100 protein-coding genes, 1 tRNA gene and 1 pseudogene (1 of these 102 running past the window's edge) are annotated in these 108,276 nt (G+C 60.7%); 62 read left to right on the top strand and 40 right to left on the bottom strand.

Annotated elements, in window-relative coordinates; translation table 11 throughout:
- Positions 1-571, bottom strand: partial view of a maleylpyruvate isomerase family mycothiol-dependent enzyme gene (locus ACX80E_RS02405; protein WP_459300186.1) — the 5' portion only. It extends 80 nt beyond the left edge of the window; only the first 571 of its 651 coding nucleotides appear in the window; it begins with the start codon at positions 569-571; the stop codon falls past the left edge of the window.
- A gap of 52 nt (positions 572-623) precedes the next feature.
- Here ACX80E_RS02405 and ACX80E_RS02410 point away from each other — a divergent pair, with 52 nt between their 5' ends.
- Entirely contained in the window at positions 624-1,295 is a 672-nt protein-coding gene (locus tag ACX80E_RS02410; RefSeq protein WP_459300188.1) for a winged helix-turn-helix transcriptional regulator, read from the top strand.
- Positions 1,296-1,847: 552 nt separating this feature from the next.
- Here the strand turns inward: ACX80E_RS02410 and ACX80E_RS02415 are convergent.
- Positions 1,848-2,417 carry a TetR/AcrR family transcriptional regulator gene (locus ACX80E_RS02415; RefSeq protein WP_459300190.1) on the bottom strand — a complete coding sequence of 190 codons (570 nt, stop codon included), beginning with the start codon at positions 2,415-2,417 and terminating at the stop codon, positions 1,848-1,850.
- A 76-nt stretch (positions 2,418-2,493) separates the two neighbouring features.
- Between ACX80E_RS02415 and ACX80E_RS02420 the strand changes: the two genes are divergently transcribed.
- Positions 2,494-3,078: a dihydrofolate reductase family protein gene (locus tag ACX80E_RS02420; RefSeq protein WP_459300192.1), complete on the top strand. Its 585-nt coding sequence runs from the start codon at positions 2,494-2,496 to the stop codon at positions 3,076-3,078.
- A gap of 307 nt (positions 3,079-3,385) precedes the next feature.
- Here ACX80E_RS02420 and ACX80E_RS02425 read toward each other — a convergent pair whose 3' ends face one another.
- From ACX80E_RS02425 to ACX80E_RS02445, 5 genes are all read right to left on the bottom strand, one after another.
- Positions 3,386-3,616 carry a hypothetical protein gene (locus ACX80E_RS02425; protein ID WP_459300194.1) on the bottom strand — a complete coding sequence of 77 codons (231 nt, stop codon included), beginning with the start codon at positions 3,614-3,616 and terminating at the stop codon, positions 3,386-3,388.
- A gap of 811 nt (positions 3,617-4,427) precedes the next feature.
- Entirely contained in the window at positions 4,428-5,207 is a 780-nt protein-coding gene (istB, locus tag ACX80E_RS02430) for an IS21-like element helper ATPase IstB (protein WP_459300196.1), read from the bottom strand.
- Positions 5,204-6,730, bottom strand: coding sequence for an IS21 family transposase (gene istA / locus ACX80E_RS02435; RefSeq protein ID WP_459300198.1), 1,527 nt, complete (start codon positions 6,728-6,730; stop codon positions 5,204-5,206). The genes istB and istA overlap by 4 nt, the downstream gene beginning before the upstream one ends.
- Positions 6,731-7,396: 666 nt before the next feature.
- A complete protein-coding gene (locus ACX80E_RS02440) occupies positions 7,397-7,696 on the bottom strand; it encodes a transcriptional regulator (RefSeq protein WP_459300200.1) in 300 nt (99 codons plus the stop codon).
- Entirely contained in the window at positions 7,680-8,144 is a 465-nt protein-coding gene (locus ACX80E_RS02445; RefSeq protein ID WP_459300202.1) for a hypothetical protein, read from the bottom strand. The genes ACX80E_RS02440 and ACX80E_RS02445 overlap by 17 nt, the downstream gene beginning before the upstream one ends.
- A gap of 113 nt (positions 8,145-8,257) precedes the next feature.
- Here ACX80E_RS02445 and ACX80E_RS02450 point away from each other — a divergent pair, with 113 nt between their 5' ends.
- Positions 8,258-9,088 (top strand): alpha/beta fold hydrolase, encoded by an 831-nt coding sequence (locus ACX80E_RS02450; RefSeq protein ID WP_459300204.1) that lies wholly within the window; start codon positions 8,258-8,260, stop codon positions 9,086-9,088.
- Between the two features lie 557 nt (positions 9,089-9,645).
- Here ACX80E_RS02450 and ACX80E_RS02455 read toward each other — a convergent pair.
- Positions 9,646-10,179, bottom strand: a complete 534-nt coding sequence (locus ACX80E_RS02455; RefSeq protein WP_459300206.1) for a DUF1990 family protein — start codon at positions 10,177-10,179, stop codon at positions 9,646-9,648.
- 137 nt (positions 10,180-10,316) lie between these two features.
- Between ACX80E_RS02455 and ACX80E_RS02460 the strand changes: the two genes are divergently transcribed.
- The 5 genes and pseudogenes from ACX80E_RS02460 to ACX80E_RS02480 all read left to right on the top strand — a co-directional run bounded on the left by ACX80E_RS02460 (position 10,317) and on the right by ACX80E_RS02480 (position 14,518).
- Positions 10,317-10,562 carry a helix-turn-helix transcriptional regulator gene (locus tag ACX80E_RS02460; protein WP_459300366.1) on the top strand — a complete coding sequence of 82 codons (246 nt, stop codon included), beginning with the start codon at positions 10,317-10,319 and terminating at the stop codon, positions 10,560-10,562.
- A 454-nt stretch (positions 10,563-11,016) separates the two neighbouring features.
- Positions 11,017-11,602 (top strand): annotated as a pseudogene (locus ACX80E_RS02465) (DNA alkylation repair protein); the annotation flags it as partial.
- A gap of 452 nt (positions 11,603-12,054) precedes the next feature.
- On the top strand, positions 12,055-13,596 hold the full coding sequence (locus ACX80E_RS02470) for an amino acid permease (RefSeq protein WP_459300208.1): 1,542 nt from the start codon (positions 12,055-12,057) through the stop codon (positions 13,594-13,596).
- 161 nt (positions 13,597-13,757) lie between these two features.
- Entirely contained in the window at positions 13,758-14,330 is a 573-nt protein-coding gene (locus tag ACX80E_RS02475) for a hypothetical protein (RefSeq protein WP_459300210.1), read from the top strand.
- 5 nt (positions 14,331-14,335) lie between these two features.
- Entirely contained in the window at positions 14,336-14,518 is a 183-nt protein-coding gene (locus ACX80E_RS02480) for a hypothetical protein (RefSeq protein ID WP_459300368.1), read from the top strand.
- A gap of 1,140 nt (positions 14,519-15,658) precedes the next feature.
- Here ACX80E_RS02480 and ACX80E_RS02485 read toward each other — a convergent pair.
- Complete coding sequence (locus ACX80E_RS02485) at positions 15,659-16,336, bottom strand: FMN-dependent NADH-azoreductase (RefSeq protein ID WP_459300212.1); 678 nt, start codon at positions 16,334-16,336, stop codon at positions 15,659-15,661.
- Positions 16,337-17,274: 938 nt separating this feature from the next.
- Between ACX80E_RS02485 and ACX80E_RS02490 the strand changes: the two genes are divergently transcribed.
- The gene (locus ACX80E_RS02490) at positions 17,275-17,688 is read left to right on the top strand and encodes a winged helix-turn-helix transcriptional regulator (protein ID WP_459300370.1); all 414 of its coding nucleotides are present in this window, start codon (positions 17,275-17,277) and stop codon (positions 17,686-17,688) included.
- A 626-nt stretch (positions 17,689-18,314) separates the two neighbouring features.
- On the opposite strand, the gene ACX80E_RS02495 is transcribed toward ACX80E_RS02490, so the two are convergent.
- The 3 genes from ACX80E_RS02495 to ACX80E_RS02505 are packed head-to-tail and all read right to left on the bottom strand — an operon-like array spanning position 18,315 to position 21,087.
- Complete coding sequence (locus ACX80E_RS02495) at positions 18,315-19,277, bottom strand: COX15/CtaA family protein (protein ID WP_459300214.1); 963 nt, start codon at positions 19,275-19,277, stop codon at positions 18,315-18,317.
- Positions 19,268-20,044, bottom strand: coding sequence for an ABC transporter permease (locus ACX80E_RS02500; RefSeq protein WP_459300216.1), 777 nt, complete (start codon positions 20,042-20,044; stop codon positions 19,268-19,270). Before ACX80E_RS02500 ends, ACX80E_RS02495 begins: the two co-directional genes overlap by 10 nt.
- Complete coding sequence (locus ACX80E_RS02505) at positions 20,041-21,087, bottom strand: ABC transporter ATP-binding protein (protein ID WP_459300218.1); 1,047 nt, start codon at positions 21,085-21,087, stop codon at positions 20,041-20,043. The genes ACX80E_RS02500 and ACX80E_RS02505 overlap by 4 nt, the downstream gene beginning before the upstream one ends.
- 151 nt (positions 21,088-21,238) lie before the next feature.
- Between ACX80E_RS02505 and ACX80E_RS02510 the strand changes: the two genes are divergently transcribed.
- Genes ACX80E_RS02510 through ACX80E_RS02535 form a run of 6 tightly spaced genes read left to right on the top strand, consistent with a single transcriptional unit; the run spans position 21,239 to position 26,355 of the window.
- Positions 21,239-22,012 carry a helix-turn-helix transcriptional regulator gene (locus tag ACX80E_RS02510; protein WP_459300220.1) on the top strand — a complete coding sequence of 258 codons (774 nt, stop codon included), beginning with the start codon at positions 21,239-21,241 and terminating at the stop codon, positions 22,010-22,012.
- Entirely contained in the window at positions 22,012-23,487 is a 1,476-nt protein-coding gene (gene sufB, locus ACX80E_RS02515; protein WP_459300222.1) for a Fe-S cluster assembly protein SufB, read from the top strand. Before ACX80E_RS02510 ends, sufB begins: the two co-directional genes overlap by 1 nt.
- A complete protein-coding gene (gene sufD / locus ACX80E_RS02520) occupies positions 23,488-24,804 on the top strand; it encodes a Fe-S cluster assembly protein SufD (RefSeq protein ID WP_459300224.1) in 1,317 nt (438 codons plus the stop codon).
- The gene (locus ACX80E_RS02525; protein ID WP_459300226.1) at positions 24,801-25,157 is read left to right on the top strand and encodes a non-heme iron oxygenase ferredoxin subunit; all 357 of its coding nucleotides are present in this window, start codon (positions 24,801-24,803) and stop codon (positions 25,155-25,157) included. Before sufD ends, ACX80E_RS02525 begins: the two co-directional genes overlap by 4 nt.
- Positions 25,158-25,200: 43 nt before the next feature.
- Positions 25,201-25,968 carry a Fe-S cluster assembly ATPase SufC gene (sufC, locus tag ACX80E_RS02530; protein WP_459300228.1) on the top strand — a complete coding sequence of 256 codons (768 nt, stop codon included), beginning with the start codon at positions 25,201-25,203 and terminating at the stop codon, positions 25,966-25,968.
- A gap of 36 nt (positions 25,969-26,004) precedes the next feature.
- On the top strand, positions 26,005-26,355 hold the full coding sequence (locus ACX80E_RS02535) for a metal-sulfur cluster assembly factor (protein WP_459300230.1): 351 nt from the start codon (positions 26,005-26,007) through the stop codon (positions 26,353-26,355).
- 119 nt (positions 26,356-26,474) lie between these two features.
- Here ACX80E_RS02535 and ypfJ read toward each other — a convergent pair whose 3' ends face one another.
- Positions 26,475-27,380 (bottom strand): KPN_02809 family neutral zinc metallopeptidase, encoded by a 906-nt coding sequence (ypfJ, locus tag ACX80E_RS02540; protein ID WP_459300232.1) that lies wholly within the window; start codon positions 27,378-27,380, stop codon positions 26,475-26,477.
- Between the two features lie 74 nt (positions 27,381-27,454).
- Here ypfJ and ACX80E_RS02545 point away from each other — a divergent pair, with 74 nt between their 5' ends.
- Together ACX80E_RS02545 and ACX80E_RS02550 are read left to right on the top strand one after the other, a co-directional pair.
- Positions 27,455-28,975, top strand: a complete 1,521-nt coding sequence (locus ACX80E_RS02545) for an AMP-binding protein (protein ID WP_459300233.1) — start codon at positions 27,455-27,457, stop codon at positions 28,973-28,975.
- Positions 28,956-30,149 (top strand): thiolase family protein, encoded by a 1,194-nt coding sequence (locus ACX80E_RS02550; RefSeq protein ID WP_459300235.1) that lies wholly within the window; start codon positions 28,956-28,958, stop codon positions 30,147-30,149. The genes ACX80E_RS02545 and ACX80E_RS02550 overlap by 20 nt, the downstream gene beginning before the upstream one ends.
- A gap of 69 nt (positions 30,150-30,218) precedes the next feature.
- On the opposite strand, the gene ACX80E_RS02555 is transcribed toward ACX80E_RS02550, so the two are convergent.
- From ACX80E_RS02555 to ACX80E_RS02565, 3 genes are read right to left on the bottom strand one after another with little or no spacing between them, the layout of a single operon-like run.
- Complete coding sequence (locus ACX80E_RS02555) at positions 30,219-30,872, bottom strand: energy-coupling factor transporter transmembrane component T family protein (protein WP_459300237.1); 654 nt, start codon at positions 30,870-30,872, stop codon at positions 30,219-30,221.
- A complete protein-coding gene (locus ACX80E_RS02560; protein ID WP_459300372.1) occupies positions 30,872-31,561 on the bottom strand; it encodes an energy-coupling factor ABC transporter ATP-binding protein in 690 nt (229 codons plus the stop codon). Before ACX80E_RS02560 ends, ACX80E_RS02555 begins: the two co-directional genes overlap by 1 nt.
- A gap of 26 nt (positions 31,562-31,587) precedes the next feature.
- Positions 31,588-32,238 carry a biotin transporter BioY gene (locus ACX80E_RS02565; RefSeq protein ID WP_459300239.1) on the bottom strand — a complete coding sequence of 217 codons (651 nt, stop codon included), beginning with the start codon at positions 32,236-32,238 and terminating at the stop codon, positions 31,588-31,590.
- Positions 32,239-32,388: 150 nt separating this feature from the next.
- On the opposite strand from ACX80E_RS02565, the gene ACX80E_RS02570 reads away from it, so the two are divergent.
- Positions 32,389-33,987 carry an ABC-F family ATP-binding cassette domain-containing protein gene (locus ACX80E_RS02570; RefSeq protein ID WP_459300241.1) on the top strand — a complete coding sequence of 533 codons (1,599 nt, stop codon included), beginning with the start codon at positions 32,389-32,391 and terminating at the stop codon, positions 33,985-33,987.
- Between the two features lie 35 nt (positions 33,988-34,022).
- Here ACX80E_RS02570 and ACX80E_RS02575 read toward each other — a convergent pair whose 3' ends face one another.
- The 4 genes from ACX80E_RS02575 to ACX80E_RS02590 are packed head-to-tail and all read right to left on the bottom strand — an operon-like array spanning position 34,023 to position 36,200.
- Entirely contained in the window at positions 34,023-34,514 is a 492-nt protein-coding gene (locus ACX80E_RS02575; protein WP_459300243.1) for a YbaK/EbsC family protein, read from the bottom strand.
- Positions 34,515-34,566: 52 nt separating this feature from the next.
- Positions 34,567-35,460 carry an SURF1 family cytochrome oxidase biogenesis protein gene (locus tag ACX80E_RS02580; RefSeq protein ID WP_459300245.1) on the bottom strand — a complete coding sequence of 298 codons (894 nt, stop codon included), beginning with the start codon at positions 35,458-35,460 and terminating at the stop codon, positions 34,567-34,569.
- A gap of 3 nt (positions 35,461-35,463) precedes the next feature.
- Positions 35,464-35,703, bottom strand: coding sequence for an acetone carboxylase (locus tag ACX80E_RS02585; RefSeq protein ID WP_459300247.1), 240 nt, complete (start codon positions 35,701-35,703; stop codon positions 35,464-35,466).
- The gene (locus tag ACX80E_RS02590; protein WP_459300249.1) at positions 35,700-36,200 is read right to left on the bottom strand and encodes a DUF3099 domain-containing protein; all 501 of its coding nucleotides are present in this window, start codon (positions 36,198-36,200) and stop codon (positions 35,700-35,702) included. The genes ACX80E_RS02585 and ACX80E_RS02590 overlap by 4 nt, the downstream gene beginning before the upstream one ends.
- A 171-nt stretch (positions 36,201-36,371) precedes the next feature.
- Here ACX80E_RS02590 and ACX80E_RS02595 point away from each other — a divergent pair, with 171 nt between their 5' ends.
- Together ACX80E_RS02595 and ACX80E_RS02600 are read left to right on the top strand one after the other, a co-directional pair.
- Positions 36,372-37,106: a beta-ketoacyl-ACP reductase gene (locus tag ACX80E_RS02595; RefSeq protein ID WP_459300251.1), complete on the top strand. Its 735-nt coding sequence runs from the start codon at positions 36,372-36,374 to the stop codon at positions 37,104-37,106.
- 140 nt (positions 37,107-37,246) lie between these two features.
- Positions 37,247-37,987 carry an SDR family oxidoreductase gene (locus ACX80E_RS02600; RefSeq protein WP_459300253.1) on the top strand — a complete coding sequence of 247 codons (741 nt, stop codon included), beginning with the start codon at positions 37,247-37,249 and terminating at the stop codon, positions 37,985-37,987.
- 114 nt (positions 37,988-38,101) lie between these two features.
- On the opposite strand, the gene serB is transcribed toward ACX80E_RS02600, so the two are convergent.
- Positions 38,102-39,010: a phosphoserine phosphatase SerB gene (gene serB / locus ACX80E_RS02605; protein ID WP_459300255.1), complete on the bottom strand. Its 909-nt coding sequence runs from the start codon at positions 39,008-39,010 to the stop codon at positions 38,102-38,104.
- Between the two features lie 94 nt (positions 39,011-39,104).
- Between serB and ACX80E_RS02610 the strand changes: the two genes are divergently transcribed.
- From ACX80E_RS02610 to ACX80E_RS02635, 6 genes are all read left to right on the top strand, one after another.
- Positions 39,105-39,890 carry an ABC transporter ATP-binding protein gene (locus tag ACX80E_RS02610; protein ID WP_459300257.1) on the top strand — a complete coding sequence of 262 codons (786 nt, stop codon included), beginning with the start codon at positions 39,105-39,107 and terminating at the stop codon, positions 39,888-39,890.
- A gap of 39 nt (positions 39,891-39,929) precedes the next feature.
- Positions 39,930-40,709, top strand: a complete 780-nt coding sequence (locus tag ACX80E_RS02615) for a sulfite exporter TauE/SafE family protein (protein ID WP_459300259.1) — start codon at positions 39,930-39,932, stop codon at positions 40,707-40,709.
- Positions 40,706-41,521 carry a TrmH family RNA methyltransferase gene (locus tag ACX80E_RS02620; RefSeq protein WP_459300261.1) on the top strand — a complete coding sequence of 272 codons (816 nt, stop codon included), beginning with the start codon at positions 40,706-40,708 and terminating at the stop codon, positions 41,519-41,521. Before ACX80E_RS02615 ends, ACX80E_RS02620 begins: the two co-directional genes overlap by 4 nt.
- Before the next feature lie 12 nt (positions 41,522-41,533).
- Positions 41,534-41,995 carry a peroxiredoxin gene (locus tag ACX80E_RS02625; RefSeq protein WP_459300263.1) on the top strand — a complete coding sequence of 154 codons (462 nt, stop codon included), beginning with the start codon at positions 41,534-41,536 and terminating at the stop codon, positions 41,993-41,995.
- A 95-nt stretch (positions 41,996-42,090) separates the two neighbouring features.
- Positions 42,091-42,345 carry a type B 50S ribosomal protein L31 gene (locus ACX80E_RS02630; RefSeq protein WP_459300265.1) on the top strand — a complete coding sequence of 85 codons (255 nt, stop codon included), beginning with the start codon at positions 42,091-42,093 and terminating at the stop codon, positions 42,343-42,345.
- A 151-nt stretch (positions 42,346-42,496) separates the two neighbouring features.
- On the top strand, positions 42,497-43,558 hold the full coding sequence (locus ACX80E_RS02635; protein WP_459300267.1) for a lipoate--protein ligase family protein: 1,062 nt from the start codon (positions 42,497-42,499) through the stop codon (positions 43,556-43,558).
- A 12-nt stretch (positions 43,559-43,570) separates the two neighbouring features.
- Here ACX80E_RS02635 and pepN read toward each other — a convergent pair whose 3' ends face one another.
- The 4 genes from pepN to glgC all read right to left on the bottom strand — a co-directional run bounded on the left by pepN (position 43,571) and on the right by glgC (position 50,231).
- Positions 43,571-46,198 (bottom strand): aminopeptidase N, encoded by a 2,628-nt coding sequence (pepN, locus tag ACX80E_RS02640; protein WP_459300269.1) that lies wholly within the window; start codon positions 46,196-46,198, stop codon positions 43,571-43,573.
- 54 nt (positions 46,199-46,252) lie between these two features.
- A complete protein-coding gene (locus ACX80E_RS02645) occupies positions 46,253-47,299 on the bottom strand; it encodes a YeiH family protein (RefSeq protein WP_459300374.1) in 1,047 nt (348 codons plus the stop codon).
- A gap of 65 nt (positions 47,300-47,364) precedes the next feature.
- Entirely contained in the window at positions 47,365-48,804 is a 1,440-nt protein-coding gene (locus ACX80E_RS02650) for an SDR family NAD(P)-dependent oxidoreductase (protein ID WP_459300271.1), read from the bottom strand.
- Entirely contained in the window at positions 48,801-50,231 is a 1,431-nt protein-coding gene (gene glgC, locus ACX80E_RS02655; protein ID WP_459300273.1) for a glucose-1-phosphate adenylyltransferase, read from the bottom strand. The genes ACX80E_RS02650 and glgC overlap by 4 nt, the downstream gene beginning before the upstream one ends.
- Before the next feature lie 104 nt (positions 50,232-50,335).
- Here glgC and glgA point away from each other — a divergent pair, with 104 nt between their 5' ends.
- Entirely contained in the window at positions 50,336-51,538 is a 1,203-nt protein-coding gene (glgA, locus tag ACX80E_RS02660; protein WP_459300275.1) for a glycogen synthase, read from the top strand.
- Position 51,539: 1 nt separating this feature from the next.
- Here glgA and ACX80E_RS02665 read toward each other — a convergent pair whose 3' ends face one another.
- Positions 51,540-53,609 carry an HNH endonuclease signature motif containing protein gene (locus tag ACX80E_RS02665; RefSeq protein ID WP_459300277.1) on the bottom strand — a complete coding sequence of 690 codons (2,070 nt, stop codon included), beginning with the start codon at positions 53,607-53,609 and terminating at the stop codon, positions 51,540-51,542.
- Between the two features lie 423 nt (positions 53,610-54,032).
- Here ACX80E_RS02665 and ACX80E_RS02670 point away from each other — a divergent pair, with 423 nt between their 5' ends.
- Complete coding sequence (locus tag ACX80E_RS02670) at positions 54,033-54,665, top strand: DUF6318 family protein (RefSeq protein ID WP_459300376.1); 633 nt, start codon at positions 54,033-54,035, stop codon at positions 54,663-54,665.
- Positions 54,666-54,946: 281 nt separating this feature from the next.
- On the top strand, positions 54,947-55,573 hold the full coding sequence (locus tag ACX80E_RS02675; protein WP_459300279.1) for a PKD domain-containing protein: 627 nt from the start codon (positions 54,947-54,949) through the stop codon (positions 55,571-55,573).
- A 73-nt stretch (positions 55,574-55,646) separates the two neighbouring features.
- Here the strand turns inward: ACX80E_RS02675 and ACX80E_RS02680 are convergent, their stop codons facing one another.
- Positions 55,647-57,722 (bottom strand): acyl-CoA dehydrogenase family protein, encoded by a 2,076-nt coding sequence (locus ACX80E_RS02680; protein WP_459300281.1) that lies wholly within the window; start codon positions 57,720-57,722, stop codon positions 55,647-55,649.
- Positions 57,719-58,474, bottom strand: coding sequence for a TetR/AcrR family transcriptional regulator (locus ACX80E_RS02685; protein WP_459300283.1), 756 nt, complete (start codon positions 58,472-58,474; stop codon positions 57,719-57,721). Before ACX80E_RS02685 ends, ACX80E_RS02680 begins: the two co-directional genes overlap by 4 nt.
- A 65-nt stretch (positions 58,475-58,539) precedes the next feature.
- On the opposite strand from ACX80E_RS02685, the gene ACX80E_RS02690 reads away from it, so the two are divergent.
- From ACX80E_RS02690 to ACX80E_RS02700, 3 genes are read left to right on the top strand one after another with little or no spacing between them, the layout of a single operon-like run.
- Positions 58,540-59,916, top strand: coding sequence for an acetyl-CoA C-acetyltransferase (locus ACX80E_RS02690; protein ID WP_459300285.1), 1,377 nt, complete (start codon positions 58,540-58,542; stop codon positions 59,914-59,916).
- Positions 59,917-59,920: 4 nt separating this feature from the next.
- On the top strand, positions 59,921-61,297 hold the full coding sequence (locus ACX80E_RS02695) for a 3-oxoacyl-ACP reductase (protein WP_459300287.1): 1,377 nt from the start codon (positions 59,921-59,923) through the stop codon (positions 61,295-61,297).
- Entirely contained in the window at positions 61,294-62,205 is a 912-nt protein-coding gene (locus ACX80E_RS02700; protein WP_459300289.1) for a MaoC/PaaZ C-terminal domain-containing protein, read from the top strand. The genes ACX80E_RS02695 and ACX80E_RS02700 overlap by 4 nt, the downstream gene beginning before the upstream one ends.
- Positions 62,206-62,279: 74 nt before the next feature.
- Here ACX80E_RS02700 and ACX80E_RS02705 read toward each other — a convergent pair whose 3' ends face one another.
- A complete protein-coding gene (locus ACX80E_RS02705) occupies positions 62,280-63,959 on the bottom strand; it encodes an alpha/beta-hydrolase family protein (RefSeq protein WP_459300291.1) in 1,680 nt (559 codons plus the stop codon).
- Positions 63,960-64,083: 124 nt separating this feature from the next.
- On the opposite strand from ACX80E_RS02705, the gene ACX80E_RS02710 reads away from it, so the two are divergent.
- The gene (locus tag ACX80E_RS02710; RefSeq protein ID WP_459300293.1) at positions 64,084-64,920 is read left to right on the top strand and encodes a PhzF family phenazine biosynthesis protein; all 837 of its coding nucleotides are present in this window, start codon (positions 64,084-64,086) and stop codon (positions 64,918-64,920) included.
- A gap of 78 nt (positions 64,921-64,998) precedes the next feature.
- Here the strand turns inward: ACX80E_RS02710 and ACX80E_RS02715 are convergent.
- A tRNA-Leu gene (locus ACX80E_RS02715) sits at positions 64,999-65,081 on the bottom strand.
- Positions 65,082-65,270: 189 nt separating this feature from the next.
- Here ACX80E_RS02715 and ACX80E_RS02720 point away from each other — a divergent pair.
- Together ACX80E_RS02720 and ACX80E_RS02725 are read left to right on the top strand one after the other, a co-directional pair.
- Positions 65,271-66,575, top strand: coding sequence for a M20/M25/M40 family metallo-hydrolase (locus ACX80E_RS02720; RefSeq protein WP_459300294.1), 1,305 nt, complete (start codon positions 65,271-65,273; stop codon positions 66,573-66,575).
- A gap of 9 nt (positions 66,576-66,584) precedes the next feature.
- On the top strand, positions 66,585-67,745 hold the full coding sequence (locus tag ACX80E_RS02725) for an acyl-CoA dehydrogenase family protein (protein ID WP_459300296.1): 1,161 nt from the start codon (positions 66,585-66,587) through the stop codon (positions 67,743-67,745).
- Positions 67,746-67,817: 72 nt separating this feature from the next.
- Here the strand turns inward: ACX80E_RS02725 and ACX80E_RS02730 are convergent, their stop codons facing one another.
- A complete protein-coding gene (locus ACX80E_RS02730; RefSeq protein WP_459300298.1) occupies positions 67,818-68,057 on the bottom strand; it encodes a DUF5703 family protein in 240 nt (79 codons plus the stop codon).
- 133 nt (positions 68,058-68,190) lie between these two features.
- Between ACX80E_RS02730 and ACX80E_RS02735 the strand changes: the two genes are divergently transcribed.
- Positions 68,191-68,466, top strand: coding sequence for a hypothetical protein (locus ACX80E_RS02735; RefSeq protein WP_459300300.1), 276 nt, complete (start codon positions 68,191-68,193; stop codon positions 68,464-68,466).
- Between the two features lie 108 nt (positions 68,467-68,574).
- Here ACX80E_RS02735 and ACX80E_RS02740 read toward each other — a convergent pair whose 3' ends face one another.
- Entirely contained in the window at positions 68,575-69,507 is a 933-nt protein-coding gene (locus ACX80E_RS02740; RefSeq protein ID WP_459300302.1) for an aldo/keto reductase, read from the bottom strand.
- Positions 69,508-69,599: 92 nt separating this feature from the next.
- On the opposite strand from ACX80E_RS02740, the gene ACX80E_RS02745 reads away from it, so the two are divergent.
- Together ACX80E_RS02745 and mshC are read left to right on the top strand one after the other, a co-directional pair.
- Complete coding sequence (locus ACX80E_RS02745) at positions 69,600-70,436, top strand: undecaprenyl-diphosphate phosphatase (protein ID WP_459300304.1); 837 nt, start codon at positions 69,600-69,602, stop codon at positions 70,434-70,436.
- 176 nt (positions 70,437-70,612) lie between these two features.
- Positions 70,613-71,899: a cysteine--1-D-myo-inosityl 2-amino-2-deoxy-alpha-D-glucopyranoside ligase gene (gene mshC / locus ACX80E_RS02750; protein WP_459300305.1), complete on the top strand. Its 1,287-nt coding sequence runs from the start codon at positions 70,613-70,615 to the stop codon at positions 71,897-71,899.
- A gap of 264 nt (positions 71,900-72,163) precedes the next feature.
- Here mshC and ACX80E_RS02755 read toward each other — a convergent pair whose 3' ends face one another.
- Complete coding sequence (locus ACX80E_RS02755; RefSeq protein WP_459300307.1) at positions 72,164-73,054, bottom strand: PAC2 family protein; 891 nt, start codon at positions 73,052-73,054, stop codon at positions 72,164-72,166.
- A 96-nt stretch (positions 73,055-73,150) separates the two neighbouring features.
- Here ACX80E_RS02755 and ACX80E_RS02760 point away from each other — a divergent pair, with 96 nt between their 5' ends.
- From ACX80E_RS02760 to ACX80E_RS02845, 18 genes are all read left to right on the top strand, one after another.
- Positions 73,151-73,888 carry an HAD family hydrolase gene (locus tag ACX80E_RS02760; protein WP_459300309.1) on the top strand — a complete coding sequence of 246 codons (738 nt, stop codon included), beginning with the start codon at positions 73,151-73,153 and terminating at the stop codon, positions 73,886-73,888.
- Positions 73,885-75,045: a site-2 protease family protein gene (locus ACX80E_RS02765; protein ID WP_459300311.1), complete on the top strand. Its 1,161-nt coding sequence runs from the start codon at positions 73,885-73,887 to the stop codon at positions 75,043-75,045. Before ACX80E_RS02760 ends, ACX80E_RS02765 begins: the two co-directional genes overlap by 4 nt.
- An 84-nt stretch (positions 75,046-75,129) precedes the next feature.
- Positions 75,130-76,185, top strand: coding sequence for a tRNA (adenine-N1)-methyltransferase (locus tag ACX80E_RS02770; protein ID WP_459300313.1), 1,056 nt, complete (start codon positions 75,130-75,132; stop codon positions 76,183-76,185).
- A gap of 136 nt (positions 76,186-76,321) precedes the next feature.
- Positions 76,322-78,031, top strand: coding sequence for a proteasome ATPase (gene arc, locus ACX80E_RS02775; RefSeq protein ID WP_459300378.1), 1,710 nt, complete (start codon positions 76,322-76,324; stop codon positions 78,029-78,031).
- Between the two features lie 14 nt (positions 78,032-78,045).
- Positions 78,046-79,623, top strand: a complete 1,578-nt coding sequence (gene dop / locus ACX80E_RS02780) for a depupylase/deamidase Dop (RefSeq protein ID WP_459300380.1) — start codon at positions 78,046-78,048, stop codon at positions 79,621-79,623.
- 136 nt (positions 79,624-79,759) lie between these two features.
- A complete protein-coding gene (locus tag ACX80E_RS02785) occupies positions 79,760-79,966 on the top strand; it encodes a ubiquitin-like protein Pup (RefSeq protein WP_459300315.1) in 207 nt (68 codons plus the stop codon).
- 6 nt (positions 79,967-79,972) lie between these two features.
- On the top strand, positions 79,973-80,794 hold the full coding sequence (prcB, locus tag ACX80E_RS02790) for a proteasome subunit beta (protein WP_459300317.1): 822 nt from the start codon (positions 79,973-79,975) through the stop codon (positions 80,792-80,794).
- A 1-nt stretch (position 80,795) separates the two neighbouring features.
- Complete coding sequence (gene prcA, locus ACX80E_RS02795; RefSeq protein WP_459300319.1) at positions 80,796-81,536, top strand: proteasome subunit alpha; 741 nt, start codon at positions 80,796-80,798, stop codon at positions 81,534-81,536.
- Between the two features lie 4 nt (positions 81,537-81,540).
- Positions 81,541-82,914: a Pup--protein ligase gene (gene pafA, locus ACX80E_RS02800; RefSeq protein WP_459300321.1), complete on the top strand. Its 1,374-nt coding sequence runs from the start codon at positions 81,541-81,543 to the stop codon at positions 82,912-82,914.
- Positions 82,915-83,079: 165 nt separating this feature from the next.
- Positions 83,080-84,063, top strand: coding sequence for an FKBP-type peptidyl-prolyl cis-trans isomerase (locus tag ACX80E_RS02805; protein WP_459300323.1), 984 nt, complete (start codon positions 83,080-83,082; stop codon positions 84,061-84,063).
- Positions 84,064-84,084: 21 nt separating this feature from the next.
- Positions 84,085-84,480: an FKBP-type peptidyl-prolyl cis-trans isomerase gene (locus ACX80E_RS02810; RefSeq protein ID WP_459300325.1), complete on the top strand. Its 396-nt coding sequence runs from the start codon at positions 84,085-84,087 to the stop codon at positions 84,478-84,480.
- A gap of 142 nt (positions 84,481-84,622) precedes the next feature.
- Entirely contained in the window at positions 84,623-86,677 is a 2,055-nt protein-coding gene (locus ACX80E_RS02815; protein ID WP_459300327.1) for a helix-turn-helix transcriptional regulator, read from the top strand.
- A 9-nt stretch (positions 86,678-86,686) separates the two neighbouring features.
- Positions 86,687-87,058, top strand: coding sequence for a hypothetical protein (locus ACX80E_RS02820; RefSeq protein WP_459300329.1), 372 nt, complete (start codon positions 86,687-86,689; stop codon positions 87,056-87,058).
- Between the two features lie 21 nt (positions 87,059-87,079).
- On the top strand, positions 87,080-87,388 hold the full coding sequence (gene tatA, locus ACX80E_RS02825; RefSeq protein ID WP_459300331.1) for a Sec-independent protein translocase subunit TatA: 309 nt from the start codon (positions 87,080-87,082) through the stop codon (positions 87,386-87,388).
- A gap of 17 nt (positions 87,389-87,405) precedes the next feature.
- Positions 87,406-88,248 (top strand): twin-arginine translocase subunit TatC, encoded by an 843-nt coding sequence (gene tatC / locus ACX80E_RS02830; RefSeq protein WP_459300333.1) that lies wholly within the window; start codon positions 87,406-87,408, stop codon positions 88,246-88,248.
- A gap of 19 nt (positions 88,249-88,267) precedes the next feature.
- On the top strand, positions 88,268-91,129 hold the full coding sequence (locus ACX80E_RS02835) for a DEAD/DEAH box helicase (protein ID WP_459300334.1): 2,862 nt from the start codon (positions 88,268-88,270) through the stop codon (positions 91,127-91,129).
- Positions 91,130-91,202: 73 nt separating this feature from the next.
- Positions 91,203-92,846, top strand: a complete 1,644-nt coding sequence (locus tag ACX80E_RS02840) for an amidohydrolase (RefSeq protein WP_459300336.1) — start codon at positions 91,203-91,205, stop codon at positions 92,844-92,846.
- A gap of 419 nt (positions 92,847-93,265) precedes the next feature.
- Positions 93,266-93,997: a polyprenol monophosphomannose synthase gene (locus ACX80E_RS02845; RefSeq protein ID WP_459300338.1), complete on the top strand. Its 732-nt coding sequence runs from the start codon at positions 93,266-93,268 to the stop codon at positions 93,995-93,997.
- Positions 93,998-94,115: 118 nt separating this feature from the next.
- Here ACX80E_RS02845 and ACX80E_RS02850 read toward each other — a convergent pair whose 3' ends face one another.
- From ACX80E_RS02850 to yczR, 4 genes are all read right to left on the bottom strand, one after another.
- Positions 94,116-94,457 carry an RNA polymerase-binding protein RbpA gene (locus ACX80E_RS02850; RefSeq protein WP_103467338.1) on the bottom strand — a complete coding sequence of 114 codons (342 nt, stop codon included), beginning with the start codon at positions 94,455-94,457 and terminating at the stop codon, positions 94,116-94,118.
- A 174-nt stretch (positions 94,458-94,631) separates the two neighbouring features.
- Positions 94,632-95,564: an SPFH domain-containing protein gene (locus ACX80E_RS02855; protein ID WP_459300340.1), complete on the bottom strand. Its 933-nt coding sequence runs from the start codon at positions 95,562-95,564 to the stop codon at positions 94,632-94,634.
- 86 nt (positions 95,565-95,650) lie between these two features.
- Positions 95,651-96,136 carry an NfeD family protein gene (locus ACX80E_RS02860; protein WP_459300342.1) on the bottom strand — a complete coding sequence of 162 codons (486 nt, stop codon included), beginning with the start codon at positions 96,134-96,136 and terminating at the stop codon, positions 95,651-95,653.
- A 63-nt stretch (positions 96,137-96,199) separates the two neighbouring features.
- Complete coding sequence (gene yczR, locus ACX80E_RS02865; RefSeq protein ID WP_459300344.1) at positions 96,200-97,609, bottom strand: MocR-like transcription factor YczR; 1,410 nt, start codon at positions 97,607-97,609, stop codon at positions 96,200-96,202.
- Positions 97,610-97,668: 59 nt separating this feature from the next.
- Here yczR and yczE point away from each other — a divergent pair, with 59 nt between their 5' ends.
- A complete protein-coding gene (gene yczE, locus ACX80E_RS02870) occupies positions 97,669-98,343 on the top strand; it encodes a membrane protein YczE (RefSeq protein ID WP_459300346.1) in 675 nt (224 codons plus the stop codon).
- Here yczE and ACX80E_RS02875 read toward each other — a convergent pair.
- Entirely contained in the window at positions 98,340-99,260 is a 921-nt protein-coding gene (locus tag ACX80E_RS02875) for a putative RNA methyltransferase (RefSeq protein ID WP_459300348.1), read from the bottom strand. The genes yczE and ACX80E_RS02875 overlap by 4 nt on opposite strands.
- Before the next feature lie 60 nt (positions 99,261-99,320).
- Positions 99,321-99,974 (bottom strand): peptide deformylase, encoded by a 654-nt coding sequence (locus ACX80E_RS02880; protein WP_459300350.1) that lies wholly within the window; start codon positions 99,972-99,974, stop codon positions 99,321-99,323.
- A 223-nt stretch (positions 99,975-100,197) separates the two neighbouring features.
- Between ACX80E_RS02880 and ACX80E_RS02885 the strand changes: the two genes are divergently transcribed.
- From ACX80E_RS02885 to ACX80E_RS02900, 4 genes are all read left to right on the top strand, one after another.
- A complete protein-coding gene (locus tag ACX80E_RS02885) occupies positions 100,198-100,734 on the top strand; it encodes a GNAT family N-acetyltransferase (RefSeq protein ID WP_459300352.1) in 537 nt (178 codons plus the stop codon).
- Positions 100,735-100,820: 86 nt separating this feature from the next.
- Positions 100,821-103,211, top strand: coding sequence for an ATP-binding cassette domain-containing protein (locus tag ACX80E_RS02890; RefSeq protein ID WP_459300354.1), 2,391 nt, complete (start codon positions 100,821-100,823; stop codon positions 103,209-103,211).
- Between the two features lie 564 nt (positions 103,212-103,775).
- Complete coding sequence (locus ACX80E_RS02895) at positions 103,776-104,270, top strand: GNAT family N-acetyltransferase (RefSeq protein ID WP_459300356.1); 495 nt, start codon at positions 103,776-103,778, stop codon at positions 104,268-104,270.
- Between the two features lie 1,201 nt (positions 104,271-105,471).
- Entirely contained in the window at positions 105,472-105,960 is a 489-nt protein-coding gene (locus ACX80E_RS02900) for an NUDIX domain-containing protein (protein ID WP_459300358.1), read from the top strand.
- A 174-nt stretch (positions 105,961-106,134) separates the two neighbouring features.
- Here the strand turns inward: ACX80E_RS02900 and ACX80E_RS02905 are convergent, their stop codons facing one another.
- Positions 106,135-106,413 carry a DUF4190 domain-containing protein gene (locus ACX80E_RS02905; RefSeq protein ID WP_459300360.1) on the bottom strand — a complete coding sequence of 93 codons (279 nt, stop codon included), beginning with the start codon at positions 106,411-106,413 and terminating at the stop codon, positions 106,135-106,137.
- 512 nt (positions 106,414-106,925) lie between these two features.
- Between ACX80E_RS02905 and ACX80E_RS02910 the strand changes: the two genes are divergently transcribed.
- Positions 106,926-107,477 (top strand): pyridoxamine 5'-phosphate oxidase family protein, encoded by a 552-nt coding sequence (locus tag ACX80E_RS02910; RefSeq protein WP_459300362.1) that lies wholly within the window; start codon positions 106,926-106,928, stop codon positions 107,475-107,477.
- Positions 107,478-108,276 lie beyond the last annotated feature (799 nt).

Consider the following 108,276-nt stretch of genomic DNA (forward strand, 5'->3'; position numbering starts at 1 on the left):
ACACGGCGAGCAGAAGGGCAATCGCGGGGCCATGAACCTTGGGTCCGTCGCCGTGTTCGAACGGTGTGTCGGAGGCGATCAGATGCCACCCCTGAACCATCTCCTTGCCGCCGCCCATCGATACGCTGGTCTTCACCTGGTAGGCGAGAGCACGGGCGACATGCGTGGGCGAGTAGTTCCGATCGATCTTGAGGGGGCGGCGAACATCCTCACCATGCACGAAGGCCTCCACCAGCCGAGTAGCCAATGCCGCCGGGGGTGTGGCGATATGGCTGCGTACTGCCTCGAACGCTTTCAGCGTGTCGTGGGGATGTGTTGCCTTCTCCCGCGTGACCCCGACAGCGTTGTCACGATCGAAGTCGAAACCGGCGGCCACCATGCGACGCACAAAGCCCAGGCGGGTGGTCTTGGCCGAATCGACGAGGTGGGCCAGAACGTCGTGGACATCCCACCCAGGACACAAAGACGGGGTGCACCACTCGTCCGTTTCGAGTACCGCGAGGTCGTCGATCAGTGCCTGTCGCTCATGGTGGACCACAGACCAGATTTCGGAGCTGGATAGTTTCCTCATTTCGCTATTGTTACAGTAGTGCGCACTTCTTAGCAAGTAGTAACATGGGGTTATGGTTGCGAGAAGATCCTATGGTTCCTATAACGACGGGTGCGCGTCGGCGCACGCACTTGACTTGATTGGGGAACGGTGGGCGATCATCGTGGTACGGGAGTTGCTACTGGGGCCCAAACGCTTTCTCGACCTCCAACGTGACATCCCGGGGATCGGTCCAGCCGTGCTCACGCAACGGTTGCTGGACCTCGAAGAAACTGGCGTTGTCGTGCGCACCTCACTGCCGGCACCGGCCAGAGTGATGGTCTATGACCTCACCGAGTGGGGTCGCGGTCTGGAAGCCGTCAACACCGCACTGTCATTGTGGGCTGTCCAATCTCCCCGTCTGCCGTTCGAGGCTGATATGGGACCCGACACCCTCGTGCTGGCAATGCGGGCGCACGCACGCCGATTGCCTGAAGGTACGCCAGAGAGCAGCGTTGCGCTGAAGCTGAGCGACTCGCGCGTATCCGGGAGGGAGCCCGTGGAGTACCTGGCCACGATGACAACCACAGGATCTACGGTTACGAAGGCTACCGGCGTCGGCGCCGTCGACGCGGTGGTGAACAGCACCACCAGGGCATGGAAAGCGGTCATCATCGGTGGAGCATCCCTTGAAAGCGAGGACGACATCGCGGTCACCGGCAACCAAGACGCGGTCCAAATGTTGGTGGATGCCACGAAGTTGTAAGACGGCGACTTCACATGACGGGGCGACAGATCTTCAATCCGAAAACGGCCCCCAGCAGGAAGCGCCTCACGCTCGATGCCAGGAATGACCCAGTAGACGTTCCCTGCGGAACAGCGTCGAGAGGACACTCAAGGTAGCTCAGCCTCCGGGAGAGACCCTACTTTAAAAGATTCCACGGCAACAACAGCCCCAGATGAGTCCGGCCGCAAAAGGTGGTGTTACACATGAGACGGAGGACTTAGCGGACGTGTCTCACGCCCACATATCGGGCGTAGCCGATTAGTTTCGTCACGGTCAGCTCCAATGCGTCTCATAACTAATGATGAATACCTCAATTGAACCAAAGAGTTTCGAGACATGGTTACGAGAAAAACTGCTTGGAGAGAATCTGGTGTGACTCCGCGGGAGCTGAAGCAGACGCCGAGAGAGTTGGCTGAAGCCGATGAGACGTCTCATATGCCTAGAGTTTCGAGGCGCTGAGATTATACGACATCTCGCCCCATTTTTTTGCGAAATGAAAGTCGCTTCACCCTCCCGCCTGCCGCGAAAGATCTACGCACCGGGGGCAAAGTATCGGGCCGCTTCTTTAGCGGTGGCAACGGGGTCTCTCTGGGGATCCAGGGGAATCGTGAGGTGGTCGAGGAGGATGCCGTTCACTAGGTGGTGCAGGAGAACGACGACGCGCGGGTTCGAGTCAAGCCCCCTGGCTTGGTGGAATTCGAGGTCGTCCCTCAGGCCCTGACGTAGGAACGGCGCGAGGGCGTCGTGCACTTCGTGGTCGCGGGAAGCTTCGAGGCGAAGTTCGATGAGGGCTCGTGCTACGTCTGGATTTTTGGTGAGACGTTCGACGACGTAACCAGCGTATTCCGCTAACGCTTCCTGCTCCGACGCTTGCTCGAGTTGCGAGAGGCGATCATCGTCAGGCTCGAGTCGGTCAAAGATGCGCTTGGCCATGGCGAGCAGGAGCGTCGCGCGGGTTGGAAAGTAGTTCGCGCAGGTTCCGAATGGGACTTCAGCTAGCGCGTCTACGGCCCGGTGGGTCAGGGCCCGCCCACCGTCGCGTCCGAGGATGACGAGAGCTGCGTCAGTGACGGCTGCTCTGCGTCGCGGATTCGAAGCCATGCTGACATAGTACGCCAATCACCACAGGTGTTGTACATTGAGACAACTACAACAGTTGTATTGATTGGAGTACATCATGCGCGAACTCGTCTACTTCGTAGCCACCTCTATCGACGGCTTTATCGCCGACCCGGCGGGCGACTTCTCTCGCTTCCCCGTCCATCCGGAAACGCTGGCAAGCCTATTCGCCCAGTACCCAGAAACTTGCCCGGGGCATCTGCGTGAAGCGCTCGGTGTGACCGGCATGCCTCGCCGATTCGACACAGTCCTGTTGGGTCGCCGCTCCCACGCCCCCGCCCTGGAGGCTGGCTTGACCGACGGAGCCTACCCACATCTGCGGCAGATCGTCGTGACCCATCAAGATCTACCCAAGTCACCCCATGTCGAGATTATGGGTGGCGATATCGCCGCGCGTGTTACCGAACTCAAGGACGAGCCCGGCCTCGACATCTGGCTATGCGGGGGCGGTGAGCTGGCTACCCAGCTTGTCGACCTCATTGACGAGATTCAGCTGAAGATCAACCCCGTTCTCCTAGTCAGCGGAATCCCGCTCTTCAGCGATGGCACTCGACCCCGCGACTTGCAAGCCAGTGGCATCGAGCCGTTGCCAGGTGGGGTCAACCTCGCGACTTACCGAACCCGAATTGGACAGTCTCAATGAAGTGCGGGGCCCTTGGCACTCAAGCTCCCTGATTAGAGCAGTCAAGGTCGAGTGGGGTCCGAGTGCGCGATTTCCGAGGACGACTAACGGGCATAGGTCTGTCTCACAACCCTAGGGTTGCGAGACGGTCTGAGCCGGAGCTGTTGGGGCGCCTTTTATCGGGCAGTTTTGCGAGAATCGATGAGCCCGGGATAGCAGGGTCCTGAAAGCTCAGGACTGGTGGTGCTGTGGTGGCCGATAGAGGCTCGGCTTGTGTGACAGCCCTGAAGCTGGTCCCGCACAACAATGTTTGCAGGGGAGAAGGCGTTTACCCCGTTGCAGCGGGTCGTGCGCGCCAGAAGCTTGCAGCATCCTGCCCGTCTTGCATCTCCGTGAACTCATCCGTTCTTGCCGCCAAAGCGGTAGGGGGAGATATATCATCGACGAAGGCCTCAAGTGCCAGGTTGAGTGCGCCACCGCCCAGGAATTCGGCGTACTCACGAACGGATTGCACGACGTCGAAGTTCGCAGGATTGCCATGCACCAATGCGTTGCGCACGCGGCGCCGACGAGCCTCTAGGACCGTGCCCTCGTCGGTGTAGTCGTTGATGAGCGTGGTTCAAGTCGGGTGATCGCCAATGCTGGCGAACATGTGACCGATCCAAGAGCGCTCGTGCTCGAGGCGGCAGAGTGACAGGAAGTCATTTGCCCGATCGGCGAGAAACAAGACCCAAGGAGGCTTCGGGCGATCGGACATCCACTTGTGTGTCAGCTCGTCGAGTAGCTCATTCCGACCGCCTCCGCCGAGTAAGCACATGTCAGCGTCTCCTCTCTCTGCGGGACTCCGTGCCCGCTGCAGTGCAGATATGTCTTTATGTCTACGATCGACAGTTGAGTAGTAAGCGTCGCACGAGAAGCATTTACGGCGCGATTTAGGGCAGACACGTTCTGACTTCAATCAGCCACACCCATGCGCTCGAGCTTTTGTCTGAAAACTACTGTTCTCCAACGGCTCTACGCACAGTCCATCAAAGGACGCAGGCGCCGACCATCTGAGAGTGCATTAGGGGATCAGCTTACGGTCGGCAGAATCTTCCAGCACCCCTCTTAGGTGTCTCGGAAACTATGTGTCTTGAAACGCATAGGATGGGGGACGGCAGCACTTCGTAGCTGATTGACGGCTGCTCTTGGCGGCCACACATCATGGGGGAGAGATGGATCAATAGACTGCCCAAATGTCAAGGGCCATGAGGTTCTGCCCACCAGCGGCCAGGTTATCTGCCCACTGGTGGCCAGCAAAAATGCCCGGATATGGCCATGAGATCTGCCCGCAAATATAGATTTGTGGTTGGCCATACTGGTCCGGTGTTTTAGCTCAGTTGTGTCACTCCTTTTCCTGCCAGGGCCTGGGTCAGCCTGACGGAGTCGCCGCTGGTCTGGCAGACATGTGCATGATGCAGCAGCCGGTCCACCGTCGCCGTCGCCAGGGTTTTGGGCATGAGCTCATCGAAACCGGCCGGGTGCAGGTTCGAGGAGATCGCGATGGAGCGCTTCTCGTAGGCGGCATCCACGACCCGGTAGAGCCCCTCGGCGGCGTCCGTTCCAACGGCCAGAAGCCCGATATCGTCAATCACGACCAAATCAGCGCGCAGCACCCGGGTGACGGCGCGGGTGACGCTGTCATCGGTGCGGTGGGCGCGGATGAGCTGTCCGAGGTCCTCGAGCCGGAACCAGGCCACGCGCAGGCCTTCCTCCACGGCTTGCTGGCCCAGGGCCTCCAGGAAGAACGTTTTCCCGGTGCCGGAGGGCCCGCAGACGACAAGGTTTTCCCCGCGGCGGATCCATTCCAGGGTCCGCAGGGCTTGCTGGGTCGGGACCGGGATCGAGGAAGCATCCGGGTCCCAGACATCGAAGGTTTTCCCGGTCGGGAACCCGGCGGCCTTGCGCCTCGTGGCGAGCATCGAGGCGGCCCGGCCACGGATTTCCTCCGCACAGAGGGCCTTGATCACCTCGACCGGTTCCCAGCGCTGGGCACGGGCGGTAGCGACGAGTTCCGGCGCCAGGGCGCGGGCGTGGGGCATCTTCAAGGACCGCATCATGGCTTCAAGATCCGCCGGCAGTGCCGGGGCGGTGGTGTTCAACGGGTTCACGGCTTTACCTCGCTCATGGTGGCGGTTGTGGTGGTGATCGCAGCCCATGCGCCGGTGCCCTGCGTCAGGGACGTGTCTTCGCTGGCGGCGTGCGTGGTGGTGTTGGCCCGGCCGGATTGCAGGATCGATGAGAGGTCTCCGTGGGCGAAGCGGCCATGAATCGCCGCGGTGCCTAGGGCCCGGTCAACGTCAATGACGCCGGCGATCTTCGCCAGCGAAACAGCTTCAGCCATTTTCTGGTTCATGCGTGAGGTACCGACCGCTGCGGCCTCCTTCAGCCAGGTAACGGCGCCGCCGCCGATGGCCAGAAACTCGGCCTCGGCCCCGGTGCGGGCCCTGGGCGTGTAGTCACCCGGGATCTTCTGAACATACCCGGGGAAATGTTCGTCGTTGATCGACGGGCTCCCGGGCCGTGCCCTGCAGTGGCGGGCAACTTCCACCGGGCCGTGCACGCCGTGGTGAACGATGATGACCTTCTCATCCGGGCCGGTGCCGTGGGAACGGACGAACACTTTCTGCCCCAACAGGTGGGATGGAACGGAGTACATGGCGTTGTTGAAGGTGACCATGGGCGTGTTCGGCGGCACGGTACGGGCCAGACCGAAGGAGACAGTGTGGGCGTCATCCGGCACCTGGTGCAGGCGCAAGACTTCCTCGGTGAGCATCGCCGCCGGTTTACGCTTGGTTACCCGGTGCTCACGGGCATTGATGTGAGCCATGAACTCCTCACACGCGGCCTCCAGCTCGGCGAAGGAGCCATACTCCTCGCGCAAGTTCGTATCCCTAGGTACGATGTCAGCCTTGGCGACCTTCACCGCGTTCTCCACCCCACCCTTGGAAGCAGGATCCGCCGGCTGGCACGTCAACACGGTCACCCAGTAGTAGCGGGCAAAATCAACAGTTTGCAGATTCCTCACCGGCACCCCAGCCACATGCGAGACCGTCACCGTCTTTTCGTTGTCAGTTAGGACGTAAGTTGGGGCCCCGCCCGCGATACGGAAGGACCTATCAAGGGCGGCGAACACGCTCGGCGCCGTCCGGTCCCGCAACGCGATGACAATCCGGAATCGTGACCAGGCCAGCCACGCCACGAACAACACCGTCTTCACACCATCAATATAAGGGCCGTCTCCGAAATCGTATTGTAGCCAGCCGCCTGGCTGGGTGATCCAGGGGCGGTGCACGCGTACCCGTCCCAGCTTCCACGCCGCCTTGACCTGGGCCACGGCGCGGCGGGTGGAACGCTCCGATCCCTCAAAGCCCATGCCGACCAGCGTCTGGTGGGCGACATCAGCCCGGATCCGGCCCCGTGACTTTTCCACGAGCTCCTCGACCTTGGGCAGGTACTCATCGGTGCATTTATCCCTGGACACTGGTTCCGCCAAAGGTCTGCCGGCATTACGGGCGGCAACGTGCTTGGCCACGGTGTGGTGCGAGCATCCCGCGAGCACGGCCGCGGCGCGAAACGATTTCGTAAGATCGAACGCTTCAAGAATTTCCATGATTTCTCCGTCAGACTTCATATAGAGCCTCTTCCTGGTTTGGTTTGGTGCGACTAGACACCGACATCAAACCCCAGGAAGGGGCTCCCGCCGTTAAGAACACGGCGATGCTAGAAAAGAGTGGGCAGATCTCATGGCCACCAATGGGCATTTCTGCTGGCCATCAGTGGGCAGTTACGTGGCCGCCTATGGGCAGTTTTTCATGGCCGCTAACACTTCGCGGGGGCCGCCCGCGACAACCTACTGACGGACACGACTGTCTCATAACCAATATGTCTCGTATCCCGTGGGTTGTGAGACCAGCCGGGCAACTCGGGTGAATCAAGAGTAAAATGATAGGGGCAGCATGGGGGCTGACTGGCTATGCTCGCAGTCGTGGGGCAGTCGAAAGGGAGTTCCCACCATGTCATACAAAACTCATACTTTTGAAGACACAACGACAGCTATTTAGTATCCTGCATTGTTGCAACATCACCATGCAGGAACAGGCCAAAATGGCTTATTGGCAACTCTGAATCGCAAGCGGGGATCGAAGGCGTTCCACGACACGGTGAAGGAGGTGATTGAGCCGCAGGTTAGCGCCTTGCGGGCATGGGGGAGCCCGGGCTGGGTGATCTGCGGTGCTGCAGGTATCCTCCCCACTATCGGCCAGCAACCAGATCCGCCCGGGCGTGGTGCCTCAGCTGGCTAAGGCTCTGTCATGGCGCGCAAAGCTGCGACATGTCCGACATATGCTTTCCGGCCCTCCACGGTAAGTGCAACCCTGACGTGGCTTCGCCCTCCCTTGGCGAATCGTTCGACGTGGACGTACCCGGGGTCGGTCAACTGCTTAAGATGCTTGCTCAGCACTGAACCCGCGACTCCAAGCGAATCGCGCAACTGGGCAAATTCGGCCCATTGCAACGGTGCCAGGCCGGCACAGATACGCAAGCGAACTGGGGCATGGATCAACTCGTTGAACTCAACGTGGTTAGATGGGGCGCTCATTGGCGTCCTTGATTCGATTCTTCATCATCGAGGTGCGCATGCGGGACATGCAGAACCCACAAATCCAGAAAGTGACCAGCCACTTGGCAGCAACTTCACCCCATGAGCCCGTTGCCCAAAAGCGGCTGAACTGTACGACCAGCATGAGCAGAAGGGCATACCCGAGGTACGGCCCCGAGTGGCTCAGTACGACGCGGGGCTTGGGCCGTTTTCGCATCATGAGGTAGTACCAAATGCCCAAGGGAACAACAAAAGCAGCTAGACCGAGAATCACCGACCACGAGACCACGTTAACGAGTGCGGTGATGGTCGCAATAAGTGCCACCAGAGTGATCATGAAACCGCGGGGTGGCTCCGTGGAGTTCACCATGGCATTGGAAGCGTTGTCGGCCTCGGCAAGCACTTCGCGGGGATCAAAATTTGCAGACCATGGATTCGCATCAACCACGAAGTCCTCACTTTCCGTTACGGAAAGTTCCCCCTTTCCGTACAGGAAAGTCAAGATCAAGCGGCCCGCTCGTGGTCCCGGCGATGTCGGGGGGCGGGTGTTAGCCTTCTCTCGTGCATCTTATTGAACGTGGTTCGGGGACCCCTATCTTGATAGTCCATGGATTCTGCGTCGATCATCACTTGTTGCTGGGGCTCGATCCCATCTTCGCTGCACGAGGCACCTGGAAACGCATATATATTGATCTGCCGGGCATGGGAAAATCCATTGCCGGACCGGAGATTGGCAGCGCAGACGCTATCGCCGAAGCCGTAGTTGCCTTCGTCAGGACGACCTTCGGGGACGCACGATTTGCGCTTCTCGGCAATTCATTTGGTGGCATGATCGCCCGGCACATCGTCGCCGAGTTTGGTGATCAGGTCATCGGTCTGGCCCTCATCTGCCCGGTGGTCGTCACGGACCAGGCACACCGAACTGTGCCACCCCAAACCGTCTTGCAGAGTGACCCGGAACTTTTGGCATCGTTGGACCCCCTGGATGCGGCGGACTACGCGGAAATGGCTGTCGTTCAATCCGTCGAGGGCTGGAATCGTTTCCAGGAATCTGTGTTGCCGGGTCTGCGGGCCTTCGACAAAACCGCCATCGAAAGAATCTTGGGCAACTACGCGCTGGGCGTCGAGCCCGAAGATCGTTCCCCGAAATTTGGCGGACCCACAGTCATTATCGCGGGACGCCAAGACCACATCGTTGGGTTCCGGGACCAGATCGCGCTCTCAGAACACTACCTACGGGCCTCAATGGTTGTCCTCGACCGGGCCGGCCACAACGCCCATCTGGACCAGCCGGAGCTCACTGCTAGTTTGCTCGATGAGTGGCTAGTGCGCATGGACAACCCACAGCCATACCAGCCGCCGAGTGATCGAGAAGGAGCCGTGGATTCATGAATCGTGAGGGTACTCCGGATCGAGCGTCTCAACTGGGTTCGGCAGCGCAGGCGCGTTTGATGCGCCGAGTGGCAACGCTGATGCCCACGCACGTCGACTACTAAGGGCGCTGCGCGGGCAGGGCGTTCCCAAGTACGCGTCCGGCGAGGAGCAACGCCGCAGCGAGATCGAGCGCGGAGCCAGCCGGTCAGCCGTTACGATCATCGCTGACCTAGGCAAAAGTGTGGCGCACCTGGAGGAGGCCATCACCCGCTGCGCCGCCGCGGGGTGGCCCAACGGCCACTTCCTTGGGGGCGGGCACTACGGTGGTGCGGCCTGCCCGGCGCAACGGGGCTCTCACATTAGCAATACTGGGAAGTTTTGTCTGCAGGATTGACTCGGACTGGATCCAGTCGTGGATCTGCCATGAGCTCATTGGTGGCTTCGGTGCTGGACCCGATACCAATTCAGTGGGGATCTACGTCCTTGGCCACGCACCATGCACGGTCAGCCGGCCTGATGAAAGCAGGGTCCGGAATCCGCTGATGGCCCGGCGCCTGATCTTCCGCGGTGATTGCTCATGCGCCGTTTTCGGAAACACGCCCTGTGTAGAGAAAATAGGAGCGGTTCCGGACGTCTACCCGTGCCCGGGCATCGTGAAGCCAAACCCTTCCCAGAAGCAAAAAATAGAGCTCGTCGGCAGTGGTTGTGTGTTTTCCCAGGCTGGCAGTCGCCGCTTCCACTATTTCCGTCTCCGAGTGCGCGCCGGGCGTGGCATCGGCCTCACTCTCACTTTGTTTCGTGTGCGTGGGGTCGGGCAGGGTCTTGTAGGAGAACCCGACCCGGCCTGGGTCTTCCGCCACGGCCACTACTTCCACGGGTTCATGGACTGTCATTCCGAACAGCTTCGCCGTGACGGTCAGACGCTGGCCCGGTGCCGCAGGCTCCGTTGAATCCACGGAGGACCCGTTTGAAGTCTTTACCCTCCATCGGAGCACCGCAAAAGTGGCGCGTTCCCAGACGGAAACACCGGTTCCCACCACTGCTGAGACTTCCGAATGTCGGTGCTGGCTGCTGCTGGACGGCCACTGGTGGAGGACCGGGCTGGTCATGGGTTGTCCCTTTCATGCTCCAGCTGGCCTTCAGCTGCTTAGAACATATTGCATTGACGCTGCCTGGTGCCGGTGAAATGCCGGGATTCCTGCGTTGCCAGCATGCTGATCAACGCCAAAATAGCTATGAAGTCGCAATGGGCCGGCGAATCATTCTTGGACTGTCCCAGGAACTGGTTGCAGAACGGGCAAGCATCTCAAGGGCCACCCTTATGCATTTGGAAACGGGTGAGGGCGGCAATGTCGAGCACCTGATGCTGGTCGCGGCCGTACTGGGAGTTACCGAGGACGCCATAGCGGCCGTTGGCCCGCTTGAGAGCGATTTGGGCAGGGCCCGAGCCCATCTGCCTAACCGGCAATGCGCTCCGAGGAGGAAACTGTGACATGCCGGGGCGCTAGACAGCTACGTACACCCGTATTGCGTCAAAATCACCGCTGACATAGCAAGAATCTCAGCTGCACTGGTTCAAGATGCCAACGAAAATTCAGCCGCTTCTCATCCGTCGCGATGGTCGACAATACCGATGACAACATGCGCAACCACGGGCTGTTGCGAACGGGCAACCGGTGACGACTCTCGCCGTCGTTCGAGGTCAACCCCATACCCTCAGCTGGCACCACCGGGCCTGAAGGTCCGGCGATCACTTCCCCGGGGGAAGTCCGGGTCGCTGAACATTCGCGGGGAAACAAGACTGTGCGCGGTCGCCTTCGAAAACGTTGGAGCCGACAGATGGGCCCAGGTCCAAGAGCTTGCCAGTAGGCTTCGATTGCATGTTCGCTGGATGAGATTGCTTTCCTAGTACGCTGAAACTCACGCGTGATGGACAGGAATTCAAGATGGCCCGGACAACAACGACAAGTACTGCAGCGGCTGAGCTGTTGGCCGAATTGGCGGCGCTGGGGGATCCGAAGGCCCGTGCCGTGAATGAGAAGCACGGTGACGACCACGACGTGAACCTGCGCAAGCTGCGCGCCATTTCGAAGCGGCTGAAGACGCAGCAGGATCTTGCCCGCGAACTCTGGGCGATCGGTGGCACTGCGGGACGGCTGGTGGCGCTGCTGATCTGCCGGCCGAGGGACTTTGGGCGTGACGAGCTGGAGGCCACGTTGCGTGAGGCCCGCGTCCCCAAGGTCAACGACTGGCTGGCCACTATGTGGTGAAGCAGAGCCCGGATGCGCAGGAGCTGCGCGTGGCCTGGTTCGCCGAGCCGGAACCGGTGGTGGCCAGTGCCGGTTGGGCCGTGACCAGTGAGCGCGTGGTGAAAGGCCGCAAGGTTTGGACCTTCCAAGGTTGTTGGACATCATTGAAGCGCAGATGAAGAATACCCCGGACCGGCTGAAGTGGGCCATGAACTTCTGCCTGGCCCAGATCGGGATCGAGTACTCCGAGCTTTATGCCCGGGCCATCAGCATCGGTGAGCGCTAGGAAGTGCTCAAGGATTGCCCGACACCGCCGACTGCATTGCAGCCGCTCTTGCTGCTGGCCTCGCCGCCCACGTCTGTCGCCCAAACATCACGCCAGCAGGCGACTAACCATTGGGCAGGCAGCGAAACGCCCTGGCGACAACGCCGATTCCTGCTTTGCGACAAATGCCCGTCATAATAGTCAGTGTTGTCGCGTCAAAATGGAGTTCTCACTACGAATCTCTGCACGACATTTCGGGGTCTAGCAGGCCCGGATCCAAGAATTTGGCATGGTTTTGATCCAGATAAACCACCAGCCGGGAAGTCAAAAATGCATCAGAAGTACCGTTCTTCGGAGCGCACAAGAATCAGATTGCACATTCAGCCATCGGTGGCTCACCTCAACGGATCCGCAATCTTGCATGGAGCTCCACAAAGTTCGACGACCCCGGATGGTGTTAGAAGCTGCCAATGAGCAAAATTTCCGCGGCGCCTGCGAATGCATCGACAGCGCAACAAGCTCCCGCCGGAGGCATCAACCATGGCCCCGCCGTGGACAAGGCTGACAATGAACTTAGACGCGGGCTAAGCAGCCGCCACCTCCAGATGATCGCCATCGGCGGTGCCATCGGCACCGGCCTCTTCGTCGCCTCCGGTGGCACCATCTCGCAAGCCGGCCCCGGCGGAGCGTTGCTTGCCTACATATTGGTGGGCCTGATGGTCTTCCTGGTGATGCAGTCCCTCGGGGAAATGTCTGCAAAGATCCCCGTGGCTGGCTCATTCCAAACGTACGCAACACGCTTCGTTTCACCGTCCTTCGGCTTCGCCATCGGCTGGAACTACTGGTTCAACTGGGCCATCACCGTGGCTGCCGAACTGGTCGCTGCCGGAATCATCATGGACTTCTGGTTCCCCGGGGTGCCGGGGTGGGTCTGGGCCGGTGTTTTCCTCGTGCTACTCACGGGAGTGAACGCACTCTCGGCCAAGGCATTCGGCGAAAGCGAATTCTGGCTCTCACTCATCAAGGTGGTGGCAGTGGTGCTGTTCCTGGTGGCAGGTGTGCTGATGATTTTAGGCATCCTCGGGGACAACTCCCCGGGCCTGAGCAACTGGCTGAACCGCGAGGATGTGTTCCACGGCGGCTGGGTTTCCATCATTTCCGTCTTTATGATCGCCGGATTCTCATTCCAAGGCACCGAACTGGTGGGTGTTGCAGCAGGGGAGGCAAAGAACCCGCGGCGCGAGGTTCCCCGAGCGATCCGCTCTGTCTTCTGGCGCATCATGATCTTCTACATCGGCGCCATCTTTGTCATTGGTTGCTTGATTCCATTCACAGACCCGGGCCTGTTGGCCTCTGGCGAAGCAGACATTGCAGCTTCCCCGTTCACCGTGGTCTTTGAACGGGCGGGCATTGCCTTTGCGGCTGCCTTGATGAATGCAGTCATCCTGACCGCCATCCTCTCGGCAGGCAACTCCGGCCTCTATGCCTCTACGCGCATGCTGTATGCCATGGCCCATGACGGCAAGGCGCCAAAGATCTTCGGTCGAACAAACTCACGCGGCGTGCCCATGGCTGCCTTGTTGGCCACGGCGGCCGTGGGGCTTTTTGGATTCTTGAGCGCCATCGTCGGTCAAGGGGCGGCCTACGCGTGGCTGCTCAATGTTTCGGGGTTGTGCGGGTTTATTGTCTGGGCAGGAATCGCGCTCTCGCATTACCGCTTCAGGCGGGGATTCCTCGCCCAAGGAAACAAGGTTGGCGATTTGCCATACCGGGCGGCGTTTTTTCCGATCGGACCGTTGCTGGCTTTCGCCGTCCTTATCGTGGTGGTTGCGGGGCAGAACTACCAGGCGGTCTTGGCAGGGAGGGGAACGGAGATCCTGTCCTCCTACATCGGTATTCCGCTCTTCTTGGGCCTGTGGCTGATCCACCGATTCGTCACTAAATCAAAAGTTGTCCCGCTGATGGACATGGATCTCAGCGGGCCGAAGGACATCGAAGAGAACGCTGACTAGCAGCGTTCGGGATTCACAGTGGACCGGCTCGGTGGCGTGAGCGGGACAATTCGTTTCCCACGTCTCCCCAAGTGGTGGCGCACTCACATGGCCCCATGTACGGCATAGGCTGAGTCGGTGACATCCACTCCGTTCCCCTTGCCACCCCTAGGGCCCTCACCATGCCAGTTGTTGCCCCCGTGCCCGCTGTGAGCACCGAACCGATCCACGTCGTCATCCACTCAGAGCCCGCACTATCGTGGGACACTTTTTCCTCCCTCGGACCCATTGCGGTTATCTTGGGTGCCTTGGTGGCAGGGCTCGTCGGGTGGAGGACGATTCGACAGCGCACCATTTCTGACGCGCGAACCGAGTGGTGGAAGCGAACACAATGGGCCATAGAGATGGCTCGCGAGAAGAATCCGGATGCGAGAACGCTGGGCTTCTCAATTCTTACCCTGCTCGCTAAAAGCAAGCTGGCTGCCCGCGAGGAGCTGCTGTTACTCGACGAAGCTCTGCGAATACTCAAGAACCCCACGAACGGACAGCCGGCTCTTGTCCAGTCCTCCGAACCCGAGACGGAGCTCGAGCCCGATCCGGAAGTCGCCCCGCCAAAAGCCCTGTCAGCTTGGAAGAAATTTTGGCAGCGACTGACAGGGTCGGCTCCGGGCAATGAGTACGTGGAGACGGATCTGGACTCAGGGGACAACAAAGGCGACAATGGAAGCAACGACGAAAATCAGGAGGTCCCGTGAGTCTGATGACACCAGCATCGAAAAAGGGGCAGGGCTTTCAGCAGGTCACTGAGCCAATCGTTTCGTCGAAATCTCGTGGTGAGGAACGTGCGCAGATTGCGGCCGCGCGCCTGCAGGTAACTCTCGATCGCAGGCTGGGGCGCAAGTCCTCATCCGTGGACAAAGACTTGGCCAAGAAACCGCTCTAGGTTCCGTGTAGATCGGGGCATCGTCGATCCGGAGTTCGACGAAAAACTGACGTAGCCTGGATCGGCCCACTTCATCATGCTCGCCCGGCAGGAGTGCCGAGCATTCAGGCAAGTGTTTGGCCGTCGTTGTGATGGTGGGCGCCGTGTTTGTGCACGGAGCCGGAACCTTGTTTGGCAGCGCCACATCGCAGTGCTTCGGCTCTGTTCGCACAACAAGCGCGCCACCGGGTTCCGCGCTCAAGGCGCGAGCGGAAGGTATTGCCGCTGCGAGACAGAAAGGCCCGGAATGCAAAGAATTCGTTTGCGTTCCGGGCCTTTCCCGGAGAGCCCCCAAACTAACAGGGGCTCTCCTTATCCACTATGAGAAGGCGCTCTAGATCGATGAAACGATCCAAATGACCAAGGCAATGGCCACGAGAACACCTACGATTGTCCATACAAGACTGCTTCCGCGCATGTAGTTACTCCCGTTCTCTTAGTTGTCGCCTCTCATAAAGATTACAAGAGACATTATTCACCTTATAGGTAGCGGGAGTGCTGCAGGGCTCGAGTACACACCAAGGCCATATAATTTTCTTGATCGTCCACAGAGCGCCGTCGCACCGATTGTTGTCAACTTAGTCTCCGAGAGCCAAGCAGAGCAGGCCCGTACCGCCCCGACATACTGACCAACTGTGGGTCCTATGGAGACTTGGCGGCGATGCAGGCAACAACATCAAGGGCCTGATGGAGGCTCTGAAACGAAGCATTGGCTCAGAACGCTCTACCGTTATTGATTCCTGGGCAAGAAAAGCGTCCTCACGCCGCTCAGACCGCGAAAATCTCGCCCAGTCTGGCCAAGGCGCACGTGGTTTGACTGAGGCTGATCTGTACGGATAGATACTCTGCAGTCAGAGACAAAACCATCCGACAGTTGGTCCTCATACACGGCGCGTTCCACGTGACGCCTCACGATCATCTGGATCAGTTCAACTGCGGTGCATTCTTCGAGCGTCTTGCCAGGAGCGGCCTCAGGCAGGATTTCTCGCATGGTCCTTGCCCTCGTCCTGGGCAGCCCGGTGTAGTGGGAAAGAGCCATGGAGGTGAAATTCTTACCCGGAGGAATAGGTACCCGAATTGCCGATGCGCACTGCGTCGGCCTTAGTTGTTGGCAAGCTGGAGGTTTCCGACAGCGCTGAGCTTGCTGGCGAAAGCTAAGGCTTCTTCGGAGAGTTCAACCTCGGCAGCCTTGCGCGTACCGTCCACGTCGCCGTTGAGGACGGTGGGAGCGAAACGGACATGTGTGGCGTCCTCTATGCCTACGAAGTTCAGCCAGTCAGCGAAGAATGTGCTGCTGAAATCAGAACCGAAAGCTGCCGGTACACCTGGTGCGTAAACACCGCTGGTGTGGATGGCAAGGGCCTGCTTGCCCGCCATCAGCCCTCGGTAGCCCTTTTCAGGATCGAACCCGAAGCTCCAACCGGGCTGGGTGATGATGTCAATCCACTGCTTCAGTACGTAGGGAACGCCGGAATTCCACATCGGGATGTTAAAGACGTAGGCATCGGCAGCAGCGAACTGATCGAACACTGTTCGAGCTGATTCCCATGCCTCGACCTGTTCCGGGGTCTGGTCCTGGCCAGAGAATACCGCCATCTTGGCGTCGGTTGCGATACGACCGAAAACTGGCAAAGCTCCGTCGCTGAACAGGTCCAAGGTCTCCAACTCGAAGGTCTCCGGACTGGTGCCCTGGACAGAATCAATGAAATGCCGAGCCAACCGAAGGGACTCACTGTTGGCGTAGCGGGGGGAGGCGTTGATGTGGAGGATGGTAGGCATTGGCTTCCTTCCGAAGCTGCGCGGATCGGGCACTTTGTACCCCATTGTCAATCCTGACTGAGGACCCGGATATGCGTAAGAACGTACTATTTTGTGCCTAGGGCACTCCAGGGTGCCCTCTTCGCGGGAGCTTCCAATACGCGAAACCGACTTTAGGATTCATCTTGTGGAAGAAACCGATACCTGTTCCCAGGCTGCACCGACATTGACGGCAGAGTTGTGGCGTACAACTCCTTCTTTGGGCTCCTTCTCTTCGACGCCGCTGAACACCTCCGACTGAGAGAAGCCGAAAGTTTCTTGGGTGGGTTGCGCACTGCGGCTAGGGACAACGTGCCACGGTCCGAGACTAATGCCCGCTATTTTCGCTGGTGGGAGGGCCTTAGTGTCACCGATGGCGCCGAGCTGGGGGGCGCTGGGCGGACAATCAATCCAAATTACCGGGGGAGTGGCGTTTTCTTGAGCCTGTTACGTCCCTCTTGGATGGGCACTCACAAAACGCGCGGCCGAAAGTCGCAATAACGGCGTGATTCAAGCCAGCGCTAGTGCGCGTGCAGCGACGCCGGCTGCATCTTGAAGTGTTGTGTACGCTGCTGCACAGCGTACACGGCCGGTACACAGGCGAAATTGAGGACCCACTGGTGGGCCATGCCAAAGCGCGGGCCGTACAGTCCCATGCGGCCGAGCATGGGGTGACCTGATGGCGAGTTTCACTTACGGCGACCACCACTCAGACCTGCCGTCCATGGCCTTGGCTGGCGAATCGCTGTTGGTTGGCACCACATCGAACTGTGCCCAGGGTTCAGTCGCTTAGGAGTTGCAGGACGTTTTCCATCTGCTTGAAATTCTCCCTACCCTACGGCTAAACCCGGGGGCTTGCGCTCATGCCGTGGCCAGTCCCGCGTATGCTGGGCCCAACGACATATTTGAATGGGAAAGTGATGGCAATGGCTCTTACTGCTGCACAGAAACGTCAGACAGCTCAGATCCACTACAACGCATCCTTGGACCTGTGCCCCGCGCGGCAGTTGCTTGAGGCGATCAGCAGCAAGTGGGTAACGTTGGTACTGCTCGCCTTGGTGGATGGCAAGCAGCGTCATAGTGACCTCCGCAAATTGGTTGCAGGTGCCAGTCAGAAGATGCTCACCTCCACTCTGCGTTCTCTGGAACGGGACGGACTGGTCACCCGGCACGTCACGCTGTTGGTTCCCGTTCGAACAGACTACGAACTCACCGCTCGCGGCCGCTCGCTTCTGCGTATCGTCTTTGAAATGAAGGAATGGGCCGAGGAGAACATGAATGACGTGGCGACATCCCGCATGGAGCACGACAGGCACAAGCTCGACTTTAAATAGTCCCTTGGTGTCGGGTATGCAGCTGTTCTGCCTGCATCACGCCGGCGGAACCACCGCGAGCTTCGCAGGATGGCGCTTTTCTGGCGTTGACGTCACGAAGTTGGGCTACCGGGGGAGAGATTTTAGCTCTCTGGCTGAAACTGCAAATGATTCACGATCGAGTCGCGGCAGACTCGATCGCGAATTGCTTGGCGAATAATTCACGACACATCAAACTTGGAACGGTTGACATGCGGCGTGAGGAAAACATAAGAATGCGCCAAACCGAGGACGACTGGAACTAACCAAAAGGCCCCTCAACAACGATACAGTTCAGGAACCCAGGACCCCAGGACCCCAGGACCCCAAGGGCGCCGGCCATCAGCCATCGTAGATGACCGGTGCCCAGTCCACGGAACCCCGGTACCACTTACGCGGACCATTAGATCGGGCGGCAACTGCCACCTGTTCGGTACCATCCATTGTTATGTGTCCTTCGTGCTAGCAAAGAGTAAGATCGACTTTTGGTAACTCAAAATGGGCCCCTAAGCACACAGTGGGGGTCATCGATTCGAAGCCACCGGAAACCAAAAGCGGCCGGTGACTTTCCGAGGGAAGATCACCGGCCGCCGTCGTACAAAGAAAAGCTAGCCTTGCTTGCCTCGGCGCAGGGCCAGGTCAACAATATTGGTGCCCGCTGCGAGCATTACTGAGGAACCGAGCATGTGGAAGCCAACCAGCAAGGCCGGGATGCCCGTGAAGTACTGCCAGTAGCCAATGAAACCCTGAAGCAGCACGCCCAGGAACAGCAGTATGGCGCCATGACGCAGGAGGTCGCCCTTGCCGCGACGCCACAGCAGCACCAGAAGCACAAGTGACACTGCCACCAGCACATAGACAGGAATCACGTGGATGCGGGTCACCAGGTAGCCGTCGAGTTCAATGCGGGGGGATGTGGAGTCGCCCGAGTGGGGGCCGGCGCCGGTGACCAGCGTGCCCAGAATTACTGCCAGGTACGTGGCAATCGCGGCCACCACGCTGAGCTGGCGAATCAGCGGGCGGGGGCGCACCGCGTCGGACGGTGCACTCATGCCGGTGCGCCCGTAGGTGCGGTTGACCAGCAGCATGGCGACCACCACCAGGGCGGCCGAGACCAGGAAGTGCAGGCTCACGACATAGGGGTTCAAGCCGGAGAGCACTGTGATGCCGCCAAGGACTGCCTGTGCCGGGATGCTGGCCAGCAAGCCAAAGGCCAGCCAGAACAAGTCCTTGCGTTCCTTGCGCAGGTTCCACAGCGTCACCAGCATGGCCAGCGCAATCGCTGCCAACAGGAATGTCAGAGTCCTGTTGCCGAATTCAATGACACCGTGAATGCCCATGGCGGGGGTGTTGGCCAGCGATTCGGCCGTGCACTTGGGCCAGGTGGGGCAACCCAGTCCGGAACCGGTCAGTCTCACTATGCCACCGGAAACAATGAGAACGCCCTGACCCACCAGCGAGGCGATCGAGAGGCGGCGCAGGGCCGGGGTAATGCTTGTGGGCAGACGGCCGGCGAGGGAACGCTTGGCAGTGGTGGGAGGTATCACGTCATTCACATCTTTCAATTCCATTTGAACCATTTAACGGCCGCGAGCGAACAAAGAGCCGCCCACGCCAGCAGGATGACCAGTGCAAAAATATCAAGCCGGCTCTCCAGAAGTGCCCCGCGCATCACGTTGCCTAGCGCGCCGGAGGGCAGCCACTGGATAAAGTCGGCCATGGACGCTGAAAACTTGCTGGCCGGGAGAACAATGCCACCCAAAGCAGCAAAGAGCAGCCACCCCAGATTGGTGATGGCCAGTGTGGCTTCGGGGCGCACGGTCCCGGCAATCAACAGCCCCAAGGCCGTGAAGGTGATGGCACCCAGAATCAGCAAGGGAACACCCATCATCACACCGGCGACCGGGGGACGCCAGCCAAGGAACGCCGCGACAGTGGAAATGATGACCACTTGGATGGCCAAGGCCACAAGCACGGCAATAACCTTCCCGGCAATCAGGCCGCCCTTGCCCAGCGGCGTTGTTGAGAGGAACCGCAACACGCCGTAGCGCCTGTCAAAACCCGTGGCAATGCCCTGACCGGTGAACGCCGTAGAAAGCGCGCACAGGGCCAGGATGCCCGGTGCAGCCATCTCCACGCGGCTGTACCCCATGCCATCCAGCAACGGTGTGGCTGTCAAGGCAACCAGGCCAAGGAGTGGCATAACGATCATGAGAACTAGTTGTTCACCGTTACGCAACATGGTGGCAGCCTCATAGCGGCCCTGGCTCAGGACGCGGCGTACCAGCGTTGCCGGTCGCGTGGTCCGCTCCCTTACGAAAAGTGAGGGCGTACTCATGAGAGCTCCGATTCTGCGTTGGATGATGCTGGCCTAGTCGGTGCTGCGCTGGCGGGTGCCGTGCCGGATGGTGCTTTGCCGGCGGGTGAGGCCGTGGCCGACACTGCCAGAAAGACATCCTCAAGCGACTGTGAGGCGAGATGTACCGAGGTGGGCATGGCGTTGGTATCGGCACACCACTGACCAAACGCCGCCATGTCACCGGCCGTGATGGAGCCCGACAGGCTGTAGGCGCCGGGGCGGGTTTCCGTGCAATGAAGGCCGCTGCGCTGCAGGGCGGCCGTATCCAAGCCAGGGGCCGACTCGAACGTCATCGTGCGGTGCTTTTGTGCCGCCGTCGACTGGCTCAGGAGCTCGGCCACCGTGCCTTCGGCGACGGACTCGCCGTGGTTGACAATGTACACATAGTCGGCCAGGCGCTGCGCGTCGTCGAGCAGGTGCGTGGTCAGGATAATGGCCTTGCCGCTGTCGCGCAGTTCTCGGATCAGCTCAAAGACCATCAGGCGCGACTGCGGGTCGAGCCCCGCGCTGGGTTCGTCCAGGAACAGCACCTCGGGGTTGCCCAGCAGGCTTGCCGCCAGGGCAACACGCTGTTTCTGACCGCCGGAAAGGCGCCGGATGGTGGTGCTGGAAAACTCTCCGATCCCCAGCCGGTCCACCAGGGCATCCACGCTCAACGGGTTCTCGTACAGGCTCGCCACATGCCGCAACAGGGCCACAGGCCTAGCTGACGGGGGGAGTCCGCCGTCCTGGAGCATGACGCCCACGCGGGAACGCAACGCGGCGTCAGCGTGCTGAGGGTCCTGGCCTAGCAAGGACACGGATCCGCCGGTGCGGTTTTGCAGGCCCTGGGCACATTCAATGGTGGTCGTTTTTCCGGCGCCGTTGGCTCCCAGCAGCGCCGTGACCTGACCGAAACGGGCCTGGAGACTAATATTGGAGACGATTCTTTTCATCCGGCCATCAAGGGCAGTAATGGGTCCGACGTCTTTAATGAGCCCCTCGATGATCAGGGCAGGTTCGGGAGTGGGAAGCTGTGGCACCCGCCCATTCTACGCGAGGTAGTAGGGCTCGACGGCGGACCCGTCACCAACGCTGCGTGGGTAGGCTCACCTTAGTGGAACCCTGGGTCTAATTACGGCATAATTGTCTTGTCTAATGTTGTGTGTTATTTCGATTGGGTGTGAGGTGTGAATGAGTCAGCAAATTGATACCGGGACCTTGTCCAGCGTGGAGCCTGATGAACGTACCCGAGACCGCGTCTTAACCGCCGTACTCAAGCAAGGTCCGGTGAGCGCAGCCCAATTGGGCGCGCTGCTGGGGTTGACGCCTGCTGCTGTGCGCCGACACTTGGACACCTTAACCCGTGAGGGCCTGATTGAGATCAAGCTCATCAGCAACGCCAAGTCCGGCGCCGGGCGGCCAGCCCGCAGATACGTGGTTTCCAAGCGTGGTCAGACCGAAATAGGTGACGACTACTTGGAAATTGCCACGCTGGCGCTGAAGCAGATCGCTGAAACCCGGGGTGAGGAGGGCATTGTTGAGTTTGCGCAACGCCGCTTTGCCACGATGGAAGCTAAATACCAGCCGCTGGTGGACGCGGCCGGCGACGATGTTGCAGCCCGCTCCAAGGCCCTTGCCGATGCGCTGAATGGTGACAGGTTTGTGGCCAGCTCCAAGTCTCTCAACGCCGGTTCCGCCATGGCCGCCGAGCAACTCTGCCAGGGTCATTGCCCCATCCAGGAACTGGCCACTTCCTTTCCCGAGTTTTGCGACGCCGAAACTCAAGTCTTCTCCCGGCTCATCGGCGTCGATGTGCGCAGGCTCTCCACTATGGCTAGTGGCGGGCATGTCTGTACCACCCATGTACCCACGGGACGCGCAGTGGTTCGCAAACTGGGCCTAACGCCCACAACGAACCAACGTGTCCCGAACTCCGTTTCCAACCATCAGCAAGAAAGGCCGTGATGACGGATCAAATAGCGCAGGATGTAAGCGCCACCGGTGACGTGGCAGATGCCACCAACCACGACATCCTCGAAAGAAACCCTGAGCTGGAGGGCCTAGGCAACTACGCCTTTGGCTGGTCTGACCAGAACGCGGCCAGCGACAATGCACGCCGTGGTTTGAGCGAAGAGGTCGTCCGCGACATCTCAGCCAAAAAGGGTGAACCCCAGTGGATGCTGGACATGCGCCTGAAGGGCCTGAAGTACTTCGACCGCAAGCCCATGCCCACCTGGGGTGCAGACCTCTCCGGCATTGACTTTGACAACATCAAGTACTTTGTCCGCTCCACCGAGAAGCAGGCCACCACTTGGGAAGAGCTGCCTGAAGACATTCGCAACACCTATGAGAAGCTGGGCATCCCCGAAGCTGAGCGCAACCGCCTGGTCGGTGGCGTAACAGCCCAGTACGAATCTGAAGTGGTGTACCACCAGATTCGTGAGGACCTGGAGGAGAAGGGTGTCATCTTCACCGACACGGACACCGCCCTGCGCGAATACCCGGAAATCTTCCAGGAGTACTTCGGCACGATGATTCCGGTGGGCGATAACAAGTTCGCCTCGTTGAACACGGCTGTCTGGTCCGGTGGCTCCTTCGTCTACGTCCCCCCGGGCGTTCACGTGGACATCCCGTTGCAGGCGTACTTCCGCATCAATACCGAGAACATGGGCCAGTTTGAGCGCACGCTCATCATCGCCGATGAAGGAAGCTACGTTCACTACATCGAAGGTTGCACGGCGCCGATCTACACATCGGACTCCCTACACTCGGCCGTTGTGGAAATCGTGGTGAAGAAGAACGCACGCGTTCGCTACACCACCATCCAGAACTGGTCCAACAACGTGTACAACCTGGTGACCAAGCGCGCCATCGCCCACGAAGGCGCCACCATGGAGTGGGTCGATGGCAACATCGGCTCCAAGGTCACCATGAAGTACCCGGCCGTCTACCTTGTTGGCGAGCACGCCAAGGGTGAGACCTTGTCGGTGGCTTTTGCCGGCGAAGGCCAGCACCAGGACACGGGCTCAAAGATGGTTCACATTGCGCCCAACACGCAGTCCTCCATCATCTCCAAGTCCGTTGCCCGCGGTGGCGGACGCGCGGCCTACCGCGGTCTGGTTCAGATCCGTGAAGGCGCAACGCACTCGGCCAACACCGTGCGCTGTGACGCTCTCCTGGTGGACAACATCTCCCGCTCAGACACGTACCCGTACGTGGACGTTCGTGAGGACGATGTCTCCATGGGCCACGAGGCAACAGTGTCCAAGGTCAGCGAGGAGCAGCTGTTCTACCTGCAGTCCCGCGGCATGCCCGAAGACGAGGCCATGGCTATGATTGTGCGCGGCTTCATCGAGCCGATCGCCAAGGAACTCCCCATGGAATACGCACTTGAACTGAACCGCCTGATCGAACTGCAGATGGAAGGGGCCGTCGGTTAAATGACCGAGCTCACAGAAGAAAAAATAACAGGCGGCAAGACTTGGTCGCAGGGATTCATCAAGGGCATGAATGAGGAAGGCGAACAGCTTTCCGAGATCAACCCCGAGACCGGCCCCCTGGGCGGTAGCGCCGCCAAGGCTCACAGCCACGGTGGCGACAGCCACGGCGGCGGTGTTGGCATCCCCGACAGTTCCCGCGCAGGCCGTCTGACCTCCTACAAGATGGCAGACTTCCCGCTGATCACGGGCCGTGAAGAGGAATGGCGTTTCACCCCGCTCAAGCGCCTGCGTGGCCTTGACCGTGTTGGTGTCAAGGGCCAGGAGCTCAACGGTCCGGCGCCCCTCGTTGAGGTTTCCAAGCCCGACGCCGTAACGGTTGAGACGGTGGGCCGCGAGGATTCACGCATCGGCTCCGCCGGCATCCCCGAAGACCGTGTGGCAGCTGCCGCATGGGAAAACTTCGCCGAAGCCACGGTTGTCACCTTGCCGGCAGAGTTTGTTGGCGACGCCGAGAACGTCACCACCGTGACCCTCACCGGCCAGGGCGACACTCCGGCCGCAGCCCACATTGTGGTGCACGCGAAGAAGTTCGCCACAGGTGTTGTGGTGTTGGATCACCGCGGCAGTGCAGTTCTCTCCGAGAACATCGAGGTTGTTGTTGAGGACGGTGCCAACCTGACGGTTGTCAGCATCCAAGACTGGAACGACGACGCCGTGCACGCCAGTGCCCAGCACATCCTGGTGGGCCGCGACGCGAAAGTTAAGCACGTCGTCGTCAATCTTGGTGGCAACTTGCTGCGCACCACACCCGCAGCCCGCTACAGCGGCACCGGTGGCGAGGTTGAAATGTACGGTCTGTACTTTGCCGATGCCGGCCAGCACCTGGAACAGCGCTTGTTTGTGGATCACTCCACCAAGAACTGCAAGTCCCGCGTCACCTACAAGGGTGCACTGCAGGGCGACGGGGCGCATGCTGTATGGATTGGCGACGTTTTGATCCGTAAGCAAGCCGAAGGCACTGACACGTACGAGATGAACCGCAACCTGATCCTCACCCAGGGTGCGCGTGCCGACTCGGTACCCAACCTGGAAATCGAGACCGGCATGATCGAAGGCGCCGGACACGCAAGTGCCACCGGCCGTTTCGATGATGAGCAGTTGTTCTACTTGCAGGCTCGCGGCATTGCAGAAGATGTGGCCCGCCGTCTGGTGGTGCGTGGTTTCTTGAATGAAGTCATCCAGCACATCAAGGTTCCTGCCCTCGAAGAGCGTTTGCGCGATGCCGTGGAACGCGAATTGGCGGCGACACCACAGTGAGTGATTCCTCCACGCCTGCCGGCGTCGTTGTCTGCCAAGACGGTGATGTTGCGGTCAAGTCTTCCTTGCTCATTGAGGTTGATGACTACCCCATCGCGATTGTGCGGGACTCCTACGGGGACCTGCACGCTATTGGAGATACCTGCTCCCATGCAGAAATTTCCTTGAGCGAAGGCGACGTGGAGGACGGCACCATCGAATGCTGGGCGCACGGCAGTTCGTTCGATCTAAAAACGGGCGAACCGCTGACCCTACCCGCATTTGAGCCCGTGCCCGTCTTTGCCTTGAGCCTTCATGGCAGCGACGTCTATGTGGACGTCACCAACATTCTTAACGGCGTCAGCACGCATTAGCGTCGCGGCCAGCACAGCAAAAATTCTTAGGAGAAAATAGAGTATGTCGACTCTGGAAATCAAGGACCTGCACGTCAGCATTGCGACCGAGCAGGGCGTCAAACCCATCCTCAAGGGTGTCAGCCTGACCATCAACACCGGTGAAACCCACGCCATCATGGGCCCCAACGGCTCCGGCAAGTCCACCCTGGCAGCAACCATTGCCGGTCACCCGCGCTACACGGTGGACAGTGGCTCCATCACCCTGGACGGCGAGGATGTTCTGGCGATGAGCGTTGACCAGCGTGCCCGCGCCGGCCTGTTCCTGGCCATGCAGTACCCGGTGGAAATCCCCGGTGTCACCATGACCAACTTCCTGCGCACGGCCAAGACGGCCATCGACGGTGAAGCCCCCAAGCTGCGCACCTGGACCAAGGATGTCAAGGCCGCCATGGCGCAGTTGCGCATCGAGCCCGAGTTCGCCGAGCGCAACGTCAACGAAGGCTTCTCCGGTGGCGAGAAGAAGCGCCACGAGATCCTCCAGCTGGAACTGCTCAAGCCCAAGTTCGCCATCCTGGATGAGACTGACTCCGGCTTGGATGTTGACGCGTTGAAGGTTGTCTCCGAAGGCGTCAACCGTTCCATCGAAGCGGGCGGATTGGGCACCTTGCTCATCACCCACTACACACGCATCCTGCGCTACATCCAGCCGCAGTTTGTGCACGTGTTCGTTGATGGCAGCATTGCCGAACAGGGCGGCCCGGAACTGGCAGACCGCTTGGAAGATGAAGGTTACGACCGTTACCAGGTAGCAGAGTCGGCAAAGGCCTAACGGCCACGCCACTCTCATATCGCTAAGAAGGGAATCATGACTGACATCAGCGAAACAAGCGCAGCGATTGTTGCCGGCCAAACCAATCTCGAAGACGTTGAGGAAGCCCTCAGGGACGTCATTGACCCGGAACTCGGCGTCAACATTGTGGATTTGGGCCTGCTTTACGGCTTGCACTACGGCGACGACGGCGCCTTGCTGTTGGACATGACGCTCACCACAGCGGCTTGCCCCCTGCAGGACGTCATCGAGGAGCAGGTGGAAGCCTCCCTGGGGCCCATCGTTGACGACTGGCGCATCAACTGGGTGTGGATGCCGCCGTGGGGTCCGGAACGGATCACGGACGACGGTCGCGACCAGATGCGGGCCCTCGGCTTCAACATCTAGCACCCGCCAACTGACCCGCAGAAAACGCCGAAAAATGTCCATTTTGGACACGTTTTCGGCGTTTTCTGCGGGTCAGTTGGCGTTAATGGGGACAGCAGTTCCTTCGCCAGGCGCCGCGGCTAGACCTTCGGGACTGAGAACGTGTCGCAGGTAGCCAGGTCGGCGCTTTGGTAGCCGGTGTTCAACCACTTTTGACGTTGCGCGCTGGAGCCGTGGCTCCATGACTCGGGGTTGGTGCGCCCCGTGGCGGCTTGTTGAATCCTGTCATCGCCCACCGAGGAGGCTGCCGAAAGGGCGTCGTTAAGATCCTTTTGGGTCAGTGCCTTCAAGAACGGTTGCTGGGAGCCCGGCGCCGGCGTCGTGGAGGCGTACCGCATCCACACCCCGGCGTAGCAGTCGGCCTGGAGCTCTGTGCGGACGGCGGCCGACTGTGCGCCGGTGACGCCCTGCTTGGCCTTGTTGATGGTGCCTGTGAGGTTCTGAATGTGGTGGCCGAACTCGTGGGCCACCACATACTCCTGCGCCAAGGGCCCGCCGGAGGAGCCAAACTGTTCCTCCAACTGGGCAAAGAAGTCCGGATCAAAGTAGGCGTTGTTGTCTCCGGGGCAATAGAACGGTCCCACGGCCGAGGTGGCCGAACCGCAAGCGGTGCTGACACTGCCGGTAAAGATCACCGTTTTGGGTACTGAGTACGTGATGTTGTACCGGGCCAGGTGGTCCGGCCAGAAACTATTGAGCGAGTTGGCCGTGCCGAGGATCCTGCAGTCGAGGCGTTTATTGGCGTCCTGGCCGGTTTGGCAGCTTGCCAAGCCGGCTCCGCCGCTTTGCTCAATGGCTGGCTGGGTGCCCGTGTCGCTCAGCAGTGACGAGAGTAAGTCAGGGTTGATGCCCAGCAGCGCACCAATCAACACGACCAGTCCGCCGCCGAGGCCGAGTCCCACCTTGCCGCCACGTGCCATGCCCGTACGGCCCCTACGGTCCTCGGCCTGCGACGGGTCCAAGCGGGCGCCCTCATTAAAAGTCATGGCAATAGCGTAACCTCTGTTGATTGGGCTGTGTCGCAATTCTTTGGGACGTGGTTTCCCTTAAAATGAGGTTAATGCCATTCATTGATCAGCTCCAGCACTGGGCCCGCACCTCGGGGCAGCACGACGCCGTCGTGGTGGGGGAACAGCGGCTCACTTTCGCCCAGCTCCTTCACGCCACCGCCACGACCCCCGCGGAACCTGTCGATGTCATTGATGAACTCACCAGCACAGTTTTGGCGGTGAGGTTCTGTGCGGCCATCAACTCGGGCACGCCAGCCATGGTGGTCGATGCCCAGTGGTCACCGGCACTTCGGCGCCAGCTCCGTGATGCCGCATGGCGCTGGGGCAGGCGGGCCGTGCCTGAATCGGCTTCCGAGCCCGCGTTTTTGCTGGGGTTGTCCTCCGGGACCAGCGGATTGCCTAAGGCGTTCAGCCGCAGCAGCGCGTCGTGGCGCGAATCCTTTGCCCGCAGTGCCGAGTTCTTTGACCTCACGGCAGAGTCGGTCACTCTGGCCCCGGGCCCTCTGGCCGCGAGTATGAATCTTTATGCATTGGCGGAGTCCATCTATGCAGGCGCCACTTTTGTGGCGTTGCCGCGCTTCAGCGCCGCTGCCGCCTTGGCGGCCATGCGGGAACACCACGTCACCAGAGTTGTTGTGGTCCCGACAGTCCTTGAGCTGCTGGCCGGAGCAGGGCTGCGCACACACCAAAGCGGCCAGCAGCTCACGTCCATAGTCTGCGCCGGATCAGCCCTCTCGGCCGGCGCCGTGGCACTGGCGCGCCAATGGGCGCCCAACGCCACCATCTATCAGTACTATGGGGCTGCCGAACTGGGATTTGTCGCGGCGTCGCGGGTCTCCTCTGACGGGGCGGGTGCGGTGGCCGAATTCGGCGTGGGCGCGGCTTTTCCGGGCGTTCAGATCAGCATCCTGGATAGCCGCGGAACTCCAGTGGCGGCGGGAGTTCCCGGGACAATCTACGTCAAAAGCGCCTACGTCTGCGACGGCTACGCATGGGGTGATGACGGGCTCGCCTTTAGTTCCCTAGCCACCAACGCCCCGTGGCTGGCGGGGGGACACGGCCCCGGCGAAATGGATCCCGGCACGTGGTTTACTGTTCACGATCAGGGCTACCTTGACGACGCCGGACGCCTGCACGTTCTGGGCCGCGCCAGCGACATGATGGTTGTGGCCGGGGCCAACGTCTATCCGCACGCGGTGGAGGCGGCACTGGCGGCAGCTCTTGGCGCCGCAGCCCCGGGTCGGCCTAGCGGCGCGGTGGTGACGGGACGCGAGGATCCCCTGCGCGGGCAGCGCATCGTGGCCGGTCTCTACATGGGCAAAGGGCCTGATGCTGACATAGGTGCTGACACAGGCGCAGGTGCAGGGGCAGGGGGAGCCGTGGGAACCGTTGACACCGCAGCACTGCTGGCCGCCTGCCGGCTCGCTGCGGCTAAACTGCCGGCGCAGCTCAGGCCCACCCAATACTTCTTGCTTGACTCCCTGCCGTTGACTGGCAGCGGAAAAATTAGTCGGGCCATCCTCACCCGGTGGCTCAGTGAGGGAGACCCCCGTGCACAACGACTCCACTAATCTGGCACACATCAGCGGACCGGCAGCACACACCACAGCTGTTATTGTTGCCGCCAAGCGCCTGCCCAACGCCAAGGCGGGGGGAGCGTACAAGCACGTCAGGGCCCACGAACTTGCCGCGGCCGTGATGAAAGCCCTGGTGGCCGAACACCAGGTGGCGCCGGCAGAAATCAGCGACGTGATTCTGGGAAATGCCACAGGCGGCGGTGGAAACGTGGCCCGGCTCGCGGCATTGAGCGCGGGCCTGCCGCACCACGTCCCCGGCCTGACGGTGGACAGGCAGTGTGGTTCCGGGCTTGAGGCAATAGTTTTGGCCTGCCGGCTGGTTCAGGCAGGAGCCGGCGAGCTTTATGTGGCAGGGGGAGTGGAGAGCATCAGCACAGCCCCGGCGCGCGCGCATCGCAGCCCCGACGGCACCTTGGAGTTCTATCGGCGCGCGCAGTTTTCACCGTTTGACGTTGGCGATCCAGATGCCGGTGTTGCGGCGGAGACAGTGGCCACGCACTACGCCATCAGCCGCGACCGCCAGGATGCGTATGCCGTGGAAAGCCACCGGCGTGCGGTTGCTGCCAGCCAGCGTGGACTTTTCGCGCAAGAACTTGTGCCGTTTGAGTCGCTGGCACTTGATCAGGGCCCCCGCCGGACCTTGAACGCTGCGCTGATGGCCAGATTTCCGCCCGTGTTTGTGCCCGGCGGAACAGTGACAGCCGGAAATTCTTGCCCTGACAGTGACGGTGCGGCTGTGGTGCTGGTGACGTCACTGGCTAAAGCCCGCAGCATGGGAGCGGGTGGACTGGTGTTCCGCGACAGCGCAGTGATGGGCAACGACCCCACGCTGCTGGGCGTGGGGGCAGCCCACTCGACCAGGGAACTCATGGCGCGCACGGGCCTGAGCCCCGCAGCCCTGGGTAAGAGTTTGATCGAGTTCAACGAGGCGTTCGCCGCGCAAGTCCTGGCGGTTGCCGACCTTTTGGACCTTGATGCGCAACTGTTCAATCACGACGGCGGGGCGCTGGCTTTGGGGCATCCGTACGGGGCGTCCGGGGCCGTGTCGGTGACGCGGCTGCTGGCCCAGGCGAGCCGGCGCGACGAGCCCGGTCTGAACGCCGTGGCCATGATCAGCATGGCCGGCGGGATGGGGATTTCGGCGCAGTTCCAGTGGGCAAGACTTTAAACTCATGCTCGGGCTGGACGACGCAGGACGTCGCCGTTCTGCGCCGAACGGCCACCGACGCCCACCACCTCAGGGCCGGGAGTCGTGCTCGGGATCACCCAAACCGCGGGCGGCCAGGGCTTCTCCCGTGGCACGGGCATAGCCGACTGTGGCAATGACCACAGGCAGCGAGCGGGCCAGGAGGTTGCGTTCCAAACCACGGGCCCGGGCGGCGTCACGGACATCGGCGAAGGCGCCGATGACAAACGGGATGCTGCGCAGCATCAGCGCCACTGTGAGGGAGAACCGTTCCGGATCGGCACCAAAGCGCTCCAGCGGCTTGACGACGGCGGCCAGCCCATCGAGGAGTTCATCCACAGGGGTGGTGGCCGTGAGCACATTTGAGGCCAGAACTGTCGCCACGATGGCGGCAACGACCTGCCACGCCACGAACGGCCCGTTCTGCCACCACTGATAGCCGGCAATGAGGATCAGGAAGATCAGCATGAGCCGAATGGCGCGCCACATCCGGTGCCAGGCCAGTCCGGCAACGAAGTGGGCCACAGCCACCGCCAGCAGTGTCAGCGTCGTCACCACAACGCTAAACCGGGTTGAGACGATGGGAGAACCCAAACACAGGACGGCAACACTAAACAGCAGGACAGCTTTTGCCCCCAGCGGCATGCGGTGCAGCGCGGACGCGCCCGGAACGTAGCCCGCCACCAGGTGTGCCTGCCCGCGCACTAGTTCGCCAGCTCCCGGTAGGCGGCAATGGCGTGGTGGGGGTCGCCGTCGAACACGACAGCGCCCCGGTCCATGACCAGGACGCGTTCAAAAGTTGCTGCCAGCGACAGGTCGTGGGTGGAGAGAATGATCTGTTGGGGCAGGCTCTCCAGGCGTTCCATCAGCAGTCGGGTGTTGCGCAAGTCCAGGAGGGTGGAGGGCTCATCCAACACCAGGATTTCCGGGGCCACCGCCAGCACCGTGGCTAGCGCCGTGAGTTGCCGTTCGCCCCCGGAGAGCTCATAAATGCTGCTCTGGGACAGGTGTTCCAAGCCGTACTCCCGCAGGATGGCCAGCGCCTTCTCCTTGCGTTCGCCCTTGCTCAGCTTCTGCCGCCGCAGGGACAACTCAATGTCCTCGGCCGGAGTGGGCATCACCAATTGTGAGAGCGGGTCGGTGAAGACAAAACCAACGCTGCGCCGGACGGCGGCAGCCTGGCTGCGTGTGCTGCGCCCGTTGACCTCCACCGTTCCCGTGGTGGGCAGGACCAGGCCATTGAGCAGGCGCAAGAACGTTGATTTTCCGGAACCGTTGGCCCCGATCACAGCGATGCGCTGTTGCGTCAGTGTCACGGAAAGCGGCGCCAGAATGGTCTTGGACTCTTTGTTGCGCGGATCAATGGGGGGAATGCTGACGCTGGCTTGTGCCAGGACAACCCTGCACTTTAAGGTGGCGCTCACGTGCGGCGGCGCACCAGGAGATCCGGGAATGCCCTGTGCAGGCTCAATGCAATCAGCACGGCCAGGACGTTCTTGACGATGTCGCCGGGCAGGTAGATCGCGTCGGCCAGAATGGCTGTGGACAAGCTCATGCCCTTGATGACAAAGCCCACAATTCCGCTGGCGTGAATGACCACTGTGCCAGCCATGGCTGCGCCAAAAAGGGCGGCCGTACGCCAGCGGCTGCGGACAGCCCAGGCAGCCAGCAGGCCCACCACGGCAACCCCGAAAATGAAGCCGATGATGTATCCGGCGGAGGGGCTGGCCAACACGGCCGGACCCGCCCGGAAGCCGCTGAAGATCGGCAGGCCGATCAGGCCCAACAGGATGTACAGGCCCACGGCAGCTGTGCCACGGCCGAAACCAAGGACAAGTCCGCACAAGCTGACAACAAGAGTTTGCAAGGTAATGGCCACACCCAAGGGGCCCACATGCACCCCGGGTACTGCAATGGAGGCAGCCAACAAAGCAGCAAAAACGGCTATGAGTGACAGGTCCATCGCACCCCAGCGCTTCCTGCGCGAGTATAGACCATCCCGGCTCGGCGATCCGCCGGAGTGCGGCCCGGATGTACTCAACGTCTCATCCACGGACTGTGAAGAAGTCATTATTGCTACTTTCAGTAAATTTCTCAGGGCGTAGGACATCGCGGCCCAGGAACCTCGTTAGACTGGATAGGTTGTGCAACGCTGGTCCCGCCCGCAAGGGCCAAGGATTCGTTTCGCGGCACATACCCGCTTACGTGAAAGGTTACTACGTTGATATCGGTCCAAGACCTTGAGTTACGTGCTGGAGCGCGCCTGCTCATGGACGAAGTATCATTCCGCATCGACAACGGTGACAAAATTGGACTTGTGGGTCGCAACGGCGCCGGCAAGACCACACTGACGCGTGTTTTGGCCGGTGAAGGATTGCCCGCAGGCGGCAAGGTCACTCGCACAGGCGAGATTGGCTACCTGCCCCAGGACCCGCGCACCCCTGACATGGAGCAGCTGGCCAAGGACCGCATTCTTGCCGCACGCGACATGGACAAGGTCATCACCAAGCTGCGCAAGGCCGAAAATGACATGGCCAGCGACGACGACGCCATCCGCGACAAGGCGATGCGCCGCTACGACCGTCTGGAGGCTGAATTCCTGGCAGCCGGCGGTTATGCCGCTGAAGCCGAAGCGGCCGCCATTTCCTCAAATCTGGCCCTGCCCGAGCGCATCCTGAACCAGCCGTTGAAAACCCTTTCCGGCGGTCAGCGCCGACGTGTGGAGCTGGCCCGGATCTTGTTCTCTGGAGCGCAGACAATGCTCCTGGATGAACCCACCAACCACTTGGACGCCGACTCCATCGCCTGGCTGCGCGACTTCTTGAAGAGCCACAACGGCGGCTTGATTGTGATCAGTCACGACACCGAACTGCTCGAAGCCACGGTGAACAAGGTCTACCACCTGGACGCCAACCGCGCCACGATTGACCAGTACAACCTCGGCTGGAAGAAGTACCTGGCCCAGCGTGAAACCGATGAGCGGGCTCGACGCCGTGAACGTGCCAACGCCGAAAAGAAGGCCGGCGTCCTGATGGAGCAGGCCAACAAGATGCGCGCCAAGGCCACCAAGGCAGTGGCCGCCCAGAACATGGCCAAGCGGGCCGAAAGGCTGCTGGCAGGTCTGGAAGAAGTGCGGGCCAGCGACAAGGTTGCAGCGTTGCGCTTCCCGGATCCTTCACCCTGCGGCAAGACGCCTTTGACGGCGGAAGGCCTGAGCAAGTCCTATGGATCGTTGGAGATCTTCACCGACGTCAGCCTCGCCATTGACCGCGGTTCCAAGGTGGTCATCCTGGGCCTCAACGGTGCCGGCAAGACCACCTTGCTGCGCATGCTTGCAGGGGTTGCGAAGCCTGACACGGGTGAAGTCGTCGCCGGTCACGGTCTCAAGGTGGGCTACTACGCCCAGGAGCACGACACCCTTGATGTGAGCCGGACAGTGCTGGAGAACATGCGCTCGGCAGCCGGCGGCATGAACGACGCCGAGGTGCGCGGCATTCTCGGTTCATTCCTGTTCTCCGGTGACGACGTCAACAAGCCGGCCGGGGTTCTCTCCGGTGGCGAGAAGACCCGTCTTGCCCTGGCAACCATTGTGGCCTCCAGCGCCAACGTACTATTGCTCGATGAGCCCACTAACAACCTTGACCCGGCCAGCCGCGCGGAAATCCTTGGGGCCCTGAAGAACTACACGGGCGCCGTTGTTCTGGTCAGCCACGATGAGGGTGCAGTAGCGGCCCTGGATCCCGAGCGTGTGGTCCTGCTGCCCGACGGCGACGAAGACCTGTGGAACCCGGACTACCTGGACCTCATCACCCTGGCCTGACATCACCGGCGGACTTTTACTGCCGTGCGCTGAAATCAGCGCACGGCAGTTTCTGTTGCACCAGTTGTCTCCAAGAGTTGCTGGTAGCTCAGGGACAGCATGGCTTGGTGGCTTCCCGCCCCTGCCCACAGCACCGGATACTGCCTCAGTGAGGTGTCCAAAAAGGAACGGATCGGGGACGGGTGGCCCAACGGCGCCACGCCGCCCACGGGCTGTCCGGCGTGTTCGAGGACAAACTCGGGCGTGGCACGGCTGATCTTGGCTAAGCCGTGCTCACGAGCGAGCAACTTCACGTTCACCTTGGCGGCCCCGCTGGCAAGAATCAGCAGGGGAGCGCCGCCGCATTCAAAGATCAGGCTGTTGGCAATGGCCCCCACATCGCACCCCAGAACAGCGGCGGCTGTGGCGGCGGTGGCGACAGAATCCGGCACGATGATGACCGTGTCGGCTAGTCCTGCAGCAGCTAACGCGCCACGAACATTCTCAACAACCGGGTTACGGCGCTCTGCATTTGTCTGAGTACTCACGCCCAACAGTCTATGACAACTCTCACAGTGCCGAACGGTCCCGAGGGCTGGTTTAGAAGCCCTGAGTATCTAGCAGGGCGTCTTCGGCTTCTTCGGCTGTGGGGCGGGCGCCGGGCCTCTTATTCTTGGGAAGCCTCCGCGGGTGGAACGCGGACCCTCGCCCGTAGAGTTCCTCCACCGGAACACCAGACTCTTCCGCTTCAAGAGTGTCAAACTCGTCGTTGCGCCGTTGCATCCTGGCCGCGTAGCCAAAGCCAACAAAGGCCAGAACGCCGAAAGCTATCCACTGCAGGGCGTAGCTCAGATGCGAGCCCTCATCGATGGACGGGGCCGGAAACGCGACAGGATTGATGGCGGCCGCAGGTGTTTCACCGGCGAGCTGGCCGTAAGCGCCTGTCTTGATGGGGTAGCTGAGCTGGGCTGCGTAGTCGTTGAGTTCAATGGACGCCAGCTGCCCGGTGGGGGCGCCACGGTCAAGTTTGGGCTCAACAGGCTTTAGTCGTGCCACCACAGTGACAACTCCGCTTTCGGGTTGCGGCACCGAGTCGGGGTGGCCGGCTTCCTTGTACCCGATGGGCAGCCAGCCGCGGTCAATGATGACTGTGTCGCCGTTCTCAAGTTTCAAGGGAACCAGCACCTCATAGCCCGGTGCACCATTGAGCGGGCGGTTGCGCACCACGCGCTGGTCAGCTGTTTGATAGGTACCCGTCAGGCGGACCTGGGTCCACTCCCTGGCCGGATCCAGTGCGTCAAAGTTCCCGGCCACGGCCGCATACTCGCTCACATCGCCGGAATAGTTGTTCTGAATAGTGGTGATGTTTTCAACAACAGCATTGCGGCGGTTCATCTGCCAGTTCCCCAACGCGACGCACGCCACGGCAAATACTAGGGCCAAGGCGAAGTAGCCAACCCAGCGGCTGGAGAAAAGAAATCTATACGTCTTCATGAACTAGGCGGAATCCTTAGGGCTCATCGGCAGAGTTTCCTTCCACAGGGACCTGCTTTGGAGGTAATCTTCAAGCCAGGCCACATGGTCCTGGCAGGCTAACCAGATCTTACGGCGGTCAGCTGTGTGAATCTTGGGGTTGTTCCACAGCAGCTGCGTGGTTGCCAACTCACGGCAGCCCTTACGGGAACAAACAGGCACCTGAGGCGCTTCCGGAGCGGGCAGCAGATCAAAAATGTTCACGGCTTGTGCCCCTGCGCAAAGTCGGTGGTGGCGCCGGAGGTGGAGTTTTCAGTGCCGGTATGGCCCGTGGCAGCTCGTTCAGTGCCAGCGTCGTCATCGGGAACAATTTCCCCTGTCAGCACCTCGGTGGTGCCGTCCTGGGCTGCGGCGTCCGTGCCGGCGTCAACTGCATACAGCGGAGCCTCATCCAAGAGCTCCACAATGTCTTGGTGAGCAACGTCTGAGCCCCCGTTGGCAATCACCACAGCAACCCAGGGAAGAATCACGGCGCCGATGACAGGAACCAACTTGAACCAGCCGTCAAAGACAAAGATGGACGCCAAACACACCATGCGAATACCCATGGCGGTGGCGTACCTGACCATGCGCTGATGCATCTCGTCGCTATGGGCAGCAGCTGCATTGGTGATGGACGGGACGTCGGAGGCGGGCGCGCCATGACGGTACTTGCTTCGCCGGCCGGCACCGAACTTCGGCGTAGCTGATTGCTCTTTCATCACACTCCAAGGGACCCTCTCATTCTCTCACTGCAGCTGTGTACAACCAAAAGCAAACTGTGTGGTGCTGTGGCTTTCACCGTAGGATTCGTTAACAAAAGCAAATTTCAACCAGACAGCTGGGCGCCAAAAAACGGCGCCCGGTTGGCTGTTACCACAATGGAGGATTACATGAGTGCAGCGCAGAGCGCCGAGCGCCAGGGACGCAGTGTTTTGGTTACGGGCGGTAATCGCGGCATTGGATTGGCCATTGCCCAGGCATTTTTGGCCAACGGCGACAAAGTAGCCGTCACCTACAGGAGCCCTTCCGAGCTGCCCGAAGGCATCGTGGGGGTCCAGGCTGATGTGACAGATGCGGCGTCCATTGATGCGGCATTCACACAGGTCGAGGCGGCACACGGGCCTGTTGAAGTCCTCATCGCGAATGCGGGCATCACCAAGGACACCTTGCTTTTGCGCATGAGTGACGATGACTTTACCTCCGTCATTGACACGAACCTCACGGGTGCCTTCCGGGTCATCAAGCGGGCCTCCAAGGGCATGATCCGCTTGCGGAAGGGCCGGATCGTGCTCATTTCCTCGGTGGTGGGCTTGTACGGTTCGGCCGGACAAATCAACTATGCAGCGTCCAAGGCCGGATTGGTAGGCATTGCCCGCTCCTTGACCCGTGAGCTGGGCTCACGGGGCATCACAGCCAACGTGGTGGCTCCGGGCTTCATCAGCACCGATATGACTGCGGCCTTGCCCGAGGACACCCAAAAGCAGTACCTCGCCAGCATCCCTGCGCGCCGCTTTGCCTCCGCCGAAGAAGTTGCCAACGTGGTGCGGTGGGTGTCCAGCGACGAGGCGTCATACATCTCAGGGGCAGTGATCCCCGTGGACGGTGGCCTGGGAATGGGTCACTAGCGCCACGCCGGGTCGGGATGCCCCCGGCGTCGTACTCGGTAGTAGTCGGGAGCGCCGATAGGATCTTGCATGAGTCTTATGTGCGGGATTGCCCGTACAGTTCTTTGAATATCTATTTTTTAGACCTAAAGGAAGTATTTATGGGAAAGCTTGACGGAAAAACAGCTATTGTCACAGGATCCTCGCGCGGGGTTGGGGCGGATGTTGCCAAGTTCTTGGCGGCTGAAGGTGCAGCAGTTGTGGTGAACTACCGCCAGAAGGCCCCACGTGCGAACAAAGTTGTAGCCCAGATTGTTGAAGCCGGCGGCCGTGCAGTCGCCATTGGTGCCGACCTCACCACCCAGGAAGGCGTCCAGGCACTCGTGAGTGCCGCACTGGAGAACTTTGGCTCCCTAGACGTGGTGGTTCTGAACGCATCTGGTGGCATGGAAAGCGGCATGGCCGAAAACTACGCCCTCAAGCTCAACCGCGACGCCCAGGTCAACTTGCTCAATGCGGCAATGCCCGTCATGCGTGCAGGCTCCCGTGTGGTTTTTGTCACCAGCCACCAGGCGCACTTCATTGAAACAGTGCCCACCATGCCCGAGTACCTGCCCGTCGCCAAGAGCAAACGCGCCGGCGAGGACGCGCTGCGCGCCTTGATCCCGAACTTGGCCGCCGAGGACATCTCCTTGGTGGTGGTCTCCGCGGACATGATCGAAGGCACTGTGACAGCAACCTTGTTGGACCGGGCAAACCCGGGCGCCATTGAGGCCCGCCGCGCCGAGGCCGGCCGGCTCTACTCGGTGTCTGAATTTGCTGCTGAAATCGCCGCCCTGACCACAGCCGACGTCCCCACCGGGCACACCGAATACGTCGGTGGAGCGGATTCCTTCAAGTAAGGAACAGCCGTAGTTCAATGACGAACGTGGTGTAAAGGCAAAAGAATCAGGCCTGCTGAACTGCTCCAACGCAGTTCACCAGGCCTGATTTTTTGTTGCCCGAATACCCGCGCCTTAGATGTTGGCCAACGCCAACGCCACATCGAGGTTGGGAAGATTGATCTGCGCGTCAGCCGCCGCACGCACGGCCGGTTTGGCGTTAAAAGCAACGCCAAGGGCAGCCGCCGCCATCATGTCAAGGTCGTTGGCGCCGTCGCCAATGGCCATGGTTGCATCCTGCCCAATGCCGGCCTCCCCGCTCCAGGCGCGCAACTGCACGGCCTTGGTGGCGCGGTCCACCACGGCGCCAACGACCTTGCCTGTCAGGTGCCCGTCAACAATTTCCAGATCGTTCGCCAAAGTGTAGTCCAGGCCCAAACGCTGCGCCAGGGGGGTCAGGATTTGTGAGAACCCGCCGGAAACGGCTGCCACCACATGCCCGGCCGCCTTTGCTTGGGCCACGAGCCGTTCGGCACCCACTGAGAGCATGATCTTGGCCCCAACGTCCGCCAAAACGCTCTCCGGGAGCCCGGCCAGCGTGGCCACCCGGTGGTGCAGGCTTTCGGCGAAGTCTAACTCCCCGCGCATGGCCGCCTCCGTGACCTTCGTCACTTCTTCCTCGGTGCCGGCGTGGGCTGCCAGCAGCTCAATGACTTCTTGCTGAATGAGTGTCGAATCAACATCCAGGATGATGAACTTGCGGGCCGCGTTCCGCAATGAATTGGGCACCACGGCCGTGCTCACCTTGCCTGGGCCGGCCACTGAGAGAGCCGCGCGCAAGGCACTGAGGCGCTCACGCGCCGATTCGACGGCGTTTTCCTGCCCGCATGAGAGCTCGAAGCTGGTGGCCTCAAAGCCCGGGTGGCTCTCGCTGTGTTCAGAAACCACTGTGCAACCGTGGTCGGCCAGGATTGCGCGGACGCTAGCCAGGGCTTCGGGAGAGAGGATTTGACCATAGCTGACTGCGGTATAGGTGGAGGGCATGAATGCATTCTAGCGAAATAGCCTCACCACACGCACAAAAGTCTGGACGCGCTGGTTAACGTTGGCCGCCCTTAGTGTCATAGGCTCCTTGTCTATGAGTGAAGTTTTGGGTTTGGCCGGTGTCAGCGTGGTCCGCGGCACTAAAACACTGTTGGACGACGTCGACTGGCGTGTAGCTGAAGGCGAACGTTGGGTGATTCTTGGCCCCAATGGTGCTGGCAAGAGCACCTTGTTGCAGATTGCCGGCGCCCGCATGCACCCCACGCGCGGTGTGGCGGGGATTCTGGATGAGGTGTTGGGCGCCGTTGACGTCTTTGAGCTGCGTCCTCGCATTGGTTTGGCCTCCGCGAACCTGGCCAGCCAGATCCCTGAGCATGAAAAAGTGCTCAACGTTGTGGTGACAGCCTCCTACGGCGTCACCGGACGCTGGCGTGAAGCTTACGACCGCGACGACGAACGCCGCGCGTTTGGCTTGTTGGAGGAGTGGGGCGTTTCCACGTTCTTCAACCGGACGTTCGCCTCGCTGAGCGAGGGCGAACGTAAGCGCGTGCAGATCGCCCGCGCCCTGATGAGCGACCCCGAACTGCTGCTGCTCGATGAGCCAGGCGCTGGTTTGGACCTGGCCGGGCGCGAGGGCCTGGTCCGCCGCCTCAGCGAATTGGCTGCCGACCCGATGGCTCCGAGCACAGTTCTGGTGACACACCACTTGGAAGAAGTGCCCCCGGGTTTCACCCACGCACTATTGCTGCGCGACGGCGGCGTTGTGGCGTCAGGACCCATCACCGAGGTCCTGACGGAAGAAAACCTCAGCGTCACCTTCGGGCTGCCGCTGAGCGTGACAAGCAACGCCGGGCGGTACACCGCAACGGCACGCCACTAGTCCGGCGTCGTTCTTGGATAGGCAGTGGGGCCAGGCTAAATGAACGCGCTCGAATCATTCTTCGTCCTGATGGGCGGGCTGTGGGCTGGCACCATCAACACTGTTGTGGGTTCCGGGACCCTGGTCACCTTTCCCATTCTGATTGCCTTGGGAATCACCCCCATCATGGCTGTTGTCAGCAACGCCATGGGCTTGATCGCCGGGGGAGTGTCCGGGGTCTGGGGCTACCGCAGCGAGCTGCGGGGCATGCAACACAATCTGCGCCGGCTCCTGCCCGCTTCCTTGCTGGGTGGCGTCACCGGCGCGTATTTGTTGCTGCACCTCCCCGAACGGGTTTTCCTGGTGGTGGCCCCGGTGTTGATAGTTGTTGCCCTGTCGCTGGTGATTTTCCAGCCCCGTTTGCAGGCTGCCATCAAGGCCCGCCGCCAGAGTGCACCCGCGTCGCGTTCCCATGACGTGCTCATGGTGGTGCTGGTGTTCCTTGCGGGCGTGTACGGCGGCTACTTCGTGGCCGCCCAAGGGGTGCTGCTGGTGGCCATCCTTGGCATCTTCATGAGCGGCACCTTGCAAAACGCCAACGCCGTGAAGAACGTCCTGGCACTGGCGGTGAATTGCATAGCAGCCGTGTCCTATCTGCTCTTTGCCCCCGACAAGATCATTTGGGTTGTAGTTGGTCTCATTGCGGTCAGTTCGCTGGCTGGCGGGTTCCTTGGCGCGAAAATAGGTCGCCGGCTGCCACCGTTGGCACTTCGCGGCGTCATCGTGACGCTGGGTCTTGTGGCCCTGTACTTTATGGTGATGAAACTGGTAAACGCATGATCGTGCACATCGACGACGCCGCCGACCCGCGGGTTAGCGACTATTTGTCGTTGACTGATGTGCAATTGCGCAAGGTCAAGGAACCCGCTGAGGGCTTGTTCATCGCCGAAAGCCTGAAGGTGATTCGCCGCGCCTTGGCGGCAGGACACCAGCCCCGGTCGTTCTTTATGACCGAACGGTGGCTTCCCGATCTGGCCCCCGTGTTGGCCGACTACGAGCACATTCCCGTGTTTGTGGGTACGGCGCAAATATTGGAAGAGATTACCGGTTTCAATCTGCACCGCGGCGCCATGGCTGCCATGCACCGCCCGGAGCCCGCCAGCATCCCGGAGCTGTTGGCTGGGGCGCGCCGCGTGGCAGTGCTGGAGGATGTGGTTGACCACACCAATATTGGCGCCGTCTTCCGTTCGGCCGCGGCGTTGGGGGTCGACGCCGTGCTCGTCACCCCGCGGTGCGCCGATCCGCTCTACCGCCGCAGCATCCGGGTCAGCATGGGCACAGTTTTTCAGGTGCCGTGGGCCAGATTGCCACAATGGCCCGAGGGTATTACGTTGCTTCGGGAAGCTGGATTTACGACGGCGGCGCTTGCCTTGGCGGACGATTCGTTGACCATCCATGAACTCGCCGCCCGCAACGATGAAAAACTAGCTCTGATCCTGGGGACGGAGGGGGATGGACTCAGCGCCGCGACCCTGGCCCGGACCGAATTCACCGTCATGATCCCCATGTTTTCAGGTGTTGACTCACTCAATGTGGCAGCAGCGAGTGCCGTTGCCTTTTTCGCGACACAAGCTAGCCACGACTCTGCCTAGTAGTGTTAAGGCATGAAGATTGGTGAGAAGGTAGCGGATTTCGAATTGCCGGATCAACATGGGACACCGCGCAGGCTCTCTGAGCTTGTCGCGGACAGGTCCGTGGTGATCTTCTTTTACCCGGTGGCTGGCAGCGGCGGTTGCACCCAGGAAGCGTGCCGTTTCCGCGACCTGGAAACAGAATTCGCAGCCGCCGGCGCGTCGATTGTGGGTATCAGCACGGATTCGACGGCAAAACAGCTGGCCTTCGCCACGGCAAACGATTTCAGCTACCCTCTGCTCAGTGACAGAAGGGGTGAGGTGGCAGATCAGTTTGGTGTCCGGCGTCGTCTGCTGGCAAGAACCTTGCCCACCAAACGGGCCACGTTCATTGTAGACTCCGACATGATTTTGCGTTTCCAGGTGGCCAGTGAGACCAATATGGATGTCCATGCCAACCGCGCCCTGGAGGAGTTGGCTGTGCGGGCTTGGTGATTTGGGCCGGAACCGGTAAAGTGTCTAGCTGGTCCTTGTGACCATATCATTCATCAGTCTGGCAAAAACCAGACGATAACACTTTGAGGTTTATCGTGAAGTTGAACACCCACCCCAAGTACGAAGCAATCGTTTTCAACGACTTGGCTTCCGGCACCAAGTTCCTGACGCGCTCCACCGCGACGTCCAAGAAGACCATCGAATGGGAAGACGGCAACACGTACCCCATCATCGATGTTGAAATCTCTTCAGAGTCGCACCCGTTCTACACGGGCAAGCAGCGCATCATGGACAGCGCCGGCCGTGTTGAGCGCTTCAACGCTCGCTTCCAGGGCTTCGGCAAGAAGTAACACTTCTTACCCACAGCTTTTTCAACTGACCCGCAGTTATGGTCGAAAAAGCGCGTTTTACGCGCGATTTTCGACCATAACTGCGGGTCAGTTTTTTGGGTGCGGTTGCGGGACTTTGCACATCCAATCCACTACTGGAGATGATGGATGCATGGTTTCTCAACTTCACGGCGAATACAAGGTTCATGGCGGCAAACTAGTAGTCGTTGATTGCAGTGTGGTTGACGGACTGCTGCACGGCGTACGCGTTAGCGGGGACTTCTTTCTGGATCCCGACGAAGCACTTGATGACATCAATGCGGCGCTCACGGGGCTCTCCGCCGAACTACCGGCCGCGGCGCTCAGCGATGCCATTACGGCCGCCCTGCCGGCTGAGGCAGTGTTGTTTGGATTCTCCGCCGGGGCAGTCGCCGTGGCTGTGCGCAGGGCCCTGACCAAGGCCACCAGCTGGCTGGATCACGACTGGGACATCATTGCCCCCACAGTGTTGCCCACCGCCGTGAACGTTGCCCTGGATGAGGTCCTCACCGAAGCAGTAGGCGCTGGCCGGCGCAACCCCACCCTCCGTTTTTGGGACTGGGACGAGCCGTCGGTGGTCATTGGCAGTTTCCAGTCAGTGCGCAATGAACTGGACCCCGACGGCGTACAACGGCACGGCATCAAGGTGGTCCGGCGGATCAGCGGCGGCGGGGCCATGTTCATGGAAGCCGGGAACTGCATCACGTACTCGCTCTACCTGCCACAGAGCCTGGTGGACGGGCTCACCTTCGAAGACTCCTACAAGTTCTTGGACGACTGGGTACTGGAAGCCTTGAAAGCCACCGGCGTGCAAGCCTTCTATGTTCCGATCAATGACATAGCCACAGACCTTGGCAAGATTGGTGGCGCAGCACAAAAGCGGCTCAGCAACGGCGGCATGCTGCACCACGTCACGATGAGCTACGATATCGACGCGGATAAAATGGTCCAGGTACTGCGCATCGGCAAGGAAAAGCTCTCCGACAAGGGCACGCGCTCCGCCAAGAAGCGCGTGGACCCCCTGCGCCGGCAGAGCGGGATGAGCCGGCAAGAAATCCTCGAGGTCATGACGGGCGTTTTCACGCAGCGCTATGGCGCCCGGCCCTCAGTTCTGAGTGCTGAAGAACTTGCAGAGGCGCAGCGTCGGGTGGAGACCAAGTTCGGCACCGCCGAATGGCTGCAAAGGATCCCCTGAGGCCACGCGCGGCTAAACTGCTTGTGCCCGCAGCGCGCGCAGCAGCTGGTCACGTTGTTCCAGCACGATGCGGCGCAGCCCGGTGGGAGCGTCGGTGTGCTGTTCCAGCCACGCATCAGTGCGTACCACCACAGGATGGTCGACGGGCTGCGTACCGGCAGCTAGTTCCTGCCGTCCGGGGTAGAGCCCACGCACAATTCTTGCCGCAATTTCCAGGCTCCGCTCCGTCCAGACCCGTTCAATGGCAGCAAAATACGGTTCCACAAACGGCTGCAGCGAGGCAGTCGAGGACATGGTGAACCCGGCAATGGTGGCGCTGAGCAACTCGTTGCTGAGTTCTGTTCCCTCAACAACCTGACGCCACAGGCGGTCCTTGTGTTCGGGATCGGGGAATGCGGCCTCGGCGGTGCAATGGGCTGCCCGGAACTCGGCAGTGGTGTTGGTGGCCAGTTCCGCATCGATTTCCGCCAGGCTCGCGGCTCCTCGGGCAGCCAAAGACTGCCACAGCTGCCAGCGCAGATTGCCATCCATGCTCAAGCCGGCCGGGACCTTCACGCCGTTCAACAAATCTCTAAGGTGCGCCACAACGGCGTCACTGCCGCGTCCCACAACACCCAGTGCCCGCGCCCAGACCAGCTGCTCATCACTGCCGGGACGTGCAGCGTCAAGGTGATCCGAAACGCCAGCCACCAAGAGTTCCATGGCGCCTGCATGACGTTCCGGGGACGTGTAGTGAGCCAGGGCGTGGCAAGCATTGTCCACCAGGGTCTGCAAAATGCTGATGTCCGATTCATGGCCGCTTTGCTCAACCGCTGCCCGAATATAGCTGGTGGCCGGAAGGAGAGCGTCACGAGTCGTATTCCACAGCGCAGACCACACCAGGCTGCGGGCCAGCGGATCGCTGACCGACCCGGCGGAGGCCAGTGCGGTGGTGAGGGATCCGGCGTCGAACCTGACCTTGGCGTAGCTGAGGTCTTGGTCATTGAGCAAGATCAGGGCCGGGGCGGGCAGCCCGACGGCGGCACCGACCTCCGTCACCTCGCCCACCACATCGAGGGTAAACGAATGCCCGCGGGCCAAGGTCCCGCCGTCATCGTAGAAGAAGCCGACGGCCAGCCTGTGTGGACGCAGGACACTGTGCCCGGTCACTGGGTCCACGGCCTGCTGCGCAATGGTGAAGGAGGTGACCTTGCCCTGGTCGGTCGCCACGAGTGGCGTCAGCGTCGACATGCCGGAGGTTTGCAGCCACTGCCCGGCCCAGGAGCTCAGATCCCGGCCCGAGGCAGCGCTCAGGGGCCGCAGCAGATCCTGCAGCGAGGTGTTGGAGTACGCATGGGTGAGGAAGTACTCGCGTGCGCCGGCGATGAACGCGTCCTGACCAACATAGGCCACCAGTTGCTTCAGGACAGATGCGCCCTTGGCGTAGGTGATGCCGTCAAAGTTTGCCTTGGCAGCTTCCACATCGGGGATGTCCGCCGCTATGGGGTGAGTGGTGGGGAGCTGGTCCTGCGCATAGGCCCACGACTTCCGACGGCTGGCGAACAGGATCCACGACTTCGGCCCCCACGCTGTGGCGTCGGCGACGGCCAAGTGGCCCATGAAGTCAGCCAAGGATTCCTTCAGCCACAGATCATCCCACCAGCTCATGGTGACAAGATCCCCAAACCACATATGCGCCATCTCGTGCATGATGGTGTTGGCCCGCTGTTGATAGGCGGTGTCCGTGGCGCGGGATGAGTGCAGATACGTTTCGGTGAACGTCACCAGGCCAGGATTCTCCATGGCGCCAAGATTGTATTCCGGCACGAAGGCCTGATCGTACTTGCCGAAGGGGTAGGGGTAGTCAAAGAGTTCGTTGAAGTACTTCAGCCCCGCCTTGGTGACCAAAAAAATCTCTGCTGCATCAAAGTGTGGGGCAAGGGAGGCCCGGCAATATGCTGCCAGCGGGATGTCCAATTGCTGCCCCGCATGGGTGCTCTCCGGCCCGAAAACCATCGAGAAGTGATCCTCCGCCTTGAAATACGGACCCGCCAGCACAGTGGTGATGTAGGTGGAGATGGGCACCGTTGGCGCAAAGTCCCAGCGGCTGGTGAGCGTGGCACCTGCACTGTTGACGCCCAGCTGCTCCTGGTTCACAACGCTCTGGTTGGAGGCCACCTGCCACGCCGTGGGTGCAACAACGTGAAACGTGAAGGGCGCTTTTAGATCTGGTTGCTCAAAGTTGGCAAAGACCCTGCGGGCGTCGGCCGGTTCAAACTGCGTGTACGTATAAACCTGCCCGTCGGCTGGATCGACAAAACGGTGCAGCCCCTCCCCGCTCGTGGAGTACGCTGCCACCGCGTCGACGGTGACTTCATTTTCGGGAGCCAAGCGCGGCAGCTGAATCCGGGCGCCGTCAACGACTTCCTCAAGGTCTAAACTCTCGCCATTGAGGGTCACAGACTTCACCTCCAGACCCAGGAAGTCCAGGAAGGTGCCGTTGGGGCCGCTGGCTGCAAAGGTGATAGTGCTGCGGGTGGGGAACCCCCGCACGCTCAGGTCTTGCACCTGGCTCAGGTCAAGGTGCACATCGTAGCGATGGACGTTTAGCTGTGACTTACGGGCGGCCGCTTCGCTGCGTCCTAAATTGGAGTTCAACACCTTGCCATTCAATCATGCGATCGCCGTCACGGTGCCCTCAGCAGGGTGCTGTTCTCAAACTGCCATGAGGTGAACGGCCCCAAACGCCAAGGTGCCAATGAGAACCCATGCGCACAAGGCCATGACGGTGGCACGCAGACCCGTGTCCAACAATTCACTCACCCGCACGCTGGAACCCAGGCCAAAGAGCGCCGCGCCAAGTGCTATGTCTTGGGCCAGGGCGCCGGCTTCGATCACCTCATGAGACAACCACCCGGTGGAGCGCAGCCCTGCCATGAGCAGGAAGCCGATGACAAAAAGCGGCACAATCGGCGGGAACCGCGGGGCCACCATCGCCTGCCCATTCTGAAGGCTCTGAGCCTGCTGGGCGGCCAAGGCGCGTGTGTGGCGTTTGCGTTCCAGCACGCCAGCCACCCCCACAATTGGCGCCAGCAGAATCACGCGCGTCAATTTGATGACGACGGCAGCGCTCAGGGCAACGGCGCCGGCCGTCTGGGCTGTCGCCACAACCTGGCCGACGTCGTGAACACCCGCACCCACCCACTGGCCAAACTGCAAGGCATCGAGTCCCAGCGGGCCCATCAGCAGCGGCAAAACCCCGATGGCCAGCGTGCCGCACAGTGTCACAAGTGCCACGGGCAACACCGTGTCTTCGTGCCTGGTGCACTTGACCGCGGCCATGGCCCCAATGGCGGAGGCGCCACAGATGGAGAAGCCTGTGGCAATCAGCAGCGGCGCATCGCCGTCGAGCCTGAAGAGTTTCCCCAAGGCAAACGTGCCGGCAAAACTGAGCAGGACGACGCACGCCACCAGCAGGACACTGAACCAGCCAAGGTTCACAATGTCGCCGAGGCTGAGCTTGAGCCCCAGAAAGATGATGCCCACGCGCATGAGGTGTTTGCCCGCAAAATTCAGGCCCGCGCGCCACGGTCCTTGGCAAAGGCTTGATGTCCCCGGAATGTTGACTGCCGCAATTCCCAGGACGACGGCGATGGTCATGGCGGGCAGCATCGGCACAAAGGCGTGAACCAGCAAGGAGACGCCCACCGCTAAGAGGGCCACGGCCAACCCGGGGGAGAGCTTGCGGATGGCTGACAGCAAGCCACCTACGCCTGGGTCGTCGCCCTCTTCACGTGCGTTGTTGCTACCAGCGTCTTCGCCGCCATCTACCACGGACTCGGCTTGTAATCTTTGAGGAATACCCCGTACTGGTCCTCACCGGATTCGCCCATCACGATCGGATCGTAAACTCGGGCGGCGCCGTCCACCAAGTCCAGCGGCGCATGGAATCCTTCCTCGGCCAAGCGCACCTTGGTGAAGTGCGGGCGTTCGTCAGTGATCCAGCCAGTGTCCACAGCCGTCATTAGAATGCTGTCTGAATCCAACATTTCCTTGGCGCTGGTGCGGGTGAGCATGTTCAGGGCCGCCTTGGCCATGTTGGTGTGCGGATGCCCGGGGCCCTTGTACGCGCGGGAAAACTGGCCCTCCATGGCGGAGACGTTCACAATGTACTTGCGGTGGGCCGTGGAGGCCTTCATGGCCGGGCGAAGCCTCGAGACCAGCAAGAACGGCGCAGTTACGTTGCAGAGCTGCACCTCCAGCATTTCGAGGGGATCCACCTGATCGACCACCTGCGTCCAGCTGTTCATCGTGGCCACATCCGGGACTAGGCCGCCGGCGTCGATGGCGGTGCCTGCCGCAATGCGGTCCAACGACGCCGAACCCATGGACAGCGCCAGCGCAGCAATCTCGTCACCGGCAAGCTGCGGGTGCTCCATCATTTGGGTGGCCAACGCCAGCGGGTGCTTGTCATGGGCGTGGCCGAACGTGACCAGCTCAGGCATGGGGGTGTCGGTGGGTAGATCTTCAAGTTCGGCGTCCACCAACGGCTTGTACGCGTTCCCGGAGCGGCGCACAGTCTGGGCAGCATTGTTGATGATGATGTCCAGCGGACCTGCCTCGTTGAGGGAGTCTGTCAACGCCACCACTTGGGTGGGGTCGCGGAGGTCGATGCCCACAATGCGCAGACGGTGGATCCATTCGCCGCTGTCCTCCATCGCGGAGAATCGACGCGCGGCATCCTTGGGGAATCGAGTGGTGATGGTGGTGTGGGCGCCGTCGCGAAGCAGTCGCAACGCAATGTACATGCCGATCTTCGCCCGGCCACCTGTCAGCAGCGCGCTTTTGCCAGCCAAGTCTGTGCGGGCATCACGCTTTGAATGGTTGAAGGCCGCACATTCTGGACAGAGCTGGTGATAGAAAGCGTCAACCTGCGTGTAGGGCTGCTTGCAGATGTAGCAGGGGCGGGGACGCAAGAGCGTCCCCGCCGTATTGCCAGTGGTAGAAGCCTTGAGCTTGTTACCGCGAGTCTCATCATCTATGCGGTCTGGCGCCGCAGTGGCAGTCTTTGCAAGAACCGCCTTGTCGGCGTCGTTGACGGCGTCACGCTTTACCGTGCGACGGTACCGTTTGACTGCCTTGAACATCTTTCCGGTGGCTCGGCGAACCAAGACATAGTCGGGATGTTCTTCGTCATAGACGTGGATGTTCTCCAAAACTCTAAGACAATTCTGGATTTCTTCGGGTGTTAAGTCTGGGGCAGTCACCCCATAATTTTAGCCTCTTGTACCGAGGTCACCGACCCAATCGCATCGACCTGGTTTTTGACCACCAGATCCACGGTTTCCTGGGATACCAAGTCGTGACCCACAGCCAGTGCAAGTGCTTCAGGTATTTCGGCTGCGGCAGCTAGGGCAAGAGCCCGTTCAGCCTCATCCGGTGCTGGCACCAGCTGGCCCTTGCTCAATACTGTGAGACCAGAATCGGTGATGACGAAGCCCCGTGCCTTGTCCAATTCGGGGTCCACGCCGATGGTAGCTCCGGCCGGGATCTTGACGTTCTTGTCAATGATGGCCCGGCGTACGACGGCGCCCGAACCCACAATGACTTTGTCCATCAACACTGAGTCTTGGACGCGGGCTCCAGGGCCAACAAAAACATCATTGGACAACACCGAGTTTTCTACCACGCCACCGGTGACCACGACGCCCGGAGCCACAATGGAATCCAAAGCGGTTCCTACCGAATTGCGCTCGCCCCGAACAAACTTGGCGGGCGGGGAAACGGTACTGCGTGTGTAGATTGGCCAGGCACGGTTGTACAAGTTGAAGATGGGCAGCGGGGAGATCAGGTCCATGTGTGCGTCATAGTAGGAGTCAATGGTTCCCACATCACGCCAGTAGTTCCTGTCCCGGTCCGTGGCATCTGGAATGTCATTGGTGGAGAAGTCATAAACAAAGGCTTCGTCACGGTCCACAAAGTAGGGGATGATATCCCCGCCCATGTCATTCTTGGTGTCCTTCTTGGCGGCATCCTGTTCCAGGGCCTCAATGAGGGCATCGGCGTCGAAAACGTAGTTGCCCATCGAGGCAAGGAACTGATCGGGCGTATCCGGAAGGCCCGGCGTGGACTCCGGCTTCTCCACAAAGGCGGAAATCTTGTGGGCACCGATGGCACCCGGGACTTCGGCATTGTCAATTTCAATGACGCCGAATTGATCGGCATACTCTAGGGGCTGGCGCACTGCGGCGACTGTGGCGCGGGCACCTGACTTAATATGGCTCTGAACCATCTGTTCAAAGTCCATGCGGTAAACGTGGTCTGCGCCCACCACAACAACAATGTCCGGTTCGGCGTCGCCGATGAGGTTCAAGGACTGGTAAATGGCGTTCGCACTGCCCAAGAACCAGCTCTTGCCGCGACGTTGCTGCGCTGGCACGGAGGCGACATAGTTGCCCAGTTGCGTCGCCATGCGCCAGGTTTCAGAAATATGACGATCCAAACTATGCGACTTGTACTGTGTCAATACAACAATCTTCAAATAGCCGGAATTTGCCAGGTTCGACAAGGCGAAATCAACCAAGCGAAAACCCGCAAAGGGTACGGCTGGCTTGGCGCGGTCGGCTGTCAAGGGCATCAACCTCTTCCCCTCACCGCCTGCCAAAACGATCGCAAGAACCTTCTTAACTGACATGATCCAACCTCCCACAGCATCAATGGTGCACTTAACTGCTCCCCATTAGGTTCACAACAACTTCACACTAGAACAATTTCGTCCGCACCGACTACCTTGAGTATGTGCGTATAGATATTGTGACAAAAGAGTTTCCGCCCGAAATATACGGAGGGGCTGGTGTGCACGTTGCCGAACTCAGCCGCGTTCTCGCAGAAAAGGTGGATCTTCGTGTTCATGCTTTTGGCAAAGAACGCGACGCTGACTTCCACGGTGCAACCGTTACCTCCTATTCAGACTTGCCAGAACTAGCCGGCGCCAACGCAACTATTCAGACTTTGGGCGTTGATTTGCAGGTAATTCCTGCAATCGCCGGTTCGGATCTGGTGCACTCGCATACCTGGTACGCCAACATGGCCGGTCACATTGCGGCCCTGCTGCACGGCATTCCGCACGTCCTGAGCGCCCACAGTTTGGAGCCGTTGCGGCCGTGGAAGGCCGAGCAGTTGGGTGGCGGTTACGCCGTTTCGTCGTGGGTCGAAAAGACGGCATATGAAGCGGCCGCGGCAATCATTGCCGTCTCCGAGGGTATGCGCCAGGACATCCTGCGCAGCTACCCCGAGGTGGACCCCGCCAAGGTGAAGGTCATTCACAATGGCATTGACGTGGCCACCTGGCAGCGTGATGAGAAGGACGACGTCGTCCGTTCCCTTGGCATTGATCCGAACCGCCCCAGCGTTGTCTGGGTTGGACGGGTTACTCGCCAGAAGGGAGTCCCGTACCTGTTGAAGGCTGCGGCCGCCTTGCCTCCGGACGTCCAGCTGGTGCTGTGCGCTGGCGCCGCGGATACGCCGGCACTTGGGGCCGAGGTCAACGCCCTTATTGAAGGCCTGAAGGCTCAACGTGATGGTGTCATCGTCATCGAGCGGATGTTGCCCCGCGCTGAGCTGGCTCAGGTCCTCAGTCATGCAACCGTCTTTGCCTGCCCCTCCATCTATGAGCCTCTGGGGATCGTGAATCTGGAAGCCATGGCGTGCGGTGCCGCTGTTGTTGCCAGCGCCACCGGTGGAATTCCCGAAGTTGTTGCCCACGGCGAGACCGGATTGCTGGTTCCGCTGGAGCAGGTCAGCGACGGGACAGGTACCCCGTTGGATGCTGAGAAGTTCATTGCTGACTTTGCGGCGGCCATGATTGAAGTGGTCAACGACCCCGCCCGAGCCCGTGCCATGGGGGAGAAGGGCCGCCAGCGCGCCCAGGATCATTTCTCCTGGGACTCGATTGTGGAACAAACGCTCGATGTCTACCGGAGCGTTCTTCCACAGAAGTAGCTCAACCGCTGACATCAGAGGTCCGTTTCTGTGTCTGTTCCTGTTTTTGTTTTGGTGAGGGCCCCGATCCATTGCTCGGGGCCTTCGCTGCGTCCGGGATCGGCGCATTCACCGTGTTCTCGCTACTATTCCGGCTGCTCGGGGCAGTCGCAGTTTGTGATTTCGGGCCATTCATGGACTGCGTGGGGATGAGCCCGTGATGGAAGTTGTTGCGGCGCGGGGTCTGGCTGGGGTCGATGAGATATGGCGCCGTGAAGTAGGGGGTACCGTTCTTGAGCGTCACTGTCCACGCGCTGCGGTGCAGGAGTGCATGATGGTAGCTGCAGAGCAAGGCCGCATTGTCGATGTTGGTTTCGCCCCCGTTTTGCCAGGGGATGATGTGGTGGGCTTCGGTCCAGTGGGCCGGGATGGTGCAGTCAGGGAACGAGCAGCCAAGGTCTCGTGCGAAGAGTATTTTCCGCTGGGCCGAGGTGAAGAGTCGTTGGGTGCGGCCTACGTTGAGGATGTTTTGTCCTTCGCCTAGGTAGAGGTGAGTGACGTCGGGATCGCAGAGTGATTGCTCGAACAGATGCAAGGGTACTGGGCCGCTGTAGGGCGTGAACGCAGTTCCGGTACCGTCACGACGGTTGATGTCTTCCTCGCTTGTTGTGATGATCAGTTGTGTCTTCAGCCCACCGTTAAGTGGCAGTTTCCCGCTCCGTGCGGCAAGTTTCACACAGTCAATGAGCCCATCGAGCAACTTCTGTGCGCGGGTGCGATGATCCTTGACCGCCGGGTCGGAGCTTTCCGGGTCAATGGGGTCCAGTCCTTCCAACTCCTCCCACGTGCCAGGGTGGGGAACTTGCACCCCGTCAACTATCCATGGGTCCTCCTCGTGGTCTACGTCGCCGAGTCCACCGCTTTCATAGCCGCTATCGTTCTCCGCGGATGGGTCCTGCCGGTCAGTTTCTGGAGCCGTTTCGTTTGACGGTGCTGTCGACTGTGAGCGTTCCGGTGGTTTCTGCTGCCCGGTGGACTCCTGTGGTTCATTCGGTACTCCGTGCTGCCCTGATGGTGATGGTGATGGTGATGTGGACGGTTGGGGTGCGGACTCAAAAAACGCCATAATCCCGCTCAACTGCTCATAAACAGCATCCTGCCCCGCATCGGGATCGTCTGCCTGCAGCGACTCGTGGTTCCGTTCATCGGTGGGATTGATGATCCCGTGCTTGTTCGGGTTGGTAGCGGTTCCTATGGCGGCCATGAGGTGCTCGTATTGCTCGATGCTCAAATGACCGTCGAAGTGAATCAGCCCACGACGTGGGCTACGGAAGAACAAACCTTGTTTTGAGATCAGGTCCCCTTCAGTGGGCTTTTGTCCGTCGGGATCCAGATGCGCCATGATGCGATTGCCAGCGTGCCGTAGAAAGTCGGGGTCCGCTTCGCGCCCTGTGGCGACCAGACTGCTTTGAACCTCAAGCGAACGCTCATCGGTGATCAGCCCCGCCTTCGCAAGGCCCTGGGCTTCTTCAACAAAATTCGCGATCATCAGTGCGTGGTCTGCGGAGAGCTCCGCCTTGAAAAACGCTTTGCCCACCACTGGCTGCAGCGCTGGGGTCACCACTCCGGTGAGGTTGTCCCGAAGCGGAAGGAGCGTTTCACTCAAACGGATCCTGCGACGAGCTTCAACTGCACTGACCCTCACCGACTGCACCAACAATGCCACGGGTGAATGAAAGCCGGACTGTGAGAATCGGTCAGCTGCAACCCGTTCTGCCAATTCTCCAGTGACCTGCACAGTTAACGCCTGCTGAAATCGACCCAGGCGCTCTAGATCCCGCGCCCACTGAACACATTCGGTGTCACTCAAAGACCCGACATTCAGGCCAAAAGGTGATGGCAAGTGGCGATCGCCTCCACGACCACCAGAAGTGGAAGTGTCGTCAGCGTCAGCGTCAGGGTCAGGGGCGCTGATGGTGGCTGCTTTGATGATGGCGCTGGCAAGGTTGAGGAGTTGGTGTATGTGTTCACCAACCCGAGGTTCTCTTGCTCCTGAGGCCGAATTACCCGGCACCCTTGCCGTTGTTTCCATACATATATTCTAATGCGAGGCACTGACATTCACCGCGACGGACCGCTTCTTGTGGGTAAGTACTGAGCTGGGTCTGCCTGTGCACTAACAAACGCTGCGATCTCCACCAGACGAGGCTGATTCCCTCGCGGGTGCAGTTCGTCAGCTGGATTGTGGATAACTTCTGGCACGTCCTCCTCGAGGCGTGTACCTTAGTACCAAGCCACCGGGCAGTGACGTCAACGGCTACGTTGCCTGCCTACTCAGCACTCACAGCAGGGGCCGGCGATGAAGGACAGCCACACAGCAGCTAAAAGATCAACGCTTTGCGCAGGGCATTTGGAATCCGAGAGTAACTCTCCTAGGCTCTATGCCCCGGCCAGCCAACGTGGCACGAACCGCTTTCGGCAGGCAGCCTTCTTCTCGCGCCGCAGCCTTGTTGGCATGCTTCTTAGTGGGCTATTGGTTCTTAGTGCGTGCAGCCCATCACCGCCTGGTACCAGTGCAACCACTCCGCCCGGAAGAACTAGCGGTGCTACTGAGACCTCGGCCATCACTCCCACTAGCACAACGCCTGCACCTAGTCCTGTTGCTGCCTACAAACCGGCCACAGCAAATGGCGCGGCCCAGAACGTGCCCGTGCCCGTGCTGCCGGCGAAAGCCAAAGAGTTCAGTAAAGAAGGCCTCATCGCCTTTGCCGAGTACTGGTACTCCACCCTCGGCTATGCCTTCGAAACGGGCGACCCCGCACCCATGATGGCCATTAGCGACCCCGGATGCCGCACATGTGAGGCAATGAAGAAGACAGTTGTGCCTTGGAATTCAGAGGGGCGGTGGATTGTTGGCGGACAGATGCACGTCCTATCAGCGGTCTCATCCTTCGAGATGGTTGACGATGGTACGTTCCAAGTCATTGCCATGGTTAGGCAACAGAATGTCATGTTCTACCGCGCTGATGAGTCACTGGCTGAAGACAAAGGTGTTAAGACTTCAGTTGCTGACATTTTGGTCGGACGGTATGAAGACGGTCGCTGGACAGCAGAAACTGTCGAACACGTTTCAGGCAGTGAACCATGAGACGGAGGCGCATTCGCGATTCCTGGTTCTTCCCGGTACTCATATCCTCCGTTCTAGTCCTTTCAGTTGGACATAACGCTTCCTACGCCGCAGAAGATGATCCGCCTACGGCTGAATGGCATGATTCGGGAATCGACACTGAAAAATGGACGCCAATCCCCGGTAGCGAAAACCAGTATGGCCAGGTGCCTTCCAGCGGTCCCAGTGATCCGTACATTTATGAAGCTCGAGTCGCCTGCACCTCGGGTGACAGCATCACATTTCCAGAGTGCGCGTTGGTCATGCCACTTTGCGCAGCGACGCCCGAAGGTACAGCCGTGTACTGGTACCACGCTCTCAAGGCGCTCAGTCCACCCGTTTGGAGCTTTAGCTCCGGCCCCGAGTGCGTCTATGGCGAGAAACCTCGCGACATCCTTGCCGAAATCGCGGCCCAAATTGCCCGCGAATTCCAGCGCACACCTGTCGCGGCCGCCACGATCGGCAGCCAACCAGGACCCCACACACTGCGGGGCAAGGAAACCAACGTCTATGCCGAAGCATCGACACAAACGTTCAACCTGACAATGCTCGGCCAGAAGGTCACCATCACCGCCACACCTGTGGCCTACACCTGGAACTACGGTGACGGAACCCTTTGGGGGCCCACGCCCCACCATGGTGCACGCCTGCATGAAGACAGAATCGGTGAACAAACCCAAACAAGTCATGTCTACACGGAGACCGGCCGGCTCAGCATCGCCGTCACCACCCACTTCGACGGCACCTACACTGTCAACGGTGGACCCAATCTGCCGATCCCGGGCCAAGGCAACATCCCGTCAGCACCCCTGGCCCTGACAGTCTGGCGCGCCGAAACCCACCTCTACGCAGATAATTGCTTTGAAAACCCCAACGGTGTCGGCTGTTAGGCACAGCCAAACTCCGACGGCGGCGCCCCAGAAAAGTGGGGCGCCGCCGTCGGGCTATGAAAGGAGCAGAAGACTAAGCCTTGGACGTCAGCTTTGCCTTCTGAAGGAGCACTTTCTCATCGATGGGACCCTCGGAGCCGGCCCGCAGCGTGCGGTAGTAGTCACGGGCCTCGTCCTGACGCTCACGTTCAATCCCCGTGGCAATCGTGGCGCGCAGGTGTTCGGGGCCGTAGCCAAAAGCATCCACCAAGTCCAGGGCGTGTGGACGCAGCTTGGCCAACACGCGGTTGATGTAGGGGGACAAGGTGCGGGCCCTTTGCATGGAGATGCGGCCGTTCATCAAGTACCAGTCCAGGTGCTTCTCGATCAATGAGAGACCGAACAAGTCACGCAGACGCGTCAAGACCTTCTTGGTTCCGGCATCAGAAGTACGGGCCAAGGCATTCGTGAACGCCTCCCACTGAAGCAGTTCAGCATGGGCGCGGGCGGCTTCAATGAGTTCGTTCTGGTGATCGTTGAAAACAGCTGCCCCCTGCTCCTTGGGCAGTTTTGCGGCTTCCTTCAGTGCTGCAGCAACATCGGCCACCATGGTCTGCACCCGATCGGCCAGCATCTGGCGCTGGGTGTCCTCATCCCTGAGTGCCTTGGCGGACTTTTGCGCGGAACCTGAATCGGCAACAAACTGGGCCACTTGGCGCAGGCCTGTTTTGTGCAGCGTCAGGTCAGCTGCCTGGCCGGCGACAAAGCGAGCCAGGATACCAAAGTCAAGGTTGCGGAACTCCTTGCTGTAGTCAGCGAGCAGACGCTTGGCCACCAGTTGCAGCAATACCGTGTTGTCGCCTTCGAAGGTCACATACACATCAAGATCCGCACGCAGCGAGGTGAAGCGGTTTTCCACCATGAACCCAGCGCCGCCGCAAGCCTCACGGCATTCCTGAAGCGTGTCAAGAACATGCCAGGTGCTCAGGGACTTCAATGCGGCCGCAAGAGTTTCCAAGTCTTGGCGGTCCTCGTCCGTGTCATGCTTTCCGGAGAACACGTCGTCGAACTTGAGGAGCAGTTCTTCGTGGGCAAACGCGGCTGCATAGGTGGTGGCCAGGAGCGGCAGCAGACGTCGCTGATGGCGCTGGTAGTCCAGCAGCACCACTTCCTCAGTATCCGAGGCCGCGTTGAATTGGCGGCGTTCGGTGGCGTACTGGATAGCAATTGCCAGTGCCACCTTGGAGGCCGCCACGGCCGCCCCGTTCAAGGAGACACGGCCCTGCACCAAGGTGCCCAGCATGGTGAAGAACCGGCGGCCCGGGCTGGCGATGGGAGAGCTGTAGGTCCCGTCGGCTGCCACGTCACCATAGCGGTTGAGTAGATTCGTGCGGGGAACGCGTACGTGATCGAAGGCCAAACGGCCGTTGTCGATCCCGTTCAAGCCACCCTTGATGTTGTCATCCAGGCCCTGAATTCCGGGCAGGAACTCCATCGTGGCGGGATTGCGCAGATCTACGTAGAACGCATGCACGCCATGGTTGACGCCCTTGGTGATCAGCTGCGCAAACACCACCGCGGCCACACCGTGAACTGCCGCATTGCCCAGGAATTCCTTCCAAGCAGCCCTGAAGGGGGTGTTGATGACAAACTCGTCGGTGGCGGCGTCAAAGGTGGCGGTGGTGGCAATCGAGGCAACATCGGAACCATGCCCAATTTCGGTCATGGCGAAGCTGCCCGGGATCTCCAGGTTCATGATGCCAGGCAGCCACTTGTTCTGGTGCTCTTCGTTGCCCAGGTGCATGACGGCCGAACCAAAAAGCCCCCACTGGACCCCGCCCTTGATTTGCAGGGACGGATCGGCGATGACCAGTTCCTCAAACCCGGCAACATTGCCACCATGGTCGTCGCTTCCGCCAAGGCGGGTGGGAAAGGCCCTGTGCACTCCGTCCTGCTCAACCAGGATCCCCAGCTGCTTGAAGACCCGTTCGCGGTGCTCGGTATGGCTCAGGCCTTCAACCTTGTGAAGGTCAGGATTTCCTGCCAGTTTGCGGGCGGCCAAACGAACCTGTGCCCACTGGCCAAGCAACACTTCGCCGAGCGCTGCCACGTCAACCACGGCGCCGTCGTCGTGAGTTGCCGAAGAAGCGGGTGTCATTACATCAATCATGATTTTCCTTCTGCTGCGGTTGCTGATTGTTGTGGCGCGGCGGGGGAGATGAGCTGTCCCACGCCGTCGAAAAGCCACGCTGAAATTTGTTCTGCCATGGCGTCGGCTACTGGCTTGCCTGGACCTTCCGGGGTCTGGAGCCACAATTCGCCGGCCGTGCGGACCAATCCGATGGCCGCTGTGGGCCAATAGCCCATCAGTGGCGAGGCCGGATCGCCCACCAACAGCTGCATCGGCTCGGTGATCATGGCTGTCACTGAGTCGAAGAAGCCGCTCAATTCCCCCGACGGCCGGGTGTCGCCGTCGGTGGGTAAGGTGGCGAAGAAGTAGACGTTGGGTGAAGTCTGGGCCATCTGCAGATAGGCGATGACCATGGCCGTCACTCCCTCTCGTGGCTCGCTTGCACCCTGCCGGGCCGCGGCGATCGTGTCCTGCATCTGCCGGATCACCACAGTCCCGACGGCGTGTCGCAGCCCCGACTTGTCGCCGAAGTACCTGTAAAAAACCGATTTTGAGGTGCCGGCGTTGGCGGCAATATCCTCCATCGAAGCATCGGCGCCAAGCTGGTGAATGGCCCGGCGTGCGGCCTTAATCAACGTACGACGCCGTTCCTCACGGTGGGCATCCCACCTCGCCGAACGCCCATCAACGGTTGCGACGCTGAGGGCTTCCGTGTCGTCGGATGCGGCGCCGGTGCGGCCGGACGCTGATGAGGGCGCCAGCGCCCCAGACTCTCCTTGTAACGTGTTCACGATACTCAGCGTATCAGGTACGCTGAGTATCAGTAACGGACAGTGATCTACCAAGAGGGAGCTTCATGACTACTCCAACAGCAGCAGGCAGTGACAACGTGGGAACTAAAGCGGCAAACCCGGTGAAGGCAACCGCGGCCGGCACCGGCATTCGCAAGGCCGTGATTGTGGGCGGAAACCGTATCCCCTTTGCCCGCTCCGGCGGCGCTTACGCGCATTCCTCCAACCAGGACATGCTTACGGCTGCGTTGGATGGTTTGGTGGCCCGTTTCGGGTTGGCCGATGAAGAGATTGGTGAAGTTGCCGCCGGTGCGGTGCTGAAGCACTCCAGGGACTTCAACCTGACCCGCGAAGCCGTTCTAGGCTCGGCACTGGCCGCCACCACCCCCGCCTACGACCTTCAGCAGGCGTGCGCCACGGGCCTGGAAGCAGTCATTGGGCTGTCCAACAAGATTAAATTGGGCCAGATTGATTCGGCCATTGCTGGCGGCGTGGATTCGGCGTCGGACGCACCCATTGCCGTCAGTGAAGGCCTGCGCACCATCTTGCTGGACCTCAGCCGCGCCAAGTCCATGAGTGAGAAGCTCAAGATCGTCAGCCGTATTCGGCCCAAACACCTTTCCCCCGATGCCCCGTCAACAGGTGAGCCCCGCACGGGACTTTCCATGGGTGAGCACCAGGCGCTGACCACGGCACAGTGGAAAGTAGGCCGGGAGGCGCAGGACGAGCTGGCTCTTGCCAGCCACAAGAACCTTGCCGCCGCCTACGACAACCATTTTTTCGATGATCTGTTGACCCCGTTCCGTGGCCTGAGCCGGGATTCGAACCTGCGCGCAGATTCGTCCCTTGAAAAGCTCGCCAAACTCAAGCCCGTCTTTGGCAAGGCGTTGGGGGACGCGGCCACCATGACGGCAGGAAACTCCACCCCACTCACCGATGGCGCATCCACGGTGCTGCTGGCCTCGGAAGACTGGGCAGCCGCCCGCGACCTGCCGGTGCTGGCCGAAGTGGTGGACGGCGAAGCCGCTGCCGTTGACTTTGTCCACGGCAAGGACGGTCTCTTGATGGCTCCGGCGTTCGCCGTCCCGCGACTGCTGGCCCGCAACGGTCTGACGCTGGATGACATTGACTACTTTGAAATTCATGAGGCCTTCGCGGGAACAGTGCTGAGCACGCTGGCCGCCTGGGAAGATGCAGAATTTGGCACGACCCGCCTCGGCTTGGACGGCGCCTTCGGCTCCATTGACAGGACGAAGCTGAACGTGAATGGTTCCTCGCTGGCCGCGGGCCACCCCTTTGCTGCCACCGGCGGACGCTTGGTGGCCACCTTGGCCAAGATGCTTCATGAACGCGGAGACGTGGACGGACGCCCGGCACGCGGCTTGATCTCCGTGTGTGCCGCTGGTGGACAGGGCGTTGTGGCCATCCTGGAAGCGAGGTAGAGCGATGAGTTCTCACCACAAGACAGGCGGCGTGCGCGAAAGCGCTGACAAGTACACAGAATTCGTCAGCCGCGGCTTCGGCAAGGATCTGGCAAAGCGGCTGGGCCTGCCCCAGCCGGCCATCTTGCGCCGTTACAGTCCAGCGGCACCCCTGGTGGAGGGCCCCATTCTTGTTGTGGGAGCCGGAGCCGGGGCCGACGCAGTTGCAACAGTGCTGCTGGGCTGGCACCAGGACGTGCGCCGGCAAGCAACACCCAAGGAAAAGTTGGGCGCCATCGTTGTTGTTGTGGATGATGTGGAGCACCCCAATCAGCTCTCGGCACCCATGTTAGCCGTCGGCTCCGCGCTGCGGGATTTGCACAAGAATGCCCGCGTAGTCAGCATCTCCCGCCAAGCCGCTACAGACGATGAACCTAGCATTGCTGCCGCACGGACTGGGGTCGACGGAATCATCCGGTCAGTGGCCAAGGAGTTGCGGGCCGGCGCCACAGCAAATGGCATACTGCTGGCCCAGGGCATTGCCGCGGATTCGCCCAGTGCCATGGCCGCCTTGCGGTTTTTCCTGTCCGGGCGCTCCGCCTTTGTTGACGGCCAGTTCCTCACGGCGTCCACAGCAGGTTCCTCGCAGACACCCGACTGGGAAGCGCCGCTGAAGGGCAGCGTGGCAGTTGTGACGGGGGCTGCCCGGGGGATTGGTGCAGCCATCGCCCGCACCTTGGCCCGCGACGGCGCCACAGTCATAGCAGTGGACGTGCCGGCGGCAGGGGACCACCTGGCAGCCGTGGCCAACCAAATCCATGGCACCGCCTTGCAACTGGACATCACCCATCCGCTGGCCGGGGAACGAATCCTCGAACACGCAGTCCAGCGCTACGGCCGCCTAGATATTGTTGTCCACAACGCTGGCATCACCCGCGATAAGTTGCTGGCCAACATGGATGCAGCTCGCTGGGACTCCGTGATTGCCGTCAACATCGACTCTCAATTGCGCATGAACAAAGCCTTCCTGGCCAGCGAGCACTTCACCCAGAACCCGCGCATTGTCAGCGTGGCCTCCACCAGCGGCATCGCAGGCAACCGGGGCCAGAGCAACTATGCCGCTTCCAAGGCAGGTGTCATGGGCATGGTCCGTGCCACGGCGCCGTTGTTGGTGGCGCGCGGTGGCACGGTGAATGCTGTGGCGCCTGGTTTCATTGAAACTGATATGACGGCGAAGATCCCCTTTGCCACCCGCGAAGTGGCCAGACGTCTGAACAGCCTGCAGCAGGGCGGCAAACCCAGCGACGTGGCGGAGACTATCGCGTTCTTCGCATCCCCGCAGGCGGCGGGGGTGACAGCAAACATTTTGCGTGTCTGCGGACAGAATCTGGTGGGGCAATGACAGCAGACACGGTTTTGACCGAGATGCCCTCGCTGTCCAAGCTCTATGTCAACGCCGCCGCCACGGCGGCCAAGGCACGCCTGATCCGCCCCGCCCTGGTCACCAGTTTGCCGGCACGCGCCGTGGAGGTTCGCGGTGTGCACGCCGACCTGGCCAAGTTGACCGAGTTCGCCCACCTGATGGGTGAACCTGCGCGAGACATCCTGCCCTCGGGCTATCTGCACGCGCTCGTGTTCCCCGCGGCCATGAGCGTCATGGTTCAGGAGGACTTCCCGCTACCTTTGCTGGGCATGATTCACCTGCGCAACCAGGTGCAACATTTTGCGCCCGTGCTGTTCACTGACGAGCTTTCGGTCCGGGCCTGGGCGCGGGATCTGAGCGGGCACAGGGTTGGTACGCAGGTGCAAATTGTTGCCGAGGTTCATAGTGGCGACGGCACAGCGTTGCTGTGGCGCGGCGTTTCCACGTATCTGGCCAAGGGTGTGTTCCTGCCCGGGTTGGACAAACCATCGCCCGCCGAACCTCGGGTGGAATTCGTCCCGCCGGTACCCACCGCGCAGTGGCAGCTCGGGGTAGACACGGGCCGCGCCTACGCTGCCGTGTCGGGCGACTTCAACCCGATTCATCTGAGCGTGCTCAGCGCCAAGGCATTGGGGTTGCGCCGCTCCATCGCCCACGGCATGTACGCTGCGGCACGTGTTTTGGCCACCGTGCCGCAAGCCAAGCCGAATGCCTTCAGCTGGGACATCTCCTTTGATTCGCCAGTGTTCTTGCCGGCGACGGTTTCCCTTGAGGTGCTGGATCACAGGACGGACGACGGCGTGTGGCTGAGTTCGGAGTTCACCGCATGGAACGCGCGCAGTGCCAGAAAGTACTTTAGCGGCACGGTCTCCGCAGGCTGCGTCTAAACCCCCTCGCAACTGGCCCGCAGAAAACGCCGAAAAAGTGTCCAAAATGGACATTTTTCGGCGTTTTCTGCGGGCTAGTTGCTCATTGATTCTTCGTAGGGGTAACTCTCCATCAGGGACTGGACCCGCCCCACTGCGCCGGCATCCAGGCCACCGGGCAGGACGCTTTGCCACGCCTCCACGGCAACATCACCAAAGTTGTGTCCGTGGCTGTGCGGAACGGATTCGCCCATGAACATGTCAAAGGCCACCTGTAGATACGTCAGCAGCGGGATCCACCGCATGGAGTCGCTCACGTCCGGTGCCCGACCGCCAGCCTGGGCGCTGCCACCCAACCATTGCGGCTGCTCCCAGATCAGGCGTGGTGTCAGCCAGGTGACGGCATCGGTGCCATGTTGCAAATACGCTATGCGGGCAGATTCCCACGGCCCCGGAAGTCTGGCGAAATCACCACTGTTGGACAGCCAGCGCACGTGCCGGCCGCCGTCGAACGTGGGCTGCCAGAGCGGGGAACCGGCGTCGCGCTGGCTCTGCAGAGTTCCCCACGGCTGGGAATTATTGGGAGTCCCGGAGAAGACCGCCCCGTCCACATTGCTGGTGAGATCGGCGACGTCGGTAAAGGCCGCCTGCATGCCCGAGGCGCCCAGACTCAGTCCATAGACCAATAGTTTGGGGCGCTCCGCTGCCGGCATCGACTCCCATTCGCTTCTGACTGCTTGGTTGAGCGCTTGTCCGGACTGGCGCGGGAGGTCTTGGTGAAAGAGGAACGACACCCAGCTGGGCTGGTAGGAATACTGCATGGAAACAATGGCTGTGTCGCCGCTGTGTAGATACTCCAGGGAGTCCACCGCTTGGCGCTCCAACCAGCCAGATCCTGTGGGGGTGGCGATCATGAGCGCCCCGCGATGGAAACCGCCCGTGCGTTTGAGCTCCGCCACGGCAAGTTGGGCCCGGGCAGCCATGGAGTCTGCCTGTTCCGAGCCAACGTAAACGCTGACGGGTTGCTGGGCAGGCTGCTCAGTGACTTCTTCGATGGCGGCGGCCGCAGGTCCTCCGCCAACGAACGCTCGGCCCTGCATACCCAGCTTCTCCCAGTCCACGGCAGATTCCGGCCCGGCTGAACCCAACTCGGAGGACGGTTCGCTGATGCCTTGCGGAGTGGTGGCATTGCGGGCGGCATAGACGCTATCGGTGCCCAACAACGCAGCGCTGACAAGAATCGACAACGCCAGCACGGCAGTCACGGCCGCTGTCAATAAGCCACCAGCTGTGCGCACGCCTGATTTGAGGGTGGCATGTGAGGCCCACTTCCGTCCCAGTGACGCCATCTTCCGCAAACCCCTGTGGGCCGCAAAAACCACGCCAACCATGGCCCCGGCAACCGCGAAGAACGTGAGCAGATCCACGCCGTCAACGGGTGGCATCTCGACGTTAGTGCGAACCTCGTTTTGCCACCGCACTGTGAGAGCGCCGAGGACAGCAATATAGAGAGCCACCACCGCCACGACCGCCAACCATGCCCACGGCGGCAAGGTGAGCTTGCCGGGGAGCGTGAGGATCCGGCGTCGTACGAGTTGACCCACGACTGTCCTGAACAGCCATGCTGCGCCCAGGTAGCTCAGGGCGAACGTCAGTCCGACCAGGAATCCCTGGAACAGGGCGGGGCGGGGGACCAGAGACGGTGTGAGCGCCAACCCAGCGGCAGCCACGCCCGCAAGAAGTGCAAATAACCGGGTGGAGCGGCTGTTGCGCATGAAACGAACCCTCTGATAAGTGCCAAATAAGAGTATTATCCTATCCGGTTCAGCAGGCCACTTTTATCTGTTTGGACACGGACTTATAGGGGGATTGGTGCCGGACTAGCTGTAGCGTGGGGCCATGGAAATACTTCACTACGCAGCGTTTACAGATGATCCCGCAGGCGGGAACAAGGCGGGGGTGATTCTCGATGCCAGCACCCTGGACAGTGGTCAGATGCAGGAGATTGCCACCCGGCTTGGCTACTCCGAGAGTGCCTTCCTTACGCCACATGACGATGGCTCCTATTCCGTGCGTTACTTTGCGCCCGCAGCCGAAGTGCAGTTCTGCGGCCACGCCACCATCGCTGCGGCTGTGGCGCTGGCTCACACCATTGGTACAGGCCCGCTGGTGTTTCACTCCCCGGTGGGGGACATTCCGTTGGACACCTTTGACGTCGGCGGCGTTGTTCGGGCCACACTGACCAGCGTAGACACGGAGGTGAGGGAGCCTTCGGCAGACGTTTTGGGGCGCCTGTTGACGGCGCTGCGGGTTCGTGCCGACGATCTTGACCCCACGCTGCCGGTGCTGCTGTCCTTTGCCGGCAACTGGCATCCCATAGTTCCGGTGGCAACTCCGGAGATACTGGCGTCCCTTGATTACGATTATGACCAGCTTGCGGCGCTTATGGCCGAGCAGGGGTGGGGCGCAACGGTGAACGTCGTGTTCAGGATCACGGCGAATTCTTTTGAGTCGCGTAACCCCTTCCCGCCCGGAGGGGTCCGTGAAGACGCTGCGACAGGTTCGGCGGCCGCATCCTTGGGTGGGTACCTGCGGCACCTGAATGGAGTGGCGCTACCGGCCGAGATATCAGTACTCCAGGGTCACCACATGGGCAGTGCTTCGACGTTGGCTGTCAGCATTCCGGTAACGGGCGGCATCCGGGTGTCCGGAGCGGCCGTACGGTTGGAGCCCTAGCGGCACCTGCGGCGTGCAACGTCTAGGGGCTTAAACAAAGAACTCCCTGAGAACCTAGGTTCTCAGGGAGTCTGTCCGTGCGCGAGAAGGGACTTGAACCCTCACCCCGTTTCCAGGACCAGCACCTCAAGCTGGCGCGTCTGCCATTCCGCCACTCGCGCAGGTGATGTCAGGAGCGGTTCTTCCTTTCGGATGAATCGTTGTCTCCCTCAGCAGCGATGAAAACAATAGCATGACTTTTGTTGGAAACAACAATCGAGCCCCGCCGGTCCATTCTCCGGGCCGGGCAGGGGCTCATCTGGCCCAAACGGTAGGGTGAGTTGTACGACGTCGTACAAAGGAGTTTCCCTGTGAATACCATCAGGCCCGAGGATGAAGTTGCCGGCATCTGCGCCGATCTCATCCGCTTTGACACCAGTAATTTTGCCGACAATGAAGGGCCGGGGGAGCGGGCCATTGCTGAGCACACGGCAGCTTTGATAGCCGAGGTTGGCTTTGCTCCTGAGCTGTACGAGGCCTCACCGGGCCGCGCGAACGTGGTGACCCGCGTGGAAGGCAGCGATTCCTCCTTGCCGGCGCTGGTGGTGCACGGGCACTTGGACGTGGTTCCGGCCCAGGCTCACGATTGGAGTGTCGACCCCTTCGGTGGTGAAGAACGCGACGGACTTATTTGGGGCCGCGGCGCCGTGGACATGAAGGACATGGACGCCATGATCCTTTCGGTGATGCGTTCCATGGGCCGGGAAGGACGCAAGCCCAAGCGTGACATCATCTTTGCCTTCTTCGCCGATGAGGAAGCAGGCGGCGCCTACGGTGCGCGCTGGAGCGTGGACAACAGGCCCGAACTTTTCGAGGGCGCCACGGAGGCCATCTCCGAGGTGGGCGGCTTCTCAACGGACATCAACGGGAAACGCGCCTACCTGTTGCAGACGGCAGAGAAGGGCCTTGCCTGGCTGCGGCTCACAGCCCATGGCCGCGCCGGTCATGGCTCCCACATCAACACCGACAACGCTGTAACCCGACTAGCCCGGGCAGTTACTCGCATTGGCGATCACCAATGGCCCATTGAGTACACGGCCACCACCCGGGCCTTCCTGGAGGGCGTCTCGGAACTGACGGGTGTGGAGTTTGACGAGTCAAACCCGGAAACACTGTTGAGCCAGTTGGGCACTGTGTCCCGCTTTGTGGGTGCAACCTTGCAGAACACGTCCAATCCGACATTCCTCAAAAGCGGCTACAAGGCCAATGTGATTCCGGGTACGGCTGAGGCCATGATCGACATTCGCACCTTGCCCGGCCAGCACGAGCAGGTCCTGGCATTGGTGCGGGAATTGGCCGGAGATGGCATTGATATCTCCACTATTCACAATGATGTGTCCTTGGAAACCCCTTTCGCCGGCAATTTGGTGGATGCCATGATCGATTCCCTTCATTTTGAGGATCCGGGATCCACCGTGTTGCCTTACACGCTATCTGGCGGCACTGACAATAAGTCCCTGAACCGCTTGGGCATCACCGGCTACGGGTTCGCTCCGCTGCAGCTGCCCCCGGAACTGGACTTCACCGGCATGTTCCACGGTGTGGATGAGCGGGTACCGGTTGATTCGTTGAAGTTTGGCGTCCGCGTGCTGGACCGCCTGCTGAGCAACTACTAAGGGGCGTTCATGAGCATCGAGCTGCATGAGCTCTTGCCCGACGAACTCCTGGAACGGTTCCGCGAGCGTGCCAAAGGGTACGACGAACGGAACGAGTTCTTCCATGAGGACTTGGCCGAGCTGAAGTCGGCCGGATACCTGCGCATGTTTGCCGCAGTGGCCGACGGCGGCCTCGGCTTTGGGCTGGAAAAGGTTGCCTCCGCGCAGCGCCGGCTGGCAACGGCAGCCCCGGCAACGGCGTTGGCAATCAACATGCACCTGGTCTGGACGGGTGTTGCACACCTTTTGTCAGTGCGCGGGGATGATTCCTTGCACTACGTGCTGACGGAGGCGGTGGCGGGTGAGGTGTTTGCTTTCGGAAACTCAGAAGCCGGCAATGATCAAGTGCTCTTTGACTCCAACACAGTGGCACAGCCCCTAAGCGATGGCAGCTACTCCTTCACGGGCACCAAAATCTTCACATCCCTGTCCCCGGCCTGGACAAGACTGGGGATTTTTGGCAAGGATTCCACGGGGGAGGAGCCGGTGCTTGTGCACGGGTTCATCACCCGCGAAACTCCCGGTTACAGCATCAAGGATGACTGGAACACCTTGGGTATGCGGGCCAGCCAGTCAAACACAACAGTTTTGGAGGGGGCAGTTGCCCCGGCCGACCGCATCTTTAGGAAACTGCCCGTTGGCCCCAACGCCGATCCGCTGATTTTTGCTATCTTTGCGTGCTTCGAGACCTTGTTGGCGGCTGTCTATACCGGGCTGGGGGAGCGTGCCTTGCAGATTGGTGTGGCCACTGTCCACCGGCGCACATCCAAAAAGAACTGTGGCAAGAGCTACGCTCAGGATCCAGATATTCGTTGGCGGATTGCTGATGCTGCGCTGGCCATGGATGGGCTCTACCCTCAGCTGGAGTCCCTTGCAAGGGATGTGGACCAGTTGGCTGACCACGGCGGCATGTGGTTTCCGAAACTCGTGGGCTTGAAGATCCGGGCCACCGAAACCGCGCGCACCGTGGTGGATCTGATCATCCGCGTCAGTGGGGGTGGCAGTTACTTTGCCGGCAATGAGTTGGGGCGACTATATCGCGATGTTCTCGCTGGCATGTTCCACCCATCGGATGATGAATCAGCCCACGCCACCATCGCCAACGCCTGGTTGGGGCCCGTGGAACCCTAGCCGCCGGGGTGTGCGAGGCCAAACCAACTCGGTGGGTCACGGCTACGCGTGTGAACGGTGAAGCTGTGTGGCCTAGTAGATGGTCAAGGTCCGCTCCACGCGCAGCACCCAGCGGCGCATGACGTATTTTCGTTCTCCACCCATGTATAGGGTGCTTCGTTCAAGCTCCCATTTACCGTACTCTGCGTGTTCACGCAGGCGTTGATACGCAACAGGGACTGACTCGCCGGGGGACACCGTGAGGAGCAGATACTCGTATTGGCGCAGGGGTGTTCCGTGCCCTGTCAGCGCCGGTTGGAGCGTTTCCCTCATGGACTGTCCTTTCTGAGCGCAGCCTGCAAACTTCCCTGTTCCCTACAAAACCTACCCCGTGCCACGGTTGACGCCTACCGTCGAAGTCGAAAGGGACTTTCATGTTGGGGAACTCACTGGTACCGTCAATCGCATGAGCATTGATCCCCGCGCAGCCCTGAGCGCCTTGACCACAGCATTAGAAGAACACTTGGTGGCCGCGTCGGCCCGCCGTGGGGAAGAAGACCCCATTGTTGAGGCCACATTCCTAGGAATCATTGACGCCTTTGAGGCCTATGAAGAGGCCCTGTTCGATGCCTTTGACGAAGTGACGCCGTTGGTTATTTACGGTGAAGACGGTGAAGATGTTGAGGAGGACTCCGATGAGTCGGATGAATCTGACAACGATCTCGAACCGGCCTCAGATTAGATCTTTTGCACGACGTTTTGAGTCTTAAAGTATGAAAGCCCTCCTGGTGAGGGCTTTCATACTTTAACCGTCTTTGTCGCTAAGTAAACTTGCCCCTTCGGTAGGGAGCTACAGCTGCGAGACTTCGTTCAACACGCTGAGGATTGGTTCCGGCAATGGTGTGAGCGATGATTTGAGAATTTCCGTCAGCTGTTCAGGACTGCGCGGCCCGACGACTGCAGCGGAGACTCCGTGGTGGTCCAGGAGCCAGCTCAGGGCCACGTCCAGTGGCGGCCGGCCCAGACCCTTGGCGGCAGTGATCAAGGCCTCGGTGATATTGGCCGGACGGCCGTCGAGATACTTCTCCACGTAGCTACCCATGGTGGCACTGGCGCCGCGGGATTCACTGGGGATCTGCCCACGGTACTTACCCGTCAAAACACCGCGTCCCAAGGGAGCCCAACAGAGCAGGCCGGTGCCCACGTGTTCAGCGGCAGGGACTACATCATTCTCCACGGTGCGCGCCAGCAGGGAGTACTCCACCTGATTGGCAACAAGCGCCGTCTCGCTCAGTGTTGCCGCACGGGCCAACTGCCAGCCGTTGTAGTTGGAGACACCGGCATAGCGAACCCTGCCGCTGCTGACGGCGTACTCTAAGGCCGCCAGTGTCTCCTCCAACGGCACGTTGTCATCCCAAATATGTGCCAGCCACAGGTCCAGATGGTCGGTCCCCAGTCGTGCCAGCGAAGCATCTAGCCCGGCCAGCATGGCCCTGCGGGACGTGTCCACCATGCGCTTGCCATTGCGGTGGCTAATACCGGCCTTGGAGATCAGGACAACGTCACTGCGGGGGACAACGTCACCCAATAGTTCACCAAGGATTGCCTCGCTGCGGCCCTCCACGTAGCTAACGGCAGTGTCCAAAGTTGTACCTCCGGCGTCCACAAAGTCACGTAGCTGTGTCCGTGCGGCCTCGGCGTCAGTTTCTTTTCCCCAGGACATTGTCCCCAGAGTTAGCGCCGAGACGCGCAACCCGCTGGTACCCATGAATCGTTGTTCCATACCTGCAAGCTTACGGTGATCTGTGTCCCGATTATCGCGTCAGCGGCCACGATGGATCACTGTGAACTCGCTCATGCCCTAGGCTGAAACCCGTGAACTGGTTCGAAGCTGCCTTCCTAGGCCTAATACAAGGCTTGACTGAATTCCTTCCGATTTCGTCAAGCGCCCATCTTTTTGTTGTTGGCAAATTCCTGCCGTCGGGCGCCGATCCGGGCGCAGCCTTTACCGCCGTGAGCCAATTGGGGACAGAAACAGCTGTTCTTGTCTTCTTTTGGCGCGACATTGTGCGCATCATCAAGGCCTGGTTCGGGTCTTTGAAGGGCCGTGTGCCGCGCACCGACCCTGATGTCCGCATGGGGTGGCTCATCATCGTCGGCAGCCTGCCGATTGCTCTGTTGGGCGTTGTGTTCCAGCACCACATTGAATCCACGTTGCGCAACCTGTGGCTGGTCGCCACGACACTCATAGTATTTGGGCTTATCTTGGCCGTGGCTGATGCAGTGGCCAGCCAGCGCAGGGAACTGCGCGATCTCAGCGTCAAGCACGGCATCATTTTCGGGTTCGCCCAGGCGCTGGCTCTGATCCCCGGCGTGTCACGCTCGGGTGGCACCATTACTGCCGGCCTGTTCATGGGATACACCCGTGAGTCTGCTGCCCGGTACTCGTTCCTGCTGGCCATCCCTGCTGTCTTTGGCAGCGGCTTTTACGAGTTGTACAAGATCCTGGGCAAGCACGAAGGTGCCCAAGGACCCTTTGGCATTGGCGAAACGGTGTTGGCCACGCTCATAGCGTTTGTCGTGGGATATCTCATCATCGGTTGGTTCCTGAAGTTCATCTCCACTAAGAGCTTCCGTCCCTTCGTCTGGTACAGAATCGGCCTGGGCCTGCTGCTCTACGTACTGCTCGGGTTGAAGATCATCACGCCGTAACCCGGCCTCCCCAAAACACGCTCCGCGCATTTCGGGGCCCCGCGGCCGTTAGCGCCTCCCGGCCTCCCCAAAACACGCTCCGCGCATTTCGGGGCCCCGCGGCCGTTAGCGCCTCCCGGCCTCCCCAAAACACGCTCCGCGCATTTCGGGGCCCCGCGGCCGTTAGGCTTAGTTCTGTGAAAACTTGGAAGTCCCACGCCCTCCCGCAGTTGCCGGGCGTTATGCCCAGCATCCATCTGCATGAAACCAGCCAACAACGAGTCGTGGCCTTGCCCGACTCCGATCAGGCCAGCCTCTACGTCTGCGGCATTACGCCCTATGACGCCACCCACATGGGCCACGCCGCAACGTACGTCGCCTTTGACCTGCTCAACCGGGCCTGGCGCGACGCCGAGCGCACTGTCACCTATGTGCAAAACGTCACAGACATCGATGACCCCCTTCTGGAACGAGCCACCCGCGACGGCCAGGACTGGCGCGAACTGGCCGCCTCCCAGACAGCCCTCTTCCAGGCCGACATGGAGGCGCTGAATGTTCTGGCACCGGAACACTTCATTGGCGCGGTGGAGTCCATTGACTGGATTGTTCCGGAAGTTGCGAAACTCATCGAAGCCGGCCTGGCCTACCCGGTGGCCGGGGCCGATGGCGAGCCCGACGGCGATATCTACTTCTCCGCGGAGGCCGCCTCGTCTGTGGCTAGGAGTGGCAATCTCGACGCCCCCTGGTGGTTGGGTCAGATCTCCGGTCTAAGCCAAGAAGAGATGCTCCCGTTCTTTGCTGAACGCGGCGGCGACCCGGACAGGGCTGGGAAAAGGCACCCCCTGGACGCCTTGCTGTGGCGTGTGGCCCGTACAGGTGAACCCGCCTGGGATGGTGGCACACTCGGCGATGGCCGCCCGGGCTGGCACATTGAATGCACAGTCATTGCCCAACGCTTCTTGCCCAAACCGTTTACTGTTCAAGGTGGCGGAAGCGATCTGATCTTTCCGCATCACGAGATGGGTGCAGGCCACGCCTACGCGCTGAGCAACACGCCCATGGCCCAGCACTACGCCCACACAGGCATGGTGGGTCTCGACGGTGAGAAGATGAGCAAGTCACGCGGCAACTTGGTGATTGTCTCGGTTTTGCGTGCCGAAGGTGTTGACCCTGCCGCCATTCGCTTGGCCATCTTGGCACACCACTACCGCAGCGACTGGTTCTGGACACAGGAGTTGCTTGAGTCGGCACAGGATCGGTTGGCGCGCTGGCGGGCAGCATTGCCCATGGCGCCAGAAGGATCAGCCATGCAGCTGTTGGCGGAAATGCGGGCTGCCCTTTCCCAGGACCTTGACGCTCCACGTGCCTTGGCAGCCATTGACGCTTGGGCTGCGCAAGCCGCTGCTGGCGGCGGCGGCAACTCCGTGCGGGATGCGGCGCTGGTTTCGGACGCCATAGAAGCACTGTTGGGTCTGGAGCTCTAAAGCCAGCACACCTAGCTTGGGGAACCCCATTCGGCAGCAAAGTTGTGCACCATCGGAGCCTGGACTCCGTGGCCGGGTGGGGTTTCGTGCGCGGGTATAAGGTGCGCGAGCATGGGGCCGTGCTGGCGTGTCTCAGGTTCTCAGTGCCGTCGGCCAGACGCGTGACCGGCCCCATCTGAGCCCACCTTGCGAAAGACCAGCGGCGGAATGTGGGGTCAAGCCGTCGTGGACAGCCTGAAAAAGCTGGACGGGCGGGGCAGCAGCCTACGGCTGGTCCTTGCCGCGCCTGCGCAGGTAGCGCTCAAATTCCTTGGCAATGGAATCGCCGGTTGCCTCCGGCAGTTCAGCCGTGTCCTTTGCCTCTTCCAGCTGATGGACGTAGGCAGCAATTTCAGGGTCCTGAGCCGCTAGGTCGTTGACACCGCGTTCCCACGCCTGGGCGTCGTCGGCCAGCTCAGTGGTGGGCAAGGTCACCTGCAGGAAATCTTCAATCTTATTCAACAGCGCCAACTCAGCTTTAGGGGAGGGCGACTGGGCCACGTAGTGCGGCACCGCTGCCCACAAGGAGATGGTGGGCAGGCCTGCCAACAACGACACCTCGTTCAAGACACCCACAATGCCAATGGGCCCCTCATAGGCGGACGGTTCCAGGCTCAAACGTTCGGCGAGTTCCGCGTCGTCGCACGTTGCGGTGACGGGTATGGGCCGGGAATGGGGAACATCAGCCAACAGGGCACCCACCAAGATCACATAGTTCACGTTCAGTGCCGCCGCCTTGGCCAACAGCTCCGCCGTGTACGCGCGCCAGCGGTAGGACGGCTCAACGCCGTGGACCAAAATGACGTCAACATTGGTTCCGGGAATACTAGCCTTGGCGATCTTGGTCACGGGCCACTTGATCTTGCGCCGGCCGGCGCCATTGAGCCGGACCTCGGGGCGGGTGAACTGGAAGTCGTAGTATTCGTCGGGTTCAATGACAGCAACCCTTTTGGCGCCCCACAGTTTATGCAAATATTTCAGCACATCACTGGCCGCCTCACCGGCGTCGTTCCAGCCCTCAAAGGCCGCCAATAAGACAGTTACCCGATTCTCTCCCTGCGCGGGACTTAACAACAGTCCGGGTTCGCTGGATTCCGCATCATTGAATCTGCTCACGGCTCCAGCCTAAGGCTCCGGCAGCGGTTGGCAATACACACCACGCGGAGCCCTGAGGAAAACCGTTCAGCTGTTCACTCCACGTAGACTAGAGGCATGCTTTCACCCAGTGCCGCCGCCGCGCCCCTTGCGACTCCGACCCCGCCAACGCTTAAAGCAGTCCTCTGGGACATGGACGGGACCTTAGTGGATACGGAACCCTATTGGATTGCCGCCGAAATTGAGTTGGTGAGCGCTCATGGTGGGCAATGGGATGAGGAGAAAGCAAGCCTCCTGGTGGGCAGCGCTTTGGACGCCAGCGCCAAGATTCTCCAAGATGCCGGTGTTAACCTCACCGTGCGGGAGATCATTGACCACCTCTCCCATCAGGTCATTGCCGGGATTCGCCGCGAATTGCCGTGGCGTCCGGGAGCCAGGGAGCTGCTGGCGGATCTGCACAAGAGTGGCGTGCGTTGCGCCCTGGTCACCATGAGTGAGCGTAATTTGGCCGCCGAAGTGGCCCAGGCGCTGGACCGCGACTACTTTGAGTTCCTGGTGACGGGCGATGAAGTCGACAACGGCAAACCGCATCCGGAACCGTACTTGCGGGCCATCGAAATGCTCCGTAAGACTGACCCTTCCATCACGGCCAATCATTGTGTGGCCTTGGAGGACTCGGTTCCCGGGGTTGCCTCCGCCATTGCCTCAGGCGTTGCCACGATTGCCATCCCCAACGCAGTGCCGCTGGCTGATGACGCCCGCCGGACCACCTGGGAGACGCTGGCAGGGAAAACGTACGACGACGTCAATGCTGTTGTCGCTTCAAGGCTCGCCTTCACCGGGGCTGCTTTGTGAGTAGCCCAGCCAACGGCACCAAGACGCGCCGTGAGGGTTTTGTCATCGGCTCTGTACGCGGCACACCGATCATCTTGGCGAATTCATGGTTCTTCATTGCCGCTGTAACCGTGCTGATTTTTGGTCCGCAGCTGCAAGAGAATTTCATGGGGCTGGGTTGGCGGGCTTACCTGGTTGCCTTTGCCTACGCCCTGCTGCTGCTGTTCTCGGTGTTGATCCATGAACTGGCCCACGCTGTGGCAGCTAAAGTGTATGGCTGGCCAACCCACAAGATTGTCCTGAATTTGTGGGGCGGTCACACCGAATTTGATTTCAGCAAGGCAACACCGGGCAAGGCCCTGGTGGTGGCCTTTGCCGGTCCCGTAGCGAATTTTGTGCTGGCAGGTTTGGGCTACCTGATTAAAATGGCGCTCCCGGAAGTTGACTCCCTGGGAACCGCCATTGCGTTGCTGTTGGCCAATATCTTCGTCTTTGCCAATCTCCTCATTGGCGCCTTCAACATTCTGCCCGGGCTGCCGCTGGACGGTGGACGCCTGGTGGAGTCAATCGTGTGGAAGTCAACGGGAAGCCTGGAGAAGGGCACCATTGCTGCCGGCTGGGCCGGTCGGGTCATTGTTGTGGTGCTGGTCCTTGCTGTGGTGGGTCTTCCGTACCTGCAAGGCGGAGAACCGGAGCTGACCACCACGTTCATTTTGATTTTGCTGGCAGGCTTTCTCTGGATGGGCGCCTCCGCCGCCATCAAGGGCGCAGGCATTCGCCTACGGCTTCCAGCCATCAGCGCCGGCACTTTGGCTACACCCGCCATCAGCGCATCAAACGCGTGCACCGTGGCCCAGCTGTGGACGCTTCGCGGGCAGCACCCCAACGAACCCATAGTTTTGTTTGGCGAAGATGGCCGTCCCTGCGCAGTGGTTGATGAGTTTGCGCTGGCCCATGTGCCGCCCGAAGTTGCCGCAACCACCCCAGCCACGGCCGTGGCCAGGTCCCTCTCGCAGGGCGCGTATGTCCCCGATGTCGCCAAGGGCGAGGAGCTGGTGGCCTACCTGGCCAAGCTCCCCGACACCGAATATGCGGTGATCAACCTGGACGGCAAGGTAACGGGCCTTTTGAGCCAGACCAAGGTTGTTTCAGCCATTACCGGCAAAGCCGCCCCTTAGGACCCACGTCCCCAGCAGCATCCGGCCATGTCTTGACTGGCCACTCCCACGAACTCTTCAGCACCAACACGTTAGGACTTACGCATGACGCACAGTGATTCCCGCCAAGAAACCTCCCGGCAGCCCCACGGCGCAACGGCCCGCCGCGGCCCGTTCCGGGCAGGAGAGCGTGTGCAGCTGACGGACGAGCGTGGACGCATGAACACCATCACCTTGACCCCCGGCACCGCCTACCACACACACAAGGGCTTCCTGAATCACGATCTGTTGATTGGCGCCCCTGAAGGTTCCATGGTGGAAAGCAACGTAGGCCAGCAGTACCAGGCCCTGCGCCCGCTGCTCTCTGACTTTGTGCTGTCGATGCCCCGCGGCGCAGCCGTCGTGTACCCCAAGGATGCCGGCCAGATCATCACCATGGGCGATATTTTCCCCGGCGCACGCGTGGTGGAGGCCGGTGTTGGCTCCGGCGCCTTGTCCATCTCGCTGCTCCGGGCAGTGGGCGACAACGGCTACCTGCACTCCTTTGAACGTCGCGAAGAGTTCGCCGACATTGCCCGCGGCAACGTGGAAACAATCTTTGGCGGACCGCACCCGGCCTGGAAGATTTCCCTCGGTGATTTTCAGGACCAGGTAGTGGAGCAGGAAGCGCCCGGCAGCGTTGACCGGGTTGTCCTTGACATGTTGGCGCCCTGGGAATGCCTTGATGCCGTGGCAACTGTGTTGGCGCCCGGCGGTGTGTGGATCAACTATGTGGCCACCGTGACGCAGCTGTCCCGCACGGCCGAGGCCATCCGTGCCGACGGTCGATTCACCGAGCCCGACGCCTGGGAGTCAATGGTCCGCGGCTGGCACCTGGAGGGCCTGGCCGTTCGTCCCGATCACCGCATGGTTGCCCACACCGGGTTCTTGATGGTCACCCGCCGGCTTGCCGACGGTGTCACCGGCATGACGCTGAAGCGCCGCGCCTCCAAGACAGATTTTGCCCAGGAAGATCTTGACGCCTGGACCCCTGCCGCCGTGGGTGAGCGTGCCGTCTCCGACAAGAAATTGCGCCGCGCGGCCAGGGACGCCTCGTCGACAGTGCAAACCCGCCGCACCAAGAGCAAACTAGCCGAGGAAGAGACTGGCGCCGACGCCTAGCAGCACTAAGATCAGCAGTAGCAGCCTGACCAGGCCCGACGAAGGATCGATTGTCATGAGCGAATCACAGGACACCACTCCCGAGAACCCTGCACCATCGACGCCCGTGCCGGGTTCGCCCGAGGCTACATATTCAATGGGGCCCGCTCAACAGGTGGTGCTGGAACGCCAGCTCAATGTGCTCCGTGACAAGGCACGCAATCTTGACCGGCAGCTGGCCGCGGCCACCACCAACAACTCCCGGCTCGTGGCCATGTTGGAGACGGCGAAGTCGGAGATCCTGAAACTTCGGTCAGCTTTGGAGCACGACGGCGAACCCCCCTACGGGTTCGGTACTATCGTTGCGCTCAACCGCCCAAACGCCGCCGGGGGTACCAGTTCGGCGACCACGCAGGAAAGCCTGGACATTTTCGCCTCGGGGCGCAAGATGCGGGTGGGGCTGAGCCCGCTGCTGCGCATGAATGATCTGAACGTCGGTCAGGAAGTGCTGCTCAACGAAGCGTTCACCGTCATCGCCGGACTTGGCTACGAGCGAGTGGGCGAACTCGTCACGGTCAAGGAGCTGCTGGGTGCAACTCGGGTGCTGGTGATTGGCCGCGCCGACGAGGAGCGCGTGGTTCGCTTGGCAGGGGTGCTGCAAGGCGGCATAGTCAAGGTCGGGGACGCCCTCACCGTGGATGGCCGCACAGGCCACGCCCTGGAAAAGGTTCCCCGCTCAGAGGTGGAGAACCTGATTCTTGAGGAAGTCCCGGATATTTCCTACTCCGACATTGGTGGGTTGGCGTCCCAGATTGAACAAATTCGCGACGCCGTCGAGCTGCCATTCCTGCACCCTGACCTTTACCGCGAACACGGCCTCAAGCCGCCCAAGGGCATCCTGCTGTACGGTCCGCCGGGCTGCGGTAAAACACTCATTGCCAAGGCTGTTGCCAACTCCCTGGCTAAACGGGCGGCCGAACGCTCCGGGGTGAAGGACCAAAAAAGCTACTTCCTGAATATCAAGGGTCCGGAACTGTTGGATAAGTATGTGGGTGAGACGGAACGCCAAATCCGGCTCATCTTCAGCCGTGCCCGTGAAAAAGCGTCCGACGGCAGCGCAGTGGTGGTCTTCTTTGACGAGATGGACTCCTTGTTCCGCACCCGTGGAACGGGGGTGTCCTCTGATGTGGAAACCACCATTGTGCCCCAGCTCCTGAGTGAGATCGACGGCGTCGAACGTCTCGACAACGTCATTGTCATTGGTGCCTCCAACCGTGAGGACATGATTGATCCGGCCATTCTGCGGCCGGGCCGCCTGGATGTGAAAGTTAAGATTCAACGCCCGGACGTCGAGGCTGCCGCCGATATTTTCGCCAAGTACGTCACCACGGCGCTGCCTTTCCACGCCGATGATGTGGCCGCCAATAACGGCAGCTTGCAGGAGACGGTTGACGCCATGATTCAGCGCACTGTTGAGGCCATGTACGCCACCGACAAGTCCAATGAATACTTGGAAGTCACCTACGCCAACGGTGACACCGAGATGCTGTACTTCAAGGATTTCAATTCCGGTGCCGTCATCCAGAATGTTGTTGACAGGGCTAAAAAGTATGCCATCAAGGACCTGCTGACACACGCCGAAAAGGGCATCCGGATTGAGCACATGCTCCGGGCCGTGGTGGATGAATTCCGTGAACACGAGGACATGCCCAACACGACCAACCCTGACGACTGGGCACGCATTTCCGGTAAGAAGGGCGAGCGGATCACCTATATCCGCACCATTGTGCAAAGCAAGGAAGGCCAGGTTCCGGGCAAGACGCTGGAACCGTTGGAAACACTGAGCAACACAGGGCAGTACTTGTGAGTGTTGTGCGGGTCATGGGGGCAGAAACCGAATACGGTATTCATGCCCCGGGCAGCAGCACATTCAATGCCACGTGGCTGTCCACCCAAGTGGTCCATGCCTACTCTCGTGAGACCAAGCAGCGGGCGGCGGCAGGCGGGGAGACTCGCTGGGACTACACGGACGAGGATCCGCTGGCGGATGCACGCGGCTGGTCTGTGCCACGAAACGTCGCTCACCCCAGCCAGCTCACTGATGCTGAGCCAGAACTCACAGCTGCGCAGATTGCCCTGGAGGGTGGCGAAACCGGGGATCCGACGCTGCCGTTGATGATGAACATGGTCTTGGGTAACGGGGCCAGGCTCTATGTTGACCACGCACACCCTGAATACTCCTCACCGGAGGTCACCAACCCCCTCGATGTTGTGCGGTGGGATGCTGCCGGGGATTTGGTGGCGTTGGCCGCCGTGCGCCGGATCGCTGCCACGCCCGGGTTGCCCGAAATCAACCTGTACAAGAACAACACCGACAACAAGTCTGTTTCTTACGGCAGCCACGAGAACTATTTGATGCCGCGGCACGTACCGTTCAAGCACATTGTCTCCGGGCTGACCCCGTTCTTTGTGACCCGGGCCATCATGTGTGGAGCCGGCCGGGTGGGTTTGGGTCAGGACGGTTCCGGCCAGGGTTTCCAGATCAGTCAACGGGCGGACTTCTTTGAGGCCGAGGTGGGGCTGGAGACCACCATTCGCCGTCCCATCATCAACACCAGGGACGAACCCCACGCAGTAGCTGAAAAGTACCGGCGGCTGCACGTGATCATTGGCGACGCGAATCTGAGCCAAGTGTCCAACTATCTTAAATTTGGCACCACGGCACTGGTGCTGGACATGATTGAACATGGCAGCGCCCCGGAGCTGGCCTTCGCCGACCCGGTGTCGACGCTGCGTGAAATCAGCCATGACTGGCAGCTGCAAAAAAAGCACCTGCTGCGCGACGGCACCAAGGTGAGCGCCGTGGACGTGCAGTGGCTTTACCTCAACGCGGCCAAGACCCACGCCGCCGCCAATGGTTCCGCGGATCCACTAACAGGCGACGGTCACACGGCCGCTCTGCTGGCCAAGTGGGAGGAGGTTCTCACCGCCTTGGCACAGGACCCCATGAGCCTGGCCAACCAATTGGAGTGGGTGGCGAAACTGAATCTGCTCCAGCAGTACCGGGCCCGGGACAAGATGGCGTGGAACGATCCCCGGCTGGGCCTGATCGACCTCCAATGGTCAGATGTTCGCCCGGAAAAGGGCCTCTACTACAAGCTCCTCCAGCATGGCCGCATGCAAAAGCTCGTCACGGATGAGTCCATCGCCGAGGCAGTGCTGCAGCCACCCCGTGATACCCGGGCCTACTTCCGTGGCCGCTGCATCCAGGACTTTGGTGCCCACGTGGTGGGTGCCAGCTGGGACTCTGTCATCTTTGAACTTCCACAACTCCGCAGGCTCCAACGAGTCTCCACCAAGGAACCGCTGCGCGGCACCCACGCGCTGACAGCTGAGCTGTTTGACCAGCACAGCGAGCTGCAGGACTTCTTGGGCCAGTTACTTTCTGGCCCACATTAGGCACAGCCGGTTTCACCGGCCCCGGCGGTAACTTAAACACGATCCTGGTGGTGGCACGCAAATTGTGCTTGACCGTGGCAGGATGGGAGCAGATACCAGCTACGGGTATCAGGGATCCGGATAAGAGGGACTAACCATGGCTTCGCAGGAACAAAAGAACGTTTCCGCCCGCAGCGAGGAAGAGCACGCTGACGAGGCGCCGCTGCCAACACCTGCGCCTGATTCGGGTGCTGCCCAGGCCGCCACCTCAGGGGTGGATGACTTGTTGGATGAGATTGACGGCGTGCTCGAATCGAACGCGGAAGAGTTTGTGCGCGGATTTGTGCAAAAGGGCGGACAGTAGGCCTCCATGGACGCTCACAGGAGAAGTGAGTTTCCGGCGCTGGATGCTGCCGGCTCCTCGTCGTCGTTCTTTGACTACGTGAGCCGCAGCCATCCGGGCCTCCTGCCCTTCGGCCAGACGTTGCCAACGGGCAGCATGCCAGCCACGCCGCACGGCACCACCATAGTGGCCCTGACCTTCAACGGCGGCGTTGTCATGGCGGGGGATCGGCGGGCCACCATGGGATCCATGATCGCCAACAGGCACATTGAAAAAGTGTTCCCGGCCGATAAGTATTCGGTGCTGGGCATTGCCGGCACGGCAGGTATAGCGATCGACATTGTGCGCTTGTTTCAGGTGGAACTTGAGCACTACGAGAAAATTGAAGGCACGTTGCTGAGCCTGGAGGGCAAGGCCAACCGGCTCGGCGCCATGATCCGAGCCAATTTGCCCATGGCCCTGCAGGGCCTTTCGGTGGTCCCATTGTTTGCCGGCGTGGAGCCGGACGAAGCCGCCGGGCGGCTGTTTTCCTATGATGTAACAGGTGGCCGCTACGAAGAGCTGGAGCACCACAGTGTTGGTTCCGGGGCTGTTTTCGCCCGGGGTGCCCTGAAAAAGTTGTGGCGCCCGGAGTTGACCCTTGATGAGGCCGTCGCTGTGGGCGTTGAGGCTTTGGTTGACGCCTCCGACGACGACTCCGCCACGGGTGGCCCGGATCTGGTCCGGCAGCTGTGGCCCGTGGTCTATGTTGTGACCGCGCACGGCGCCAGCCGGGTTGGCGCCGATACTCTCGCGGCAGTGGTTGAGACTATTACCGCGCAGCGCACAGCTGACCGCAGGGAGGCATAACATGGCGCAGCAGTTCTACGTTTCGCCCGAACAAGTCATGAAAGACAGGGCCGATTTTGCCCGCAAGGGAATTGCCCGGGGCAAATCCGTTGTGGTCCTCAGTTTTCGTGACGGCATGGCCTTGGTGGCCGAAAACCCCTCGCCGACGCTGCATAAGATCGGTGAGATTTATGACCGCATCGCCTTCGCCGCTGTCGGCAAATACAACGAATTTGAAAGCCTGCGTCAGGCGGGTGTGCGCTATGCCGACGTCCGCGGATACTCGTACAACAGGGTGGATGTCACAGCCCGGGGATTGGCAAGCGTCTACGCCCAAAGCCTAGGCACGGTTTTTACTGCCGAGCAGAAGCCCTTTGAGGTGGAACTGGCTGTGGCAGAAGTGGGGGAGCGGCAGGGTGAGGACCATATCTTCCGTTTGAACTTTGACGGATCCATCTCCGACGAGGCGGGCTACTTGGCCATGGGCGGCAAGGCCGAGCTGGTGCAGGCCACACTGGCAAAAGTGTGGGCCGCCGGTGCCGACCTGGGGCAGGCACTGCGCTGGGCCGTCAGTGCCCTGGAGGCTCCCCGGGTGGAGGCCGCCTCGGCAGGCGCCGGCCCGGTGGTTCCGCTGGGGGCTGCCACCTTGGAAGTGGCTGTCCTTGACCGTGAGGCAACGGCCGTGGGAGGCTCCCGCAGGACGTTTAGACGGTTGAGTGCGGCAAACGTTGCGGCACAACTGAGCACAAATAAAGGGGAATGAACTGGTGGACAGGCGAATTTTTGGCATTGAAACCGAGTTTGGGGTGGCCTATTCAGCGCCCGGCTCACGGCCTTTGTCGCCCGAGGAGGTTGCCAGGTACCTATTCCGGAAGGTGGTCAGCTGGGGACGTTCCTCCAATGTGTTCCTGCCCAACGGCTCCCGGCTCTACCTGGATGTGGGCTCACACCCCGAATATGCCACAGCGGAATGTGACGGGATCGCCCAACTGATAGCCCACGACCGGGCCGGCGAAGCCATCCTGAACGACCTGGTCCACGAGGCGCAAAGCCGGTTGGAGCTCGAAGGCTATGACGGGCAGATATTCCTCTTTAAGAACAATGTGGATTCGGCCGGGAACTCCTACGGCAGCCACGAGAACTACCTGATCACCCGCAAGGGCGAGTTCAACCGTTTGGCCGATATTCTCATCCCCTTCCTGGTCACTCGACAACTCATTTCCGGGGCCGGGAAGGTGCTGCCCGCCCAGCAGGGCGGCCAATACGCGTTTTCACAGCGTGCCGACCATATTTGGGAAGGCGTCTCCTCAGCCACCACCCGCTCCAGACCCATTATCAACACCCGCGATGAGCCCCACGCCGACGCCGAGCTGTACCGCCGGCTGCACGTGATTGTGGGGGATTCGAACATGTCCGAAACCACCACCATGCTCAAGGTGGGCAGCGTTGACCTGCTGTTGCGCATGGTTGAGGCCGGTTCCATCATGAGCGACATGCGCCTGGAGAACCCCATCCGCAGCATTCGCGAAATTTCCCATGACATTACCGGCAAGCATCCCTTGAAGATGGCCGACGGCCGCACCCTGACGGCCATCGAAATTCAACGCCACTACCTGGAAAAAGTGACGGCCTTTGTTCGCTCGCACGGGGCGCACAATGATTTGGTGCCCCGAATTCTTGACCTGTGGGAGCGCACCCTGGATGCGGTAGAAAGCGAAAACTACTCCAGTATTGACACCGAAATTGATTGGGCCATCAAAGCCAAGCTGCTCGGAGCCTACGCCGACCGCCACCATGTCACCTGGGGTTCGCCCCAAGTGGCCCAACTGGATTTGCGCTACCACGACATCTCCGTGAACAGGGGTTTGTTCAATATGCTTGAACGCCGAGGTGCCGCAGCCAAGGTGGCAACGCCCGAAGACATCCTCACGGCCGTGGACACGGCACCTACCACCACCCGCGCCCACTTGCGCGGCAAATTTGTCAGCGCGGCCAGGGATTCCGGGCGTGACTACACCGTTGACTGGGTGCATCTGAAACTCAATGACCGCTCCCACCAAACCATTCTGTGCAAGGACCCCTTTAAGAGCAGCGACGAACGTGTCGATGAGCTCATAGCGTCCCTGCGCCACGAGTCCTGAAACCTTCCCCTGGTAGGACCTCAGCCCACAACGTGTGCGGCCACTACGCAGCTTTCATCCAGCTTCAGGCGATAAGCTGAACGCGGCCCTTTTCATCCACATGCTTGATAGGGCACTGCGAGATCGCATCCCTGCCCCATCAACCCTGCAACCGAAAGAGTTTCTGTGCGCCGACTTCTTGCCATACTTCTTCCCCTGCTGCTCCTTGCCACCGCTTGTTCACAAGGTTCAGCGGATTCCGACGCGCCAGCAGCAAGCGCCTCGGTGTCCATCCCGCCGTCGAACGCCGAGGCCTTGGCCTCAGTCAAGGTCCAAGATTTGGGCAAGGGCAAAGCACCCAAGGTCACCTTTGACACGCCCCTGGCGATCAAGGCCGAGTCGATGCGTTTGGTAACCCCGGGCGACGGCGCGAAGGTCAAGGATGGCCAGGTCGTTGCGTTCCAGCAGGTCATGCTCACCGCAACTGACGGAAAGACCGTGGGCGAGACCTTCACGAAGAAGGACGCCAACAACATCACCCTGGATGAGAAGTTCAAGACCCAGTTCGCCTTGGTCCACTCCACCTTTACCAGCGCCAAGATTGGTGCCTACATCGCCTACGGGACTCCGGCAGTGCCCGCAAAGGCAGCGACGGCGGAAGCGCCGGCCCAGGAAGAACAGCCTGCAGCCATGAACGTCTTCCAGATCGTTGGCGCTAAGGATGCTCCGGCTCCGGCAAAGGTCATGAGTGCCGATCAAGCTGCCGCTCTGGCGAAGGACGGCAAGCTGCCCGTGGCAAAGTTTGATGACAAGGGCGTCCCCAGCATCACCATCCCCAAGACTGATGCCCCGGCCGACATGGCCGTTCAGGTTCTCACCGAGGGCAAGGGCGAGGTGCTGGCGGCCACCGATACCATTTCCGCTCTGTACACCGGCTGGACCTGGTCCGACGGAAAGAAGTTCGACTCCAGCTTTGACAAGGGCGAGCCCGTCTCCTTTGGCCTGCAAGAAGTCATTCAGGGTTGGTCCAAGGGTCTGGCGGGTCAGAAGGTTGGCTCAACAGTTCAGCTGACCATCCCGGCGTCGTTGGCGTACGGCGATCAGGCGGCAGCCCAGGGCAAGCCTGTTGGCACACTGGTATTTGTTGTTAAGATTGAATCGAAGAAGTAAGCAACACAAACAAGGAGAACCATGTCTTTTGGCACACGCGACTACGATCGCAGCAAACCCGAAATTGATTTCCCGGAACACGCCGTTCCCACCGAGCTGGTCATTGAGGACCTGATCGAGGGCACCGGCACCGAGGTAATCCCCGGCAGCACCGTTTCCACCCATTACGTGGGCGTTGCGTTCTCCACGGGCGAAGAATTTGACTCGTCCTGGGGCCGTGGCAACCCGCTGGAGTTCCGTGCCGGCATCGGCCAGGTCATCCAGGGCTGGGACCAGGGCTTGATCGGCATGAAGGTGGGCGGCCGTCGTCGCCTGGAAATCCCCTCCGAGCTGGCATACGGTTCACGCGGCGCCGGGGGAGCCATTGGCCCCAACGAAGCGCTGATCTTTGTTGTTGACCTGGTGGCTGTGCGCTAAGCACCCCCTCCGCAACTGACCCGCAGAAAACGCCGAAAATACGCATCTTTGATGCGATTTTCGGCGTTTTCTGCGGGTCAGTTGTTTAAGGTGCCGGAGGGCGGGTCTTTAAGACAATGTCACTGCCGGTACGCTGGGCAGTGTGTCCACAAAAATTGATGCCACTGAGCGCCTGCTGAATCTGGTGATAGCCCTGCTGGGGACCCGGCGCGGCTACAGCAAGAGTTACCTCCGCGCACGAATCAACGGCTACACGTCGGCGGCGTCCACCTCTGCCGAGGAAGAGAAAGTCCAGGCGTCCTTTGAGAGGATGTTTGAACGGGACAAGAAGACTCTTCAGGAACTGGGCATCCCCATGTCCGTCACCACCAGCTACGACACCGACGCCCAGGACCAATCGCTGTACCGCATAGATCCAGTGGACTACCGGGTGCCCGAGGTCCGCCTCGACGAATCGGCCATGACGTTACTGGCTGTTGCCGCGAATCTGTGGGCCGAAGCAACCTTTGGGGCCGCGGCGCAGTCTGCTTTGCGCAAGATCGCCACGCGGGCAGGGACCAGCTGGTATGAGGACAGTGCCACCACGCAGTCGCGTATCCGAACCACTGACCCGTCCTTTGAGCCGTTGTGGACAGCGCTGCGCAACCACCACCCCGTGAGCTTTGGCTACAACGCCGCCGGTGCCAGCTCCAGCACGCAGCGCAACGTTCAGCCCTGGGGTCTTGGCAACAAGTACGGCCAGTGGTACCTCTCCGGCTTTGACCTGGACAAAGGCGAGCAACGCAATTTCCGGCTCTCGCGCATCACCACCGAGGTGAACGTCAACGCCAAGGACACCTTCACCCGACCGGCGGAGTTCACCATCGCCTCGGTGCTGGAACGTTTGGGCACCGGCACCGAGCACACCGCGCAGATTGCTGTGCCGCTCGATTCGGCCCACTGGCTGCGCAGCCGGCCCGGCACCACGCTTGCCACCGACAGTTCCTGGCACCGGGACCAGTGGGAGGTGTTGAGTGTGCGCTACCGTGAGCCAGAATTGATGGCCGACGACGTAGCCTCCATGGGTGCCCACGCCCTGGTTGTGGCACCGCCGGCCCTGCGGGAGTCCGTGGCTGGACGCTTGCATCGCGCAGCAAACGCCGCCGCAGCCGAGGTGGGAGACCTTGACTGGAACACCCCGATGCCTGGCCCGGCAGCGAAGAAGAAGGATTCCCGTGACCGGCTCATCCGCCTGCTGTCCATGGTGCCGTACCTCGTGGCCAACCCGGGGGTGGATGAGGCCGAAGTATTGGCAGAATTCAGTATCAGCGCCGCGGAGTGGGCACGCGACCGGGACACCCTGAACGTCTCCGGCCGGCCCGGCTACCTGCACGGGGACCTGATGGATGTCACCACCGAAGCCGGGCACGTGTTCATCAGGGATGCTGAAACACTCGCCAGCCCGCTGCGGCTGACCCAGGAAGAGGCATGCTCGGTGCTGGTGGGCCTGCAAGCACTCACGGCGCTTCCCGGCACCGAACAGGCAAAGACGCTCAACGCCGCCATCGAGTCACTGAGTGAAGTGGCGGGGGAGGAGGCCTGGCTGGCTGACGCCGTCGGGCTGCAACTGATATCAGGACCCGAGGTGGAGACCATTGCCACGTTGCAAAACGCCATCTTGAACAAGCGTGCCTGCACCATGACGTACCTGGTGCGCACCCGTGACGAACTGGGTGTGCGCATGGTGGAACCCGTGCGGCTCTTCTCAGTCGATGCGCTCTGGTACTTGCGGGCCTGGTGCCTCAAGGCGGGGGAGTTGCGCAGCTTCCGGGTCGATCACATCAAGGAGCTTTCCGACGCCGGAGCGCAGGAACATACTCGTGCCACAGAGCTTCCCTGGCAGCCCAGCACGGGTGTTTACGATCCCGGCAGCGAGGACCACCAGGTGCAGTTGGTGGCCGCTGCCGCTGCCGTGCAACGCTTGGGGCCTGCCTACAACGCGTCGTTGTTTGAGCTGCCCCACGGTGAGGTGGGCTTGCGCCTGCTGGTGGGGGACACGGCCACCCTCGCCCCGCTCATGGCCCGGCTGGGCGGCCAGGTGCGGGTTGTTGGGCCGTCGGCCGTTCGGGCGGAAACTGTTGACTGGCTGGCACGGGCGTCGGCCAGCTATGACGCTGTGGGCGAAAACACCCCGGCACTTCCCAGTATGGACGGATAGACTCAAAAAATGCCTTGGTGGTCTTGGATTCTCATCTGGATTGCGCTCATTGCGTTGTCCCTGCTTTTCATGGTGTTTTTGGGCCTGAAACTCTGGCGCGACGTAGCCTCAACGACGCGCACATTCAGTGATGTCAGTGCCGAGCGCGCCGCCTACTGGGAGCAAAGCTTGGAACGAGCCACAGTGGAGCACGTCACAGAAATGCGCGCAGACCTTCCCGGCAGCGCGGTTTTTGCGTCACCTGAAAAAATGAAGGATGATTACCTAGCCACCAAAGAGGAACGGCGTTTTGCCCGCCTTCAGCGGCGCGTCGCCCGCAGGAAAGAACGCGGACAGCTCCAATCCTTGCGCGACATCGAAGCATTACAAGACGTAGGATGAACCAAAAGGAAAGGTCATACTGTGGCAATTTTTAGGGAACCGTGGGTTCTTGGCATCATTATTATCGTTTGCATTCTTCTCTTCGCAGCGCCCAAGCTGCCCGGTATGGCCCGCAGCCTTGGCCAGTCCATGCGGATTATCAAGTCCGAGGTCAAGGAAATGAAGAACGACGGCAAGGACGAGAAGCCCTCAGCAGCACCGTCCGCCTCAGCAGCACCGTCTGCCCCGGCAGCTCCGGAAGCTCCCGTCGAGGGAAAGATCGTGAACAACCCTGCACAGGGCAACGCCTCGGGCGAAGGTACCGGAACCGGTACCGGCGCTCAGTCATAGAAGCGGTCGCAGAGCCGGTGGGCGCCACAAAGGGCCGTAAAGCCAATCCTGAAGGCAGGATGCCGCTGAAGGCGCACTTGATTGAGGCGCGCAACCGGCTAGTCAAGAGTGCTCTGGCCATGATTCCCGGGGTGGTCATTGGCTGGATCCTCTACGATCCACTCATGTATGCGATCACGCAGCCCCTTCGTGACATCAGCCACTCACGGAACATTGTTGCCTCCCTGAACTTTGAGGGAGTCGCAACGTCGTTCGACCTGAAGCTTCAGATCTCGCTGGTGCTTGGTCTGATCATTGCTTCACCGGTGTGGATCTACCAGCTCTGGGCCTTCATCACGCCTGGGCTGACCAAGAAGGAGCGCCGCTACACGCTCTCCTACATGTTTGCCTCGGTGCCGCTCTTTCTGGCTGGGATCTTCGCCGGTTGGACCATCTGGCCTAATATCGTGAAGGCACTGACATCCTTCACGCCTGCGGACACCGAGAGCGCCAACCTGATGAAGGCCATCGACTACTTGCAATTCGCCTTGCAGTTGATGTTGTTCATGGGTGTGGCCTTCCTGGTTCCGGTGCTGCTGTTTGCGCTCAACGCCATTGGCATTGTGCGTGGCACGACATACCTGAAGGCATGGCGTTTCACCATCTTGGGCGTCACAATTGTGGCAGCCATGGCTGCTCCAGGCTCGGATGTCATGAGCATGTTCTTCTTGGCGGCACCTCTTCTTGTCTTGTATTTTGGTGCCATTGGGCTGTGCCTTCTCAATGACAAGCGCCGTGACAGGCGGGATGCAAAGAAGCTCAAGGAATCCGAGGCCACGGTTGATGTGGCCACGCCCTCAACGGATCTGGAAGTGCTCTGAGCTGACGTAGGCTTGTACTATGCCAAGCTCTGAAATGACTAGCCCTGCCGAACGATACTTGGTGGCGAAGGAACGAGTTCGAGACCAAGGCACCGAGCTAGGGGAGTTCAAGACCGGGCTCTCCTTTGAGCTGGATGACTTTCAAAACACCGCGTGCCGTGCCGTTCTGGCCGGCCGCGGTGTTTTAGTTGCAGCCCCCACAGGTGCCGGCAAAACCATTGTTGGCGAGTTTGCCGTGCACTTGGCACTCACCCGTGGGTACAAGGCGTTCTACACAACGCCCATCAAAGCCCTGAGCAACCAAAAGTTCCAGGAATTCTGCGCCAAGTACGGTGCGGAAAACGTGGGCCTGCTGACCGGCGACACCAGCATCAACTCCGAGGCACCCGTGGTGGTGATGACCACCGAGGTGCTGCGCAACATGCTCTACGCCGATTCCCACACTCTCAACGGCTTGGCCTATGTGGTGATGGACGAGGTCCACTACCTGGCCGACCGCTTCCGCGGGGCAGTGTGGGAAGAAGTCATCATCCACCTGCCCAGCGAGGTTGCCGTGGTCTCCCTCAGCGCCACAGTCTCCAACGCAGAAGAGTTCGGGGCCTGGCTGGGCACCGTCCGCGGTGACACGGCGGTGGTTGTCTCCGAGCACCGCCCTGTGCCGCTGTGGCAGCACGTGATGGTGCAGCGGGATCTTGTGGACCTCTTTGCCGAGAATGTGTCCTTCGATGAGATTGCCGCCGGGGCTGACACCCGGGACAGTTCCCGCACACCGAAGATCAATCCCGAGCTGTTGAAGCTGGCACGATCGGAAACCGTCAGCACCAACGGGGGGCCACGCCACGGCCGCCGGGACCGCTCAGACCGTTCCGGGGGCGGCCAGCAGGGCGGCGGCAAGTACGGCAGTGCCCGCAACAGCGGCTTTGGCATGACCCGTGCCGCCTCCAGACCCCAGGTGATCCGCGCTCTGGAGAAGCAAGACCTGCTCCCGGCCATCACCTTTATCTTCTCCCGCGCCGCCTGTGACGCGGCCGTGAATCAATGTGCGGCCGCTGGGCTGTGGCTCACCACTGACGCCGAGCGCGTCGAGATTGCCCGGCGCGTTGATGCAGCCTGCGCGGAGCTCCCGGATTCGGACAAGGACGTGCTGGGTTTTTGGGGTTGGCGGGACGGTTTGTTGCGCGGGCTCGCAGCCCACCACGCGGGCATGTTGCCCAGCTTCAAGGAAGTGGTGGAAGATCTGTTTGCCGACGGACTTGTCCGTGCAGTCTTCGCCACCGAAACCCTTGCCCTTGGCATCAACATGCCGGCCCGCACAGTGGTGTTGGAGAAACTTGAGAAGTACAACGGTGAAGCCCATGTTGCCATCACAGCGGGGGAGTACACCCAGCTGACGGGCCGCGCCGGCCGCCGCGGCATTGACGTGGAAGGCCACGCGGTGGTGCTGTGGCAGCCCGGAACTGACCCAACTGCCGTGGGCGGCCTAGCCTCTAAGCGCAGCTACCCGCTGAACTCCAGCTTCCGCCCCACCTACAACATGAGCATCAACCTGGTGGCACAGTTTGGCCAGCACAGGACCCGGGACATTCTCGAATCCTCCTTTGCCCAGTTCCAGGCGGACAGTTCAGTGGTGGACCTAGCCAAGCAGGTACGGTCCCGGGAGGAGTCACTGGCCGGCTTTGAGAAGGCCATGACCTGCCACCTGGGTGACTTCAACGAATACGCCAAGCTGCGCCGCGAACTCTCCGACCACGAATCGGGTGCGTCAGCATCAAAGTCCAAACAACGGCGCAATGCTGTTGTTGACACCATCGCCAGTCTGCGTCCCGGTGACGTGATTTCGGTTCCGGGCGGGCGCAACCCGGGGTACGCCGTCGTGGTTGGCGCCGACAGCAACACGCGTGAGCCGCGCCCCTCCATCCTCACGATGGACAGGGAACTGCGGCGGCTGAACTTGCATGACCTGAGCGGTCCGGTGGAGGTTGCTGCCCAGGTGCGCCTGCCCAAGGGATTCAATGCCAAGGTGCCCAAGGACAAGCGGAACTTGTTGGCAGCCGTGGAGGCCAAGCTGGCCGATACGGCCGCCGTGCGCCCGCACCGGACAGCCGCTTTCCAATACGCCGCAACCGGTGAGGACGCCGCCGTCGTCACCTTGCGCAGGAGCCTGCGGGCCCACCCCTGTCATGGTTGCAGCGAGCGGGAGGACCACGCCCGCTGGTCGGAGCGCTGGTGGAAGCTGCGGCGCGAGACTGACGGGATTGTGCGGGCCATCCAGTCGCGCACCAACACCATTGCCCGCACCTTCGACAGGGTCATCGAGCTGCTGTCCAGTTACGGTTTTGTGGTTGCCGACAACACCGGAACCCTGGTACCCAGTGAGGACGGACAGCGACTGCGCCGCGTGTATGGCGAGAAGGACCTGCTGATTGCCCTGGCCTTGCGGCAGGGCGTGTTCGCTGACTTGGATGCGGCCGAGCTGGCGGCCTTTGTCACCACGCTGGTCTACCAGGCCAAGCGCGACGGCGAGGGCGCCCGGCCGCGCATGCCCAGCGTGAGGTTGGAGCAGTCGGTGGAAGACGTTGTCATCGCGTGGTCCAGGCTCCAAGACGCCGAGGAATCGCACAAACTACCGCTGACAAGTGAGCCGGAGATGGGACTTGTGTGGCCCATGTACAAGTGGGCCAAGGGGCGCAGCCTGCAGGATTCCTTGGCGGGCACAGAGCTGGCGGCCGGCGACTTTGTGCGCTGGACCAAGCAAGTCATCGACCTGTTGGGGCAGCTGGCCCAAGTCCCGGCCGTGCCTGCCGGCTTTGCACCAGTGTGCCGAACCGCTATTGAGATGCTGCGGCGCGGAGTTGTCACCTACACGGCCGTGGTGGACTGAGCCCCACACCGCGACGGCCCGGTGCCGGGCCATTTAGATTTTTGAACACTTTGTTGAAAGGACTGCTTTTCTCATGTCATTGACCTTGTACAGGAATGGTTCTGTGTATAGCGCAGCCGATCCTCTCGCCACAGCCATGCTGGTGGACGGGGACGTAGTGGCGTGGGTTGGCTCCGAACATGCTGCCACGTCGCTGTTGGATTCGCGGATGCTGGAGGTGGATCTGGCCGGGGCCCTGGTGGCGCCCGGATTTGTGGATTCCCATGTTCACGTCACCGAAACCGGGGTGGCCCTGGATTCTGTCGATCTGGCGGGGGCCACATCGGTAGCTGACCTCTTGGACCGGGTTGCCGCCGCGGCCGCAACTACTGGAGGACTCGTCCTGGGGTATGGCTGGGATAGCACCGGATGGCCGGCAAACCGGCCGCCCACCGCCGCCGAACTGGATAGGGCCACCGGAGGCCGTGAAGTGTATCTGGCCCGGGTGGACGTGCACTCCGGTGTGGTCTCCTCCGCCTTGGCGCAGCGTTGCGGGCTTAGTGCCTTGGCTGGTTGGGACGGGGAGGGGCTGGTCAGCGGCGCCGCCCACGCGAAGGCCCGGGATGCCGCGCGTGACTTGAGCCCCGAACAACGCCAAGCGGCTCAGCAGCGGGCCCTACGCCACGCGGGCGCCAACGGATATGTTGCCCTGGCTGAAATGAGCGCGCCCCATGTGGGCTCCATTGAAGACCTGACGGCGCTCTTGGCTTTGAGTGCCGCCGACGCCACCGAGGCGTTGCCGCAAATACTGCCGTACTGGGGAGAATTGGTCTCCAGCGTGGAGCAGGCGCGTGAGCTGTTGGCACTCCTGGGTCCGACTGTGCTGGGTTTGGCGGGGGACATCAACATTGACGGCTCCTTGGGCTCCCGCTCGGCGCTCCTGCGACTTCCCTATGCCGATGCGCCCGACTCCTCCGGCGCTGCACAGCTGAGCGTTGCACAAGTTGCCGACCACTTGACAGCCACCTCTGAGCTGGGCCTCACCGGTGGCTTCCACGTCATCGGAGACGGGGCGATGGACATTGCTCTCGAAGGACTCGCCCTTGCTGCTGAGCGCGTAGGCATCGAGAAGGTCAGGGCCGCCGGCCACCGGTTTGAACACGCCGAGATGGTTGATGGTCCGGCCATGGCGGCTCTGGCCAAACACGCCGTCACGGTTTCCCTCCAGCCGGGCTTTGAAGCCCTGTGGGGTGGCTCGGCTGGCATGTATGCCGAACGTCTGGGCGCCCAGAGGGCGAGCGAGCTCAACCCACTGGCACGCTTCTATGAGGCTGGGGTTCCGCTCTGCTTCGGATCGGACGCACCCGTGACACCCTTGAACCCGTGGGCCAGCGTCCGGGCGGCGCTGAACCATCACGAGCCTGCGTCACGGATTTCGGCACGGGCAGCCTTTATTGGCCACACGCGGGCTGGTTGGCGTGCGGCGAAGTCCGAGAACCCGTTCCTTGGCCAGTTGGTTCCGGGTGCCCCGGCCAGCTTCGCCATCTGGGACGTGGAGGCACTCATGGTTCAGGTGGCCGATGACAGGGTGCAGTCCTGGTCCACCGATCCGCGGGCCCGCACGCCGTTGCTGCCAGCCCTGGATACCGAGAATGACCCGCGCTGCCTTCAAACCGTGCATCTGGGCCGTGAACTGTATGCCAGCGAGGACTTCAGCACCACCAGCATCAGGCCGTAGCATTGTGAGATTTCTTTAGCTACCGCCCGGCAATTACCTCTCGGTAATATGCGCCCTGACCTGCGCGGACGCCTATCTGTGCAGGTCAGGAACATGTTGACACACAGGTCGTGGGCAATTAGTTTTAGGGGAGCGGAGAACCTCCTCTGGGAGAATTCCGGTCGGTGTGAAGCTCAGCTTCGCCGACGCTAGGGAGATAGGTCCACGCGCCACTAGAAAACAACTAAGAACCGTGCAGTGTGCGCGGGACTTAATTGGTCCGAAGGCGCGTGGACTTATCTTTTCCCTAGCCACCTCGCCTATAATGGTGATTTGGCGCTAAATGCCCGCCGCTGTGTCGACAAAGCCACGAGCTGGCACCAGCGGTCGCAGACCAGAGCCCTCCACTTTCTCCATTCACCACGGAAAGGCACCAATTGTTGCGTGTCCTGACGATCATTCCCACTTACAACGAGATCGAGTCGCTGCCTAAAACGCTTACTCGCCTGCGTGAAGCTGTCCCTCACTCGGATGTGCTGATCGCTGATGACAACAGTCCCGACGGGACAGGCCAATGGGCTGACGAGTTTGCGGCCAACGATCCTGCGGTGCATGTCCTGCACCGTCCGGGCAAGGAAGGCCTCGGAGCTGCCTACCTGGCCGGCTTCACGTGGGGTCTCGACGCCGGCTACGACGTCCTGGTCGAAATGGATGCCGATGGGTCCCACCAGCCCGAACAGCTGCCCCTGCTGCTAGAAGCCATAGACCAAGGCGCTGACCTTGTGCTGGGCTCGCGCTGGGTTCCGGGCGGCAAAGTGGTCAACTGGCCGCTGCACCGCAAGCTGATCTCCACCTGCGGCAGCCTGTACTCACGCGTTATTCTGGGCATCTCGATCCGCGACGTGACAGGCGGCTACCGGGCGTTCCGACGCAGCACGCTGGAAGCACTGGACTTCGACTCCGTTGAGTCCGTCGGCTATGGCTTCCAGGTGGATATGCTCTGGCGCGTGTGCCAGAAGGGCATGAAAGTGGTGGAAGTTCCCATCACGTTTGTGGAGCGCGAATTCGGTGCCTCCAAGATGAGCGGCAACATTGTCCAAGAAGCCATGATCAACGTCACCAAGTGGGGCCTGACTGCCCGCTGGAACAAGCTGACACGGCGCAACAAGTAGATTTCCCTGCCGCTCCCGCGGCGCCAGGGGCGCGGACCGCGGGACATGCAAAAAGGTGGGCCGCCCGATGATCGGGCGGCCCACCTTTTTGTACTAAGCGTCTAGCTAGTGAAACAGCTTAGACTTTCTCGCCACGCTTTTCGCGCAGGATGGTCAAGCGGTCAGCCAAGATGGTTTCCAGCTCGGGCAAGGTGCGGCGTTCCAGGAGCATGTCCCAGTGGGTACGCACGGGCTTGTCGTTGGAGGTGTCAGGAGCCTCACCGTTGACCAGGAGGGCTTCCTTGCCGGTCTTTGACATCCAGGTTGCCGGGATTTCAGCTTCCGAGGAGAAGGTAACGAATACCTGCTCTCCGTCGGCGCAACGGTACTCCACGCTCTGGCGAGGAGCCGGCTCAACACCGGATTCTGTCTCCATGCTCTGTGCGCCTAGGCGCATGCCACGCAGGCTACGATCGCTCATGACTTCTCCCTAAATTTGTTAACGTCTATTGATTCAACGCGGCACTGCGCACAGTTGTTCCTGAGTTGCAGTGATCGTTGAATAGCGGCCGGGCAAAAAGCCACGCGGCCAAACACTCATTATACGTGCTTGGCCGCGCCCATGATGCAGTTGGCGGTGCTGGTGTGACGCGAGCTACTGTGCGGCACCTTCTGAAGGTTCGACGGCGTCGTCCGAGTCGGGTGCCGTGGTCCCCAAAACGTTGCCGATACCCTTCAACGCTTCGCCTACCTCGCTGGGAATGATCCACAACTTGTTCGACGTTCCCGAGGCGATCTTGGGCAGCGTCTGCAGGTACTGGTAGGCCAGCAGCTTCTGGGTGGGGTTGCCCTTGTGGATGGCGCTGAAGACCTTCTGGATGGCCTGTGATTCACCATCGGCACGCAGGATGGCTGCCTTGGCATCACCCTCAGCCTTCAAAATGGATGACTGACGCTCACCTTCAGCCGTCAAAATGGCTGACTGTTTGGTGCCTTCGGCGGTCAGAATGGCTGCACGGCGGTCACGCTCTGCACGCATCTGCTTTTCCATGGAATCCTGGATGGACAGGGGCGGGTCAATGGCCTTGAGCTCGACTCGGCTGACACGGATGCCCCAGCGACCGGTGGCCTCATCGAGCACGCCACGGAGCTGGCCGTTGATCTGGTCACGGGAGGTCAATGCCTCTTCGAGGTTCAAACCACCCACGACGTTACGCAGGGTAGTTGTTGTCAACTGCTCAACGGCTTGGATGTAGTTGGCAATCTCATACGTGGCTGCGCGGGGATCTGTCACCTGGAAGTACACGACAGTGTCAATGGAAACAACCAGGTTGTCCTCGGTGATGACTGGCTGCGGCGGGAAGGAAACAACCTGCTCACGCAAATCAAGCAGCGGCAGCAAACGGTCCACGAACGGTATAAGGACCGTCAAGCCCGGGTTGAGCGTGCGCTGGTACTTACCCAGCCGCTCCACGACACCGGCACGGGCCTGCGGAATGATGCGCACCGAACGCACAAGGACAATCACTACGAATACTAGTAGGACAAAAATTACAAATAGCCACACGAGTGTGCCAGCGTCTCCCATGAAATCCCCTCTTTTCTGTGTAAAAAATCTGCGTACTCAACCGGTCACGGGGCGCAAGGTCAAGCCCAGTCGCACCGTGGCGGTACTTAGGCTGTTGTGGTGGCCGGTCCGGCTGACTTGTGCGCGGAGGGGTAGGAGATGATGGCTGTGGCGCCATCGATGGAGGCAACTTCCACGGTGGCTCCTACCGGTATGTCCACGCCGCCGTTGATCCGTGCGGTCCAAATGTCTCCACCGATCTTCACAAGACCTCCACTGGTGCTGACGGCTTCTATGACCACTGCCTTGTGGCCAATCAACCTGTCAACATTGGAGAGCTGATCTGCCGGTCCGCGGCGGAGATGGCTCAAGGCCAAGGGCCTGATCAGAACCGTCGTGGCCAAGGCAACAACGCAGAAAATCACAATCTGCAACCACAACTCGGCATTGAACAAGAACGCCACAAGAGCAGCCAATGCTCCCACTGACATCAGGATGAAGTACAGGTTCAGCGTTAGCATCTCGGCAACAGCTAGGAGCAAGAAGACTGAGAGCCAGATGATCCAGCCAAAGTCATTAATCCATTCAAGCATTTCGTCCCCCTTAGAGACTGATGTGTACCTACGACACTACTACGTTGGGCTGAGAATTTCCGGCTAAATTACTGCCTGCAAGGGCATTCTTAAGGGGTCCGAGCCAACATGGTGACCGAGGCGGCTCAGAATCTGCACACCGTCCCGCAATTGCTCATCGCCATAGCAGAATGGCAGGCGCAGGTATCTCTCAAAAGCGCCGTCAACACCAAACCGGGGCCCCGGGACTAGCCCCAAACCCTCGGCGCGGGCAGCTAGGGCCAGCGCCGAGCTGGAAATGGTTTCGGTATTGATCCACAGCGATAATCCGCCGTCGGGAACCTCAACCTTCCACTGCGGGAGGTGCTGGGCCAACAGTGAAACTAGTGTGTCCCTGCCACGGCGCAGATCCCGGCTGCGGCTTGCCATCATCGACGGCAAGTCACGGAGCAAGGTGCTGGCAACAAGCTGCTCAACCAGTGGTGTGCCCAGATCCATGGCGGGCCGGTTGCGCAACAGCTGGGCCATGATCTCCCGTGAGCCACGGATCCAGCCCACCCGCAAGCCACCCCAAGCAATCTTCCCCAACGATCCAAGTGTCAGCACGCTGGGGGAGAAGGCGGCCAAGGGTGGCATGGGGCCGCGGTCAATATCCAACAGGGCAGTGGTTTCATCCACCACCAGGACAGTGCCTTCGCGTGCCGCCGCGGCAGCCAAGTATTCACGTTCCTGGATGGACATGCTCATGCCTGTGGGATTGTGAAAGTCCGGCATCAAGAAGGCAAGACTGGGGGCTGCGCGGCGTATTTGCAACAGCGCCTGGCCCAGATCCCAGCCGCCATCCTGGCGCACGGGAAAGGCAAGGATGCGTGCCCCCAGGGAGGTGAAAGTGTCCAGGGCGTGCGGATAAGTGGGTTGCTCCACCATGATCCGTTCACCGGGGGAGTACAGAGTTCTTGTCACCAGGTTCAGGGCGTGTTGGGCGCCGATGGTCACCATTATTTGATCCGCCGAGGTGGGCAGCCCCCTGTCTCGATAGTGCTGGGCGATGGCCTCGCGAAGATCCGGCATTCCCACCATGTCGAATCCGTCGTGGGAAAGATAGTTCGGCAGTTCGGCAACGGCGGCCGCATAGGCTGCTTGAATCCCGGGATAGGCCGGCGCTGTGGCCTTGCTGAAGTCCAAGGGCAGGCCATTGTGCAGCCCATGCTCGCCGCGTTCACGGCCGGGGAGGCGCAAGGTGCTCCCGGAGCCCCGGACGCTCTCGAGGAAACCGTCGTCACGCAATTTGGAGTATGCGGCGGCCACAGTGGTACGGCTCAGAGCCAAGGCCTGGCTCAGCTCGCGTTCGGCGGGCAGTTTCGCGCCGCTAGAGAGTCTGCCATCCATCAACAGGACCCGAATGCGCTCGGCTAGTGCCCTGTAGGCGGGGGCGTTGCTGCGCCACTCGCCCAGTTCGCGGGCTAGCCGCCTGCCGGTGACAAAAGAGTTCATGAAGCCACATTAGTGCAATTGGCCCTGTTGTGTAAGTCCAGTTTGGCTAAGCTTGGTTCATGCACACGTTTCTTACCACCGTCTCTCTTCCCATCCGCCTGATCCGGCTCTTCCTTGGCCTGGCCCTTTACGGGGTGTCCATCGCCCTGATGATCCGCGGAAACATTGGCGCTTCGCCGTGGGATGTCTTTGCCCAGGGGGTGTCCCGAACCACCGGTCTCTCCTTTGGCCTGTGGACCATCTTGATTAGTGGCGGGGTGCTGTTGTTGTGGATTCCGCTCAAGCAGCGGCCAGGATTTGGCACCATTGCTAACGCCTTGCTGGTGGGAGTGTTCGCCGATCTGGGATTGGCCCTTATCCCCGAGGCCAATCACCTGGCCCTGCAGATCTCATCCTTTGCGGCTGGCCTGTTCATGCTGGCCTTCGCCACGGCGCTGTACATTGGCGCCGGGCTGGGGCCGGGTCCGCGTGACGGACTCATGACGGGACTGGTCCGCGTCACGGGGCGGCCCGTATGGCTTGTTCGTACAGGCATTGAGCTGAGCGTGGTGGTGCTGGGCTTCTTCCTTGGCGGTGTGGTGGGCGCCGGAACTGCCGCGTTTGCCCTGGGGGTGGGGCCCCTCACACAGCTGACCTTGCGGTGGCTGCACGTGGACCTGCACGGGAAGAAGTCCACATCACAGCTGGTGGATCTCAGCGTGCCGGAAAAGCTCCAGGCTGCCGAGCAGAACTAGCTCCGGCCGATAGTGGCGAATACCGAGATCCGGAATGCCGCCGTCGCATCCGTCACGGACGGAAGCTGGGCCAGCTGGGCGCCCAGCGTCACGGGATCAAGATGGTGCCCGGCCGGACCCATGAGCGCCACATTGCCAATATCGGCCGGGCTCAGTGCCAGCGGGCACTGCACTTCCTGGCTGCTGACCAGGGAGAAATGGCTCGACAGGGAGTGGCCCAGGGCCGCTTCCTTGTCGTCCTGAATGGCCAGAAGTCCGGCAACCTTGGCGATTTCCGCCAGATGCCCCGGCAGGGGAGTGACAACTATGAGCGAGCCCCCGGGCTTGAGGATCCTGGCAAATTCACTCGCGTTGCGCGGGGCGAAGATGACAAGGACGACGTCGGCCGTGTTGGCTCCCAGCGGCAGGGCCCGCCACAGGTCCCACACAATGTTCACCGCCTGCGGGTTCCTTCTGGCGGCCCGGCGAAGGGCGAATTTGGAAATGTCCAGACCCACTGCGTCCAGACTGCGAGCGCCGCTGTCTCCCAGAGCCGGGGTTTCGGCACCGGTGCCGGCGGGTACCGCGGCCAAGGTGGCCAGTATTTGTTGGAGGTAGTAGCCAGTTCCCGTGCCCGCATCCACCAAGAGGGCACCGTGCGTTGCTGGCGGGAGAGCCGCGTCCACTTGACGGGCGAGCGCGCTACTGAGGTCTTGGTAGTGGCCCGCGTCCAAGAACGCGTCACGGGCCTGGACCATGGCGGCGGTGTCGGGCAAGAATTTGGTGCCCTGCCCTGTGAGCAGGTTGAGGTAACCCTGGCGGGCTATGTCAAAGCTGTGGCCCTCGACGCACACAATGCTGTTGGCGTCAGCTTGTGGTGCAACGAACGCTAGGCCGCAATGAGGGCACAACAAGGCTTCAACAACTGAGGGTTCCATGCAACCATCTTAGGTTCAGCGGCTGCATTGAGTGGACACCGAATCGACAGAAGCAAGCCCCTAGAAGTTGAGTGCCGCTTGGGCAGCCGCTATGTCCGGGTTGGCCCAGTGTTCGCCGTATTGTTCGTTGCTAGCCAGCGAGCGCGTGCGTGCCTTGTCTATATAGAGGGTCCCGGCAAGGTGGTCGGTCTCGTGTTGGACAATCCGGGCTTGCCACCCCGTGAACTGGCGGGTGTGGGCCCGGCCGTGCTCGTCCTGATAGGACAAGGCCACGGTGGCGTGGCGGTCCACAACAGCCTGCCACCCCGACATGGACAAGCAACCCTCATAGTGGGAGGCCATCTCGGTGCCAACAGCCGTGTAGTGCGGGTTGAGGATGGTGAACAGTTCCAGTGATTCACGGTTGCGGGCTGCGGCATTCTCGGCCGGGATCTCATACTTGTCCTCAAGGACGGCGAGTTGCAGCGGGATGCCAAGCTGCGGCGCGGCCAGGCCAACGCCCGGAGCCGCCCGCATGGTTGCTGTCATGAGCTCGATGAGGCTGCTTAACTGTTTATCGTCGAGTTGTCCGGTGAAGGGGCGCGCCTGTGACCGAAGCACGGGATGGCCGCCCTGCACTATGGCGGGAAGTTCCCCGGCGTCGAGGAGGGTGGCCACAACTTGCTGGAGGTAGGCGTCGTCGAACATGATCTTGCCGGGACTGTGGTTAAGCATGCTGCTCCTCAAGGTGCCAGGAGCCTGCGGCATTCGGGCTAGCTTTCACGACAAACTTCATGCGTTTACCCCTCCGGGAGAATGTGTTGTGTCCTATTGTGCCAAGCATTGAGTGCGCGGTGTTCATGTCAGCGGTTGTGGGTGTGGGCGCAGAGCCGGGATTCATGGCATGTTCGCAGGGCTGTAAACGATGCGGGGACCGCCAACAGTGCACAATGGTTCCATGAAGAACATCACCACAGAGCGACTGACGCTGCGAGCCTGGCAAGAAACCGATGTTGATTTTGTCTACGACTTGTACTCGCGCTGGGTGGTGCAACGCTTTATTGGTGCGGAGCCCGCGGTCATGGTGAGCCGGACCGAGGCCGAGGAAAGAGTTGCCCGCTTCCAAAGCATTGACCATCCTGTCCATGGCATTTGGGCTGTTACCCGCTCCAGCGATGGGCTCGCCGTGGGGACGTTGCTGCTCAAGCCCATTCCCGCCTCCGGTGAGGAGCCGTTGAAACCTTCCGACGACGTCGAAATTGGCTGGCATTTTCATCCTGACCATTGGGGCAATGGCTACGCAACCGAGGCCGCCGCGGCTGTTCTTGACCATGCCTTCAGCAACGGCCTGAGCCAGGTGGTTGCTGTGACCAACCCCGCCAATGAGGCCTCCCAAAGAGTGTGCCTCCGCATTGGCATGGCTCATCAGGGACTAACAGATTCGTACTACAACGCCGCCTGTGAGCTGTTCACCCTGGCGAGCCCCCACTCCTAGGAACACCGCCATGAGCGCCGCCGCACTGCGGTGCCCACCCGCAGGCCCGGGCTTGCAGCCACCCTCGCTTCTCGAAAAGAGTCGACATGAGTACTGACAATATTTCAGACACGCAGTCCTCCCGGTTGCACGCCGCGGACACCCACGACCTGATCCGGGTGCAGGGTGCGCGGGTGAACAACCTCAAGGACATCAGTGTTGAGATCCCCAAACGTCGCCTGACGGTGTTCACGGGTGTCTCCGGCTCTGGCAAGAGTTCACTGGTCTTTGGCACCATTGCTGCGGAGTCCCAGCGCATGATCAATGAGACTTACAGCGCGTTTGTGCAGGGCTTCATGCCAACGCTGGCGCGCCCTGATGTGGACGTGCTGGAGGGGTTGACCACGGCGATCCTGGTCGACCAGGAACGCATCGGCGCCAACCCGCGCTCCACCGTGGGCACTGTCACTGATGCCAACGCCATGCTTCGCATTGTGTTTAGTCGCGTGGCGCAGCCACACATCGGATCCCCGCAGGCCTACTCCTTCAATGTGGCCTCCGTCAGTGGCGCAGGTGCCGTCGCCATGGAGCGTGCGGGGCAAACTGTGAAGGAGCGGCGTAGCTTCTCCATCACCGGTGGCATGTGCCCGCGTTGCGAAGGCATGGGCAAGGTCACCGACTTCAACCTGACCGCGCTATATGACGCTGACAAGTCGCTTGCCGAGGGGGCGCTGACCATCCCCGGCTACAGCATGGATGGGTGGTACGGGCGGATTTTCGCCGGGACCGGCTTCTTTAACATGGACAAGAAGCTTGGCAAGTTCACCAAGAAGGAACTCCATGACCTGCTCTACAAGGAGCCCACCAAGGTCAAAGTTGAGGGCATCAACCTGACCTACGAGGGCGTCATTTCGAAGATGCAGAAATCGTTCCTCGCCAAGGACGTTGACTCGCTCCAGCCACACGTCCGGGCCTTTGTGGAGCGGGCCGTTGTGTTCACCATCTGCCCCGACTGCAAGGGCACCCGCCTGAGTGAGGCGACCCGGTCCTCAAAGATTGTTGGCATTAGCATCGCCGACGCGTGCGCCATGCAGATCAGTGACCTAGCCGCGTGGGTGCGAGGCCTGGATGAGCCGTCCGTGGCGCCGTTGCTGTCGGCGCTGGGGGACACTCTTGACTCTTTTGTGGAGATCGGGCTGGGCTACCTCAGCCTGGAGCGCCCCTCCGGCACACTCTCAGGGGGTGAGGCGCAGCGCACCAAGATGATCCGCCATCTGGGATCTTCCCTGACGGACATCACCTACGTCTTCGACGAGCCAACTATTGGCCTGCACCCCCACGATATTGCGCGCATGAACCAGCTGCTGCTGCAATTGCGCGACAAGGGCAACACGGTGCTGGTGGTGGAGCACAAGCCAGAAGCCATAGCCATCGCCGACCACGTGATAGATCTGGGGCCGCGGGCTGGCACTCAGGGTGGGGAAGTGGTCTTCGAGGGTTCCGTGGAAGGGTTGCGCGCCAGCGGCACAGTCACGGGGCAGCACCTGGATGACCGCGTCTCGCTCAAGGGCCAATTTCGCACAAGTAAGGTCGCTCTTGAGGTGCGCGGTGCCACGGCCAACAACCTTAAAGACGTTGACGTCAACATCCCGCTGGGCGTCCTGACGGTTATCACGGGCGTGGCCGGCTCGGGCAAGAGCTCCCTGATTCACGGCTCCGTGTCCGGGCGAGAAGGTGTAGTGAGCGTTGACCAGGGTGCCATCCGTGGATCGCGCCGCAGCAACCCGGCCACTTACACAGGGCTACTGGAACCCATTCGCAAGGCCTTCGCCAAGGTCAACGGTGTGAAAGCTGCACTATTCAGCGCCAATTCCGAGGGTGCCTGCCCCACCTGCAACGGTGCCGGGGTCATCTACACCGATCTGGGCATGATGGCCGGCGTGTCCACAGTGTGTGAGGAGTGCGACGGCAAGCGTTTCCAGGCCGCCGTGCTCGACTACCACCTGGGTGGACGCAATATCAGCGAGGTTTTGGCTATGTCCGTTACCCAGGCCGCGGAGTTCTTTAGCGACGGTGAGGCGAAGCTTCCTGCCGCGCACAAGATCCTGGCCCGGCTGTCCGACGTCGGACTTGGTTATCTGAGCCTTGGCCAACCACTGACAACCCTCTCGGGTGGCGAGCGTCAGCGCATCAAACTGGCCACGCACCTGGGGGAGAAGGGCGGCGTCTACATCCTCGACGAGCCCACCACGGGGCTGCACCTGGCCGACGTCGAACGGCTCCTCGGGTTGCTGGACAGGCTCGTGGAATCGGGAAAGTCAGTCATTGTGATTGAGCATCATCAGGCGGTCATGGCCCATGCGGACTGGATCATCGACATTGGTCCTGGGGCGGGCCACGACGGCGGCAACATCGTCTTTGAGGGCACGCCGGCTGAGCTGGTGGCAGGCCGTTCCACACTCACGGGCGAGCACCTTGCGGCGTATGTTGGAGCCTAAGGACATGTTAGAACATTTGTTCTAAGTGGCCTGTGAGGTCGCCGGGGGAGTGGCCGATGGTTGACGGCATCGCGTCGTGGCGCCGGTCTGGGTCATTTGTTGACGCGGCTGACGTGTGTGACGTGGGAGCACATTTCGCGGCAGGTGGATTTGCGGGTTCAGCCGTCCGGGATTCTGCATGGCTCGCTGCGTTGATCCGGGATTGAGCTAGGGAGCAAGCCTAGCGAAGCGTAGGGCACGGAAGTCGCAAGAATGGGGCGTTGTGGTCTGGATGGCCAGGTCGTTTCTCTGACCTTTGCGTAAGGCAAGCCGCTTACGTTTACCTGACGTTTTGGCGGAGCGAGTCCTCTAAGTGTCCCTGCTCCTATATCGCCGATAATCTACATTATGTCAAGTAAAGCTAAATGGGCCTCTCCCAAGAGTCCTTGGGTACTATCCCTTTGGTTGAGCCATTGTCAGCTAAATCAAGACGTAGGGCTAGGTGTGGTCACAACAGTTGATGCGCAGGCCTAGTATGTCTCGGTTGCATGTTTACCGTGGATCGAGGGCATGTACCGTTGGACAATGACACGCAACTTTGACCTGCGTCGCGCTCAACCCGCGGACGCGCCAGCCATGGCGAGAGTTCATGTGGACACGTGGCGTGAAACCTACCGGGGATTGATGAGCGACGCTGTTCTGGATGATCCCGTGTTGCTGAGCTGGCGCGAGAGGTTCTGGGCAGCGGCCCTGGTCGATCCAAAATACGACAAGAACAACATCGCCGTCGCTTCATCCGACGGAACGATCATCGGCATTGCAATGTCTGGCTCCTCGCTTGACGACGCCGCCGAGCCGCAGCAGCTACACGTACTTTACGCATATGCCGCCTTTCATGGTTCGGGGGTGGGCACGGCGCTTCTCAATGAAGTCATCGCTCCGACCGCGCACGCTGCACTGTGGGTCGCAGACCCCAACCCGCGCGCACAAGCCTTCTACCGAAAAAATGGCTTTGTTAGCGATGGAGCGGTTAAAATCGAAGATGGGGTGAAAGAGGTTCGAATGGTTCGAGCGGCCTAAATTAGGAGACGTTCTTTAAAGGATTCTTGATCAGAACAACACCACAACACCACACTTCGATAGATCCGTCCTGCAGAGCTTTCCCATAAATCAAAGAGAAACTTGGGCCAGTTACCAGGCGTCCCATTTCCAAGGATCTGGGTCACTCCCCGATGAGACACGGCCGTGGAGGTCGTCAGTATTGCAGTTCTTTTGGGATCAGGCTTCTGCCAGTGGTGGTGAGCTTGAACAAGATGTACATAGGTGTCTCACGCGGGTCGAGGGGTGTCGGAGTAAACCCCTGACGGATTTTTAACTCTAGCTCATGGCCGCGTTCCGCCCATATGAGGTACCCGTTGCCGTTGTGATAATTTGCCGGTTCTATCAAGCCGTCAGTGCAATATCTGACTACCCAATGAATTGAGTCTTCACGCGGTGGCTGTGAACCGTCTTCTCGAATAAGCTGTTCGACCTCCCCGAATAGAATCCAATCCATCCAGCCCCTGGAGAGAATTTGAGTGTCCAACTCTGAAATATGCAACCTAGCCCCCATCGAATGCGGTCAATTTGAAGTACGGTCCTACCCGCCTTAGGCATGCCCTACGGACCCTTGCATAGACGTGTTCCACTTCCAAGGGACTGGGACGCCGCCGGAAGTGCTCCCCCGCAGAATCATCTCGGCTAGGGCGCTATACCCTTCGCCGACTGAAAACTGGAAAGAAAAACACGCGCCCGCACGTACGACACAGGCACCGCAAACCCGTGGCATCAGAAAGCCGAGGAGATATGAACCCTCTTTACCTGCTGCCCCTTTGTGCCGGCATCTTCTGGTTGCTGCATGCCTCCTTGCATCTTCTCGGCCGCAAAGAGGCAAGGTAGACCGCTTGGCTGCTACTGGCAGCCCTCCCCGTCATTGCCAGCGCCTTCTCCTGTCGGGAATGGCTGCTGAGCAACCTGCCCCTTCCACATGGACAATAGGGATGGTGGGCGACGAGTACCTACGGGCGTTGTTTTTTGTGGAGTTCATCATCCAGTGAGCCATTGCGGGCTTCGCCGAGACTATTCTCGCCCTCTTCTCATCGCTGCGCGACAAGTCCAAAAGCAATGAAACCGGAGGCCTCGACCGTCGGTGACGTTGTCAATGACACTCCCAGACAGGTTCAGCTTGGGCAAGTGAAACTCATTGGGAAGCGCTTCTCAGGAGGTACCGTAGGATGACCAAATGACCGTTCTACGTTGGCGCCACTCGGTAAGAGCTCTCATCCTCACTCCCCAACTCGAACTTCTTCTCGGCCGTCACGAGGTCATCGATGGTTTTGTCTGGGCTGCTCCCGGCGGCGGGATTGAACCAGGTGAGACGCCGCATGAGGCGCTACAACGTGAGCTTGTAGAAGAAATTGGGCTCGAGCTACGTTTCACAGAGCCACCACTCGTTTGGCACCAAGAAATCGTCGACAATTCGATATGTCCTCAGTACGACGGTGTAGTCAATGACTATTTCCTCGTCAAGGTAGACCGGTTCGTACCCCAAGGGCGCTGGACCTCGGAGACCCTCCTCAAGGAAGGCCTAAATGAGTTTGTCTGGTGGTCGTTGGACACAATGCGGAAGGCAAGTCCATCCCAGGTATTTTCGCCACGGAACCTTGTAGAGTTGTTTCCCTCAATCGGGCACGGTTCCAATTCTCTGAATCCCGTGTTGCTGTCGACGTAGTCTGTACCGCTCAAAGTTCACTTTCCGGGCGGATATCGTATGGCATCCTGAAGTTCAGGTTTCCTAGACCGACGTGCGATCCCAGCAACGCTCAAAGCAGATTGTGGCGACACAAGAATGGCCGCCTGTAGATCCGGCGACGGAGCCTCTCCGGGTCATGAATGTTGGTCTCGTTTACTGAAATAGCGCTGGGATGTAGGCCAGAGAAGTGACCAGGGCCAGGGCTGCAATAGCGTACCCGATGCATAGGGCAGTGATTGCCAGCCAACGGCCCTGTTCTCCGTTCAGTTTGATCTGGTTCAGTGAGACATGGCCGGCTCCCACGGCAAAAACGGCCAGTACGCTTACTCCGAGCAGCCAAAGACCAGAGAAAGCGATGGCAGCCAACACTATGGCGGCTACCGCCAGTTTGTTGATCCGGCCGGCTCTCGTGATCGTTGGTGATGTAGACATACTCATCTGGTTCCCCTAACCATTGTCGTTAACGAACGAGTCTAGCGGGGCATCCACTGCCGGGGAACGAAAGTCCATGTTTCCAATACCTGACCATGCGTCGAGCTGACATGACCTTCTTCTAGCAGACCGTCCCATTCGGCTTACGGCACACCACCAGTTGACGATCATAGGGGTCTTGCCCTTCGGTATCCACCCGTCAAAGCATTCTTCGGTTTGAGCTAACTAAAGTAAAGCGTCCTGGACGAATATGGCGTCAGGTAGGTGACTCAACCCCTGGATTCAGAGGTCGCGGCCTTCACTTTGGATGAGACGGGATACCCTGTCGCGTCTAGCGCTGGCCAATCTCACGACACATGACGATTTCGCTCCGGGCTTCGAAGTTCCAGTCCACGGCCCACCTGTCGGACTGCCTCGGCGCGAACTTGTTGCCACGGCTACCGATGGGCAGTTGAGCGATGCCCAACAGGGCGCCGCGGAGGGTGCGCGATTCAATGCACTAGGCTCAGGTCATGGCCAAGATATTTGATTCCATTGACGAGAACCTAAAGGCATGGATCGAGGAGCAGCCCATGTGGTTCGTCGCAACAGCGCCCCTCGGAGCAGACGGGCATGTGAACATGTCACCCCGCGGCCACGACTCTTTTTCAGTCTTGGACTCCCGCCGAGTCGCCTGGGTCGACTACACCGGCAGCGGCGTCGAGACTATCGCACACATCCGAGAAAACGGCCGCGTGTGCCTCATGTTCAATTCGTTCGACAGCCGGCCGCGTATCGTTCGGCTACACGGCCGCGGCTCGGTATTTCTTCCGGGAGAGGCAGCATTCGAAGAAGTGGTGGCACTCCACCCGGACCACCCGAGCACCAGAGCTGTCATTGTCATAGACGTGACCCGAGTCAGCGATTCGTGCGGCTGGGGTGTTCCCGTCATGGAAATGACCGGAGAGCGTGACCTGCTCCGCCTGCAGGCAGAGAAGAAGGGCGTGGACGGCATGTCCGGCTACCGTGCCGAGCGGAACGCGCGGAGCATTGACGGACTGCCTGGACTCCCCCTCGCGGAGTAGCCGCAGGGTATCGGCTTCGACAGACTTACGAGGTCTCGAGGTTGTTCCACCGTGGCCAACTCCTCAAAGTACGACGCCGGGACCAGAAGTCGTGGCTCCACGGCCTCGCCACCTGGACAGAAGTCGAACCGACAATCCGTCTGCTGGCCATGCCCCAACGACTCAAACACCGCCCGGACGCCTTGGACAGATTGTTGACTCAATCAAGGAAGAAACGACTCTTATTGTTGAGTCTAGGTTCTGCCCATGCTCATTTCACGGCCTGAGGTATTCCCGCGGTATCCAGGGCTGGGACGGATCCGGGAGCAGTGCCGTGAGCTGGTCCCGGTCCACGGGCTTCTCAGACAGAACATGCAATAGGGAGTCAGCGTGCATTTCGCGGTGACAAGACAGGTATGGGGAGACGGCGGCGATGAGGTCTGGCCCGAACCAGATCCAGGCTTGAGGGTAGGGAACCAGCCCCTTCCACTCGCCGCCCGAGGTGGGCCATATCTCCTGCTCCGCGTCCGGCAACCCTTCGTAGGATCGTGTACCCCATTCGTAATTCCGGAGCACCTCGACCGAGGTGTGTGTGATCAACTATCTGTAGGCCATTTCAGCCAAGAATGTGAGCCAAGTTAGTGGCTCGTTTCAGGCCAAAAGAGCGCTAAGAATCAGGCCAGTCATTTCCCCTCCAAATCATGGTTTTGGGGTTGGCCCTCAGATAGAGATCACTCGGTGGTTCGGGGCCTTGTCCAGAGTGTCAGGGACATGAGCCCGCCACCACCCAGATAAGTTCCTTACGGCGCTGCCATTGCGA

The sequence above is a fragment of the Arthrobacter sp. TMN-49 genome, from assembly GCF_054511095.1.

Bases quoted from the DNA above. Each gene is read 5' to 3' on its own strand.
- ACX80E_RS02410 (WP_459300188.1), top strand. From the start codon at position 624: ATGGTTGCGAGAAGATCCTATGGTTCCTATAACGACGGGTGCGCGTCG.
- ACX80E_RS02415 (WP_459300190.1), bottom strand. From the start codon at position 2,417: ATGGCTTCGAATCCGCGACGCAGAGCAGCCGTCACTGACGCAGCTCTC.
- ACX80E_RS02420 (WP_459300192.1), top strand. From the start codon at position 2,494: ATGCGCGAACTCGTCTACTTCGTAGCCACCTCTATCGACGGCTTTATC.
- istA (WP_459300198.1), bottom strand. From the start codon at position 6,730: ATGAAGTCTGACGGAGAAATCATGGAAATTCTTGAAGCGTTCGATCTT.
- ACX80E_RS02440 (WP_459300200.1), bottom strand. From the start codon at position 7,696: ATGAGCGCCCCATCTAACCACGTTGAGTTCAACGAGTTGATCCATGCC.
- ACX80E_RS02455 (WP_459300206.1), bottom strand. From the start codon at position 10,179: ATGACCAGCCCGGTCCTCCACCAGTGGCCGTCCAGCAGCAGCCAGCAC.
- ACX80E_RS02460 (WP_459300366.1), top strand. From the start codon at position 10,317: ATGGGCCGGCGAATCATTCTTGGACTGTCCCAGGAACTGGTTGCAGAA.
- ACX80E_RS02470 (WP_459300208.1), top strand. From the start codon at position 12,055: ATGAGCAAAATTTCCGCGGCGCCTGCGAATGCATCGACAGCGCAACAA.
- ACX80E_RS02475 (WP_459300210.1), top strand. From the start codon at position 13,758: ATGCCAGTTGTTGCCCCCGTGCCCGCTGTGAGCACCGAACCGATCCAC.
- ACX80E_RS02480 (WP_459300368.1), top strand. From the start codon at position 14,336: ATGACACCAGCATCGAAAAAGGGGCAGGGCTTTCAGCAGGTCACTGAG.
- ACX80E_RS02485 (WP_459300212.1), bottom strand. From the start codon at position 16,336: ATGCCTACCATCCTCCACATCAACGCCTCCCCCCGCTACGCCAACAGT.
- ACX80E_RS02490 (WP_459300370.1), top strand. From the start codon at position 17,275: ATGGCAATGGCTCTTACTGCTGCACAGAAACGTCAGACAGCTCAGATC.
- ACX80E_RS02495 (WP_459300214.1), bottom strand. From the start codon at position 19,277: ATGGAATTGAAAGATGTGAATGACGTGATACCTCCCACCACTGCCAAG.
- ACX80E_RS02500 (WP_459300216.1), bottom strand. From the start codon at position 20,044: ATGAGTACGCCCTCACTTTTCGTAAGGGAGCGGACCACGCGACCGGCA.
- ACX80E_RS02510 (WP_459300220.1), top strand. From the start codon at position 21,239: ATGAGTCAGCAAATTGATACCGGGACCTTGTCCAGCGTGGAGCCTGAT.
- sufB (WP_459300222.1), top strand. From the start codon at position 22,012: ATGACGGATCAAATAGCGCAGGATGTAAGCGCCACCGGTGACGTGGCA.
- sufD (WP_459300224.1), top strand. From the start codon at position 23,488: ATGACCGAGCTCACAGAAGAAAAAATAACAGGCGGCAAGACTTGGTCG.
- sufC (WP_459300228.1), top strand. From the start codon at position 25,201: ATGTCGACTCTGGAAATCAAGGACCTGCACGTCAGCATTGCGACCGAG.
- ACX80E_RS02535 (WP_459300230.1), top strand. From the start codon at position 26,005: ATGACTGACATCAGCGAAACAAGCGCAGCGATTGTTGCCGGCCAAACC.
- ypfJ (WP_459300232.1), bottom strand. From the start codon at position 27,380: ATGACTTTTAATGAGGGCGCCCGCTTGGACCCGTCGCAGGCCGAGGAC.
- ACX80E_RS02545 (WP_459300233.1), top strand. From the start codon at position 27,455: ATGCCATTCATTGATCAGCTCCAGCACTGGGCCCGCACCTCGGGGCAG.
- ACX80E_RS02565 (WP_459300239.1), bottom strand. From the start codon at position 32,238: ATGACTTCTTCACAGTCCGTGGATGAGACGTTGAGTACATCCGGGCCG.
- ACX80E_RS02580 (WP_459300245.1), bottom strand. From the start codon at position 35,460: ATGAAGACGTATAGATTTCTTTTCTCCAGCCGCTGGGTTGGCTACTTC.
- ACX80E_RS02590 (WP_459300249.1), bottom strand. From the start codon at position 36,200: ATGAAAGAGCAATCAGCTACGCCGAAGTTCGGTGCCGGCCGGCGAAGC.
- ACX80E_RS02595 (WP_459300251.1), top strand. From the start codon at position 36,372: ATGAGTGCAGCGCAGAGCGCCGAGCGCCAGGGACGCAGTGTTTTGGTT.
- ACX80E_RS02600 (WP_459300253.1), top strand. From the start codon at position 37,247: ATGGGAAAGCTTGACGGAAAAACAGCTATTGTCACAGGATCCTCGCGC.
- serB (WP_459300255.1), bottom strand. From the start codon at position 39,010: ATGCCCTCCACCTATACCGCAGTCAGCTATGGTCAAATCCTCTCTCCC.
- ACX80E_RS02610 (WP_459300257.1), top strand. From the start codon at position 39,105: ATGAGTGAAGTTTTGGGTTTGGCCGGTGTCAGCGTGGTCCGCGGCACT.
- ACX80E_RS02615 (WP_459300259.1), top strand. From the start codon at position 39,930: ATGAACGCGCTCGAATCATTCTTCGTCCTGATGGGCGGGCTGTGGGCT.
- ACX80E_RS02620 (WP_459300261.1), top strand. From the start codon at position 40,706: ATGATCGTGCACATCGACGACGCCGCCGACCCGCGGGTTAGCGACTAT.
- ACX80E_RS02625 (WP_459300263.1), top strand. From the start codon at position 41,534: ATGAAGATTGGTGAGAAGGTAGCGGATTTCGAATTGCCGGATCAACAT.
- ACX80E_RS02635 (WP_459300267.1), top strand. From the start codon at position 42,497: ATGGTTTCTCAACTTCACGGCGAATACAAGGTTCATGGCGGCAAACTA.
- glgC (WP_459300273.1), bottom strand. From the start codon at position 50,231: ATGTCAGTTAAGAAGGTTCTTGCGATCGTTTTGGCAGGCGGTGAGGGG.
- ACX80E_RS02665 (WP_459300277.1), bottom strand. From the start codon at position 53,609: ATGGAAACAACGGCAAGGGTGCCGGGTAATTCGGCCTCAGGAGCAAGA.
- ACX80E_RS02670 (WP_459300376.1), top strand. From the start codon at position 54,033: ATGCTTCTTAGTGGGCTATTGGTTCTTAGTGCGTGCAGCCCATCACCG.
- ACX80E_RS02675 (WP_459300279.1), top strand. From the start codon at position 54,947: ATGCCACTTTGCGCAGCGACGCCCGAAGGTACAGCCGTGTACTGGTAC.
- ACX80E_RS02680 (WP_459300281.1), bottom strand. From the start codon at position 57,722: ATGATTGATGTAATGACACCCGCTTCTTCGGCAACTCACGACGACGGC.
- ACX80E_RS02690 (WP_459300285.1), top strand. From the start codon at position 58,540: ATGACTACTCCAACAGCAGCAGGCAGTGACAACGTGGGAACTAAAGCG.
- ACX80E_RS02695 (WP_459300287.1), top strand. From the start codon at position 59,921: ATGAGTTCTCACCACAAGACAGGCGGCGTGCGCGAAAGCGCTGACAAG.
- ACX80E_RS02700 (WP_459300289.1), top strand. From the start codon at position 61,294: ATGACAGCAGACACGGTTTTGACCGAGATGCCCTCGCTGTCCAAGCTC.
- ACX80E_RS02705 (WP_459300291.1), bottom strand. From the start codon at position 63,959: ATGCGCAACAGCCGCTCCACCCGGTTATTTGCACTTCTTGCGGGCGTG.
- ACX80E_RS02710 (WP_459300293.1), top strand. From the start codon at position 64,084: ATGGAAATACTTCACTACGCAGCGTTTACAGATGATCCCGCAGGCGGG.
- ACX80E_RS02725 (WP_459300296.1), top strand. From the start codon at position 66,585: ATGAGCATCGAGCTGCATGAGCTCTTGCCCGACGAACTCCTGGAACGG.
- ACX80E_RS02730 (WP_459300298.1), bottom strand. From the start codon at position 68,057: ATGAGGGAAACGCTCCAACCGGCGCTGACAGGGCACGGAACACCCCTG.
- ACX80E_RS02735 (WP_459300300.1), top strand. From the start codon at position 68,191: ATGAGCATTGATCCCCGCGCAGCCCTGAGCGCCTTGACCACAGCATTA.
- ACX80E_RS02740 (WP_459300302.1), bottom strand. From the start codon at position 69,507: ATGGAACAACGATTCATGGGTACCAGCGGGTTGCGCGTCTCGGCGCTA.
- ACX80E_RS02760 (WP_459300309.1), top strand. From the start codon at position 73,151: ATGCTTTCACCCAGTGCCGCCGCCGCGCCCCTTGCGACTCCGACCCCG.
- ACX80E_RS02770 (WP_459300313.1), top strand. From the start codon at position 75,130: ATGACGCACAGTGATTCCCGCCAAGAAACCTCCCGGCAGCCCCACGGC.
- arc (WP_459300378.1), top strand. From the start codon at position 76,322: ATGGGGCCCGCTCAACAGGTGGTGCTGGAACGCCAGCTCAATGTGCTC.
- dop (WP_459300380.1), top strand. From the start codon at position 78,046: ATGGGGGCAGAAACCGAATACGGTATTCATGCCCCGGGCAGCAGCACA.
- ACX80E_RS02785 (WP_459300315.1), top strand. From the start codon at position 79,760: ATGGCTTCGCAGGAACAAAAGAACGTTTCCGCCCGCAGCGAGGAAGAG.
- prcB (WP_459300317.1), top strand. From the start codon at position 79,973: ATGGACGCTCACAGGAGAAGTGAGTTTCCGGCGCTGGATGCTGCCGGC.
- prcA (WP_459300319.1), top strand. From the start codon at position 80,796: ATGGCGCAGCAGTTCTACGTTTCGCCCGAACAAGTCATGAAAGACAGG.
- ACX80E_RS02810 (WP_459300325.1), top strand. From the start codon at position 84,085: ATGTCTTTTGGCACACGCGACTACGATCGCAGCAAACCCGAAATTGAT.
- ACX80E_RS02820 (WP_459300329.1), top strand. From the start codon at position 86,687: ATGCCTTGGTGGTCTTGGATTCTCATCTGGATTGCGCTCATTGCGTTG.
- ACX80E_RS02835 (WP_459300334.1), top strand. From the start codon at position 88,268: ATGCCAAGCTCTGAAATGACTAGCCCTGCCGAACGATACTTGGTGGCG.
- ACX80E_RS02840 (WP_459300336.1), top strand. From the start codon at position 91,203: ATGTCATTGACCTTGTACAGGAATGGTTCTGTGTATAGCGCAGCCGAT.
- ACX80E_RS02850 (WP_103467338.1), bottom strand. From the start codon at position 94,457: ATGAGCGATCGTAGCCTGCGTGGCATGCGCCTAGGCGCACAGAGCATG.
- ACX80E_RS02855 (WP_459300340.1), bottom strand. From the start codon at position 95,564: ATGGGAGACGCTGGCACACTCGTGTGGCTATTTGTAATTTTTGTCCTA.
- ACX80E_RS02860 (WP_459300342.1), bottom strand. From the start codon at position 96,136: ATGCTTGAATGGATTAATGACTTTGGCTGGATCATCTGGCTCTCAGTC.
- yczR (WP_459300344.1), bottom strand. From the start codon at position 97,609: ATGAACTCTTTTGTCACCGGCAGGCGGCTAGCCCGCGAACTGGGCGAG.
- yczE (WP_459300346.1), top strand. From the start codon at position 97,669: ATGCACACGTTTCTTACCACCGTCTCTCTTCCCATCCGCCTGATCCGG.
- ACX80E_RS02875 (WP_459300348.1), bottom strand. From the start codon at position 99,260: ATGGAACCCTCAGTTGTTGAAGCCTTGTTGTGCCCTCATTGCGGCCTA.
- ACX80E_RS02880 (WP_459300350.1), bottom strand. From the start codon at position 99,974: ATGCTTAACCACAGTCCCGGCAAGATCATGTTCGACGACGCCTACCTC.
- ACX80E_RS02885 (WP_459300352.1), top strand. From the start codon at position 100,198: ATGAAGAACATCACCACAGAGCGACTGACGCTGCGAGCCTGGCAAGAA.
- ACX80E_RS02890 (WP_459300354.1), top strand. From the start codon at position 100,821: ATGAGTACTGACAATATTTCAGACACGCAGTCCTCCCGGTTGCACGCC.
- ACX80E_RS02895 (WP_459300356.1), top strand. From the start codon at position 103,776: ATGACACGCAACTTTGACCTGCGTCGCGCTCAACCCGCGGACGCGCCA.
- ACX80E_RS02900 (WP_459300358.1), top strand. From the start codon at position 105,472: ATGACCGTTCTACGTTGGCGCCACTCGGTAAGAGCTCTCATCCTCACT.
- ACX80E_RS02905 (WP_459300360.1), bottom strand. From the start codon at position 106,413: ATGTCTACATCACCAACGATCACGAGAGCCGGCCGGATCAACAAACTG.
- ACX80E_RS02910 (WP_459300362.1), top strand. From the start codon at position 106,926: ATGGCCAAGATATTTGATTCCATTGACGAGAACCTAAAGGCATGGATC.